Raw genomic sequence first — 115,343 nt, forward strand, 5'->3', positions numbered from 1 at the left:
AGGTGGTCACCGTTGCCGATGCCGACGTAGATGCGCTTGCCGTCGGTGGCCGAGCCCCACTGGATGCCGCCCAGCGCGCCGCCCGGACCGACCTGGGTCTGCCACACGACCTTGCCGGTGGCCGGTTCGAGTGTGTAGTAGACGCCACTCTTCTGGCCTATGCCGAGCAGTTCCTTCGGCTTGCCGTCGATCTCGGTGGTGTAGAGGTTCGGGGCGGAGCCGAAGTCGAAGTCGGGCGCCTGGTTCTGCTGGTACATCATCCAGGTGTCGGCGGTCAGCGTGTGGTGCGACCACCTGATCCGGCCGGTCTTCAGGTCCAGCGCGAGCACGCTGTCGAAGTGGTCGTCCTCGGCGGGCGGGGTGCAGTCGGTCTGCTTCGGGTTGAGGCAGACTCCGGGCGGCGAGGTGTAGTTGTTGCCCGTACCGACGAACACCAGGCCGGTCTTGTGGTCGACCACGGGCTGGCTGCCCCACACCGAGGCGCCGGTGTAGCCCTCGGGGATGGTGTAGGTCTTCCACAGGATTTTGCCGGTGTGCGCGTCGAGCGCCATCACCGAGCCACGGAATCCCGGCGCGTCGTGGAGGGTCGACGCCTTGGAGGACACGCCCACGTAGACGACCCCGTCGTCCACCGTGGGGGAGGAGGTGACGACGGCCGTCGGATCGTCGTCGACCTTGGTCATCCACTGCTTGGCGCCGGTCCTGGCGTCGACGGAGATGATGTACGCGCTTTTCAGCGCGGTCGTCGTCAGCGTGCCGGTGCCGAGGTACAGGCTGCCCTGCCAGTACGCCGGGCTGGTCCGGGACATGTGTCCCTCGACGCCGTCGTACTCGGCGATGCTGTGCGACCAGACCGCCTTGCCGCTGTCGGCGTCGACCGCCCACAGCTTGCCGCCCCAGTCGGGCACGTACACGGTGCCGTGCACGACGGTGGGGGTGGCGGAGATGTCGCCGTCGGCGGTGAAGACCCACTTCGGCGCCAGCGTGCCGACGTTCCGCGGGCCGATGGTGTGCTCGGTGGCGGCGTTGCGGGTGTTGTGGTTGTTCTGCCCCGCGCTGGCCCACTCGGGCTGCACGGGCACGCGCCGGGCCGCGGCGGGCCCGGCGCCGGTGGCGGGGGCGCCGGTGGCGGCGGGCGTGACCGTGGCCAGCAGGAGGGCGGCGCAGCCGGCCGCCGCGGCGGCCAGCCGCCGCCACGGCCTCGGCCGCGGTGCGGACCGTGGACTGGTCCTGGTGCTCATGGGGTGATTCCTCGTTCCCTCGGTAGGGGGCGGGCGGCACGGGACGGGGCCGGGAGCCGTCTCGGGGCTCCCGGACCTCGGCCCGCGGCGCGGTGCGCCCCGGAGTGGCCGGCCGGCCGGATCGCCGGCCGCGTGTGATGGGGCGCGCGGGGAGCGCGCTCAGGGTGTGGCCGTCACGGGTGCGTCGCGCCAGTCGGCGACCCGCACCTCGACGACGCCGCAGGCGTCCTCGGCGCCGATGGCGCTGCCGGAGATCTGCTGGAGGAACCGGCGCGCGGGTGCGTTGCGCCGGGTGGGCCGGTAGGGGAGCCGCATGGTGCGGCAGCCGGCCGCGCGGGCCTTCTCGCCCAGCATCCGCAGCATGCGTGTCTCCACCTGGCGGTTGAGGACGCGGCAGCTGAGCAGGAAGACGGGCACGTCGAGCACGCCGCCGTCGGCCCGTGCCAGGACGAGCCCGACGGTGCCGTAGTCGCCGAAGACGTCGCTGACCCGCACCGTCCAGCCCTGTCCGCCCTCGTCGAGCAGCCGCCGCAGCTCGGGCACCGTGAAGGCGGTGCCCGCGAGGGTGAACTGCGTGGTGCGGGAGGTCAGTTGGGCGGCCCGGTCCAGCGCGGCGTCGGTCAGCCGGGTCATCGTGACCTCGATGGCGCAGCGGGCCAGGAACTCCTCGTAGTCCGCGACCGACCGCTCCAGCTCCCGGCGCTGCGGCTCGGCTCCGTACCAGTCGGCCCGCAGCCGGTCCTCGTCGGTCACCGTGAGCTGGTCGAAGGCCGTCTCACGGGCCAGTTGGCGCGCCGCCGCGTCGTCGTCGCGGGTCAGCTCCACCACGGCGACCTCGGGCAGCTGCGCGCGCACCGAGGCGCATTCGACGGCGTCGTCGTCCACGAAGACGAACGAGTTCAGCGCGAGTCCCAGCTCGGCGGAGAGCTCGGCCAGGTACTGGGCCTTGGGCTGCCAGCCGATCCGGTGGGCGGTGACGTCCTCCATGGCCAGGGCCATGCCGGGGTTGCCGGCGAACACGGCCCGCACGTCCGCCTCCTCGTTGCGGCTGCACAGGCACAGCAGCTTTCCGCGGGCGCGCTGGTCCAGCATGAACTCCTGCACCTTGCGCCGCCCCGGACCGATCTCCACCCCGAGCGGTCCGTCCTCACCGCACACCCCGGTCCACAGGGTGTTGTCGCAGTCGAGCACCACGACCTTGCGGGGCCGGTGCCACGTGGTGGCGGCCAGCCGCACCAGCCAGTCGGCCAGCGCCTCGAAGTACGCGTCGGTGTAGGGGAGATGGGCGATGCGGTCGGCGTACTCGTCGTGCGTCTCCGGTACCTCGTAGCGCTCCGCGAGGTCGTCGAGCGGGACGAGATGCACACCGGGCAGCGGCTCGACGGCCCCGGCGATCCGCCGGGCGGCGGTCTCGATCCACCGGGCGGCGGCCGGGTCGGCGAGGGCGCCCGGCGACGGCGGGGTCAGCGCCACCAGCCAGGTGGCCGCGCTGCGGGTGGGGGCGGCGGACAGCACCGAGAGCAGCTCGTCCAGCAGCCGGTCGCCGGCCGAGGGGTGCGCGGCGCCCCGGTACAGGTCCTCGGCCCGCACCAGCAGCAGGTTCACCCCGGCGTGGGTCAGCAGCACGCTGTCCGGGTCCAGCATCGGCTCCACCAGCTGGCCGTACGGCGCCGCCTGGATCTCGCGCCCGCTCTCCCGCAGCCGCCGGGCCAGGGCGTCCCTGAGCCCGTCCGAGGTGAAGGTCGCGGCGAGGGCGACGCCCGCGCTCCTCGCCTCGCTCATGCGGCCTGGCCGTTCAGGCGGGCGTGGACGGCCGTGGCGAGTTCGGCGGCGGTGGTGTCGTTGCCGAGCGCGTGCACGGGCAGTTCCACGCCCAGTTCGCGCCACAGCCGCGACAGCACGCGCACGGCGCGCATCGAGTCGCCGCCCAGCGCGGCGAAGGGGACGTCCGGGGCGACCGTGTCCAGGCCCAGGACACCACACCAGGCTTCCAGCACCGTGCCTTCCACAGCCTTCAGTTCGTTCGCTTCCATCTCGAGAGCACCCTCGTTCCGGCCGTGACCGGCCAACGCATACGGCGGAAAATGTGAAGCAGGCAGACGGCCGAAACCCGATGGCCGGATACAGGCCTGGAGGCCGCTCGTCTCACGCGGCGCGATGGAATCGGGATCGTACCTGTTCGAGTTCTTCGGTGTAGCGTGCACGATGGCGGTCGCGGTCGGTCAAGTACGTTCGCTGGAGCGCCGGTTGATCGGGCGCCGGCGGCGCAATCCGTCAACCCCGCGCGATTCCAGGTGCGTTAGGATGCCCGCCCGCGGTCGTTTACCCCCCACCGGTCTGCCAGGAGTCGAGAAAGCAATCATGCGTAAAAACGGGTTGGCCAGTCTCATCCCCCTTTACTTCATCATCCTGATCGACAACCTGAGTGTCAGCCTCATCATTCCGGTGCTGATTCCCATCTCCTACGACGCCCATATCGGCATCATGCGGAGCGCTGAAACCAGTACGCGCGACCTGTTTTACGGGCTCGCCATCGGAAGCTATTCGCTGGCGATGTTCCTCGGTGCCCCGCTGCTGGGCTCGCTGTCGGACCACTTCCGCCGCAAGAAGACGCTGACGCTGTGTCTGCTGGGGCTGGCCCTGGGCTACGCGCTGACGATCACCGCGCTGGTGCGCCGGGACGTCACCCTGTTCGTCGTCGGCCGGGTGGTCGGCGGCCTGTTCTCCGGCAGCCTGCCGGTCGCCCAGGCGGCCATCCTGGACGTGACGCCGAAGGAACGCCGGGTGAACGTCATCGGCCTGATCATGTTCTGCGTCTCCACCGGGTACGTGGTGGGCCCGCTCATCGGCGGATACCTCAGCGACTCCAGCCTGGTCTCCTGGTTCAGCCTCCGGACGCCGTTCGTCTTCGTCGCCGGTGTCACCGTGCTCAACCTGCTGATCCTGCTGCTGACCTACCGCGAGGAGCCGGCCCCCCGGCCCGCCGGGCGCATGGCCTTCCCGAACCCGGTCAAACACCTGATGGAGTCCTTCGCCTTCCCCGGCGTCCGGGTGCTCTGCGGCGCCCTGCTCCTGATGTCCCTGGGCTGGACGGCCTTCTTCCAGTTCATCGGCCTGTACCTGACGGCGAACCAGGGCTTCGACCAGCGCGCGGTCACCAACCTCATCTCGGTGGTCGGCGTGGGCCTCGCGGCGGCCTTCCTGTCGCTCGTGCCGCTGTCGATGAAGTACCTCAAGCCGCGCATCGCGGTGGCCGGAGCGCTGGCGGTGATGACCGTCTGCATCGCCGGCACCGCGCTGACCGGCTCGAAGGCCGTGCTCTACGTGCTGTGCCTGGTCGGCGCGGCCACCTACGGCATCTCCTACAGCGGTCTGGTGGGCATGATGTCGGGCGCCGTCGACGACAGCCACCAGGGCTCCGTCATGGGCACGGCCGGTGCCATCGCGGCCATCTCCGCGGGCGCGTCCGGCGTCGTCTTCGGCGCCGTCAGCGGCTCCAGCTCGGTGCCCGTCTTCTCCGCCGCGGCCTTCGCCTTCCTCGCCTTCGTGCTGTCCGCCGTGGCGGGCCGGAGCGCCGGCGGTTCCGCCAAGGAGGCGCAGGAGGAGAACGCGGACGACCCGGACCGGACCTCCGCACTCTGACGTCCCCCGCCGGCCGCCGGCGCCACGAGGCCCGGTGCCGCTTGCGGCACCGGGCCTCGTGGCGCCGCCTTACGGAACACCCGGCCCCGCTGCGACGGGCTCGGCGGGCAGGGCGATCAGTTCGGGGACCGGGGAGGCCGGCGGCGGGTCCAGCAGGCGGCGCACCAGCCGCGCCGCCACCGGTTCCACCGGACCGGCCGTCTCCCGCGCGCTGGGCGAGTTCGTCTGCTCGGTCCACAGCATCCCCGGCCGCGCGAGGAGGAACCCCACGCCGGGATGGTGCCGGGCCGCCCAGTGGACCAGGCCCTCGACGGCGGACTTGGCCGCGACGTAGTGCGGCCAGTCGCGGGGCGGCTCGTGCAGGGCGGCCGAGGAGACCACCAGGCAACTGCTCCGCTCCGGCCGCAGGAGCGGGAGCAGCCCCGCCAGGGGCGCGCTGACCAGCCGCAGCGAACCGGTCAGGAACGCGTCCATGCGGTCCAGGTCGGTGGCGGCCAGGCCGAGGGTGCGCAGCGGCGGCGCCGCGCTGCACACCAGGAAGTCGAGCCCGCCGCGCTCCTGTTCGACGCGGGCGCGCAGTCCGTCGCTCCAGCGCGGGTCCGCGGCGTCGCCGGGCGCGGAGCGCAGCAGCCCCGGCAGCCGGCCGGCGTCGTCCAGCAGGCTCTGCGGCAGCGTGCCCCGGTGCCCGACGAAGACCTCGCATCCCTGCGACACCAGGGCCAGGGAGAGCGCCGCGCCGAGTCCGCGGCTGCCCCCGACGACGACGGCCGAGGTACCCCGCAGCCGGGTGGACGGGCTCAGATGCGCGCCCAGCGCGGCCGAGGTGGCCAGCGGAGCGGGCTCGCGGACCATCGCCTCGATCTCGGCCACGGCCACGACCACGCCGTTTGCCGAGACCTCCCCGGCGATCGTCAGCAGCCCGAAGCGGGGGTCGGCATGGACCACACGGGCGGTGTACGACAGGCGCGCGGGGCCGCTGACGGCCACCGGCCGGAAGTCCAGCGCCACCCGGCCGAGCAGGCAGTTCTCACCCGGCAGACGCATCCCGGCGAGGTGGCTCGACCACAGCAGACAGGCCAGGGGCAGCCGCCCGAGCAGCCTGGAGGCGACCGGGAACCGGTCGCACAGCGCGTCCAGCCCGTCCGGGCCGTACGTGCCGGACACCGTGGTGCCCGGCGGCAGTTCCCCGATGGTGTGCCGGGGTGCCGTGCGCACCGGCGGCGCGGGCAGCGGCTCCACGTCCGGCGGGGTGCCGGGGCGCACGCGTACCGTCAGGCAGGCGCGGTCCCCGTCGAGCAGCCGGCGGCCCGCGCCGGCCCGGACGCCGCCGAGCGCCTCGGAGCGGTAACGCACGCCGGGGAAGACGGGGTTGCCGAAGTCGACCTCGATCCCGCCCGCGCCCGCGCCCTCGGGCGCCTGTTCCTCCAGCGTCCCCAGGGCGGCGAGGACGCCGTGGGCGACCGTCCGGCCGAAGGGCGTGCCGCGGGCGTAATCGGGCCGGCAGTGCAGCGCGTTGTGATCGCCGCTCACCCGCGCGAACAGCGCCACGTCGTCTTCCGAGAGCAGCACGTGGATACCTCCGATGGGATGTCCGCAAGACCGGACGCTTGAGTACCGCTGCATTCGCGGGTGTTCAATCGAGGAACGGCCGCAGTTGAACACCGCACGGCGCGAGGGCTCCCGTGCATGCTGGTGACGGCGGATTCCCGCACGGCATTATGGGCGCGGTGGGGCGCCCGCCCGCAAGATCTACCGGGATTCGAGTGCAGATGCACCGGAGCGGTGTACCAATTATTCGGTGGCCTCGGCGGTTGAAAGGTCTGTGTCTGCATGACGGAGCGTCAGGCAAGCGCCTACGAGCGCTTTCAATGGTATCGGTACCAGCGGAATCCCGATGATCCGGGACTCACCGTCGGCTATGTGTACGCGCTGACCGGAGAAGTCGACACCGACCGGCTCGAAGACGTACTTCGGGAAGTGGTTTCCACGGCTTTCCCGCGCCTTCTCGACTATTTCACCGAAGTCGGCGGGGAACTGATCGCGAAGAGTCGTCCGCTGCCCCGGCGGATATTGCGGCGGTGCGAGCGGCAGGACGTGCTCCTCGACTCCGGTGGCATCGACCCCACCGGACAGGAGCTGTTCCGCTTCCGGTACTGCCGGGTGTCCCCGCAGAAGCTGCTGCTCCGCCTGGACTTCAGCCACGTGGTGTTCGACGGCGGCTGCTACGCGCCGTTCTGCGCCGCGCTCAGCGCCTGCTGGGAGGGCGAAACCCCGGTGCTCGAAAGGCAGTTCGGCGCGGTGCCGCGCTCCGGCGACGGCGCGGACGCCGCCTACTGGCGTTCGATGCTGGCCGGCCGCCCCCTGCACCAGCCGCTGCCCTTCTCCGCCGCGGAGCCCCGGCGCGACGGCCGGCGCATCTCGGTCAAGGAGACGATCACCGGCGACCAGGCCGAGGACATCCACCGGTTCCTGCGCCGGCACGAGCTGAGCCTGCTGCAGTTCGTGGTGGGCGTCACCGGCGCGCTCGTGCACGCCTACGGCGACGACGACGAGCGCGGCGTCGTCGTCGCGCACACCGTGGACACCCGGCCGTACGGAGCCCCGTACGGCTGCCACACCAATCTGCTGCCGCTGTGGCTGGACGTCCGGGCGGAGCGGGACGCGCTGTCGCTGCTGGAGCAGGTGCGCGCCCAGCGCGAGAACCTCCGGGACCACCAGGGCTTCCCGGTGTCCGATCTGCTCGCCCTGGCCGCGGGCGAGCACGGCCGCACGGTGGACCAGGGCGGCAGCGCGCTCAACCTCGTGGTGAACGCGTCCTCGGCGATGCTGCCGACCGCGGTTCCGCGGCTGAGCGGGCTGGACGTCTCCTGGGTCCGCAAGCCCGACACCGGCAGCTCCAGCGACCTGAGCGTCAACTTCAGCTCCGACGAGCAGGGCATCCACCTCTCCTTCGACTCCGCCACGCACGTGCTCTCGCCCGAGGCCCTGTCCGCGCTGGCGGCCAACTTCCTGCGCATGGCCCGGTTCGTGGCCGCCGACCCGCACCGCCCCACGGCACAGTGCGACCTGTCGCGCCCCCTGGAGCCGGTGGCCGAGGGGGCGGTCCCGGCCGCCGGGACCGGCGAGGGCCTGGGCGCGGCGCTGGTCCGGACCGCCCGGCAGAACCCGGACCGGGTGGCCGTCGTGGACGACCACCGCTCGCTCACCTACGGCGAACTGCTCGACGCCGCACACCGGCTCGGCCAGGACCTCTTCGGCGACGCCACCCCGGCCCGGCCCGGCACGGCGCCCGTCGGCGTGTTCCTGGAGCGCTCGGCGGCGATCCCCGTCGCCTATCTGACCGCGCTGGCGCTGCGGCGGACGTTCGTACCGATGGACCCCCGGCTGCCGGACGCCCGACTGGCGTACATGGCCGCGGCCGCGGAACCGGGCGTCATCCTGGTGGACGCGGCGACCCGTGACCGGGCGGCGCGGCTGTTCCCCGGCATACCCAGGCGGGAGGTGGACGGCGCACCCGCCCCGTCCGCCGGCCCGCACCGTGCCGACATCCGGCCCTCCACCCCGGCCGACGGCGACCGCACCGCCTACGTGATGTTCACCTCGGGCTCGACCGGGAACCCCAAGGGCGTGGCGGTGAGCGAGGGCAACCTCGCCAACTTCCTGCACTCCGTGCGCCAGGACCCCTCGATGGGCCCGGACGACCGCATCGTGGCCCTGACCCCGATCGGCTTCGACATCTCCCTGCTGGAGATCCTGCTGCCGCTGCTGTGCGGCGCGCGCCTGCGGATGCTCTCCGACGAGACCAGGAGCAGCGGGGCCCTGCTGGCCGAGCACATCGACGCCGCCGGCGCCACCGTCGTCCAGGCCACCCCCTCCACCTGGCGCATCCTGAAGGCGGCCGGCTGGCGGGCCCGGCGGCCCATGACCCTGCTGTGCGGCGGGGAGGCGCTGGACCGCGACCTCGCGGAGTACCTGCTGAGCCAGAGCGCGGCCGTCTACAACATGTACGGCCCGACCGAGGCGACCATCTGGGCGAGCTGGCAGCGCGTGACCGACGCCGGCCACATCCACCTGGGGGAGCCCGCGCTGGGCACCCGGTTCTACGTCGTGGACGCCGACGGCCGCTCCGTGGCACCCGGCATGGCGGGCGAGCTGATGATCGCCGGCGACTGTGTGGCCCAGGGGTACCTCAACGCCCCGGCGACGGCCTTCGGCAGCCTGCCCGACGGAACGCCGTCCTACCGGACCGGCGACCTGGTCCGCTACGAGGGCCCCGCGCGTGTCACCTACGTCTCGCGCAAGGACGGCCAGCGCAAGGTCAACGGCCACCGGATCGAACTGGACGAGGTGGCCGCCGCGGTGACGGCACGGGTGCCGTCCGCGACCGTCGTCGCCGTCGTACGACCCGAACCCGAGCCGCACCTGCGCTGCTTCGTGTGGCTGCCGGCCGGCGAGAGCTTCGACGCCGCCGCCGTCCGGGAACGCCTGCGGGACACCCTGCCGTACTACATGGTGCCGCAGGCCGTGCACCGGCTGACCCGGATCCCGCTGACGGCCAACGGCAAGACCGACGTCAGAAAGCTGAGCGAGGCCCCCCTGTCCGCGCTGGACCTGTACCCGCAGGACGAGGCGTCCGAGCGGCCGGCCGACGCGGCGCGCGCCGCGGCGGACACCGGCGCGGCGGACGGCCCGGACACGGGTGCGGCGGACGGCCCGGACCTCCTCGGCGAGCTGCGCCGGCTCGTCGCCGCCGAACTGGGCCTGCCGGAGCCGGACGCCGACCGGCCCCTGGGCTACCAGGGCGTCACCTCGCTCGGCTACAACATCCTCGCCGCGCGGATCGGCGAGCGGTACGGGATCACCGTCCACGCGCACGACTTCTACCGGATGAACACCCTGCGCAACGTCGCCGAGACCGTCGCACGGCTGTCCGAGGGGCGGACCGGGGAACGGCCGGAGGCCCGGCCGGCCGCCGCGCCGCGACCGGAACCGGCCGACGGCCGTCCCGGCGCCGACGGCCGGCTGGCCATCGTCGGCCTCTCGGCGGTCCTGCCCGGCGGCCCGGACCCCGACGCGTTCTGGCAGACCCTGCTCGACGGCAGGGACTGCGTCACACCCGCACCGGCCGGGCGCGGCCTGCCCGGCGAGTTCGCCGGATTCCTCCCCGGCGTCAGGGGATTCGACGCCAGGTTCTTCTCCATCTCGCCACGCGAGGCGAGCTGGATGGACCCCCGCCAGCGGCTGCTGCTCCAGTCCGCCTGGCACACCCTGGAGGACGCCGGGTACGCACCCTCCGACCTGAGCGGCTCGCGCACCGGGTGCTACATCGCGGCCACCGGCAACGACTACGCGCTGCTCCAGGCCCGCGCGGACGCCCGGCAGATCCCGTACTCGCTGGTGGGGCACTCGCTGAGCCTCATCGCCAACCGCGTCTCCTCCTGGTTCGACTGGCACGGCCCCTCCGCGGTCCTCGACACCGCCTGCTCCGGTTCCCTGGTGGCGCTGGTCCGGGCCTGCCGCGACCTGTGCGCCGGGGTGTGCGACGCGGCCCTGGTCGGCGGCGTGAACCTCATCCTCGACTCCCAGATCAACGAGGGACTGCACGCCGCGCGGTTCCTCTCCCCGGAGCACCGCTGCGCCACCTTCGACGCCGCCGCCGACGGCTATGTGCGCGGCGAGGGCTACGGCACCTTCCTGGTCAAGCGGCTGGCGGACGCGCTCGCCGACGGCGACGACATCCGGGCGGTCGTCGAGAGCGTGGCGGAGAACCACGGCGGTCGCGCCAACTCGCTCACCGCGCCCAACCCCAACGCCCAGTACCGCCTGCTCCTGGACGCCTACACGCCCGAACTCGCCGCCCGCACCGGGTACATCGAGACCCACGGCACCGGAACGGCACTGGGCGACGCGATCGAGATCGACGCGCTGAAGCGGGCCTGGCGGCACCTGGTGCCGCGGTCCGCGGGCGGCCGGGTCCGGCTCGGCGCGGTCAAGTCCCACATCGGGCACCTGGAGCCCGCCGCGGGCGTCGCCTCCCTGACCAAGGTGGTCAAGGCGTTCGAGCACCGGACGCTGCCGGCCAACCTGCACTTCCAGGACCCCAACCCCGGCATCGCCCTGGAGGAGGGGCCCTTCGAGGCGGTTCGCAAGACGGTCCCCTGGGGCGAGGACGGCGGCGAACTCGTCGCGGGCATCAGCTCCTTCGGCTTCGGCGGGTCCAACGCGCACGTCGTCCTGTCCGCGCCGCCGGGCCGCGCCGCCCGGCGCCCGGTCTCCCCGCGCCCCCGGCTGGTCCCGCTGTCGGCGCGCACCCCGCAGGCGCTGCGCCGTCTGACGGCCGCGCTGCTCGACCGTGTCGAGCGGTCCGGTCCGCTCTCGGACCACGACCTGCTCGACCTCTCGTACACCCTGTGCCGCCGGGAGCACCTGCCGTGCCGTCTGGCGTGGTGCCCGTCCTCCGGCGAGGAACTCCTGCGCGCACTGCGCACGGCCGGCGAACCGCGCCACGCGCCGCGCACGGAGCGGGAAGGCGGCGTGTGGCAGGCGACCCCCGAGTCGGCCCGCGACCGGTTCCTGGCCGGCGGCCCGGTCGACACGCAGGCCCTGTTCGCCGCCGACGCCCCCCGCCGGCTGCGGCTGCCCGGCTACCCGTTCGAGGAGACGGACCTGTGGTTCACGGACGAGGAGCGGACGGCATGACGACCCGAGCCGACCAGACCGCCGGCCCGGCGGCGGTGGAGCCACCGCGGCTGCTCGACACCGGCGAACCGGACACCTTCCGGGTGCCGATCGAGACCGGCCACCCCTACCTCGCTGAACACCTGGTGCAGGGCCGGCGCGTGCTGCCCGGCGTCGCCTGCCTGGAGATGGCACTGCGCGGGGCCGCCCGGGTCCGACCCGGCGCGCGGCCGTTCGCCGTCCGCGACGCCGCCTGGCTGCGTCCCATCGTCGGCGACGAGCCGCTGGACGAGCTGTCCGTCGCCTTCCGCACCGCACCCGGCGCTCGGGAGACGGACTACACCGTCACCAACCGCGGCGCGCTCTGCGCCATGGGCACCCTCCTTTTCGAACCGCAGGACCGCGCGGTCGCGGTGGGACTGGAGGTACGCGACGAGATCTGCGCGCACACCCGGTCCCATCTCACCCGAGCGGAAATCTACGAAGAATTCTCGAACATGGGCATCGACTACGGCCCGTATTTCCGCCGCAACAGCTATGTGCAGCGGCACGGACAGCGGTCGCTCGCCTGGCTCTCGCACAACGACGGCACCCGGATCGGGCTGGTCAACCTTCTCGACTGCGCCTTCCAGTCGGGCATGGCGATCTCCATCGGAGAGCACCGTGACAGCTTGATGCCCTTCTCCATGGGCCATATGGTCTTTCACGCGCCGCCGCGCTTTCCGCTCGGTTCCGCTTTCGTCCTGACGGAAAAACTCTCCCCCTTCAGGACCAACTTCACTTTGTTCGACGAGGATTACGAACCGCTTCTGTCGGTATTCGACCTCGGTGTGAAACCCGCTCTTTGAATCCGGCGTCCTAGGCATAGGGGATTTTGTTGAGTCGCAACGAATGGCGAAGCGGAGATTCCGCGTCCGGTACAGCGCGCCCCGATGTCCCGCTGGTTCGCCGTGCCGCCGTGGACTCGATGGTGTTCGCCCCGCAGTGGACGCACGGCCGGCTGGAGCGGCCGCGCACCGGCGAGGACGGACCGCGCACCTTCCTGGTGCCGCCCGGACAGCACCGGCTGCACCAGGAGCTGACGGAGCAGTGCCCGGACAGCAGGGTGCTGCTGCTCGACGACGCGGCGATCGCCTCGCTCGCCGCCGCTCCGGCCGCCGACGAGCACCTGGTGTTCGTCAGCCGCACCTCCTGGGCCGACGGCATCCGGGACGCCGATCTCACGGCGTTCCTCGGCCTCGTGCACGCCCTCGACCGCTGGCCGCGGGTCCGCCTCGACGTCTTCACCGACAAGGCGGTGCCCAGCCCGCTGTTCACCGCCGCCACGCATCCGGTGGACGGCGTGTACGTCGGCCTGGCACAGGCCCTCGCCAAGGAGCGGCCCGACTGGTCGGTGCGCTGCTTCTGCCTCGCGGACCTCACCGCGGCCGCGCTGTCCGAGGCCCTGGAGCGGCCCCTGCCGACCGTGCCGGACAAGCCCGTGTGCGTCCGCGGCGACGAGTACGCCGTCGCGTCCATGGAACCGGCGTCCCTCCCGGCCTGGCCCGCCCGCTCGGCGTTCCGCACCGGGGGCACGTACGTCATCGTGGGCGGCACCGGCGGACTGGGCGGGCTGCTCGCCGAGTACCTGGCCGCCGTCCACCGGGCCGAGGTGGTCGTCATCGGGCGCCGCCCGGCCGAGGACTTCGCCCCGGCCGCGCAGGCCCTGCGCGAGGCGGGTGCCCGCGCGGTCCACTACCACCAGGCCGACCTGGCCGACGGCCCGGCACTCAAGCGCGCGCTCGACGCCCACGAGGTCGTCCACGGCGTGGTGCACTCCGCGCTGGTGCTGGAGGACTCCGCCCTCGCCACCATGAGCGAGCGGGTGCTGCACGACGTACTGCGCCCGAAGCTGCACGGCACCCGCCATCTGATCGAGGCGCTGCGCGGCCGGGACCTCGACTTCTGCCTCTTCTTCTCCTCCGTGCAGGCCTACATCGCCAGCGCCGGGCAGGGCAACTACGCCGCCGCGTGCGTGGCCAAGGACGCCTGCGCGGACCTGCTCGACCACGCCCTGCTGATCGACGCCAAGGTCGTCAACTGGGGCTACTGGGGCGGGATAGGCGTCGTCGCGAAACCGGAGTACCGCGCGCGCATGGAAGGGCTGGGGATCGGCTCGATCGAGCCTGCCGAGGGGCTGGCCGTCATCGAGCGGTTCCTCGCGTCCGAGCACCGACGGATCACCTGTGTGAAAGGAACGGAAGAGGCGTTGGAGCGCATGGGAATCACGCCGCACAAGCCCGCCGCCACGGTGTCGTCCGCCGATTCCGCGACCGTCCTCGACGACGTGGTGCCGGCCTTCAGGGACGAAGACACGGACGTCGCGCACAACCGGGACCTCGCCGAGCGGCTGGAGGCGTACACCCGGTGGCGGCTGGCGCAGGTGCCGCTGCCGGCGACGGCGATCGCCAAATACGCCAAGCTGCGGGACGCCATCGCGGCCATGCCGCCGGCGCACTCCCTGCCGCTGGACGAACTCCTGCGCCGGTACCCGGAGCTGGAGGGCCACTGCAAGCTGCTCGACCGGTGCCTGAAGCACCTGCCGGACGTGCTGAGCGGCGCCACCGACGCGGTGGAGGTGCTCTTTCCCGACGGGTCCTTCGAACTGGTCGCGCCCGTCTACCAGAGCAACCCCATCGCCGACTACTTCAACCGGATCTGCGCCCGCGTGGTCGCCGCCTACCAGCGCCGCTCGGCGGGGCGCCCGCTGCGCGTCCTGGAGATCGGCGCCGGCACCGGCAGCACCACCGGGTTCGTGCTGCCGGAGCTGGACCCGCACGGCGTCGACTACCACTTCACCGACCTGTCCTACGCGTTCCTGCACAAGGCGCGGGACGCCTTCGGCGCCGACTACCCGTTCCTCACCTACGAGATCTGCGACATCGAGAACCCGCCCGAGGACTACACCGGCCGCTTCGACGTCGTCGTCGCCACCAACGTCCTGCACGCGACGTCGAACGTCCCCGGCACGCTGCGCAACGTGCGCAAGGCGCTGCGCGAGGGCGGGATCCTGGTCCTCAACGAGATCACGGCACGGCAGGACTACGCCACGCTCACCTTCGGCCTCACCGACGGCTGGTGGCTCAGCAACGACCCGTACCGCATCGAGCACAGCCCCCTGCTCTCCAGCGACCAGTGGCGTTCGCTCATGCACGAGGCCGGCTTCGGCGCGGTGCGGCCCCACGGCGGCGACGGCCAGCAGGTCCTGGTCGCGCTGGCCGGCCCGGCGGACGAGCCGCCCGCCGCCGTCCCGGCTCCCGAGGCGGCGGGGGCCGTCGATGTGCGGGGTGCGGTGGAGGGGTTCGTGCGTGAGGTGATCGCGGGGACGATGCGGCTGGATGTGTCGGAGGTGGAGTGCGACCGGCCGTTCCGTGACATGGGGATCGATTCGCTGATCTCGATGGAGTTGCTGAAGCCGTTGCGTGAGCGGGTGGGGTATGTGCCCGCGACGGTGTGGTTCGAGTATCCGACGGTGGATCGGCTGGTGGAGTTCCTGGTCACCGAGTACGCCGACGCGGTGGCCGAGTCCTTCGGCGCCGCCACCGCCACCGCCACCGCCGCCGTCCCGGCTCCCGAGGCGGTGGGGGCCGTCGATGTGCGGGGTGCGGTGGAGGGGTTCGTGCGTGAGGTGATCGCGGGGACGATGCGGCTGGATGTGTCGGAGGTGGAGTGCGACCGGCCGTTCCGTGACATGGGGATCGATTCGCTGATCTCGATGGAGTTGCTGAAGCCGTTGCGTGAGCGGGTGGGGTATGTGCCCGCGACGGTGTGGTTCGAGTATCCGACGGTGGATCGGCTGGTGGAGTTCCTGGTCACCGAGTACGCCGACACGGTGGCCGAGTCCTTCGGCGCCGCCACCGCCGCCCCCGCCACTGCCGAGGAGCCGGTACGGCCGGAGCAGACCGAGGCCACCGCGCCGGCCGGGCGGACCGCCCCGCAGCAGGGCGAGTTCGCGCCGCGTCCCGGCGACATCGCCGTCGTCGGCATCGCCGCGCGGCTGCCGCAGGCGTCGGACGTCCGGCAGTTCTGGGACAACCTGCTCGACGGCCTGGACTGCACCTCCACCGTGCCCCCGGAGCGCTTCGGCACCCGCCTGACGGACGGCGCCGCACCCCTGTCGTACACCGACCGCGGTGCCTTCGTCGACGACATCGACGCCTTCGACCACACCTTCTTCGGCCTCACCCCGCACGACGCGGCCCGCATGGACCCCCAGGAACGCCTCGTCCTGGAGCAGACCTACCTGGCGATGCTGGACGCCGGCTACAGCCGGGCCAGGCTCGCCGGCAGCGACACGGGAGTGTTCGTCGGCGTCATGAACGGCGGATACGCCTGGCACACGACCACCGAGCCCGGTGCGCAGCCACCCACCTCGGCGTTCTGGTCGATGGCCAACCGCGCCTCGTACCACTTCGACTGGCACGGGCCCAGCATGGCCGTCGACACCGCGTGCTCGGCGTCCCTGACCGCGCTGCACCTCGCCTGCCAGTCGCTGCGCACCGGCGAGTGCGACCGCGCCGTCGTCAGCGGCGTCAACCTCATCACGCACCCCCGCCAGTACCAGCTCCTGTGCGGGCTGGAGATGCTCTCGCGCGCCGGGGAGTGCCGTCCCTTCGGCTCCGGAGCCGACGGCTTCGTGGACGGCGAGGGCGTCATCAGCCTGATGCTCAGGCCCGCCGAGGACGCCCTGCGCGACGGCGACCGGGTCTACGCGGTCATCAGCGGTTCGGCGGTCAACGCGGGCGGCCGGGCGAACGGCTACACCGCGCCCAATCCCGAGGCCCAGTCCGCGCTCGTCGCCAAGGCCCTCGCCGCGGCCCGGACCTCCCCCGAGGAAGTGGGGTACGTCGAGGCCCACGGCACCGGCACCGCGCTGGGCGACCCCATCGAGCTGCGGTCCCTGGCCAAGGCCTACGCGGCGGCCGGCACCGGCCGCATCCGGCTGGGCTCGGTGAAGTCCAACATCGGCCACCTGGAGTCGGCGGCCGGCCTGAGCGGGGTGCTCAAGGCGGTGCTCCAGATGCGCCACGGCTCCCTGGTGCCCTCGCTGCACGCGGAGCCCCCCAACCCGCACCTGGACTTCGACGCCACCCCGTTCACGCTCGCCGCACGGACCGAGCGCTGGCCCGCGGACCTCCCCCTGGTGTCCGCCGTCAGCTCCTACGGCGCGGGCGGGGCCAACGCCCACGTCGTCCTGCGCGGAGTGCCCGAGCCCCCCGCGCCCGCGGCGAACGCCACCCCGCGGCGGGACCGCTACGTCATCCCGCTCTCCCACCACACCGCCGCGGGGCTCCAGTTGGCCATGGACGGGCTGCGGGAGTGGCTGAGCGGGCGGCGCGTGGACATGGACGCCCTGGCCTACACGCTCGCGTGCTGCCGCGACAGCTTCGCGCACCGCGTCGCGATCGTCTGCCGCGACCAGGACGAGCTGGTCCGCGCCCTGGAGCGGGACCTGCCGCGCCGGCCCCGGCGCGGGACCGCGCCGGCCCCGGCGGCGGCGGAACTGACCGCCCGCACGGCCGAGGACATCGCGGCCCTGTACGAGTCCGGCGGCACCCCGGACTGGGACCGCTACTACCCGAGGACCACCCCCGTCGAACTGCCCGCCTACCCGTTCCTGCGCCACCGCCACTGGGTCGACTCCGCGGAGTCCGGCTTCCGTTCCCTCGCCACGCTGGTGTCCGCCCACCGGATCGACGGCGTGGCCATGGCGCCGGCGGCCTGGACGCTCGCCGTCCTCGCCGACCGGGCGGAGGGCCGGGCGCTGGGCAACGTGCTGTGGCAGAAGCCGATCACCGACCCCGGTGCCCTCGAAGTCCGCGAGCGCGGCGGCGAGATGTCGCTCGTCGACCGCGTCACCGGCGACGTGTACTGCACCGCCGAGGCAGGGGCGCCCGCACCGGTCGGGAGCCCGCCCGACCTGCCCGCCGCCACGCGCAGGCAGTCCAGGACGGAGATCTACGACGCCTTCCGGCGGCTCGGCTACGACTACGGCGAACCGCTGCGCGGTGTGCGCTGGGCCGAGGTCGGACCGGACACGGTACGGGCCTTCCTCCACGTGGACCACGACTGGGGGTACGGCCTGTCGCCCGCGCTGCTGGACTGCGGAATGCAGCTGTCCATCCTGCTCGCGGCCGAACGGACGCCCGACGCCCCGGTGTTCGTCCCCTGCCACCTGGGCCGGCTGACCGTGGTGCGGGCCCCGCGCACCGAGGCGGTGTACTGCCACTGCGTGACCCGGCCGGGCGGCTCCTCCCCGAGGACCCGCACCTACGACTTCTTCTTCACCGACGAGAACGGCGACGTCCTCGTGGCCCTGGAGGAAGCGGTGTCCGTGGCGATCGACGGCAGCGCCCCGGCGGCGACCCGGCACGGCGCCCCGGCGCCCGCGCCGGCCGCCGCGCCGTTCACCGTCCTCGAACTGAACTGAGGGGGGGCGGCGATGGCCGGCGATGTCGTGATGTTCCCCGGACAGGGCTCGCAGCGCATCGGCATGGGCAAGGAGGTGTTCGACGCCTACCCGCAGCTGTGCGACAGGGCCGACGAGATCGTCGGCCACTCGCTGCGCGAGCTGTGCCTGAAGGACCCGGACGGACGGCTCAACGAGACCTCCCGCACCCAGGAGGCGGTCTATTTCGTCAGCTGCCTGATGTACCTGGCGTACGCCGAGGAGCACGGCGCGGAGCAGGTGCGCTGCCTGACGGGCCACAGCCTCGGGCTGTACCCGGCTCTGTTCGCGGCCGGCGTCTTCGACCTCTTCGAGGGACTGGAGATCGTCTCCCGGCGCGGCGCCCTGATGCAGGAGGCGCGGGACGGGGCGATGGTGGCGGTCCTCGGACCGCGGGCGAGCGAGATCGACGACCACCTCGCCCGGCTGGAGTTCTTCGACGTGGACGTGGCCAACTACAACAGCCCGGAGCAGGTCGTGCTCAGCGCCCTGAAGCCGCGCCTGGAGGAGCTGGTGCCGCGGCTGGAGGAGACCGGCCACCGCTGTGTGTGGCTGCCGGTCAGCGGGGCCTTCCACTCCCGCCACATGGAGCCGGCCCGGCTCCGGTTCGCGCAGTTCCTGCGGGACCGCACGTTCACGCCGCCCACCAAGCCCGTCGTCTCCACGACGAGCGGCCGGACGCTGGGAGCCCGTCACCTGCTGGAGGAGATGGTCTTCCAGCTCGTCAAACCGGTGCGGTGGTGGCAGACCGTGACCCATCTGTCCCGTACCGGACACAAGACCTTCGACGAGGTCGGTCCCGGCCGGGTGCTGACCAAATTGAGCGCAGAGATCCTCGGCGACGAACCCTCGCCGCAGGCCGAGCCCAGGAAGTGATGACCGTGGTAGAAGCAAAAAGCAGGATCGCCGTTGTCGGCGGCGGCGGCTCCGGGTCCGTCGCGGCCTGGCTGCTGGCCCGCAGGCACGACGTCACCCTCTTCGAGGCGGACGAGTACCTGGGCGGCCACGCCTACAGCCACCCGGTCGAGACGGACCAGGGCACCCTCCACGTCGACATGGGCGTGGAGCACTTCAACGAGAAGCTCTCGCCCAACCTGTTCCGGCTGCTGACCGACTTCGGCATCGGCACCTATGTCGCCCCGTCCTCGGTGCACGTGGACTTCCCCGGCGAGCAGCAGTCGTGGAACAACCTCGACTTCCTCGGCGAGCTGCGCGAGGAACTGCACGAGGAGTTCGACCGGTTCCACCAGGAGATGAACCAGCTGCCCACCTCGGGCGACGACTCGTACAAGCAGATGAGCATCGGCGAGTACCTGGACAAGCACGGGTACTCCAAGAGCTTCAAGTACAAGGCGATGAACCCCATCCTGAGCATCTACTCGGGCTGCCACGCGCCGTCGCTCGACTACAACCTCATGTACGTCGCGCTGTCGTTCAGCATGAACCTGCTCTCCTTCTTCTCCGCCGGGTACTGGCGCAAGGCGCAGGGCGGCATCCACTCCTACCTGGCCAGGATCGAGAGCGACCTGGGCGAGCGGGTCCGCCTGAACACGCCCGTCGAGGCCGTCGTACCGACGCAGTCCGGGGTGACCGTGCTGGCCGGCGGGCAGGAGCACCACTTCGACCAGGTCGTGTTCGCCACGCACGCGGACGTGACGCTGCGGCTGCTGCGCACCTCCGACCAGCAGTACCGGGACCTGCTCGGGGACTTCGCCTACGTGCCGGTCGAGAGCGTGCTGCACCAGGACGAGAGCTGGCTGAGCCCGGCCGGCGGCGGCGCCTACTGCCAGTTCCGGATGCCGGAGGGCTTCGAACTCGACCGCGCCGAGGAGCAGATGGGCAGCCTGACCCGCAACTGCAACGTGCTCCACCCCTACCGGAAGGTCTCCTCGCCCATCCTGATCACCTTCGACCCGCAGGAGGACGTCGACCCCGAGCGGGTCATCGTCCGCCGCGAGTGGAAGCTCCCCCAGCTCCGGCCGGTGGACGTGCGCCGCAAGAAGCGGCTGCACGAGATCCAGGGTCTGAACGGCCTCTGGTTCTGCGGCACCGACACCAGCGTCACCGGCCACGAGGGAGCGATCGTCTCCGGCATGGTGATCGCGGACCGGCTGGGTGTCCCGCACCCCTTCCCGGACGACGCCCCCGCCGCCGCGCAGTTCCGCGGCATCAAGGAATTCATGGGCGTGTGAGCCAGCACCCGCCCGCCTGTCGCAGCCTCACTTTCTCTCACGGGGATGACCCATGGAATCGCTAGCACCTCGATACACCGACCTCGCCGCCTCGGACCTGCCCGGCGCGCAGGCCGGAGCCACGGTGGTGATCACCGACCGGCAGGACATCGCGTCGGCGGCCCGCTCCATCGGCGCCGAGTGCTGGCACTGCGACCCCGCCACCGAGAGCGACGAACGGATCGGGCGGGAACTGGGCCGGTACGCCGCCCGGTGCACCACCCTGGTGGTGGCATGGGGCGACGGGCACGCGGACGGCACACCCGAGTACGACGCGGCGCTCCGGTTCGCCCGCGCCGGTCTGGCCCTGCTCCAGGCCGTGCGCGGGTCGGGGCGCCCGGTCCGTCTCGTCACGCTGTCCCGCACCGGGGACACACTGCCCGCGCTGCTCGACGGCATGGCCAGGACGGCGGCGCTGGAGTGCCCGCTCGTGCACACGGCGGTCGAGTGGAGCGGCACCGTCACCCCGCGGCGGCTGCGCGCGTGGATCGATGCCGGTGCCGGCCGGCCGGGCGCGGTGCTGCGGGCCGAGGACGACCGGATCGGGCTCCTGGAGCACACGCCCCGCCCGCTGGAGGGCACCGGGGCGCGCGAGGTGTTCGGCGACGGCGACTCCGTCGTGGTCATCGGCGGGGCCGGGGGCATCGGACGGCAGCTGTGCCGGTATCTGAGCCGGCACTGCGGCGTCCGGGTGTTCGTCCTCGGCCGCGGCACGCCGGGTCCGCGGGTGCGGGAGGCGCTGAAGGAAGCGGGCGTGCACAGCCATCTCGGTGCCCCCGCCGACGACCCCGAGGCGCTCGACGGCGCCCTGCGCTACCTCCACGACCGGTTCGGGCCCGTCAAGGCGGTGTTCAACCTCGCCGGAGTGCTCGACGACTGCCTGCTGTACCACCTCACCCCCGACCGCCTGGAGCACGTCCTGCGGCCGAAGGTGGCCACCGGCCTCAACCTGGCGGCCCTCACCGGGCCGCACCGGCCCGGCATGGTGGTGCACTTCAGCTCGCTGACGAGCGTCACGGGCAATGTGGGCCAGGCGGCCTACGCGGCGGCCAACGCCTTCCTCGACCGGCTGAGCGCGCACCGGCCCGACTGGTACAGCATCAACTGGGGCCTGTGGGACACCGACGGCATGCGGATGCCGGACGACGACGGCTCCGGGCTGCGGGCGATGCCGCCCGAGCAGGCCTGCGACACGCTGCTGCGGGCCCTCGCCACGGGGACGCGCCAGTTGGTCGTCTACGACGGACAGCCGGGCCTCCTCGCCACCGGGACCGGGGCCCCCGACCCCTCCGCACCGCCCCGCGCCGCCGCGGACGCGCCCGCGGCGGGCTCCCGCGACGGCGGGCCGTCCGCCGACGGCCTCCTGGCCGGCACGACCCGGTGGCTGCGGGAGCTGATCGTCCGCCACAGCGGGCTGCGGGGGCTGCGCGACGACGAGAACCTGCTGGAGCAGGGGCTGGACAGCGTCGGCAGCATCCGCGTCAGCAGGGACATCGAGAGCTGCCTGGGCATCGCCGGCTCGTCCCGGCTGAGCCGCGCGGTCCTCTTCGAGTACCCGACGGTCGCCGCGCTCGGCGCCCACCTGGCCGAGACCTTCGCCCCGGAGCTGGAGACCTTCCTCACCCGCGAGGACTCGCCCTCCCCGCAGCCCACCGCGCCCCCGGAGCCCGCCGCCTCCCCGGAGCCCGTGCCGGCACCGGCGGTCCGCGCGGCCGGGACACCGCCCCGGTCCGCCGGTCGGCAGCGGGCGTCCGCTCCCGTGGCGGCCCGGTCCGAGGACGCTCCCGCGGCGGACGCCTACCGCCCCGACGACATCGCCGTCATCGGGATGGCCGGGGAGTTCCCCGGCGGCGCCGACACCGAGGCGTTCTGGCAGGCGCTGCTGCGGGGCGACGACGCGGTACGGGTGATCCCCGGCGACCGCTGGGACTGGCGCGAGAACCACTCCTTCGCCCCCGACGAGCCGGGCACCGCCTACGGCCGCCACGGCGGATTCCTCGACCACGCCCTGGACTTCGACCCCGTCTTCTTCAACATCGCGCCCCTGGAAGCCCGGTTCATGGACCCGCAGGAGCGCCGCTTCCTGCAATCCGTCTACCACGCCCTGGAGGACGCCGGGTACTTCGCCCGGCCGACCGGCGACATGGGCGTCTTCGTGGCCGCCATGTTCGGCCACTACCAGGACCTCACCGCCGCCGACCGGGTGGTCGGCAGCTCGTTCGCCGCCATCGCCAACCGGGTCTCGTACGCCTTCGACCTGCACGGCCCCAGCATCGCCCTGGACACCATGTGCTCCGGCGGCCTCACCGCCCTGCACCTGGCCGTGCGCAGCATCCGCGCCGGGGACTGCGCGCTGGCCGTGGCCGGCGGGGTGAACCTGATGACGCACCCCGGCAAGTACCGCCTGCTGTCCGAGGGCAGGTTCCTCAGCCCCACCGGCCACTGCCAGGCCTTCGGCGTGGAGGCGGACGGCTACGTCCCCGGCGAGGGAACCGCCGCCGTGGTCCTCAAGCCGCTGTCCGACGCGCTGCGGGACGGCGACCGGGTGCACGCCGTCATCCGGGCGACGGCGGTGAACTCCGGCGGCCGCACGGCCGGTTTCACCGTGCCCTCGGAACGGGCCCAGCACCGGGTGATCGCCGCGGCCCTGGCCGAGGCGGAGATCGAACCGGGCGCGGTGACCTACGTCGAGGCCCACGGCACGGGCACCCGGCTCGGCGACCCGATCGAGGTGCGCGCCCTGGGCCGGGCCTACGGCGGACCCGAACAGGGCCGCGCCTACCTGGGCTCGGTGAAAAGCAACATCGGCCACCTGGAGTCGGCCGCGGCGATGGCCGGACTGGTCAAGGTCGTCAAGCAGCTCGCCCACCGGACCCTGGCGCCCACCCTCCACTGCGCGCTGGAGAATCCCGACCTGCACCTGGCGGACTCGCGTTTCGCCCTGGTCAAGGAGACCCTGCCCTGGCCCAAGGGCAGCGGTCCCACGCGGTTCGCCGGACTCAGCTCGTTCGGCGCGGGCGGCGCCAACGGGCACGCGATCGTCCAGGAGTTCGTGGCACCCCCCGACACCGCCCCCGTCCCCGCGTTCCCGTGCTACTTCATCCCGCTCTCCGGGCGCGACGAGGCCGCCGTGCAGCGGCGCGCGGACCAACTGCTCGCCGCCCTGCGCGACGCCCCCGACACGGCGTCGTACCTGTACGGGCTGAGCTACACCCTGTGCTGCGCCCGCCAGCACTTCCGGGTCCGGCGCGGCTACTGGGCGACCAGCGTGGCGCAGCTGGCCGAGCGGCTGGAGCACGCGGCCGGCGCCGCCCCGGCCGCACCGCCGGCCGACGACGCCTGGGCCGAAGCGGCAGCCGCCTACCTGGCCGGCGAGCGGGCCGACTTCGCGGCGCTGTTCCCGCGGCCCATGCTGGTGGACGCCCCGCTCTACCCCTTCGCCCGCGAGCGGTACGTGGCCGAGACGCTCGACCACGCCAACCGCCCGCCCGCCCGCACGGCCCCGGCCGCACCGCAGGCCGCCCCGGCGGGGGACGACACCCTGCTGCTCACCCCGGTGTGGCGGCCGCACCCGGCCGAGGAGCCGGCCGGTGCCCCGCCGCCCTGCGTCCTCGTGCTCACCGACCGCGGCCCGCGGCCCCCGCTGCCCGAACCGCCCGCCGGACTCCGGCTGATCCGGGTCACCCCCGGTGACACGCTGGTGATCGAGGCGGACCGGATCGAACTGCCCGAGGGCGACGACACCGCCGCCCGGCGGGCCCTGGACCACCTCACCGGCGATCTGGGCCTGGACCACCTGTACTGGCTCGACCTGCGGCGCGAGGTGACGGCGGCGGCCCAGCTGTCCTTCGCCAAGGCCGTGCAGGGCTGCCGTACCCCGTCCACCGTCCTCGGCGTGACCCGCGAGAGCGAGGCGGCCGAGGCGCGCGCCTGGGCCGGATTCCTGCACGGACTGGCGGAGGAGAACCCGCATGTCCGCACGGTCCAGGCGCGCCGCGCCGGCGACGGTCCGGCGCTCGCCGACGGCTGGGGGCCGCTGCTGGACGAGCTGCGCGCCGCCCGCCGGCCGCTCACCGAGGTCCGGTGGGCCGACGGCACCCGGTACACGCGCGAGCTGACCGAACTCCGCCTCGTGGACGGGCAGCGCGCCGGCGTCCGGCTGCGCACCGGGGGGACCTATCTCGTCACCGGCGGCCTGGGCAAGGTCGGCCGGGCCATCACCGAACTCCTCGCCGAGCGGTACCGCGCCACGGTGATCGCCGTGGGCCGCTCCGCGCCGGACGCCGCGCAGCGGCAGTGGATCGCCGGCACACCGGGGCTGCACTACGAGCAGGCGGACATCACCTCCGCGGCCCGGACCCGCGAACTGGTCGACACCGTCCGCGCGCGCTTCGGCGGCATCGACGGCGTCGTCCACTGCGCCGGTGTCGTGCGCGACGCCCTGGTGCAGAACAAGTCGGCCGGGGACGCCGAGGCGGTGCTCGCGCCCAAGCTGCGCGGCACGCTGAACCTGGACCGGTGCACCGCCGACCTGCCGCTGGACTTCTTCTGCGTCTTCTCCTCCATCTCCAGCGTCATGGGCAACACCGGGCAGAGCGACTACATCGCCGCCAACCGGTTCCTGGACGAGTTCGCCGCCGAGCGCGCCCGGCGCGTGGCGGCGGGCGAGCGCGGCGGCCTCAGCCTGTCGGTCAACTGGCCGCTGTGGCTGGACGCCGAAGACGAACGGCGCGAGCAGTACCAGGCGCTCGCCGCCTTCCTGCGCGGCCAGTTCGGGATGGAGCCGCTCTCCGCGCGCCGCGGCGCGCAGCTGTTCCTCGACCTGGTCGACGGCCTGCCGGCGACATGCCATCAGGTCGTCCCCTGCGTCGGCGACCTCGCGCGGATGCGGCAGCGGCTGCTGCCCGGCGCCGCCCCGGCCGCCGCGCGACCGGCCCCCCGCCCCGGCGCGACGCAGGAGGAGCTCGGCGCACGGCTCCTGGAACTGGTGCGCGCTCAGACCGGCCTGAGCGCCGAGGACATCGCCTTCGACAGCAGGTGGGGCGACCTCGGCTACGACTCGGTCATGCTCCAGCACCTGGCCCGGCGGCTCGGCCCCGAGTTCGGCGTGGAGACCCCGCCCAACGCCCTGTTCAAGTACAGCAGTATCGCCTCGCTGAGCGCCTATCTGCGGGACCAGGGCGCGGCCGGCGCACCGGACACGCCGGGCGAGGACGCGGCGGGCGCACCGCAGGGACCGGACCGGGACGCACCGGACACACCGGCTGCCCCGGACCAGGGCCGGGCGCTGGCCGTGCCGCGGCCCGCGCCCTCCGGCACGGCGGAGCGGAGCACCGGACGCGGCCGGTACGCCGTGGTCGGCATGAGCGGCATCATGCCCGCGGGCGAGAACCTTGCGGACTTCTGGCGGCTGCTCGTCGAGAACGGCAGCGCCATCCGTCCCGTGGAACGCTGGAAGAACCGCGACCGGCAGTACTTCGCGGGCACCATCGACGACCACGACGCCTTCGACCACTCCTTCTTCGGACTCTCCGCCCGCGAAGCGATGCTGATGGACCCGCAGCACCGACTCTTCCTCCAGAGCGCCTACAACGCCCTGCTGGACGCCGGCTACGCGCCGGGATCGCTGCGGGAGGTGGGCGTCTTCGCCGGAGTGCAGTTCAGCGAGTACCAGACGGCCCTCCAGCACAGCGAGGACCGCGCCCACCCGTACACCGTCACCGGCAACGCGCACGCCATGCTCGCCAACCGCGTGTCCCACCTGCTCGACTTCACCGGACCGAGCCAGACGGTCGACACGGCCTGCTCCAGCGGCCTGGTCGCGCTGAACCGGGGTGTGCTCTCGCTGGCGGCCGGGGAGTGCGACGTCGCTCTCGTGGGCGCCGTCAGCGTGCTCGTCGACCCGGCCGCCACCGACGCGGCGAGCGAACTGGGCGTGCTCTCCCCCGACTTCCGCTGCGCCACCTTCGACAAGGACGCCAACGGCTACGTGCGCGCGGAGGGCGTGGGGTGCGTGGTCGTCAAACGGCTCGACGACGCCCGGCGCGACGGCGACGCCGTGCTCGCGGTGATCGAGGCGGTGGCCGAGAACCACGACGGCCGCTCGAACTCGCTCACCGCACCCAACCCCGACGCGCAGGTCGCCCTGCTGAACCGGGTCTACACCCCGGAGCTGGCCGAGCGGGTCTCCCACATCGAGGCGCACGGCACCGGCACCAACCTGGGCGACCCCATCGAGATCGGCGCGCTGCGCACCGCGTTCGGCCGGCTGGCCCCGCACCGCGAGCCGGGCAGCATCACCCTGGGCGCGGTGAAGACCAACGTGGGCCACCTGGAGCCGGCCGCCGGCATGGCGGGGCTGCTGAAGCTGCTGCTGTGCCTGCGCCACCGCCGCCTGCCGGCCAACATCAACTTCAAGGAGCTCAACCCGCTGGTGGAGCTGGCCGGTTCGCCCTTCCGGCTGCTGCTGGAGAACGAGCCGTGGGAGCGGGGCACCCCCCTGGTGGCCGGTGTCAGCTCCTTCGGGTTCGGCGGGTCCAACGCGCACGCGGTCCTCTCCGAGGCACCCGCCCCGGCGTCCGGGCCGGCGGCGTCGCGGCCGTACTGGCTCATCACCCTCAGCGCCCGCTCCCGTGCCTCGCTCACCGCGATGCGCGACGGCCTGCTGGAGTGGCTGGACGGCCCGGAGGCCCAGCACGCGGAGCTCGGGGACATCGCCCACACCCTGGCGGTCGGCCGCGACCATTTCGAGTACCGCCTGGCCTGGGTCGTCTCCGACACCGCGGAGCTGCGCCGGCGGCTGGCGCAGGCCCGGCCCGAGGAGGCGGCCAAGTGCCGGTCCCGGCGGCTGACCACACACCCGGTGCGGCTGCCGGCCCCGACGGACCCCGGCCACCGCGCGGCGCTGGACGAGGTACGGGCCCGCTACGCCGAGGGCGAGGAGTTCGCATGGGAATCGATGTTCGAAGGCGAGCGGTTCGCCCGGCTCCATCTGCCGGGCTACGCCTTCGAGAAGAACCGGTTCTGGTTCGAGTGACCGGCACCGGCAAGGCAACGGCGCGCCGGCGAACCGGCCAGGGAATCGAGAGTGGGAATGGACGAGCTGCTTGAGGACGACACCCCGGTCGTGGTCGGCATGGCCTGCCGGTTCGCCGGCAGCGACGGCCTGGGGGAGTACTGGGAGCGCCTGCGGCTCGGCCGCAGCGCCCTGGGCACCACCGGCCGCTGGACGGAAGAGGAGGACGCCGGGTCCTTCACCGGCGGCTTCCTGGACGGACACCAGGAGTTCGACGCGCGGTTCTTCCGCATCTCGCCGAACGAGGCGCAGTGCATGGACCCGCAGCAGCGCATCCTGCTGCAAACGGTGCAGCACGCCGTCGACGACGGCTATCTGACGGCCGCCGACCTGCGCGACCTGGACTGCGGGGTGTTCGCCGCCGGGCTGCCCGGCGACTACCGCACCCTGGTGGCGCGGCGCGCCGACCTGGTCTACGGCACCCACAGCTTCCTGGGCAACGCGCCCTCGACGCTGTCGGGCCGCATCTCCTACTTCTACGACGTCAACGGCCCGTCCCTGACGCTGGACAGCGCCTGCTCCTCGTCGCTGGCGGCGCTGCACGAGGCGGCGCTCAACATCCGGGCCGGACAGTGCCGTGCCGCGATCGTCGGCGCCGTGTCGGTGTTCAGCACCCCGGAGGTGCTGCGCTTCGCCCAGCGTTCCAGGATGAGTTCCCCCGAGGGCGCCTCGCTGCCCTTCACCGACGCGGCCGACGGCTTCGTACCGGCCGAGGGCGCCGCCGCGCTCGTCGTCATGCGCCACGACGAGGCACGGGCCCGCGGACTGCGCGTCTACGGAGCGGTCCAGGCGACCGGCACCAACCACAACGGCACCACCAACGGCCTGATGGCGCCGAGTTCCAAGGCCCAGTCCCGGCTGATCGCCGAGCTGTACGACCGCGAGAAGATCGACGCCTCGCAGATCGCCTACCTGGAGACGCACGGCACCGGGACCCCGCTCGGCGACCCCATCGAGCTGGAGGGCCTGCGCTCCGCCTTCCGCCGGGCCGGCGCCGACGGCTGCCACCTCGGCGCCGTGAAGCCGCTCATCGGGCACACCCTCGTGGCCTCGGGCCTGGCGAGCGTCGTCAAGGCGCTGCTCGCCTTCCACCACGCGACGATCCCGCCGGTGGCCGCCGCCGGCGAGGCGGTCTCCTACCTCGACGTCGCGCCGTTCAAGGTCAACCGGGAACCGCTGCCGTGGCCCGAGGACAAGCCGCTGTGCGCGATCAGCGCCTTCGGGTTCACCGGCTCCAACGGGCACGTGGTGCTGCGCCGGCTGCCGGACGCGCCGCCGGCCGCCGACGCGGTGGACCGCCGGCCGGGGCGGGCGCTGCCCTTCTGCCTGTCGGCCGAGTCACCGGACAGCCTCGCGGCGCTCGCCGACCGCTGCCGGACGCTGGTCGCCGAGCTGCCCGGAGACCGGCTCTGGGACCTCTCCCAGCTGCTGCTGCGCCGCCCGAGGCTCACCCACGAGACGGTGGTCGTGGCCCGTACCCGCGACGAACTGGGCACCGCCCTCGAGGCGTTGGCCCACGGCGGGTCCGAGGGCCCGGCACCCCGGAGCGCGGACACCGCCCGTCTCGACGACGACCTGCGCGAGCTGGTCACCCGCTGGCGGGCACAGGACATGCCCGCCGTGCAGCGGCGGCTCGACGCACCGGCCGACCTGGCCCGGATCACGCTGCCCGCCTACCCCTTCGACGGCCGGCGGCACTGGCTGACCGGCGAAGCCCCGGCACCGGCCGCGCCGCCGGTCCCGGACGCCCCGGAAGCGGCGACCGACGCCCTCGCCCGCGAACTGTGCGCCCGGCTGTCCGCCCTGCTGGGCTATGACGAGGACAGCGACCAGGTCGTACCCGGCACCAGGATCGCCTCGCTCGGCCTGGACTCGCTCTCCGCCGTCCAGCTGCTCAGCCCCTACCAGAAGGCCGGAAGCGCCATCAAGGCGCACGACCTGTTCCGCCACGAGACGGTGGCCCATCTCGCCGCGGCCATCGGCGGCCGGCCGCTCGCCCCGCCGCCGACGCCCCCGGCCCGCGAGCCCGGCACGACCCGCAGGGGAGGCGCCGGGCCGGACCACGCGCCGCTGATCCGGTGGTCGGCGTACGGCGACGGGGGGCGGCCCACCCTGCTGCTGCCCCCGCTCAACTGCGACGAGCGGGCCTGGGCCCAGCAGATCCCGGCCCTGCTCCGGGCGGGACGCACGGTCTACGTCCCGGAGTATCCGGGGCACAACGACACCCCCTTCGACGAGGAGCGCTTCTCCTTCGAGGCGCTCGCGGACGAGGTGGCCGGCTTCCTGCGGGACACCGCCGACGGCCCGGCCGACCTGGTCGGCTGGTCCCTGGGCGGCTGCGTGTCGACCCTGACCGCCCTGCGGCACCCGGAGCGCGTCGCCTCGCTGGCCCTCGTCAGCTGCGCACCCAGCTACGGCGAGGACGCCTTCGAGCGCACCCTCGACCTGCGCGAGGAGCTGCGGCTGCACGGGGGGCTGCTGGAAGCGGTGTTCGGCGAGGGCGGCAACCTGGCCGAGAAGTTCGGCGGGAACGCCTCCATGGACGTGCTGCGCTGCTACTACACGGACCTGACCGCCTTCGACGTCGTCGACCGGCTCCCGGACATCACGGCGGACTGCCTGGTGCTGCGCGGCGTCGGCGACTGCGTCCTCGACGCCGAAGCGGTCGAGCTGTACTCCAGGATCCCCGGAGTGCGGGTGCGCGAGTTCGAGGACCACGGGCACTATGTGCCCCTCACCGCGGCGCGCGCCGTCAACAGGACGCTGGCCGCGTTCTGGGCCGGGCGGGGCTGACCCCGCGAACGCCGTACGACATCCGGGAACACACCTACTCACGGGATTGGATCGGTCGCGGAACATGCTGGTACGCGCGGACAAGACGGCGGTCGTCCTCTTCGACATGCAGCTGGAGCTCATTCCGCTGCTGCTGGAGGGCACGCAACTGCTGCACAACACCTGCTGGGTCGCGGAGGTGGCGCGGGAGTTCGACGTCCCGCTGCTGCTGACCGAGCACAAGAAGCTGGGCGGACTCTCCCTGTCGCTGCACGAGGCGGCCGAGGACGCGCCCCGGCTGCCCAAGGAGCACTTCGACTTCCTGCGCGAGGAGCCCATCGCGCGGCATGTGGCCGACACCGGCCGGGAGCAGTATGTGCTGGCCGGAGCGGAGACCCATGTGGTCGTCCTCCAGTCCGCGCTGAGCCTGCTGGAGCAGGGCAAGACGGTCTTCGTGCTGGCCGACACCGTCTCCGCCCGCAACCAGGCGGACCACGAGCTGGGACTGGCCCGGCTGCGGCAGCTCGGGGTGCACCTGATCACGCGGGAGATGTTCTTCTTCGAACTGATCCGCAACTCCGAGGACGGCCGCTACCTCGAACTGGCCAAGAAGTACCTGGACGGCCGGTACATCCGCTGACCGGGCGGGTCCGGGGCGCCCGCCCCGGACCCCCCGCCCGCGGGCGGCCCGGCCCTCACCCGGAGGGCACCAGCCGCCCGCCGGCCAGCTCCAGGAGCCGGTCGCGGTGGCGCTCGCGCAGCGCCCGGTCGTGGGTGACCATCACGACCGGACCCGTGAAACGCTCGACCGCCGCCAGCAGTTGCTCCACCAGCACCAGGCTGAGGTGGTTGGTGGGTTCGTCGAGCAGCAGCAGATGCGGGCGCCGGGCGAAAAGCAGCGCGAGGTCCAGGCGCCGCCACTGGCCCACCGACAGCCGGTTCGCCGGGGTGGCGAAGTCCCGCGGAGCGAACAGCCCGAACCGGGTCAACTCGGCCGCTGCGTCGTCGAGATGGGTCTCGCGACGCGCGGCGAAGGCCTCCAGCAGCCCGCGCCGCTCCGCACCGAAGTCGCTGTCCTGCGGCAGGTATCCGATGCGCAGCCCCGGCGCCCGCTCCACCACCCCGGCGTCCGGCTCCCGCTCACCCGCGAGCACCGACAGCAAGGTCGACTTGCCCGCGCCGTTCGGCCCGCTGATCACATAGCGGCTGCCGGCGGCCAGCGTCAGCTCCGCCCCCCGCAGCACCTCCCCGGCCAGCAGACCGGTGGCCCGCAGCAGCACACCGCCGGCCGGCTCCGCGACGCCGTCGGTCTCCTGGTCGGGCGCCGGGGGAGCGAAGTCCAGGGGCTCCGGCGGACGCGGCACCGCCTCGCCCAGCAGCTCCCGAAGGTGCTGCTGGGCGGCACGGGTCCGGCGCGCGACGGCCGCCTCGGCCGCGCTGCCCATGGCGTTGTACGACAGCTTGTCGTTGTCGGCGCGGCCCGCGAACACCCGGCCGCCCGCGTGCGCCCGCTCCAGCCGCCGCCGGGCCTCGGCCACCTCCCGGCTCCACTCGCGGTACCGCTGCCACCAGCGCTCCCGGGCCGCCGCCCGCTCGGCCAGGTAGTCCCGGTAGCCGCCGCCGTAGCGCACGGTGGCACCGCTGGGGCCGTCCAGGTCGACGATGGCGGTGACGGCCGTGTCGAGCAGCGCCCGGTCGTGGGAGGCGATCAGACACGGTCCCTGGTAGGCCGCGAGCCACCGCACGAGCCAGTCCACCGCCCGGTCGTCCAGGTGGTTGGTGGGCTCGTCGAGCAGCAGCCCGGCCGGTTCGTCCAGGACCAGGCAGGCCAGCGCCAGCCGGGCCCGCTCGCCTCCCGACAGGGTCCCGATGCGGCGGTCCCGGTCCAGCCCGGCCAGCCCGAAGACGTCCAGCACCTCACCGACGCGGGCACTCAGCTCCCAGCCGCCGCGCCGGGTGAACTCCTCCTGGAGACGGCCGTATTCCTCCATTACGGCATCGAGATCGCCCGACTCGGACGACATCCGCTCCTCCGCGGCGTGCATGCGCGCGGACAGCTCCCGGAACTCCGCCGTCGCCTGTGCGAGCACGTCCTCGATGGTGGAGCCCGGCGGGAAGTCCGGCTGCTGCGCCAGGAAGCCGACCCGGCCCGTCACCGCGCGCACCACCCGGCCGCGCTGCGGGGCCAGCTCGCCGGCGAGGGCGCGCAGCAGGGTGGACTTGCCCCGGCCGTTCTCGCCGATCAGACCCACCCGCTCGCCGCGGGAGACCGAGAGCGACACGTCGTGCAGCACCACCCGGTCCCCCAGCACGCAGCGCAGGTCCTCGGCGAGCAGGTGCGCCGAGCGGTGGTCGGCGGACAGGACGTCCTGCCCGTGGTCGGGCGGTGCGGGGGCGTCACTCATCGGCGGGCCCCCCGGTCTCCAGCAGCCGGCCGTCCGCCAGCCGCAGCCAGCGGTCCACCCCGATCTCCTTGACGAACCGCTCGTCGTGGCTGACCACGATGAACGCGCCCTCGTAGGAGTTCAGGGCTCCCTCCAGCTGCTCGACGCTGTCCAGGTCGAGGTTGTTGGTGGGCTCGTCGAGCAGCAGCAGCTGCGGCGCCGGCTCGGCACCCAGGACACAGGCCAGGGTCGCGCGCAGGCGCTCGCCCCCCGACAGGGCGCCGACCGGAAGGTGCGCCGCGGCCCCGCGGAAGAGGAAGCGGGCGAGCAGGTTCATCCGCTCCGCCTCCGGCTTGAGCGGCGCGTAGTCGGCCAGGCACTGCGCGACGGTACGGTCGAGCGGCAGGGTGTCCAGGCGCTGCGAGAGGTAGGCGATGCGGCCGTCGGCCCGCTTGAACTCGCCGCGGTCCGCCTCGAGTTCACCGCTGATCACGCGCAGCAGGGTGGACTTGCCGACGCCGTTGCTGCCGGTCAGCGCGATCCGCTCCGGCCCCCGGATGGTGAGGCTGACCCCGTCGCCGGCGAAGATCTCCCGCCCGCCGTAGCGCACGTTGATCCCCTCGCCGAGGAAGACGGTGCGGCCGGCCGGCACATTGGTGTCGGGCAGCTCCAGCGCGATCCTGCGGTCGTCCCGCAGCATCCGGCTCGCGTCGTCCAGCCGTGCCTTGGCGTCGGCGAGGCGCTGGCCGTGCGTGTCGTTCGACTTGCCCGCCGATTCCTGGGCGCGCCGTTTGAGCGTGCCCGCCGCCATCTTGGACATGCTGCCCTTGCGGTACGCCCTGGCCCCGATGCCGGCCCGGCGCACCGCCCGCTCCCGCGCCTGCTGCATCTCCCGCTTCTCCCGCTTGACCTGCTGCTCGGCGGTGCGGATGTTCTTCTCGGCGGTCTCCTGCTCGGCGCGTACGGCCTCTTCGTAGTCGGTGTAGTTGCCGCCGTACAGCCGCATCTCACCCGATTCGAGTTCGGCGATGGTGTCCATCAGGTCGAGCAGCGCCCGGTCGTGGCTGACCACCAGCAGGCAGCCGCCGAAGCTCTCCAGCACTTGGTAGAGCCGGCGGCGGGCGTCCAGGTCGAGGTTGTTGGTCGGTTCGTCCAGCAGCAGTACGTCGGGCCGCTTGAGCAGCTGGGTCGCCAGGCCCAGCGAGACGACCTGGCCGCCGCTGAGGTCGTGCAGCCGCCGGGTCAGCGCGATGTCGCCGAGCCCCAGGCGGTCGAGCTGGGCCCGGCTGCGTTCCTCGATGTCCCAGTCGTCGCCGATGGTGGCGAAGTGCTCCTCGCTCACGTCCCCGGACGCGATCGCGTCCAGCGCCTCGATGACCGGGGCGATGCCCAGCACCTCGGCCACGGTGAGGTCGCCGGTCAGCGGGAGGGTCTGGGGCAGGTAGCCGACCAGGCCCTGCACGGTCACCGAGCCGCGGTTCGGGCGCAGCGCGCCCGTGATCAGCTTGAGCAGGGTGGACTTGCCCGCGCCGTTCGGCGCGACCAGACCGGTGTGGCCTTCGCCGACGGACCAGGACAGGTCGTGGAACACCGGGGTGCCGTCGGGCCAGGAGAAGGAGAGATTCGAGCAGACGATGCTGGCGTCGGTCATGTACGCAGGCCTCGCAAGAAGATGCGGGCGCGCAGCGGCGCGCCCAAAGGATGGGAAGGTCAGAGCGCGTGGGGGTACGGCCACGGCACCGCGCACGCACGGTGCGCAGCGGTGGCAGTCGACATCCGGGGATCACCCGGTGATGTCGTCGTCACCCGCGATAACCACGGCTCCCTCTCCTTCGTCTACACCATCCGTGCTTCACGGTACCAGAAAAGATCCCTCCCCACAGGCGCTGTTCGGCCACGGACGCGGCAGGACCGGTGCCTCAACGGGCCCGAGTCGTGAACCGCTTGAGGAAAACCGGAGAGACATTGTGTGCTTTTCCCCGGCGTCGTTACCGTCCCCTCGCTCAGTGTGAAATCCGTTCTGTGAAAAGGAGCACCGGCATGCGGACCTCCGGCAAGGAACTGCCCGCCAAGAAGGCATGGCACCGTCCCGATTTCGTCACCATCGACACCGGCATGGAAGTCACCGCCTACTTCAGCCGCTGACCCGCCGCTGAGGAAAGGACGCAGGCATGTCGATGTCCGTGACGCGCGAGGTGGCCGCCCCCTGGAGCGAGGCCGAATTCCGGCAGCGCCTCCACGCACTGGAGTCGTCCTACTGGGACCGGCACCCGTTTCACCGGCGGATGCACGAAGGACTCCTGGACGAGGGGGAGTTGCGGCTGTGGGCGGCCAACCGCTGGTACTACCAGCGCTGTCTGCCGCAGAAGGACGCGGCGATCGTGGCCAACTGCCCGCTGCCCGAGGTGCGGCGGCAGTGGCTGTCCAGGATCGTCTACCACGACGGGGCGGACGCCTGCGCGGGCGGTGCGGAGAAATGGCTGCGTCTGGCCGAGGCGGTCGGGCTGCGCAGGGACGAGGTGCTCGACGAGCGCCTCGTCCTCGCGGGCACCCGCTTCGCCGTGGACGCCTACGTGGACTTCGCCCGCCGCCGCCCCTGGCTGGAGGCGGCCGCCTCCGGACTGACCGAGCTGTTCTCGCCGGGCCTGCTCGCCCACCGGCTGGGCCGCCTCAGGGAGCACTACCCGTGGATCGCGGAGGAGGGCTTCGAGTACTTCACCGCGCGCATCGAGGTGGTGGGCCCCGAAGGCCGTTCCCTGCTCGATCTGGTCGCCCGGCACGCCGTCAGCCGGGAACAGCAGGAAGCCTGTGTCCGCGCCCTCGCGTTCAAGTGCCGCGTGCTGAACGCGGTCCTGGACTCGCTCGACTACCACACCGGAAACGGAGCCACGCGGTCATGACCGGCCTGCCCGAACCCACCGTGCCCCGGCTGCGGCCCGGAGTCCGGCTGACCCGCGACCCGGCACGCGGCGAACTGGCCCTGCTGCCCGAGCGCGTCGTCGTTCTCAACGACACCGCCGCGGCGGTGCTCGCCCACTGCGACGGCACCACCAGCCTCGCCGGCATCGTCGAGCGCCTCGCCGAGGAGTACGAGGGCGTCAGCGCCGAGGACGTCCATGAACTGCTCCTGCGCCTGGCGCAGCGCCGGGTGGTGGACCTGCATGGCTGACCCCGCCGTCGGCGCCCCCGCGGGGATGCTGATCGAACTGACCCACCGCTGCCCGCTGCACTGCCCCTACTGCTCCAACCCCCTCGAACTCGTGCGCCGCGAGGCGGAACTGACCTGCGAGCAGTGGACGGACATCCTCACCCAGGCCCGCGAACTCGGCGTCGTACAGATGCATTTCTCCGGCGGCGAGCCGCTGGCCCGCCCGGATCTGCCCGACCTCGTCGGCCACGCCCGGCGGCTCGGCGCCTACGTCAACCTGGTCACCAGCGGCGTCGGCCTGACCGCCGAACGCGCACACGACCTGGCGCGGCGCGGCGTTGACCACGTCCAGCTCTCGCTCCAGGACGCCGACCCGGCCGCCGGCCAGGCCATCGCCGGCGCCCGCGTGCACACCGCCAAACTGGAGGCGGCGCGGGCGGTCACCGCCGCCGGGCTCCCGCTCACCGTCAACATCGTCCTGCACCGCGGCAACATCGACCGCACCGCGCGAATGGTCGACCTCGCCGTCGACCTGGGCGCCGACCGGATCGAGCTGGCCAACACCCAGTACTACGGCTGGGGGCTGCGCAACCGCGCCGCGCTGATGCCCACCGCCGCCCAGCTCGCCGCCGCCCGCGAGGCCGTGCGGCACGCCCGCACGCGGTACGCGGGCGGCCCCGAACTGGTCTACGTGGCGGCCGACTACTACGACGACCGGCCCAAACCCTGCATGGACGGCTGGGGCAGCACCCAGCTGACCGTCACCCCCGCAGGTGACGTACTGCCGTGCCCCGCCGCGTACGCCATCACCACCCTCCCGGTGGAGAACGCGCTGCGCCGCCCCCTGTCGGAGATCTGGTACGCCTCGCGATCCTTCAACGCCTACCGCGGCACCGGCTGGATGCGCGAACCGTGCCGTACCTGCCCGGAGCGCCACGCCGACCATGGCGGCTGCCGCTGCCAGGCGTTCCAGCTGACCGGCGACGCCGCCGCCACCGACCCGGCCTGCGGCCTGTCCCCGCACCGGTCGCTGGTGGACGCGGCACTGGCGGAGGTCACCGACGGCCCGGCACCGGCGTTCGTCCCTCGGGGTCCGGTGCCGGCGTGAAAGTGATCCTGCTCGGCACCGCCGCGGGCGGCGGCTTCCCCCAGTGGAACTGCGCCTGTGCCCTGTGCGCCCGCGGCCGATGCGGCGAACTGCCCGCGCGGTCCCAGGAATGCGTCGCCGTCAGCGGCGACGGACGCGACTGGTGGCTGCTCAACGCCTCCCCCGACATCCGCACCCAACTCCTCGCCGCGCCCGCCCTGACGCCCGGCCCCGGCCCGCGCGACACCCCCGTACGCGGCGTGCTGCTCACCGACGCCGAGGTCGACCACGCGCTGGGGCTGGCCGTCCTGCGCGGCGCCACCGGTCTGACCGCGTACGCCGCGCCCCCGGTGCGCGGCGCGCTCAGTGCCGAGCTGCCCGTGCGCGGCCTGCTGGACCGCTACGCCCCCTGGGACTGGCGGGACGCCACCGCGCCCGGCGGCTTCGCGGTGGCCGGCGGGCTCACCGTCACCGCGCACCCGGTCGGTACCAAGGCCCCCAAGTACGCGCACGCCCCGGACCCGGACGCCCCCTGGGTGTGCGCCTACCGCATCGAGGACCCGGCGACCGGCGGCGCCCTGGTCTACGCGCCCTGCCTGGCCACCTGGCCGGACGGCTTCGACGACCTGCTGGCCTCGGCGACCTGCGCCCTGCTGGACGGGACCTTCTTCAGCGCCGGCGAACTGGGCACGGCGACCTCCTCCGCGGGCGCCGGGCAGTCCCTGATGGGCCATCTGCCGGTGGCCGGACCCGGCGGCAGCCTCGCCGCCCTCGCCCGCCACCGGGGACTGCGCCGGATCTACACCCACCTCAACAACACCAACCCCCTCCTCGACCCCTCCTCCGCCGCCCACGCGGCGGTGCGCGAGGCCGGCGTGGAAGTGCTGCCGGACGGCAGCGAACTCGTCCTGTGAACGCCGGTATTCCTCAAGCGTGGCTCAAGCGTTTCTCAAGCGTCGCTCCAGCATTATCCGACCCGTTCCGGTTTCCGGCTCGACCCGATCCGACACCCGCGAGGGCCGAATCCGGGTACGGTGCGGGAGCCAGACACATGGCGCGGCCGGCCCGGCGCCCGCCCCGATTCCGCGGTGCGTCAAGAAGGTGAGATCCGGGGGAGATGAGTCAGTGACATGGCCGATTCCAGTGCGTTCGACATCGACGTGACGCGAGGGAATTCCGACGCGCCCCTCATGACGGCGGCATTGGCGGGAAACCTCGACCAGGAAACCCGATCCATACCGATCTCGTCGCTCGTCCCCGGATATTCCCCCCGGCTGTGCGGAGAAGACGCCGAGCACGTCGCCCGCCTGGCGGATACCGACGAGGCGCTTCCGCCGATCCTCGTCGAGCGGTCCACCCTGCGCGTCATCGACGGCATGCACCGCGTCCTGGCCGCCAAGGCGAAGGGCCACACCACGATCGAGGTGCGCCTGTTCGACGGCGCGGCCGAGGAAGCGTTCCTTCTCGCGGTCCGCTCCAACATGACGCACGGCCTCCCCCTGTCCCGGCAGGACCGGCGGGCCGCGGCGCAGCGCATCCTCGCCCAGTGGCCGCACCTGTCGGACCGGGCCGTGGCCGGCATCGCGGGCATCGGCGCCAAGACCGTGGCGGCGCTGCGGCCCCTCGCGGCCGGTCCCACGCCGAACCCGCAGGCCCGCAGGGGCAGGGACGGCAGGATCCGGCCGCTGGACGGCACCACGGGCCGCCGCAAGGCCGCCGAACTGCTGGCGCAGCGCCCCCAGGCCTCGGTGCGCGAGGTGGCCCGGCACGCCGGTATCTCCCCGGCGACGGCCAGCGACGTCCGCAGACGACTCGCCTCCGGCCGGCCCCCGGTACCGGAACGGAACACGCCGGGGGCACGGCCGGCCGGCACCGGGAGCCGTGCGACGCCGGGGGGCGGCGCGGCCCCGGAGCCCGTGAGCGTGGTCCGCCCGATCCGCCCGCCCGAGGACTCGCCGCTCGTCAGGCTGCTGCGCGACCCGTCGCTGCGGCACAAGGAGAGCGGCCGCCGGCTGCTGCGCCTGCTCCAGTGCGGGGCCGTGGAGCGGACGGCGCTGCTCGCGATGGCCCAGACGGTGCCCCCGCACTGCACGGACCTGGTGGCCGAGCTGGCCAGGGAGTACGCGGACCTGTGGGCCGAGTTCGCGCGCGAGGTCGCGCGGACCGACGGCTGACCCGCCGTCGCACCGCCGCCGGTCTCCTCCCACCCAACCCCTTCACGAAAGGCACGATCCGCCATGCGCAGAAAACCTCGCGCGCTGCTGGGCATTCCCCTCGCGCTCCTCGTCGCCGTCCTCGCTCCGGCGCCCGCCGCGCACGCCTCGGCGGACACCTACGTCGGCACCTGGGCGGCCCCGCCCACCGCCGCACCGGCCGCCGACTCCACGGTGTACGAGGACCAGACGCTGCGTCAGACGGTGCACCTGTCGGTCGCCGGGGACAGTCTGCGCGTGCGGTTCACCAACGAGTTCGGCACGTCGCCGCTGACGATCGGCGAGGTGCACGCCGCCCGCCCGGCGGCGCAGGGTCCCGCGACGGCCATCGACCCCGGCACCGACCGGGTGGTGCGCTTCGACGGCAGGCCGTCGGCGACGCTCGCGCCGGGCACCCAGCGCTGGAGCGACCCGGTCGCGCTGCCCACGACCGCGGGCGGCGACCTCGTCATCAGCATGTACCTGCCGCAGCGCACCCCCGGCAGCACCGTGCACTCGGCGGCCTACCAGCACAACTTCGTGGCCGCCGGCGATGTCACGGGCGCTCCCGACCTCACCCCGGTCTCCACCGCCACCTCGTGGCACTTCCTGTCGGGCGTGTCCGTCGACCGCCGTGCCGGTACGGCGGATTCGGCGGTGGTGACCCTCGGCGACTCCATCACCGACGGCGAACACACCACGCTCGACGCCGACCGGCGCTGGCCCGACCTGCTCGCCGAACGGCTGCGCCGGGACGGGGGACTGGCGGGCACGGGCGTCGTGAACGCCGGTATCGGCGGCAACCGCCTGCTGCGCGACCCGGACCCGGAGCCGGGCTCGGCCGCCGAGTCCTTCGCCGCTTACTTCGGCGAGAGCGCCCTGAAGAGGTTCGACCGCGACGTGCTGGGCCAGCCCGGCGCCCGTGCCGTCACCGTGCTCCTCGGCGTCAACGACCTGGGCCAGCCGGGCATCGCCGCCCCCGCTTCCGACGAGGTCACGGCGGAGGAACTCATAGCCGGTTACCGGCAGTTGATCGAGCGCGCCCATGAACACGGCCTGAAGATCTACGGCGCGACGATCACGCCCTTCGCGGGTGACACCATCGGCTACTTCACCCCGCGGCGTGAGGCGGTGCGGCAGCAGGTCAACGACTGGATCCGCACGAGCGGCGCGTTCGACACGGTCCTGGACTTCGACGCCGTGCTCCGCGACCCCGCCCGGCCCGACCACCTCCTGCCCGCGTACGACGGCGGAGACGGCCTGCACCCGAACGACGCCGGCATGGCCGCGATGGCGCGGGCCTTCCCGCTGGATTCCCTGCGCTGAACGGAGCACGCGGGGCCGGCGCCGGGCGGTGAGCCCACGCGGCCGCACGGGGGCCGGCCGACGCTTCCCGCGCCGTGAGCCGGGAAACCGGCGCCGAGATCAGGGTGCGCGCATGGAGATCGAAAGCGAAGACATCGCGGACGGCGTGATACTCCGGCTCGCCGGACCGGCGGACGCCCCCGCGCTGTGCGCCGCGTACACCGAGAACCGGACGCACCTCGAACCCTGGGAACCGCGCCGCCCGGAATCCTTCTTCACCGTGGCCGGTCAGCAGCGGCGCCTGGCGGAACAGCAACGGCAGTACGCGGACGGCCGGATGGTGCCGTGGCTGCTCGAACGCGACGGCCGGATCGTGGGCGCCATCACGCTGTCCGGCATCGCCCTGGGCGTCTTCTGCAGTTCCTATCTCGGCTACTGGGTCGCCGCGGACCAGCAGGGCCGGGGGCTCGCGACCGGCGCCGTCCAGCGGGTCTGCCGGATCGCGCGGGACACGATCGGGCTGCACCGGATCGAGGCGACCATCCTCCCGGAGAACACCGGCTCCGCACGCGTGCTGGGCAAGTGCGGGTTCGAGGCGATCGGCCTGGCCCCGCGCTATCTGCACATCAACGGACGGTGGCGGGACCACCGGATCTTCCAGCGGGTGCTGCACGACGAACCCCCGGTCGTGTGATCCGGCGTCCCGTGTCCGTGTCACCGGACTGTCGGCGCTGACGGCGGCCTGTCGGTGACGTGTCGGCGGACTGTCGGCGGCCGCCCGGACAGTGGAGCCCACCGGTCGCCGGCCCTCGCCGGGCCCGGCCACCAGAGCAGCCCACCACCGGAAGGCCCCTCATGAACACCGACGTCACGATCATCGGTGCCGGACTCGGCGGCCTCGTCCTCGCCCGCGTCCTGCACCTGCACGGCATAGCGGCCACGGTCTGCGAGGCGGAGCCCTCACCGGCCGCGCGCTCGCAGGGCGGACTGCTCGACATCCACGACTACAACGGCCAACTCGCCTTGAAGGCAGCCGACTTGATGGAGGAGTTCCATGCCATCGTGCTGGACGGCCGGCAGGCGACGCGCATCCTCGACCCGGACGGGACCGTCCTGTTCGACCAGGCCGACGGCGGCACCGGCACCCGCCCCGAGGTGCAGCGCGGCGAACTGCGGCAGCTCCTGCTCGACTCGCTCCCGCCCGGCACGGTCCGCTGGGGCCGCAAGGCCGTCCGCGTCCGCACCCTGGGCGAGGGCCGCCACGAGGTGACCTTCGCCGACGGCACCAGCCTGGTCACGGGCCTGCTGGTGGGCGCGGACGGCGCCTGGTCACGCGTCCGCCCCCTGCTGACCGCGGCCACCCCCGCATACACCGGCAGGTCGGTCGTGGAGACGTACCTCTACGACGCCGCCACCCGGCACCCCGCCGCCGCGAAGACGGTCGGCGGCGGTTCGCTGATCGCACCCGCACCGGGCAGGCAGATCTTCGCCCACCGGGAGCGGAACGACACCCTGCACGTCTACGTCGGCCTGGCCAGGCCGGAGGACTGGTTCGACGCCGTCGATCCCGACGACCCCGCCGCGGTCGTCGCCCGGATCGCGGCCGAGTTCGAGGGCTGGGCGCCGGAACTCACCGCGCTGATCACCGCCGGCGACACCGCGCCGGTCGTACGCCCCCTGTACGCCCTGCCGGCCGGCACCCGGTGGGACCGGGCCCCCGGAGTGACCCTCCTCGGCGACGCCGCCCACCTCGCCGCTCCCAACGGCGAGGGCGCCAACCTGGCCATGCTCGACGGCGCCGAACTCGGCCGGACGCTCGCCGCCCACCCCGGCGACACGGAGGCCGCGCTCACCGCGTACGAGCAGGCCATGTTCGCACGCGCCCTGGAGTCCGCCGAGCCCGACGGGATCGACATCGGCGCCATGACGGCCCCCGCCCTGGCGGCCGTGTTCGCCGGCCATGAACAGCCCTGACCAGACGGTCTCCGCCCGGAGGTGCTCACCACCGCGGCGGCAGTCGACCGACGCCTAAGCGGTCGTGGCGATACCGCCGTCGACGGGGATCACGGCGCCTGTCAGGTAGGCGCCGGCCCGGCTTGCGAGGAACACGGCGACACCCGCCATGTCGTCGTCGCGGCCGATCCGGCGCAGCGGGGCCGACGCCGCGATCGCCTCGCCGAGCTCGTCGAGGGTCGCGGCCATCATCGCCGACGGGAACGGTCCCGGCGCCACGGCGTTCACGGTGACGTGCTGCGGTCCCAGTTCCCTGGCGAGCACTCTGGTGAGTTGATGCAGTGCGGCCTTGCTGCTGGAGTACGAGTAGTTGGGCCGCTGGGGGATGTGGATGGCGGCGATGCTGCCGATGTTGATGATCCGCGCGGGATCGTCGGCGGTGCCGGCCGTGCGAAGCGCGGGCAGCAGCGCCTGGACCAGCCAGAACGGCGACTTCAGGTTGAGATCGACGACCGTGTCCCAGGCCGCGTCCGGGAACGTCGCCAGCGGCTCGTCCCACATGGCGCCCGCGTTGTTGACGAGGATGTCGAGGCGCTCCGCGTCGGCGGTGACGAGGTCGGACAGGCGCCGGCACTCGTCGTGGCGGGACAGGTCGGCGGGGATGGCCCGCACCTCACCGAATGCGGAGAGGTGTTCCTGTGCCCGAGCGCACGCTTCCGCGTTGCGCGAGCTGATCACCACGCGGGCGCCCGCCTGGAGAAGGCCACGCGCGATCATCATCCCGATGCCTCGGGTGCCACCGGTGACGAGCGCGCGCTTTCCACGCAGATCGAAAAGTGCGGTATGCGTTGAGAATTGGTTGTCCACCACTTGCCGTCTTTCCGGTTGGTCGTGCGCCAGGATGCGCCGACACGTTGGGTGTTCGGTCCGGCTCGTCGCAACGCTATGGCGCTGGAGCGCACTCCAAGCAAGCGGATCCCGGACCCTCGGCAAGCGGCTGTGACCGGCCCTAGGGGAGGATCGAGTCGACGTAGCCGCCGTCGACGCGCAGGGCGCCGCCGGTGGTGGCGGAGGCGAGGGGAGAGGCGAGGTAGACGACCATGTTGGCGATCTCCTCGGGCTCGATGAGGCGCTGGATCAGGGACTGGGGACGGTACTTGACCATGAACGCGCGCTGCGCCTCGTCCCAGGGCAGCTTGTCGCCCACGAGTTCGCGGACGAACTCCTCGACCCCGCCGGTGTGCGTGGGCCCGGCGATGACGGAGTTGACGGTGACCCCGGTACCGGCGGCGTCCTTGGCGAACCCGCGGCCGATGGCGAGCAGCGAGGTCTTCGTCATGCCGTAGTGGATCATCTCGGCGGGGATGACCACGGCGGAGTCGCTGGCGAGGTTCAGGACCCGCCCCCAGCCGCGTTCCTTCATGCCGGGCAGGTAGGCGCGGATGAGCCGGACGGCGGAGAGGACGTTGACCTCGAAGTAGCGGCGCCATTCGGCGTCGTCGATCTCCAGCGGCGCCGCGCTGCCGAAGATGCCGAGGTTGTTGACGAGGATGTCGACCGCGGGCACGGCCTTCAGGACGCCGGCGGTGCCCTGCTCGGTCGCGAGGTCGCCCGCGGCGCCGGTGACGTCCTCGCTGCCGGAGTCGGCGCGCACGGTGCCGACGGCCTCCGCGACGCGCTCCTCGCCGCGGCCGTTGACGACGACGCGGGCTCCCGCGCGGGCGAGCGAGGTGGCGATGGCGAGGCCGATGCCCTGGGTGGAGCCGGTGACCAGGGCGGTGCGGCCGGAGAGATCGATCTTCATGATGGGTGTCTTCCCGTCGAGGCGGTGGCGATGCACCGGTGCCGCTCCTGCTGTGCCCGTGGGGCGGTGGCGGACTCGGAAATCCCGATGGTCGGCCCGCGGGCGCGGACACGGCACGACCGGCCGCGGGGGTTACGCCATACGCCCCAGCGTTTTCCCACGATCGCCCCGCCGGAGGGCGGCGTCCCCCACGGAGACACCGTGCTCACGGGCCGGGCGGTCATGGCCGTCCGCCCGTGGCCGCCGCGCTTCCCCGGCCGGTTACGCTGGCGGCGGCCCGCGGGGAGCCGAGGGGGGAGACAGACCGATGACGACGATTCAACTGCCGCTCGCCACCAAGCGACTGGTTCTGCGCCCGTTCACACCGGACGACCTCGACGCGCTGTACGCCTACCAGCGTCTGCCCGAAGTCGCCCGCTACCTCTACCGGCCGCCGCTCACCCGCGAGCAGTGCGCGCGGAGCCTGGCCCGCTGGGCGGCCGGCACGGCGTGGGCCGAGGACGGCGACGACCTCGTGGCCGCGGTCTGCCGGGCCGAGGACGGTGTCCTGGTCGGCGAGGTCGTCCTGAAACTGGCGAGCGCACGGGCCCGCCAGGCCGAGATCGGCTGGGCCTTCCACCCGGCCCACGGCGGCCGGGGCTACGCCACCGAGGCGGCCCGCGCCTTCGCCGCGCTGGCCTTCGAGAAGCTGGCCGTGCACCGTCTGTTCGCCCGCCTGGACGTGCTCAACGCCGGCTCGGTGGGCGTCTGCGAGCGCCTGGGCATGCGACGCGAGGCCCACCTCGTCGACAACGACCTCGACGGCGAACGCTGGGGCAGCGAGTACGTCTACGCCATCCTCGCCCGCGAATGGCGATCAGCCCCGGACCGTGACTGACGTACCGTCAGCGTCCTGGGGTTCGCCTCAACTCATCGGCGGGGGCCGGAAACCGGGACCAGAGCCGCGCCGCCCGCCCGCGCCCCGCCGTCGCCGCCCGCGAGCCGCGACGCGAGGCCCCGCCTTCACACGGCGGCAGGCGCGTGCGCGCGGTCCCCGGTGAAGGCGCTGTGCCGGTGGAACGAGTACGCCTTGCCCACCGCCTGGACGAGATTGGCGAGAGCGAGGGCGGCCCACAGCGCGGCGAGCCCCCCGGCCGCGGCCACCGGAGCGGCGACGGCGGCCAGGACTCCGTAGGCGGCGAAGGTCGACACGAAGCTCGGCACGGCGCGCTTGAGCCCGATGAGCCCGAAACCGACGACCGCCTGCATCGCGTCGGTGACGGCCACGACCGCCACCAGCGGCAGGAGGCTCATGATCTGCGGCCGCACCTCCGCATCACGGGAGAACAGCGGAACGACCTGGGAACCGAAGACGAGCACCGCCGCCGCGATGGAGCCCACCACGACCAGCGCCAGCCACGTCCCCGCCCGCACGCTGCGCCGGATCCGCGAACTGTCGTACCTCGCCGCGTACCCGGCGACCAGCGGGACGGTGGCCTGGCCGATGGCCACCGCGGCCGTGAAGACGAGGTTGACCAGGGAGATGCCCACGCTGTGCACCGCGGCGCCGTCCGTGCCGATCCTGGCCGCCGCGAAGGTCAGGACGCCCAGCACCGCGAACTTGACGAGCACCGTGCCGGCCAGCGGAATCCCCACGGCCCCCACGTTCCAGACCTGCTTGACATCGGGCCGGCCCGGACGCAGAGAGCGGCCCTTGAGCACGGTGGAGCGGCGGATCGCCACCTGGCTGACAGCGGCGCTGATCACGCTGGAGGCGAGCATGGCGACGCCCGCCCCGGTCAGGCCGTACCCCGGCAGCGGGCCGGGGCCGCCCACGAGGAGGACGGACAGCGTGGTGGACGCGGCGGTGCCGAACAGCCCCGCCCGCATCACCGACGTGGAGTGGCCCAGCGCCACCAGGACGGACGCGGCCGACGAGCCGACCGCGATGGCGAGCACGCTGCCGGCCAGCAGGAGGGGAAAGACCCCCAGTTGGTCGAGCGTGCTGCGGGGGACCCCGGCCGCTCGACCGACCAGCGGAACGGCCGCGACCGCCGCCGCGGCGACGGTCCCGACCGCGACCGCCAGCCACGTCCCGCTGCGCACCACGGGCAGGAGGCGGTCCGGATCCCCTTTGCACGGCGCGACGAACGGCATCACCCCGCGCAACGCGCCCGCGACCGTGGCGGTCGCGGGACTGAACACCGCCATGGCCACGGCGAAGGCCGCGAGCGAGGCGGTGGCGTGGCGGCCGAGCAACGCGGTGTCGACCAGAGCACCGGCCGAGGCGGCCACCATCGTCAGATACAACGGAAGCGCCGCCGCCGCTATCCCCACCCACATACCGCGTTTCGCTGATCCAGTTCCCTCGCTGATCACACTGTCGATCATCACACTGCACCTTCCGCAAGCTCAGCGAAAGCGGCGAATGCGGGACCGTGCGCCCGAGGAAGACGGGCCATCAACCGTCACCCCGGCGGATCACCGCCCCGGCGTCCCCCGACGGCCCCCGACCGCCACCGCCCCGACGGTCACAACCCCGGCGGGCACATACGCCGGGCCTTGCCGCCCTTGACCGCCGCGTCGACGCACCCGCCGGGCAGGCCCCCGTACGTCGCGGTGGAGAAGTTGGCGGTCATGGTCAGTACGCCGTCGCCGAAGGTCGTCCGCTGCACCAGGCCGTCCGGTGTCACCCGGCTGAACCCGGTCATCGGCAGGGTGGCCGCGGCCTTGTGCAGTGGCTCGAAGTACCGCTGCAACGCGGCGATCTGCTTGCCGTGCGCGTCCAGTTCGGACTGGTCGAGCACCAGGTTGAGCGGCACGTTGTACAGCATCGCCAGCAGCGCGCGGGTGCGGCTCTGGTCCGGCAGCTTCGACCAGGACAGCTCCCAGCGCTCGGTGCTGATCACCGAGTCGTGCAGCACCGTCTGGTACAGCGGCACCCGGTACCTCGGGTCGTACATCGCCTTGGCGATGCCGTCCGGCAGGTGCACGGGCTTGAAGTAGATCGCGGGCGCGCCGGCCGGGGCGTAGCCGCCCCAGGTCGCCCGGTCCCGCTCCAGCGCCCACAGCCCGTCGGTGACGGGCGTGCCGGAACCGTGGCTGAAGGCCACCACCTTGTTCGCCCAGGAACCGGCGCTCTCCGACCCGAGAACCAGCTTCCGGTCGCCGGACAGCCAGGCCATGCGCTCCAGCCGGTTCCGGCGGTCCCGCGCCTGGGACATCGGGTGCGCCGGGGAGTGGTCGGTGAACAGCTCACCGGCCGCGTCGACGTCGAGGAAGTAGCTGTCGGCACCGCCTGCGGTCATCTCCCGTACCCGGTCGGCGAGATAGTGTTTCGACGGCTCGGCCCGCCTGAGCGCCTCGGAGCTGACGTAGCAGCCGCGCCCGCCGAAACCGGTGACCGGCTTGCCGTCCGCGCCCCGTACGCAGGCGTCCGGCCACACCGGGGACGGCCACTTCGACACCGAAGTGTCGGCCGACTCCGGGTCCTGGGCATTGGCCCAGGAGTCGTACGGTCCCACGAGGTACCCGGAGCGTTCGGCGAGCGCGACGGCCCCCGCGTCCATGGGGGAGCCGTCGGCGTCGTAGCCGAGCCACATCCGGTCGATGCCGAGCTCCCGCAGCCGCCGTACGCCCTCGGCGGTGCGGGCCTGCCCCCAGGTGTAGGCGTGGAAGGCGCCCACCAGCCTGCCCACCGCCGGGTTCGCGGCGATCTTCGCGCGCAGGGTGGTGATGCCGCCGTGGCCGAGCAGCCAGGCACGGTAGTCGCGGGCGGCGGCCACCGGGGAGCCGTCGGTGAGCGCGAAAGTGATCTTGTAGTTCCCGGTGCCCTCCCGCGCCGAGAACGCGTGCCGCGCCTCGGTGCGCAGACGGCCGCCGGTGGAGACGAACTCCAGCGTGCTGCCGATGTCGGACTCGGCGATATAGCTCGAACCGTGCCCGCCCGCGAGGCTGGTGCCCCAGAACGGCATGGTCAGGCCGTCGGAGACGCCCACCTCGCTGCCGGCCAGCCCGGCCTGTGGCGAGTTCCACCACCGGTCGGCGACCGGCACGGACAGGCCCTCGCCGCGTGGTAGCTGCATCTCCCGGACGGCCGCGTCGGCACCGGTCACCGGCCAGTTCAACGTGGTCTCCCGGTCGGAGCGCACCGACACCGCCAGGCGTCCGCCGCGGGCGGCCGCCGTCACGGTGAAGCCCGTCGACGGATAGCGCCAGATGGCCTCGCCGCCGCGCACCGACACCTTCCCGGCGGGGCCCAAACCGCCCGCGGCGGGCGCCGAGAGCTGCCAGCCGCGGCCGTCGTCGGCCTGTGCGCGCACGGCCAGCGACGCCGTGTCCACCACCGCGTGTCCGCCCGCGACGGGCACGGTCACCCGGCCCCCGTGCACCTCGACGCGCTGCCGGTCACCGCCGCCGTCACCGAACGCGGTGGCCGTGCCGACCACACCGAGCACCGCGAGGGCGCCGCTCAGCGCGACGACCTTCTTCCTGGTCTTCCTGATCTTCCTCGCCTTCATGGCCCGTCACTGTGGTGCTCCGGGATAAGAGACTTGTGAGAGGCCGCTGGACGCGGCGAAGTCCGGCATCCGCAGCCGGAACAACGCGCCTCCGCCGGGCGCGTTCCCCGCGGTGAGGTCGGCGTGGTGCGCGCGGGCGATCTGGCGCGCCATGGCCAGACCCAGCCCGGAACCGGGCAGGGCGCGAGCCGTACGGGCCCGGTAGAAGCGGTCGAAGACGTACGGCAGGTCCTCGGTGGCGATGCCCGGCCCGTGATCGCGGATCTCCAGGACCGCGCCCCGCTCCGCACGGGCCAGGGTGACCTCGACGGGGCGGCCGGGCGGACTGAACTTGGCCGCGTTGTCGAGCAGGCTGGACAGCAACCGGGACAGCCGCGCCGGTACGCCCGCCACCGTGCCGCTCTCCGCGTCCTGCGCGATCCGCAGCCGGAAGGGCACGTCCGGCCAGTGGTCGCGGGCCGCGTCGACCGCGTGGGCGACGACCGACGCCAGCCGGACGTCCTCCACCAGCGGGTCCGGCTCCTCCTCGCGGGCCAGTTCGATCAGGTCGTTGACGAGGACGGTGACCTCGCGCAGCTGACGGCCGACCGCGCCGGCCGCCCGCTCGCGCTGCGCCCCGGTCAGCCGGTCGGAGCGGACGAGCAGATCGGCGTTGGCGCGCAGCGCGGTGAGCGGGGTGCGCAGTTCGTGGGAGGCGTCGGCGACCAGCCTGCGCTGGGCGGTCACCGACTTCTCCAGCTCCCCGAGCATGGTGTTGAAGGCGGTGGCGAGCCGGGTGAGCTCGTCGCCGTCCGCCCGCTCCGGCGGCAGCTCGATGCGGTGGCGGGCGTCGCGGGTGGCGGCGATGCGTTCCGCGGTCGCGGTCAGCCGGGCGACGGGGGCGAGGCCCGTCCGGGAGACCCAGAAGCCGAGCCCCCCGGCCAGCACCACACCGGCCGCGCCGACGGCGCCGAGCAGCCCGGCGGCCTGCCGCACCCCCTGGTCGACGGTGTCGGCGCGCACCGCGACCTGGAGGGCGCGGCCCGCCCCCAGCGGTGTGGTCAGCATCCGGGCGCTGTGACCGGCGAGGCGGAGTTCGCTGTAGTAAGGGCCGCGCGTACCGGCCGCCACCTGGCGGGTGGCGCCGGTCACGGGCAGCAGGTAGGGCCCCGCCGGATCGTCCCCGGCACGGGCGGGCACCAGCTGGGTGCAGGCCGGGGCGGCGAGATACCGGCATTCCCCCTGGACGACGCCCGGCGGCTCGCGCCGGTACTGCTGGGCGGCCAGCCGCGCGGACTGGGTCAGATGCAGATCCAGCTGGTGCAGCAGCTGGTGCCGGATCACCAGGAACGCGGCGGCGCAGACCCCCACCACGACGAGCGCGACGGCGGCCGAGGCGGCGAGGGTCAGCCGCGTGCGCAGCCGGCGCCGCGGCCACCCGGCCGTCCCGCCATCCCGGCGCCACCGCGGGCCCCTCACGGCAGGTCCAGCCGGTAGCCGACGCCGTGCACCGTGTGCACCAGCCGCGGCTCGCCCCCGGCCTCCAGCTTGCGCCGCAGATAACCGACGTACACGGCCAGCGAGTTGGACTCCGGCCCGAAGTCGCGGCCCCACACGCGCTCCAGGATCACGCTCCTCGGCAGCACCTGTCCGGGATGGCGGAGCAGCAGCTCCAGCAACGAGAACTCGGTGCGGCTGAACTCGACGGTACGCGTGCCGCGCCGCCCGGAGCGGGTGACCGGATCGACGACGAGATCGGCGAAGGACAGCTCCGCCCCGGCCGCGGGCCCGGCGGCACCGGAGCGGCGCAGCAGCGCCCGCACGCGGGCCACCAGCTCGTCCAGGGCGAAGGGTTTCACCAGGTAGTCGTCGGCGCCCGCGTCGAGGCCGTCGACCCGCTCGCGCACCGAGCCGAGCGCGGTGAGGACCAGGACCGGAGTGCGGTCGCCCAGGTCCCGCAGCCGCCGGCAGACCGCGAGCCCGTCCAGGCCCGGCAGCATCACGTCGAGCACCACCGCGTCCGGGTCCCACTCGGCCACGGCGGCCAGCGCGCCGGGCCCGTCCTCCGCCCCGCGTACGGCGTAGCCCTCCACCGCGAGACCGTCCTCGACGGCGTACCGCACCTCGGGCTCGTCGTCGACGACCAGGACCTTCTCCGCACGCACCCGCTCACTGGCACTGTTCATCCGGCCAGCTTGCCAAACACACGCGCCCTGGCCACCAGGCACCCACGGCCGCCCACCCGGCCATCCGTCACGACGGCCGACGCCCCGTGCCCCCGCCGCGGCCGCGCGTCCCGCGCGGAGTGAGCCGGACGCCGACGGGTTGCCGGGTGGCCGCAGCTCCTGGGTGGGTGCAGCGCACCCACGCCCCGTGCCAGGGGGTGGGTCTAGCGTGGCCGGCATGGAAAGCGACAACGAGCTCGGCGAGTACCTGCGTGCTCGCCGTGCGATGGTCACACCGCGAGACGTCGGGCTGCTCGACGGCGGGGACCGACGGGTGGCGGGGCTGCGGCGGGAGGAGGTGGCGCTGCTGGCCGGGGTGAGCACGGACTACTACATCCGCCTGGAGCAGGGGCGTGAGCGCAACCCGTCCGAGCAGGTGCTGCGGACGATCGCCGCGGCACTGCGGCTGGACGGTGCCGCGGCGGGGCACCTGTTCCGGCTCGGCCTGCCCTTCTTCGCCACGGCGGCCGCGGCAACTGCCGTCGCCCCGGAACTGGTGCGGCTGATGGACGGCATGCGCGACGTGCCGGCCTTCGTGGTCGGCGCGGCGCAGGACGTACTGGCCGCCAATGCGATGGCGTCCGAGCTGTACCGCGGGTTCGCCCGGTACGACAACCTGCTGCGAATGATCTTCCTCGATCCGTTCGCGCGGGAGTTCTACGTCGACTGGGACAAGGCGGCGCGCACCGCTGTGGGCAACTTGCGGGCGTCCTGCGCGCAGTTCCCCGAGGACGAGCGCATCGAGCGGATCGTCGGCGAACTCAGCGTGCGCAGCCCGGCCTTCACCGAACTGTGGGCACGTTACGAGGTCCGTCCCCGCACGCAGGAGGACAAGCGCTTCCGGCACTCCCGCGTGGGTGAGGTGCGGCTGCACTTCGAGGCGCTGGCCGTCACCAGCGCGCCGGGTCAGCACCTGTCCGTCTACAGCGCGGAACCGGGCAGCGCCAGCGCCGATGCCCTGGTCCTGCTCCGCCGGCCGGCCGAGCAGGGCCCGGTTCCCACCGTTCACGACACCACCGCGGAAGAAGAAGACGTCCGAACATGACCGCCGCCCACGGTGTCCGGCCGCCCCAAGGGGCAGAGGCCTGGCCGCTCGTCGGCAACCGGCCGGCCCCACCCCTCCCACTCACCGAAGAAGGCACCCCAAGCCATGCTGCTCCCCTTCACCGAGGCAGGCCAGGGACGGCCCGTCGTCCTGCTGCACGCCCGGCCCACCGACCGCACCATGTGGGACGCCCACCTTCCGATGCTCGCCGAGGCAGGCGTGCGGGCCATCGCCCTGGACCTGCCCGGCCACGGCGACGCGATCGTGCCCGACCGCCGCGAGGTCGCCCCCTGGTCGGACGTGCTCGACACGCTCGACCGCCTCGGGGCCGACCGCTTCGTGCTCGCCGGGAACTCGCTGGGCGCCCTGGTGGCACTCCAGACCGCCGTCACGGCACCGGAGCGGGTGGAGGGGCTGGTACTGGTCGGCTACCGGCCCCACGACCAGCCCGCCTCCTCACGTCTGGACGCCGCCTGGGAGGCCGAACGGACGGCGCTGGCCGTCGGCGATCTGGCCGCCGCGGTGGAAGCCGGCGTCGAGGCGTGGACCTCGGCCGGGGCCACCGAGGAGGTGCGCACGCACGCCGCCCGCATGCTCCGCCGTCGGCTGACCGGACAACTCACCTACGGCGAGCCGCCGCAGGCGGCGGATCCCCTCGGCACGGGCCCGGCAGCACTGCGCACGCTCAGGGGCATACCCGCTCTGGTCGGCGTCGGCGAGCACGACATGCCCGACTTCCACGAGGGCGCCGAGGGGCTGGCCGGCGACCTCGACGCGGGTCGCACCGCGGTCATCCCCGACGCCGGACATCTGGCGCCGCTGGAACAGCCCGAAGCGTTCTGCGCCCTGCTGCTGGACTTCGTCCGCCGCCTCCCGCAGCGGTCGTCGCCCGCGCACGGGTAGGACCCGGCGCCCGCTGCTTCACATCACCGCGTCGGTGCGCAGGGGACCGGCGGTGATGTGGAGGCTGCGGATCCGGCCGCGGTCGTCGAGCCGGTACAGGTGCATGAACGGAGCCCGTACGACCGTGTCCGGGTCGGTCTTCTTCGCCATGACGGCCTCGCCGCGCAGGAACAGCACCCCATCCGGGGCCTGCCAGCACTCCAGCACGGTGTGACTGATGTGCAGCGGCTCGTCGATCTTGACGAAGAACGCCTTGGCGGCCTCCGCGCCGACCAGGTGGGCGGTGCCGAAGAACACCTCGGTGTCGTCGGTCATCAGGGCGAACCCCGCGCCGAAGTCGAGGGTGTCGATCTCGCGCATGAGCTGTCCCACCCACCCCGGCACCGGGGCGGGGGCGGCGTTCCAGGTCATGGTTCCTCCACGCTGCGGGTGATCCTCCGACATGGCATCCCGTCGCCTCGCGCTCAGGCGGCGACGGGACGGGTGGCGAGGAAGGCGTCGATCTCCGCGTTGACCTCGCGGGGGTTTTCGCGGGCGGCCAGGTGGCCGGTGCGCGGCAGGACGCGGAAGGTGCTGCCCTCGATCGCGTCGGCCATCCTCCGCACCACGTGCACGGGGAACTGGCTGTCCTCCTCGCCGGCGATGACCAGGACGGGGATGTCGCTCGCAATGGTCGCGAGCAGCCGGTGCTCGTCCCTTCGCCCGATCAGGATGCTGCGCAACGCCCACGCCACCGACTTGGGGTCGTTGCGCAGCACGACGTCGATGTAGCGCAGGAACTCGGGATTCCCGGCCTCGGCGGTCGGGCCGGCGAACGCCGAGCGCGCCACCTTCGCGGCCAGGCGCGGCATCCGCGCGTGCACCGAGAGGTAGGCGGCCAGCGCGGTCGCCCAGACGCTCTCGAACGTCGTGGGCAACGAGGCGGTGCAGTTGATGCCCACGGCGGCGGCTGTGCGTTCGGGGTGGTACGCCGGGAACACCCCGGCCAGCATGCCGCCCCAGCTGTTGCCCACCAGCACGCACCTGTCGATGCCGAGCGCGTCCAGGATCTCGACCAGCGCGTCGGCGCACTCCTTGAGGTCGATGATGCGCCGCAGCGCGTCGGACCTGCCGTGTCCGGGGCTGTCGACGAGCACCACGCGGTGGGTGGGAGCGAAGTGCTCGTACTGGAAGCGCCACATCGCGCCGTCCATCATCAGGCTCGGCCAGAACACCATGGCCGGGCCGGTATCCCGGCCGCCCACCCGCACGTTCATCAGGCCGAGCGACGTCGGTATCAGTTTGTCGGTGGCGCCGTCGAGCCGGTCCGTCCGTGACATGGTCACTCCTCACACCAGGCACCGAGTGGATTCCTACTAGTAGCGTACGCCTACTAGTAGCAAATCCAAACTACTTTTCCTCGGGCTGCCGGTGATCCTCTCCTCCGTCCTCCTCCGCTCCGCCCTTCTCCGCTCGCGCCCGGAGCGGTCGCAGGTCGGCCGCCCCGATGGGCTGGTGGCAGTGGCTGCACGCGAGATAGGGCTCCGTCTCGTGTCCGCAGGACGCGTGCAGCAGCGGCCGCGCGGCCACCGTCTCTCCGTCGGTGTGGACCTCCGCCCAGCGGGTGACCGCCACGATGGCCGGCACCACCAGTTCCCGTGCGCCGTCGGTGAGCCGGTATTCGTACCAGGGCTTGTCCTCCCGGTACGCGTGCTTCTCCAGCAGGCCGAGTCCGACGAGGTCGTTCAGGCGTGCCGTGAGCATGGTGGCCGAGATGCCCAGCCCGCGCTTGAGTTCGCCGAACCGGTGGACGCCGAAGAAGACCTCGCGCAGGATCTGGTAGTTCCAGCGCTCCGAGATCGCCGCCAGGAACGCTTGCCCATGCTGGAAGACCACCGGTCTGTTCGGTTGGGCCACAGCTCCTCCTCGCGGTCGGGAAACAACACCAGTAGCAAAACGATACCGGTTCGTCCTGCGGCGTTCCGGGGCGCGTGACCCGTCGCCCCGAGAGGATTCCTGGCCGCCGGTGGTGCCACCGGGCCCGAGAGGCGCCGTCGGAGACGCTGATGAGAGGGCTGACCGCCGCCCGGCCGAGCAGGGGCACCCGCCACAGGCCGGCGGTCGCCATGACGACGGACCGGGCGCCCGGGCGGTGCAGTGCGGCCAGGACGACCGCGGGGTCCGCGAATGAGGTGTGGTCGGCCGCGATTCAACCGCGGCTGCCGGCCGCCTCGCGTCCCGGTTCCCGCATGCCCGCGCTTACGCCCGCACGCGGGCCCTTAAGGCGGAGAGGGCAGGATTCGAACCTGCGTGGGCCCCGAAGGGCCCGACCACGAGACGGACTCGGCGGTCCCCGATCAACCACTCCGGGCACCTCTCCCTGCTCCCGGCCCCGGTGGTTCCCGGTGCCGTTCACAGGAAGAAGACTGGCAGGAACCGCTGACGCGCCGCTGACACGGACGCGCCGCCCCTGCCCCCCGTTATGCCGCGCGCAGGTCGATGACCGTGCGCAGCTTCCCGCTGGTCGCGGTGCGCTCGAACGCCTCCCTCGGCACCGTCTCCACGGTGAGGGCCAGCAGGCCCTCCGTCTCGGCGGAGGCCAGCTCCGGCACCTCCGCCGCCAGAGCGCGGTGCGCGGCCCGCGGGTCGTCGGCGTACTGCTCGTCCAGGCGGATCGTCAGCTCCTCCCGGTCGGCGCCGGAGCGGACCACGAGCTGCACCTCGCCGTGGTAGGCGAGCCGCTCCTGCGCCGCGGCGACGACGCGCCGGTAGTTGAGGAAGTACGTGCCGACGCGCACGACGTCGCCGTAGCGGCCGAGCAGTTCCAGCCGGGGTACATGGCTGCCGCAGGCGCACGGGCCCTCGACGGCGCGCCCCAGGTCGCCGATCTCGTAGCGTTCCAGCCGCTGGCCCGCGCGTGCCCGGCTCGTGAACACCAGCCGTCCGGGCTCGCCGGGTACCACCGGCCGGTCGGCCTCCGGGTCGAGGATCTCAAGGGTGTGCAGGTCGGTCAGCACGTGGTGGACCGAGCCGTCGGAGGAGGCGCACTGGTAGCCCAGCGGCCCGAGGTCGGTGCTGCCGTACGCGGCGGACCGGATCACCTCGACGCCGAACTCCTCCATGAGGACGCGGCGTTGCTCACCGGTGAAGTGCTCACCGCCGTAGAACACCGTGCGGATGCCGCCGTACGCGCGCAGCCGGTCGGCCTCGGCGTGGAACAGCTGCCACAGGTAGGACGGCATGCCGAACACGGTGTCCGCCCGGTGGGCGACCAGCGCCTCGGCGACCGTGGCGTGGTCGGGTCCGGCGGCCATCGGCAGCTGGGTTGCGTTCAGCCGCTCCAGGATGGAGAAGAAGCTGATGAAACTCCCGTACATCCCGCCGCAGTAGAACAGGTTGGCCGCGCGGTCCCGCGCCGGGTCGAAGCCGGCGGCGAGCAGCCCGTCGGCCGCGGCCCGCATCTGGTTGTCGTAGTCGTCGACGGTGAACACCGACAGCGCGGGCGCGCCCGTGGAACCGCCACTGCGGAAGTACAGGTGGGCGTGGCGCGCGTCCAGTTCGGCCAGCGCGCGCTGCACGCCCTCCTTGCCGAGCAGCGGCGCGTCCGGGACCGGGGGCAGGACCGGGGCGGACACCAGGTCGTCCAGGCACGCCACCGGCCCGAACTCCGCGTCCGCCGCCCGCACGCTCACCCGGCGGCTGTAGCGCTGGAGCGCGTACACGCCGTCGTGCGGCTCGCCCTCGTAACCCTCGAGCATGGAACCGACCGGAGTGATCCGGGTGACGCCGGCGGCGAACAGGGCGCGCGACAGCGCGGCCACGTCCGCCCGGCCGCCGCCGACCGCCGCGGTCTGCAGGTAGCGGCGCATGGGCCGCAGCGTCCCGGTGATCCGGTGCCGGGGCAGCGGCTTGACCCAGACGCTGCGGTGCAGCGGAGAGGCCGCGAGCGCGGAGCGGGTGTCCGCCAGCACCCGCCAGGAGCCGTCCTCACCGGTGAACACGCGGGTGAGCCCCAAGTGCGCTTCGAGCCGGGCGAGTTGCTGCACGGTGGTGATCTCCGCCAGTTCGGCCGGTCCCGGCCGGGGCGCGGGCCGGGCGCCGGAGACCTTCGCGAGCCGCTCGGCGAACCGGCCGGCGAACGCGAAGACCTCCTCGGTGTCGTCGGTGTCGAGATAGACCACCTGCGGGCTGGAGCAGGCCTGCTGCTCGACGCGGCAGACGTCCTCGGCCAGCGCGTCCAGCAGGCCGTCCTCGGCCGCCGCCGTCCGGGTCAGGTAGGCGAAGGAGATCCGGTGCCCCCAGGCGACGACGCGGCAGCCGGGCGGCGCCAGTTCACGCACCGCGCCCTCCGCCTCCTCACCGCCCCAGACCGCGATGGCGTCGGCCTGCCCGCACAGGGTCTCCAGCCAGTCGCGGCGCGAGGAGGGGAAGCGCAGGGCGATCACCCGCTCGGCGATCAGTCCGCTCGGGTCGGCCGCCGCGAGCGCGGCGAGCAGGTCGAGGGCGAGAGCCGTGTCCGAGCCGCTCGTCTTCAGGACGTTGACGTTCCCGGCGAGCAGGCCCTCCACGACGCTCAGCGGGGCGACCGCGGCCGCGTTGCCGGGTGCGATGTGCACCAGGAGCCCCACCGGCGCCCAGGCCTCGAACACCGTTTCGCGGCCGTCCGGCCGGGTCATCCGTTCCGGACGCAGGCCACCCAGTTCCCGGCGCAGCTTGCGTTCCAGTGCCTGCCGGGTGAGCGCGTCCGCCAGTTCGGCCAGGGTGGATCCGGCTTCCGCGGCGGGCAGGTGGGCCGCCAGCCGGGTGTGGAGGGCGGAGCGGGGGTCGGCCAGGTCCGCGCCGACCGCCGCGCAGGCGCCGAGCACGACGTCGGTGGGCAGCGGGCGCTCCAGGACGCGGGCGGCCGTCTCCGGCAGACCGGCCATCCGCCGTCCTGCCTCGGCGTCGTCGACGAACTCGCCCTGCCAGAGGTGGAGTACGGGTGCGGAAGCGGTCACGACATTCCCTTCATCATTTCGGCGGCGGCGACCGCGCAACTGCGGTTGCGGCTCACCCCGGCGCGGCCGAGCACGGTGAACCAGTCGGTGGACAGCGGGCAGGGGCACTCCTCGCCCGGATGCAGCGAGGCGAGGTCGCCCATGACGACGCTCTGCGCCGGTACGGAGGTGATGTACGGGCTGACCAGGTGCAGGAAGCCGGGTTCGCCGTACGGCAGCGGGCGCAGCGTCCCCGGGTCGCGGACCGCGGCGCGCGACCACACGGGAACATGCAGCCGGTGGTGCGCGCACTCGACGTACGGTACGCAGTGCTCGACGGAGCCGAAGGTGTCGCGGACGGACTCGGCCGGGATGCCGAGGCGTTCGGTGACCGCGGCGCGGAACTCGTCCTTGCCGATCTGCCGGTCGGTGTGGCCCTTCCAGCCGCCGCCGAGCACCACCAGCGATCCTTCGGGCAGCCGCAGCGGGGCCATGCCCATGGCTTTCATCCGCTCCAGGGTGAAGTACAGGAAAGCCGGGAAGCCGAGGATGCGGACCGGCGCGTCCTCGTCGGCGTAGCGCTGAAGCGCGGCGATACAGCCGTGCACGTCGAACTCGTGGCCGGAGCCGGTGTGCCGCAGCGCGTGTGTGGTGTGCCGGGCCGGGGCGAAGTCGCACAGGTAGTTGTCGGTGAACGACGTGCCCAGTTTCAGCGACGGCGCGGGCTCGTAGCTGTAGAGCAGGTAGTTGACCGGCCGGTCGGGGGTGATCCAGCCGTAGTGGTCGAAGATCCGGGCCACCATGCGCTGGGCCGAGCGGATCGTCCACCGGTCGAAGAACATCTGGGACTTCTGTCCGGTGGTGCCCGAGGAGGTCAGGTGCAGGAACACCTCGTCGCGGGGGACGGAGAGCACCTCGTGGCGCTTGAAGAACGCGGCCGGCACCAACGGGGTGCGCACTCCGTCGCCGACGGTCGGCGCCGAGATCTCGGGCTGCTCCTGGAGCAGGGCGGCGAAGAACGGGGACCGCGCGGCGTGCCAGGCGTTGGTCTCGGCCATGGCGGCGGCGAACAGCCCGTCGGCCTCGGCGCCGGTCCCGTACGGGTCCGCCAGGTCGCACAGGCGCTGCACCTGGCCGAGCGCCGCCGGGTCGGGGACCTCGACGGGAGCGAGATGGGGGTTCATCGGGACACCTCGTGAAGGGGCAGATAGGTGGAGGCCCAGGCGCTCAGATAGGCGCCGAGGTAGGGCTGGAGCAGCGGGCTGACGGCCGTCGTACGGAAGTCGATCTGCCGGCTGGTGCGGGAGAGCACCACGTAGTCGTGCAGCCGGTCGCCGACGCGCCGCATCGCCGGGTAGACCGCGCTCGGCACGAACCCGGAGGCCAGGAAGATCTCCAGGGCCTCGGTGTCGGCCAGCGGCAGCAGGGTCTCGGCGTAGTCGGCACCGGCTCGGGTGACCGTGGTCATCAGCGCCTCCAGGGCGCCGGTCAGCGCCGCGGGGCGCGGGTGGACCGCCACGAGCGCGCAGCTGCCCGCCACCGGATCGAGGTCGGCGTACGCCTCGAAGCCGCCGTCGGCCGCGACCAGCAGCGCGTTGGGGGTGTGCAGGGGGAAGAAGCGGTCGGCGGCGCGGGGGAACCGTTCGAGGAAGCGGCGGCGGACGAAGGCCGGTGCGGAGATCAGCTCGATCGGCTCGGCCCCGCAGGCCCGGCGGGGCACGCTTTCGAGGGCGACGGGCCGTGCCGTGCCGGCGCAGTCGATGCCGATGCCCGCAGACGCGGCGGCCAGCAGTCCCGTGAGGCGCTCGGGCACGCGGTCCACGGGGGCCCGCCGTTCCAGCACGCCGTCGGCGTAGCGGGCGAAGAGCGCGAGGCTCTCGCAGCCGTCGACCTCGACGGCGTTGGGCAGCAGGCCGAGGGGCCGGAAGCCGTTGCGTACGACGACGTGCTGCGGGCCCTCGGTGACGACGCGGACGGTGGCGTAGAGCGAGTCGGGCACACCGGTGGCCAGGGCGGCCTCGCACACCGCGCCGGTCAGCCGGGAGGCCAGTCCGCCGCCGCGGTGTCCGGGGTGCACGGCGAGCCCGAGGAGCTTGCCGACGCGGCTGCCCGCGTCCGTCTGCACGACGGCGGAGCCGACGAGGTCCCCGCGGGGCGTACGGGCGGTGAGCCAGTGGGCGGAGCCGTCGGTGATCGTCCGGCGCATCACGGCCGGGTCGCTGCCGAGCGGCACCGGGTAGCCGTGCCCGTACACGTCGAAGTACAACTGCCGCAGTTCGGCGATGTCCTGGACCGCCGCCGGGGCGAGGAGGACGGTCATGACGTCTCCCTCGCCGGGACGAGGGGCGCGGCCGTCGCCGCGACGCCGGCGGAGGTGCGCGGCGCGCCGGGCCGCGCGCGTCCGCCGAGCCACCACAGCGCGAGCGCGACCGGGACCAGTCCGGCGCCCTGGATCAGGCAGAGCGCTCGCGCGCCCAGGTGGTCGCCGAGCGCGCCGAAGACGAGGGAGGACAGCGGGAAGGTGGCTCCGAGGAGGGCCTGCATGACCGCGAAGAAGCCGGGTTTGTCGGCCGCGGGCACCAAGCGCTGGAACAGGGCCACGAAGCGGACGCCGATCACGCCGACGCACCACCCGGCGACGGCCAGCGCGCCGATCGCCGTCGCGTGCCCGGCCCACAGGCCCGGCAGCCCGAGCGCCACGGCCATCACGGCCAGGCAGGCGCTGCCGACGGCGACCGGGCGGCCGGGTACGCGCGCCCCGGTGAAGGAACCGACGAGGGTGCCCGCGCCGAGCGCGGCCTCCAGGGTGGCGACGGTCGACCCGGTGGAGTGCAGCACGCTCCGGGTGTACAGCGGCATGACGACGTAGACGGCGGTGGTGAACAGGTTCGCGGCGGCGAAGCAGAGCAGCACACGGCGGATGAACGGGAGCCCGGCCAGGATCTGGCGCAGCGTCCGGCGTGCGGGTGGCGTGCCGTGTTCTCCGTCTCCGGTTATGGAGCCGTCCGGGGCGTCCTGTTGGTCCGGTGGATCCTGCGGCGCGTCGGGCGTGCCGGTCGCGTGGCGGAAACGGGCCGAGGCGACCAGCGGGGCGGCGAGCAGATAGGCGGTGCCGCAGACGGCCACGACCGCCGGGAGGCCGCCCGCGTCGACCAGGAGCGGCCCGAGCAGTCCGCCACCGAGTCCGGCCAGCGACTGGGTGGACAGTTCGAAGCCGGTGGCGGCCTCGATGTCGGTGTCCTCGACCAGTTCGGGCACCGATGTCGTCAGGCACGGGTCGAACACCGCCTGGCAGGCGGCCAGGGCCAGGCCCACCGCGTACACCGCGGCCATGGGCAGCTCACCGGCGTACGCCCAGAGTGCCACCGGTACGGCGACGGAGCCCGCCACGGCCGCGGCGACGGCCAGCACCGTGCGGTGCGCGTGGCGCGCCACGACACGGGCGACCACGGGGGCGAGCGCGACCGCGGGGAGGGTGCTCACCATCAGGAAGAGGCCCGACTCCAGACCGCGCCGCTCGCCCCCGGCGAAGCCGACGAGCCACCAGACCGCGCCCACCTGGAACATCCGGCCCGCGGCCTGGGTGAGGAGCTGAGCGGTCCACACCCGGCCGAAGGAGGGGTTGCGCAGCACCAGCGGCAGGCGCCGGCCGCGCGGGGCGGCCGCGCTCATGAGTGCGGCCGTTCGTCGACGACCCGTACCAGTTTCCCGGAACGGGAGTTGACGGCGAGATCCTGGTGCCGTGCCCACTCGACGGTGAGCGGGTTCACGTGTCCGGCGTCCGCCGCACCGGTGTAGGCCGGCCGCTGGGCGAGGACGGCCGCGGCCACGGCGGCGCCCAACGCGCCGTGCCGGTCGGTGGGTTCGCCGGTGGCGAGGCGCAGGACGAGGCCGTCGCGGCCGTCCTGGCGGCGTATCACGAGCTGGAGCCCGGTGATCTCGCCCGCCGTGTCGGCGCCGCGCACGACGTCGTGCACGTCCTCGGTGTAGAGGGAGACGGGGCCGACCCGTACGCCCTCCTCGGCGCGGCCGAGAATGCGGAAGACGCCCGCGTCCCGGTCCACCCACTCCGCGCGGTCGCCCGCCGGATAGCGCAGTACCGGCATCAGCCGGCGGCGCAGATCCGTGACGACCAGGCGTCCCGCGACGCCGGTGTCCTCGACGGGCACGTCCTCGTCGTCGAGGATCTCCACGGCCGTGTGCGGGACGAACGCGCGGTGCACCCGCGGGTCGCCGCCGGGTACTGCCTCGCCGAGGAGGCCCGCGTCGACGCTCGCATAGCCCAGTGAGCGGGCCTCGGCGTTCGGGAACGCCTTGCCGAGCAGCGGGAGTTGGTCGCCGAAGAGGCACTCCCCGCCGAAGAAGAGGAGCTCGACGTCGGGCAGGGTGCGGCCGGCCGCGGTGAGGCGTTCGGCGAGCGCGCAGAGGGTGGTCGGGGTGCCGGCGACGACCTCGACGCGGAACTCCTCCAAGGTGGCCGCGGTGGATTCCCAGGGTGTCGCGCCGCCCAGCGGAAGCCGTACGTTGGCCACCGGGGAACGGTGCAGTGAATCCAGGATGAAGGTGAAACTCGCGTACAAGTCTCCGGCGTAGAACAGATCGGCCACTCGATGGCCCGGCCGCAGACCGGCGTTGACAAGTCCGGCGCCAAAAGCGGAGGTGAATTCCCGCCATTCCGTGCGTGTGTAGCAGGAGAACTTCGGGGATCCCGTGGTGCCGCCGCTGCGAAAGACGACCGCTTCCTGCAGCGGGGCTGTCAGCAGTGTGTTCCCGCGGGGTGAGTTGGCCCGCCAGAATTCCGCCTGGGGCACGACCGGCAGGTCCGTGAGCTGGGTGACCTGATCGGGAAGGTGCGAGTAAAGCTGTTGGTAGAACGGTGAGTTGAGGCGCGCGAAGCGTACCAGCTCCGCCAATGATTGAACGGGCATCAATTCCTGCTCGAAGAGGAGTACCCGTCGGCGACCCAGGGGCACGACGGGGGTACGGAGGATTCGGTCCACCCCGGAGGTCGGGCCGGAGGACCGTTTCATCAACCGCTGCCACTCAGCGTATCTCACCATTCGGAACGGGCTTGCATCAACGAGCCTTTCAGGCAATGGGCTTGGCCCGGAGGCGACGAATTCACGCCTCCTCCGGTTCCCGGCGGAGCGGAGACGGTGGTCACATGCCGCCCCGATTCCATAAGGAATGGTTGGCCGTACCAAAAGGACCCTTTGCATGCGGGCCGGAGATCGGCGGGCGGCACGGGGAGAGGGCGCAGGGACGCCGGGTGACGGACCGGAGTACGGCATGTGCCCTTTGTGAATATTTCTGCGCGAGGCCGGGGGCGCCCGCGGAAGCGGGACGGTCGACCTGCCCGAACTGCTCACGGTGGTCGACAGGCTGCCCGTGATGGCGGCGGAGGTCACCGCCACGGCGAACACGGCTGTGCGGCAGGTTCGCCGCCTGAGCGGAGCGACGGATTCGGGGCCCCGAACGGCACCATCCGCCTCACCGGCACCCACGTCCTCGTACCGCTGCGCCGGGGCGAGGACACTCGGATCGAACTCGCCGAAACAGCCGGCCGGTTCGCACGCGCGGGCGCTCGCCTTCCGCTGCGACGTACGCGAGTGGTCCACGGACGTGGCCGCGTGGACCACGGACAAGGAATCGGTCACCGCCCCGCCGCGCCTGAGCGGAAGACGGCGGCTGCCGCCGTACGGCGCAGCTCCTCCACCGCGTCAAGCCGGTCGCGCAGCTGTGCCCCGTCCGGATCGGTCCGTTGCGGGTTTCAGCGAGGCCCCCCGCACAGTCGGGTGCGGCCCGCCACCGTCGGGTGGCGGGCCGCACGCGGTCGGTCTTCGCTTGTGGTGTCGGTCAGGCGCCGGGCTGCACGGGGCCGATCCGGGTGCCGAAGTCGACGGACAGCTTGCCGTCGGCCTCCTGGTCGCCGGGGATGACTCCGCCGCCGGGGGTCCTGAGGGTGAAGACGGTCCGGTTGGCCGGCGCGCCCTTGGAGGCGTTGGGCACCTGGATGTCGAAGTGGACCGGGTGGCCGGGGCCGAAGGTCACCTTGGTGTTCTGCGCGCCGTACGGCTTCGCGGTGATGCCCTTGAGGGAGCCGTTGTCGTAGAACTTCACGTCGCGGGGGGAGCCGGCCAGCTGGCAGGCGCTGGTCTTGGGGGCCGCGGTCAGCGTGACGCGGTAGTGGCGGTGCCCGGAGCTGGCGGTGTCCGGCGTGATCTTCGTCTTGAGGTTGGCGGGGCGGCACGAGGACGGCGCACCGGAGCCGGCCGGGTGCGCGGTGGCGGATGCCTGCGCGACACCCGTACCGGCGATTCCCGCCAGTGCAACGCCGGCGACTGCCATCACGAACTTGGTGGACTTACCCATGGTCGACTCTCCGTGTCTCGCTGTCGTACGTGGGGCCGCCGGCCCCGGACTCCTGACACCACGAAGCCTGCCGATTCCCTTCGTTATGGGTGTCACGGCGATGTAACGCCTTCGCCACAGCGAACGGAGTGCCGGTCAGACGCGGAGCAGGTCGGCCGAGACGGTCCACAGGCGCTGGGCAGTGGCGGGGTCGAGCGCCCATTCCTTGACGCCGTGCGGGTGCTGCGCGAGGTCGGCGTCGTTCGGCACGGTGTAGGCCTCCTGCGCATCGTCGAGATAGTGGCCTCCCGAGTGGGCGAACTCGGGGGCGACGGCCGCGACGATGCTGGTGGCGGCCCCCTGCTCGACCGTTTTGTACGTGAAGACTCCGGCAGCCTCGGCCGCGTCGAGCGATGCCCTTTGTTCCGGTGTGAAGTTCCGCTGCAGTCCCGTCGCGACACCGCCGGGGTTCACCGCATTGGCGACGATGCCGTCGGCGGCCCACCGGCGGGTCGCCTCGACGGCGAAGAGAGAGTTCGCCGTCTTCGACTGGGCGTAGGCGATCTGCGGGTCGTAGCCCCGGCGCTCGAAGTGCAGGTCGTCGAAGCCGACGCCGGACCGCATGTGCGCCGTCGAACTGACCGAGACGATCCGGGCCCCGTCGCGGTCGGACGCCCCGAGGGCCAGGGCGTGGTGAAGGCCGGTGGCCAGAGCGAAGTGGCCGAGATGGTTCGTCGCGAACTGCAACTCCCAGCCCTCCCGCGTTCGTTCGAGGCCTCCGGTGACCACGCCCGCGTTGTTGACCAACAGGTGAAGCGGACCGCTCCACGCATCGGCGAACCCTGTGACGGCGGCCCTGTCGGTGAGGTCCAGCCGGACGACTCGGGGCCGGATCCCCCCGGTCGACCTGCCGATCGTCTCGGCGACGGCGTCACCCGCAGTCGCATTCCGCACGGCGAGCGTCACTTCCGCCCCGGCAGCGGTCAGCGCACGAGCCGTCTCGATCCCGATCCCGGAGGAGGCTCCCGTCACGATGGCGCGGACACCGGTGAGGTCGATGTCCCGCAGCACCTCGTCCGCGGTGCTGGAGGCGGTGAAGGGCGTGCGGATGAGTGTGCGCGTGTCCATGACGGTCGACTATACGTACTTGACAATATTTGTATAGTGCGAATCCCGCTCGTATGCTCGCGTCATGAGCAGTCCCGACACCGACCACCTGCCGTCGACCGCCGCTGATACCGGCCGCAGAACGATGGTTCTGGAGTCCGCCATGGCCACGTTCGCGCGATTCGGCTACCGGAAGACCTCGATGGAGGAGGTGGCGCGGGCGGCGCAGATCTCCCGGCCCGGCCTCTACTTCCTCTTCTCCTCGAAGGAGGCTCTGTTCCGTGCCGCGGTCACCCAGGCCCTGGAGCGCGACATCGCCGTGGTCGAACAGGTCCTGGCCGACCACAGCCGCCCCCTTGCGGAGCGCCTCGCCGAAGCGTTCGACCAGTGGGCGGCCCGCTACATCGGCCCGCCGGCGCGCGATATCGCGACGGTCATCGAGGAGAACCCCGACCTGCTCGGAGAGACGGTCGAGACCGCACCGCGACGCTTCGAGGAACTGATCACGGACGCGATCGCCGCCGAGTCGGGACGAGAGGCGGCTCTCCCCGTCGCGCAGACGATGATCAGCACATCGATCGGCCTCAAGCATCAGGCCCCGTCCCGTGAGTTCTACCGCGAACGACTGGCGGTCGCCATCGGTCTCCTGGTGCGCTGAGGAGCGGTACGACGGCGTCGACGGCGTCACCCATGTCGGGTCCGCAGCCGGACGGGAGTGCTCTGGGCAGACGCGGGCCGGAGGTGATCGGGGCGGCCGTGGGCTCAGCCTCCTTCCGGCGGGGTACGGTCGCCGTCGGTGCGGGTCGGCCCGTCGTCAGCTGCCGGAGCGGGGTCGGATGCCGTGCCGGGGGCCGCGACGGCGGTCGGTCCGGAGACAGGGCCCGGCCTCCGCGCGCGTTCGGCGGCGCGGACGATGTTGCGGGCCATGCCGCCGAACACGGCAGCGTGGAAGGGCGACACGCTCCACCAGTACAGGTGGCCGAGCAGTCCGTGCGGGTGGAACAGGGCCCGCTGCCGGTAGCGGGCGCCACCGGCCCGGTCCTTGTCGACGTACATCTCCAGCCAGGCCAGCCCCGGCAGCCGCATCTCGGCGCGCAGCCGCAGCAGCCGTCCCCGCTCGATCTCCTCCACCCGCCAGAAGTCCAGCGAGTCGCCGACGCGAAGCCGCCGGGCGTCACGGCGCCCCCGGCGCAGGCCCACCCCGCCGACGAGGCGGTCGAGCCAGCCGCGCACCGCCCAGGCCAGGGGCAGGGAGTACCAGCCGTTCTCACCGCCGATGCCCTCGACGACGTCCCACAGCGCGTCGGGCGTCGCATCGGCGTGGCGTTCGCGCACGTCGGTGTAGAGGCTGCCACCCGCCCAGTCGGGGTCGGTGGGCAGCGGGTCGCTGGGCGCGCCGGGCAGGGACGCCGACGACCAGCGGGTGGCGACCTGGGCGTCCCGCACGCGTTGCAGGGCCAGCGCGACGGCTCGGTCGAAACCGATCGGGTGGCCGGGCGGGCTGGGCACGTACCGTTCGATGTCCCGCTCCCGGCAGACCACCTCGTGGCGCAGCGACTCCGTCAGCGGGCGGGCGATGGAGGCCGGTACCGGGGTCACCAGGCCGACCCAGTGGCTGGACAGGCCGGGGGTGAGCACCGGCACGGGGAGGATGAGCCGCCGGGGCAGCCCGGCGACGGCGGTGTACCGCTGCATCATCTCCAGGTAGGTGAGCACCTCGGGGCCACCGATGTCGAAGGCGCGGTTGACGTCGGCCGGCAGACCGGCGCAGCCCACCAGGACGCGGAGCACGTCCCGCACGGCGATCGGCTGGATGCGGGTGCGCACCCAGCGCGGCGTGACCATCACCGGCAGCCGCTCGGTGAGGTAGCGCAGCATCTCGAAGCTCGCGGACCCCGAGCCGATGATGACGGCGGCCCGCAGCACGGCCGTCGGCACGCCCGAGCCGAGGAGGATGGACCCCACCTCGGCGCGGGAGCGCAGGTGCGGCGACAGCTCCCGCTCGGGCGCACCGGCCGGGGTCAGCCCGCCCAGGTAGATCAGGCGGCCGACGCCGGCCCTGCGGGCCTGTTCGCCGAACACGCGGGCGGCCTGCCGGTCAGTGCGCTCGAAGTCGCGGCCGGTGCCGAGCGCGTGCACCAGGTAGTAGGCGACGTCGACGCCCTCCATCGCCGCCGCCACCGAGCCCGCGTCGGTGACATCGCCGCGTACGATCTCCACCCTCGCGGCCCACGGCTGGTCGCGCAGCTTCCGGGGCGTGCGTACCAGGCAGCGCACCCGGTATCCGGCGTCCAGCAGCTCCGGCACCAGCCGTCCGCCGATGTAGCCGCCGGCGCCCGTCACCAGACAGGTTGCCGGAACCGTGCCCGCCGCTCCGCTGGGGCTCGACGCCCCCGCCGTCTCGTTCGCCACGCAAACCGCCTCAGCCTCGTCAGTGCGCCACCGGGCGCCTCCCGGCACCTCTACGGTGCCGACCGTCCGTCCGGATGCGCCGGGTGCACGCGGCAAACGAGTGAGGCCGTGGTCTGGTGCCGACTGGCAGCTCACGGGTCGGCAAGGCAGGTTGCCGGACAGGCAGGTCCTGGCAGTCGCCTACGTTTCCCTCGTCCTCTCCCTCGTCCTCACGGCTGCCTTTGAGGGCGAAGGCCGTCCACGAGGATGTCCAGGAGCCGGTCGGCTGTGACCGTGTCGCCGAGCTGATGCGCGATGGTGAAGATTCCGATCAGGCCGGCTGCGACTTCCTCGGCGGTGACGTCGGACCGGAGGTCTCCGGCTGTGCGGCCCGCGTCGAGAATCGCCGATATCGCGTCCAGGAGCGCGTCCCTGGTCTGTGCGTGGCCGACCGCGCCCGACTCGATCAGCGCCGGCAGGGTGTCGAGCATGCCGTTCTTCGTCGCGACCCAGTGTCCGAAGAGGTCCATCCAGCGTCGCATCGCAACGGCCGGGGCTTCGTCGGCGAGCAAGTCGTGGGCGCCGTTCGTGAGGCGGACGACCTGGTCGCGGTAGACGGCCTCCACCAGGGACTCGCGCGTCGGGAAGTGGCGGTAGAGCGTCCCGATGCCCACACCGGCCTCGCGAGCGATGGCGCGCAGGGACGTCTCCGCGTCGGGCGAGGCGAACACACGTGTCGCGACCTCGAGCAGCTGATCGCGGTTGCGGGCGGCGTCGGCTCGCGTTGCCCGCGGCTTCGAACTCGTCAAACGGATCACGCTCCGGTTATGCTGGGCTTCATAAGCGGAGCATAGTCCGTTTCTGGTGGCTCCACGAATACGAGGAAGCGAGCAGGACATGCAGCGACACGGCCACACCCTCCAAGGCGGCGCGAGCAGGGCCGTTCTGCTCGACTCGTTCGGCGGCCCGGAGGTCTTGGCGCTCAGGGACGTGCCTGAGCCGCAGGCGGGCGACGGGCAGATCCGCGTCCGCGTGTCGGCGGCCGGACTGAACCCCATGGACTGGTTCATGACCTCCGACGCCGAGACCGCGGCACGGTTCGGTCTGAGCCTGCCCTGCGGCTTCGGGACCGATTACGCCGGAGTCGTGGACCAGGTCGGTGCCGGCGCGAGCGGCTACGCGGTCGGTGACCGCGTGTTCGGGACGGCCCTGTCTCGGGCGGTCGCCGACCACGTCGTCCTCGACGCGGACGGCGACATCACCGGCGGCATAGCCCACCACACCCCGGCCGGCGTCGACGACCGCACCGCCGCCACGCTCGCGATCGCGGGCAGCACCGCTTCCGCCGCTCTCGACGTGCTCGGCCTCGGTTCCCACGACACGGTGCTGATCGGCGGCGCCGGCGGCGGAGTCGGGGTGTTCGCCGTCCAGCTGGCACGGATCGCGGGCGCGCGCGTCATCGGGACCGGCTCGCCGTCGTCAGCGGAGTACTTGCGCAGCCTCGGCGCCGAGTCGGTCGCGTACGGCGCGGGCCTGGCCGACCGGGTCCGCGCCCTCGGCGCGGGTGCCGTCACCGCGGCCCTGGACCTGTACGGAACGGAAACGGTGCACGCCGCGCGCGAGCTGGGAGTCCCGGACGGCCGCATCTGCACCATCGCGGGCCAGGTCGACGGCGTTCCCGCCGCCACCGGCGCCAACGCCGCGCCCGACGCCCTGGAGGACATCGCGCGCCTTGTCGCGGCAGACCGCCTGCGGGTACCCATCGCGGCGACCTACCCCGTCGAGGACATCCGCGCGGCCGTCGAACTCCAGGCGGCCCGACACGTCCGCGGCAAGGCCGTCATCGACCTCTGATCCCGAATCCTGACAGCGCGGTCCGCAGTCGGGAGCGCCCGACGCGGCACGCAGACACCGCCGGCCCTTGCAGCCGGGCCGGACAACTCGCCGACGGCCCCGATCCCGTCCTCCCGCCGACGCGGGGTCTTCCGGGTGCCGCCGACTGACCGGCCGCCGGTGTACACGCGGCTCGTGTCACAGCAGGTGCGGCACCGGTCGCACCCGCGGCCCCGTCTTTGCCTGGCGAACCGGAAGGACCGAGCGGCCGGCGGGCCCGGAAGGACCGGCCGGTCCTTCCGGACCGGGAGGCCCGCCGGGGCCCACGATGCTCCTGCCGGGCTCGCCCCGGCTGCCCGGCGCCACGGCGACCGGCGACGCACCCAGACGCTCCACCTGCGCGGCCAGCGCATCCCTGGCGCGGTTTGCGGCGGGGCCTTCCCGTCGGCCTGGAAGTAGTTGGTGTCGTTGCTGGAAGGAGTCGGTGTTGCTGAACGGAGCGGACGTCGACTGGTACGAGTGCTGGCGCGCGGTCGCCCGGTTCGGATCGCCCGGTCTCCCGCACCCTGCCACCACCCATCACCCGCCCCGCTCGCTACTCCCCGCGTGCCCTCCGCCGGAACGCCGTCGGTGTGGCGCCGGTGCGCTGTCGGAAGAACTTGGTGAAGTCGCCGGTCCCCGCGAAACCGAGTCGTTCGGCCACCGCGCTCACGGCCAGGTCGCCGTGGGCCAGCTCCCGCTTGGCCTCCAGAACCACCCGTTCATCGACATAGCGCTTCGCCGGCATCCCGACGGCCGCCTCCGTGGCCCGTGTGAGGGTGCGCCGACTGTAGCCGAGGGCGGCAGCGTAGTCCTCCACCCGCCGGGTGACGGCGAAATCGCGCTCGACGGCTCGGTGGAAGCGACGGAACGTCTCGCTCGGCACCGCCCTGCCCGGCTCGGACCCGTAGGCCGCCGTCAGCCGTTCCACCAGCACCGCCAGCAGGCGCCGCAACACTCTGAGGTGGGCCTCCAGCGGCAGCTCCGCCGAGCTGTCGTACTCGTAGCGCAGGTGGTCCAGGGCCCTGCGCAACCCCTCGGCCGCCGGTCCCGCCGGGCTGAGCGGTCCCCGTGCGAAGGTCGGGTCGGCGACGGCGGCGGCTGTGGTCGCCGAGTCCGGGAATCCCGGCGGGAAGGCGACCACCACACCGTCCGCCTCCGTCAGACCCGGCTCCCAGCGCTGCACCTGCCCCGGCCGGATCCACAGCCAGTCACCCGCGCCCGGCTCGTACGCCGTGAAGTCCACCCGCACGCCGATCCGGCCGGAGCGCACCGCGACGATCTGGTGGAAGGCCGGCCGCAGGGGAGCGTAGGGATCGTTGCCGTGCCGCAGTGCGCGTTCGGCCAGCGCCGCCAGGTCCACCAGCTCCAGACCGGGCGGCGACCCCGCCGTGTGCCGGAACACCAGCTTCCGGATCACCGGCCCCGAAGACTGTCCGTTTTTGCCCATCGTGAGTCCCGAGCTTACCGCCGCCCGCCGTGCCCGCGCTCCTAGGCTGTTTACGTCGGCGCAGGTCAGCGCCGCATGGGCGAGAGGTGACCGCCGTATGAGACTGATCGTGGGAATGACGGGAGCCACGGGCGCCGTCCTCGGTGTCCGTTTCCTTCAGACCCTGGCCGAGCTGCCCGAGGTGGAGACACACCTGGTCCTCAGCCGGTGGGCGCGCACCACGATCGAGCTGGAGACCGGTCTGTCCGCGGACGCGGTCGGAGAACTGGCCGATGTCGTGCACCGCCCCGAGGACCAGGGAGCCGTCATCTCCTCCGGCTCCTTCCGCACCGACGGCATGGTGATCGTGCCGTGCTCGATGAAGACCCTCGCCGGCATCCGCGCCGGTTACGCCGACGGTCTGGTCGGCCGGGCCGCGGACGTCGTCCTCAAGGAACGCCGCCCGCTCGTGCTGGTGCCCAGGGAGACACCGCTGAGCGAGATCCACCTGGAGAACATGCTCACGCTGTCGCGGATGGGCGTCCGGATGGTGCCGCCCATGCCCGCCTTCTACAACCATCCGCAGACCGTGGACGACATCGTCGACCACATCGTCACGCGTCTCCTCGACCAGCTCGACCTGCCCGCTCCGGCGGCCAAGCGGTGGGAGGGGATGCGCGCCGCCCGATCCCTGCGGCCGGCCTCCTGACGACGTACCGGCCGGTCTCTCCCGCGACGTACCGGCCGCCCCCCGCCCCCGCTTCCGCAGCGACACCCCACGGAGTACCCATGCCCTACGACGATCTGCGCTCCTTCCTCGACACCCTCGACGAGGAGGGGCAACTACTGCGGGTCAGCGAGGAAGTCCTCCCCGAACCGGATCTGGCCGCCGCCGCCAACGCCACCGGCCGGATCGGAGAGGGCGCCCCCGCCCTCTGGTTCGACAACGTCAAGGGCTTCACCGACGCCCGTATCGCCCTCAACGTGCACGGCTCCTGGGCCAACCACGCGCTCGCCCTCGGCCTGCCCAAGCACACCCCGGTCAAGAAACAGGTGGCCGAGTTCGCCCGGCGCTGGGACGCGTTCCCCGTCCCGCCCGAACGCCGCGAGGACGCGCCGTGGCGCGCCAACACCCAGGAGGGCGAGGACGTCGACCTCTTCTCCGTGCTGCCGCTGTTCCGGCTCAACGACGGCGACGGCGGCTTCTACCTCGACAAGGCCGCCGTGGTCTCGCGCGACCCCGAGGATCCCGGCAACTTCGGCAAGCAGAACGTCGGCACGTACCGACTGGAGGTCGTCGGCCGTGACCGGCTGGCCATCCAGCCCGTCCCCGTCCACGACATCGCCCTGCATCTGCGCAAGGCCGAGGAGCGGGGCGAGGACCTGCCGATCGCCATCACCCTCGGCAACGACCCGGTCATGGCCATCGTGGCCGGCATGCCGATGCGCTACGACCAGAGCGAGTACGAGATGGCGGGCGCCCTGCGCGGTGCGCCCGCGCCGATCGCCACCGCCCCGCTCACCGGCTTCGACGTGCCCTGGGGCTCGGAGGTCGTGATCGAGGGTGTCGTGGAGGGCCGCAAGCGCCAGATCGAGGGACCCTTCGGCGAGTTCACCGGGCACTACTCCGGCGGCCGCCGGATGCCCGTGATCCGCGTCGACCGGATCTCGTACCGCACCCGCCCGGTCTTCGAGTCGCTCTACCTGGGCATGCCGTGGACCGAGTGCGACTACCTGGTCGGCCCCAACACCTGCGTCCCGCTGCTGAAGCAACTGCGCGCCGAGTTCCCCGAGGTCCAGGCCGTCAACGCCATGTACACGCACGGCCTGCTGGCCATCATCTCCACTGAAAAGCGCTACGGCGGCTTCGCCAAGGCGGTCGCGATGCGCGCCATGACCACCCCGCACGGCCTGGGGTACATCACGACGGTCATCGTGGTCGACGAGGACGTGGACCCGTTCGACCTTCCGCAGGTCATGTGGGCGGTGTCCGCGAAGGTCAATCCGTCCGGCGACGTACTGATCATGCCCAACCTGCCGGTCGTCGAACTGGCGCCGGCCGCGCAGCCCGCGGGCATCACCAGCAAGATGATCATCGACGCCACCACGCCGGTCGCCCCCGACGTCCGCGGCAACTTCTCGACCCCGGCGAAGGACCTGCCCGAGACGCGCCAGTGGGTGACCAGGATCCAGAACCTCATGGCCGCGCGCGGCTGAGCCGCCCGGCATCCGCCGCCCGGCATCCGCTGCCGAGAACCCCGGCCCCCGCCTCCGAGAGGGAGAGACCCCATGCCCGTGTGCCCCCGCTGTGCCTTCGGGACCGTCGAGACACTGCACTCCTCACCCGTCCCCGGCGTCTGGGACGTCCTGCAGTGCCGACGCTGTCTGTACACCTGGCGCACCACCGAACCGGCCCGCCGCACCCAGCGCGACGCCTACCCCGAGCAGTTCCGGCTGACCGCCGACGCCATCGAGGCCGCCCCCGAGGTCCCGGCGGTGCCGCCGCTGCGCACTCCTGCCTGAGCGGCATACGGCGTCTGCCCGTCCCGCCCGGACAAGCGGGCGCACAAGGCCGCTCGCCACCCTGGGGAGTACGACTTCGAACCCGAGGGCGACGGCACCCGGCGCCCCGGCCCCGACCGACGACTGGAGCCGATAGCCGCCCGCCGTACCTCCCCCGTGGCGGGCGTCCCCTGACCGGCGTGCAGAGATCAAGGCCGACTGCGGCAACGTCCGCGGATTCCCGAACGCTCTCTGCCCGCCGACTCCCCAGGGGAACCGATCGGGGAACGAACGGCAACGGAACCGGAACCTCCGGCTGCGAGGATGCGACGGCTCGAACGGCCGACCGCACGGCGGTGAATCGAGCGCTGACAGATGGCCAAACGTCTCACGGATCCGTCCATGCCAGGCGTGCGCGCAATCGGAGGTTCATCACGTGTCCCATGCCGAACCACTCCAGCGGCAGCGGGACTCCGCGGCCGCTCTGCCGCGCCTCCACGACAGCGCTGCCGCTCCCACGAGACCCTGACGACCCCTCGGCCGACCCGCCGACCGGCAACCTGACACCACCTCGCGGCCACCGGCGGATCGTCAGCTCGGCCATCGCCGACGGCAGTACCTCGGCATCGCGCCCCACGCCGAAACCGAGCGACCTGGCGGCGCAGCCGTACCGGGGGCCGGAACAGGGGGGGGCGCGGTCGTCGCACACCGGCAGCCGTGGTCGCGGCGATCGAGAGTACGCCGTCGCCCACCCCGGCTTCCGCATCCAGGCGTGTCACATGCCGCCGAGGCGGATCCGGCCACTCATCACATCGGGCCGACAACCGATCAGGGAGATCTGCGATGCCTCGTCCTGTCGTCCACGACAGCGTTGACTCATTCGGTCCGCAACGTTGGCAGCGCTTCGGCGGCGGGGACTTCTACCTGTCACCGGAATGGCTGCGCACGGTGCAGGACGACTACCCGTCGGCGTTCGTCCGCCTCGACGACGACTCCGCCGCCGCCGCCGTCTTCCGCATCCCCCCGGACGCGCTGACCCACCACAATCCGCTGCGCATCCTGCTGGACCCCGAGGTCTGGCAGGAACTCTCACCGTGGCTCGACGAGGATCAACTCGCCTCGGCAGAACATCTGCGCGAGCGCATCGGCGAACTGATACCCCCCGACCGGGCGACCGCGGCCTGTGTCGTCCCGTTCGCGTTCACCTCGGCCCTGTGCGCACCGGCCGGATCTCCGGACACCATCGACGCACTCGTGGCCGGCCTGCGCGAGGTCGCGGCCTCCTGGAACGCCGCGGCCACCGCCGTGCTCTACGCGCCCGCCTCCCAGGCCGACGCGCTGCGCGGACACGGCTTCGTCGCCTCCCGGCTGATGCCCTCCTGCGAACTGCCCGTCGACTGGCCGGACTTCGACGGCTATCTCGCCGGACTGAGCGGCAAACGGCGCAAACACGTGCGCAAGGAACTGGAGGGTCTTGCCTCAGCCGGTGCGACGACCGAGTTCCTGCACGGCAGGCAGGTACCCCAGCACGTCGTGGCACGGATGGGCGAGCTGTCCGCGCAGTTGATGCGGCGCTACGGCTACCAGAGCGAGGCCGCCGACGAAACCGCCGTGATCGGCCGGTTGATGGACCGACTGGGCGACCACATCAGAATCACGCTGGTCACGACGGACGACGGCATCGTCGCGTTCGGGCTGTTCTACGAGTGGGGCGACCAGCTCTACGCGAGCATGTCCGGCCAGGACTACTCGGTGCCCGGCGCGCACCTTGCCGCGGCGTTCTACGAACCCATCCGGCTCGCCCCCCTGCGTGGAATCGCGGCAATCCACTACGGCCCCTCCGGCTACGAGACCAAGGTGGGCAGAGGCTGCCGGCTGCGCCACTCGTGGGGCTGTTTCGACTACGGCCCCGACTGCGCGCCCGCGTTGCGCGAGCTTGCCCGGCTGCACGAGGCCGGGCGCGCACGGCAGGCCGAATCCTACGAGGCCCTAAGGCGGGTGGCGCCATGACCGGCAAGCGCGTCCCGGGACCACGGGCACGCCGGGTGCTCCTGGCGTCGGGCCTGTCCCAGCTCGGCAGCGGACTCACCCACCCCTTTCTGGTGATCTACCTCAACCACGTGGTGGGCGTGCCGATCAGTACGACCGGGATCGTCCTGGCCGTCGCCGGCGTCGGCGGTCTGGTCGGCAGCGGCATGGCCGGTGTGCTCGTCGACCGGATCGGCGCCGGCCGTGCCGTGCTGGTGATGCTGGCCATCAGCGCGTGCGGCACGGGCGGTTTCACGCTCGTGCACGACACCTCCGGCGCGGTGATCGCCGCCTCCGCCTACGGCGCGGGCCTGGCCGGTATCTGGACCGCCTTCACCCCGCTGCTCGCGGACACGGTGCCCGCCGACCAGCAGAGCCGGTTGCTCGGCACCAACTACTGGGTGGCGAGCGTCGGTTTCGGGATCGGATCGCTGTTCGGCGCGCTCCTCCTGGGCGACCAGTCGGCAGCGATGTACCGAAGGGTGTTCGTGGTCGACGCGCTCTCCTTCCTGGTGTTCGCGGGCATTCTGCTGCTGGCCGGGGAGACACGGGGCGTGGCCGCCACCCCCGTGCAGCAGGTGGAGCAGCCCGCGGCACGCGACACGCGCCAGTCCCGGCGAACCCTGATCATGGTCACGTCGGTGCATGCGGTGCTGGTCGTCGCGGCGCTCAGCCAGCTCAACGCCGCCTTCCCGGCCTTCGCCATCGGCCCGGCCGGCGCGTCGACGAGCGTGGTCGGCGCGGCCATCACGGTGAACTCCATCACGGTGGTCGTCGCCGGACTGCTGCTCAACCGGCGCTTGGACCGGTATTCCCGGACCACGCTGGCCGCGGCGGCGTGCGGGCTGTTCGCGCTCGCCTGGCTGGTGGTACTGCTGGCGAGTGCGTACCCCGGCGGCGGTGTGGCGACGGCCTGTCTGGTCGGGGCACTCGCGATCTACGCGATCGGCGAGGTACTGCTCGCACCCAGCTTCTCCGCGCTGGTGAACTCCCTTCCACCGCACGGGCTGCGCGGCCGGTACAACGCGGTCTTCAACCTGTCCTGGCAGTTCGGCTCGGTCGCCGGGCCGGCGCTGTCCATCGCGTTCATCGGGCGGGGCCTGGGCATCCCGGTCGTGCTCGGACTCGCCGCCGGCTGCCTGGCCTGCGCGATCGGCACGACCGCCATCGGCCGACGCGTGCCCCGGCACGTCAACAACACCGAACCGCAACCGGCGCTGGGATAGGAGCACCCATGAGACTCGGCAGGACGCCGCTGTATGACACGAACGTGCTCGTCGAGACCGACGAGCTCGGCCGAACGAACCACCCGGCCGGTGCGGCACCCCGACGGGTTCTGCCGCGCGAGGAGGGACACCGCTGAGATGAACGTCGAACTCGACGAGATGGCCGGCCTGGTCCGGAGCGTCCACGACCAGCTGTCCGAGATCGGCCTGCGCGCCGACCGGGACGGCACTGATCCCGGAGAAGGACTCGAACTCCTGGCCACGATCGGCGTCAACCGGCTGCACGTGCCCGTCGCCCACGGAGGACTCGAGGAACCCGCCGGTTTCGGCGCCTGGCCGACCGTGATCGAGACGATCGCGGAAATAGCCGCCGCCGACGGCCCCATCGGCCAGAACTGGCTGACCACCTGGCTGGTCGCCAGAATGATCTTTACTTCCGGCCTCCCGCAGGACACCTTGGCGAAAGTCGCGCACGAGTTGCTGCACAACGGCCTTCGCCTGGTGAGTTCCGCCGCCGAGACCGGCGTCGCCGACGGCCCGGTCACGGCCCGAGACGTCGACGGCGGCGTCATCGTCAGCGGCACCAAGAGCTTCAACAGCAACAGCGGCGATCCCCTGCGGACGATCGCGCACGTCCACTGCACGCGCGACGGCGTGCCGGGCGACTGCTCCGCACTCGTTCCGCTGTCCGGCCCCGGCGTCCTGCTGCACGACGACTGGGATGTGATGGGCCAGCGCGGCACGCGCAGCCAGACCATCACCTACCAGGACGTCTTCGTGCCGGACGGCTGGCACTACCGTCCGAGCAAGCTGAACCCCCTGTTCCTGGCCTGCGCGACCCAACTGCATGCCGCACTCATGCACGGCATCGCCGACGGCGCGCTGCGCACGGCACTCGCGTACGCCTCGCGCCCCCGGCACCGTTCCGTGCTGCCCCGCTACCCCGACGCCGGCCACGATCCGCTGGTGCAGCGGGACGTCGGCGAGTTGGCCACCACGTTGGCCGCCTCGCGAGCGCTGCTGCTCGACGCGGCCGACCAGGTCGGCAGGGCGGGAGCGGAGCCGGATCGCATCCGCCTGCTGAGCTTTCAGACGAAGGTGTTCGCGGTGCGTACGGCACTGGAGGTCACCGGGCGCATGCACGACCTCACCGGCGCCCGCTCGACGGCCAACGCCGTGCGCTTCGACCGCTACTGGCGCAACGCCCGCACCTTCGCCTGCCACGATCCGTCGGACGCCAAGCTCGCGTTCATCGGCGCGGCACTGCTCACCGGAACGCCCCCGGACCTCGCCGAGTTCCAACGCGCCTGACCACCCACAGAACAACCGGCCGCCCGGCCTCCTCGCCTGCCCGACCACGGGCGAGGCCGGCTCCCCTGACCGGCATCTCATTACTGAACCGTAACCTTCTGCGTGCTACCGCCGGTAACAGACCGCCGGGTAACTTCTCGTCAGCTCACTCCCCGGTGAGGCGAGGGGGCCGGTGGGACGACCGTGCCGCCTTGTATCGACATGTCCTCGTCCAGGGTGTCCGGCCGTCGGCCGCCGTCCGGGACGAGGCCGCCTCTCCTGCTCGGCCGCATCCCAGGAGGTTCCCCATGCCCCCACGCAGACACCTGATCGCCGCCGCGGTGATGGCCGCGGCCTCGTGCCTCGGCGTCCAGGCGGTGCCGGCCGCAGCGGCGGACTCCGCCCCGGTCGTCTCCCGCGGCGTCACGATCCCCGCGTTCTACACCCCGCCCGCCGAACTGCCCGCCGCCGACGGCGCCCTGATCCGCAGCGAGCCGCTCCCGCTCGCCCTCAGCCTGACCGGCCTCGACGGCCCGCTGCCCGGCCGGGCCACCCGGCTGATGTACAAGTCGACCGACGCGAACGGCCTGCCCATGGCCGTCACCGGCGCCTACATCGAACCGTCCGCACGCTGGAAGGGCGACGGCCCCCGCCCGCTGGTCGTCGTCGCGCCGGGCACCATGGGCCAGGGCGACCAGTGCGCGGCCTCGCTGGGCCTGGAGCACCCGATCACGCTCAACGGGCAGACGATGTCGGTCGGTTACGAGGACCTGTCGGTCTACCGGCTGCTCGCCGCGGGCGCCGCGGTCGTGGTCACCGACTACGCGGGCCTGGGCACCACGGACCGGCTGCACACCTACGTCAACCGGATCGACGAGGCGCACGCCGTCCTGGACGCGGCCCGCGCCGCCCGCTCCGTCGAGGGCGCCTCGATCACCGCCGCCTCCCGCGTCGGCCTGTACGGCTACAGCCAGGGCGGCGGGGCCACCGCTGCCGCCGCCGAACTCCAGCCGGCGTACGCCCCCGACGTCGCCCTCGCCGGCACCTACGCCGGCGCGCCGCCCGCGAACCTGACCGAGGTCACCGAGGGCATCGACGGCACCGAGCTGACCGGCGCGCTGGGCTGGTCGCTCAACGGGTTCCTGCAGACCGACCCGGAGCTGCGGCCGATCGCCGAGGCGCACCTCAACGCGGCCGGAAAGACAGCGCTCGCCGATCTGTCCACCATGTGCGTGGGCGACGCGCTCCTCCACTACGGCTACGCGCGCAGCAACGAGTGGACCACCGACGGCAAGTCGCTCAGCGACATCATCGCCGGGACCCCCGCCCTCCAGAACTTCCTGGACACCCAGCGCATCGGCCGGCTCAAGCCCACCGGGCCGGTGCGGGTGGCCACCGGCACCAGCGACAACCTCGTGCCGCACGGCCAGGCCCGCCAGCTCGCCGTGGACTGGTGCCGCAAGGGCGCCGACGTCACGTACAAGCCGGTGGTCCTGCCGAACGTCGTCAGCCCGCTGCTCAACCACTTCGGGCCGCTGCTCGCCGACCAGGGCGCGGCCGTGTCCTGGCTGACCGACCGGCTGGCCGGCAAGCCCGCCGAGTCGAACTGCGCGACGCTGCCGCTCCAGCCCTGAACCGCCACCCCGCGGTACGCACCGGCGCCGAGGGCGGCCGGCACCGGACCGTCGCCGTTCGGCAGCACCTGGCGGTCGCTGGGGTGCCGGGGGCGATCGTTGATACGAACCCTCTGGCGGGTCAACGCGATCAGTTCAGGTGGGCAGCGGAGCCGTGAGCGCCGTCGCGGGCCGTGCGCTGCACCTCGCGCGGCTCACTGGTCCCGTCGTCGGGGGCGGGGGTGCGCGAGTCGTGTTCGCCCGCGCTGCCGAACGGCCTGGCGGTCATGGAGGTGACCGCTTCGGCGGCGGTGGCATGGACCGGCAGGACGGCGTCGACACCGGTGAGGACGAGCATCCGCATCAGGCGGTCGGGGACGCTGACGAGCGCGAGTGCGCCGCCCACCGCCTCGGCCGCGTGCCAGACGCCGATGAGGGCGCTCAGACCGGCGGAGTCGCAGAAGCCGACCCGTGACAGGTCCAGGATCAGGTGCGGACACCCTTGCCGGACGATCTCCGAGGCTTCGCGGCGCAGGGTGTCCGCGGTGCACGTGTCCACCTCCCCGGCGACCGCGGCGATCGCGAGGCCGGGACGGGGATGCTGGACGGTCAGCTGCAGCGTGTCGGTCACGTCGGTCATCCCTCCTGGCCGAAGTGGTCGGGCGCGGCGGCGGTGTGCGCGGTGGCGGAGACACTGCCGTCGGGTGTGGTGTGAGGATGGGGGACGGACAGGGCCAGCAGCGCCACGTCGTCGCCGGCTCCGTCGGGCAACGAGGCCAGCAGGGTGATGCTGTCCTCGATCAGGGAGGTGGCGGTGACGGCTCCGGTGCGCTGGTGGAGGAAGCCGATGAGGCCGTCCTCGCCGAGCATGGCGCCCTTGTTGGTACGGGCTTCGGTCAGCCCGTCGGTGTAGAGGAACAGGCTCTCCCCGGCCGTCAGGGAGAACGTGGTCTGGGCGAAGGGTGCCTGCGGGAAGGCGCCGACGAGCATTCCGCCCTGGGGGCGTACGGCACGCACCCAGACGGCGCCGCCGTCGTCAGGGCGCACGTGGTAGGCCGGCGGGTGGCCGCCGCCGGCGACGGTGACGGTGAAGCCGCCGGTCTCGCGGGGCTGAAGGAGGCCGAAGAGGACGGTGCAGAAGCGGCGGCCGGCGGTGACGTCGGTCAGCAGCACGGTGTTGAGCGCGCTCAGTACCGTGACGGGATCGGCGTCGATCTGGGCCGCGGCGCGCAGGGTGTGACGGGCCAGGGCGGTGACGGTCGCCGCCTCGGGCCCCTTGCCGCACACGTCACCGAGGAAGAACGCCCACCGGCCGCCGTCGAGCGGGAAGACGTCGTAGAAGTCGCCGCCCACGTCGTGGGCGGAGGCGGTGCGGTAATGGCAGGCCAGCTCCAGCCCCGGCACCACGGGAAGGGCCGGGGGCAACAGGGTGCGCTGCAAGGTGGAGGCGAACGCGGCGATGGCGGCCCTATCCTGCTCCGCCTTCTCCCGCGCCGCACGCTCCGCCTCGGCCCGCGCCCGTTCCGCCTCGGCGTGCCGCGTCTCCGCCTCCCGGCGGGCCTGCTCGTCGCGCAGGGCGCGCAGTGCCGACAGCCGCAGCTCCATCTCGTCCAGCACGATCGCGGCGAGATCGGCGAGGGTGGCGGTGTCCTCCTCGGTGATCGAGCGCGGCCGGGTGTCGAGGACGTTGACCGTGCCCAGCCGGTGCCCGTCCGGGGTGGTGATCGGTGCGGCGGCGTAGAAGCGCACCCCCATCTCCCCGGCGACCAGCGGATTGTCCACCGCGACAGGGTCCTGGAGAGTGTCGGGGATGACCATGGTGTCATCGCGCAGGATCGCCGAGCCGCACAGGCCCGGATCGCGACCGATCTCCGCGACACCCTCCAGGCCGTGGGCTGCCTTGAACCAGATGCGGTCGGTGTCCACGATGGTGACGGTTGCCACCGGCACATCGAAGAACCGGGCGGCCATCGCCGCCACCCGGTCGAACGCACCGTCGGGCGGAGTGTCGAGGATGTCGTAGCGGCGCACCGCTGCGATACGGGCCGCCTCCACATCCGGGTCGGGGACCAGCTCGGGGCGGCGCCCGGAAGCGGGGTCGGTGGCCGAGGCTTGCTGCACGAGCGGCTTCCCTCCGTCGATGGGTTGCCGCCGTGAACGGCACGAACCGATGCAGCCTAAGTCGCCCACACGCCCGAACGCCAATGCCACCGGGGCCGGGCACCCGGCCGCGGCCCTGCTGCGCGGAAAGTCTCAAGAAGGCTTCAAGTCTTCAGGAGGCTTCAGAAACCCGGACGGCTCGCGATCGTCCCGTGACAGGTCCCGCCGCGACTCATCCCGAGCAACGCGGCCACGGGTCGCCTCGTCGACGCGCTGGCGATCGCGTCGCCGATGCGGGGCGAGAGCGCCCCTCCGAGCAGACGCCGAGCAGGCCGAGGACCGCGCGGGGCGGCCCGTCCAGAACGACGTCCGGCTCGGTGGCCCGGCCGAGCCGCGTGTGGACCCGGCCGTCCCGCAGCTCGATGACGGCCGTCTCGCCGGCCGCGGCGAACCACTCCGGCCCGTAGACCGGCCACCGCGCGGGCGGTGGCGCATCCCGCCGCAGTACGGACCGCGAGCGGGAACCCGGCGCACCCGGTCATCGTCACATCATGTACAGATCACCTGATGGGAAGTCAGGCGCTTCCAGGCCGCGCAACGGCCCTGGAACGCCGTCATGGTGGCCCTCCGGGGTCCGGATTCGACGCAGGAAAGACAGGTAACTCACCCGTGCATGAACGCAAGCCGCGCCGGCGGCTGTCATTGATCCTCGCGGCAGGTGTGCTGGCCGCCGCAGGAGTCGCGACCACCTCTCCGGCCGCCCAGGCGGCGGGACATCGGACGGCGGCCGACAGCCGTCAGCACGCCTTTGAGCAGGCCGCGGCGGAGTACGACGTTCCGCTTCCCGTCCTGCTCGCCGTGGCGTATCACGAGTCCGCCTGGGATGCCCACGCGGGTGAACGCAGCACCGGCGGGGGCTACGGGCCCATGCACCTGACCGAGGTGACGACCGGGATGCTGGCCGCGGGCGACGCGGGTGCGGTCGGCCGTGCCGACCTCGGCGAACTGGCCTCCGCTCCCTCCCTGCACACCCTCCGGACCGCCGCCAGGCTGACGGGGCTGCCCGAGAAGCGGCTGCGCGGGGACGACGCCGCCAACATCCGTGGGGGCGCCGCCCTCCTCGCCTCCTACGCGAGAAGCACGGTCGGCGGTACGCCGAAGGACCCGGCCAAGTGGTATGCCGCCGTGGCCCGTTACAGCGGTTCCTCCGGGCAGCGGGCGGCAGGAGCCTTCGCCGACCGGGTGTTCGCCACCATCGAGAGCGGCGCGAGGGAAACCACGCGGGACGGGCAGCACATCGAACTGCCCGCCTCCCCGAGCGTGCGGCCGGACACCGGGCAACTGTCCGCGCTGCACCTGAAGGCGACGGCCACGACGGGCGACACCGAGTGCCCCGCCACCATCGACTGCGCCTTCCTGCCCGCCGCGACGGCCAACGGCCAGGTGTCCGACCGGCCCGCCAACGGGATCAGGATCGACACGATCGTCCTCCATGACACCGAGTCGTCCTACGACGCCGCCCTGAACACCTTCCAGAAACCGGGCGGCGGGTCGGCGCACTACGTCATACGCTCCTCCGACGGCGCCGTGACCCAGATGGTGCCCACCAAGGACATCTCCTTCCAGGCGGGCAACTACTCGACCAACCTGCACTCCATAGGCATCGAGCACGAGGGATACGCCGCCGCGGGCGGCACCTGGTACACACAGACCGAGTACGAGACCAGCGCGGAACTCGTCCGGTACCTGGCCGGGCGCTTCGGCATACCGCTGGACCGGCAGCACATCATCGGGCACGACAACGTGCCCGGCCCCAGCTCGGCCCTCGTCTCCGGCATGCACTGGGATCCGGGCCCGTCCTGGGACTGGGAGCGCTTCATGCGGCTGCTGCACGCCCCGGTGGCCGGCCGGCACGGTGTGGGCGGCGCAGGCTCCGCGGTCACCATCACCCCCGGATACGCCCGCAACCAGCAGACCGTGCAGGTCTGCCCGTCCGACGACCCCACCGGCGCCACACCCGAGTGCACCGAGCGGACCGGACCCTCCGATTTCGTCTACCTGCGCACCGCGCCCAGCGCCACCGCGCCGATCTTCGGCGACCAGGCCGTCCATCCGGACGGCGTCGGCACCGACCGCGTCAGCGACTGGGGCGGCACCGCGGCGGCCGGGCAGCAGTTCGTCGTCGCCGGCCGTGAGGGCGACTGGACGGCCATCTGGTACAGCGGCACGAAGGTCTGGTTCCTCAACCCGCACGGGTGCAACACCACCCCCGCCCCTGATGTGACGGTGGTCGGCGCGGCCGGCGCCTCACCGGTGGCGGTGTACGGATCGAGCTACCCGGACGCGAACGAATACCCGGCCGGGCTTTCCCCCTCCACCCAGGCGCCGCTGAGCTTCTACAGCATCCCCGCCGGCCAGGCCTACGTCACCACCGCCGCACCCGCTCCCACCGACGACTACTTCCCCTCCACCGGCCGGGTCGTCACCGGAGGGAAAAGCATGTACACCATCCAGTACAACCACCGCACCGCTCTGGTCTACGCCTCCGACGTCACCGCACGGTAGGCACCGGGAGCTCCCCGCACAGGACGCGCCCTCAGGGGGCCGAACCTCCTGGTGTACCGCTACGGCGGCGCCGGGCGTCGCGGTGCGTCCCCTGCCGCTTCCTCCAGGAACCGAGGCCCCGGTCAGGCCGTGGGGACGGGCAGCAGCCGGTAGGCGTCCCCGTGGACGACGACCCGGCCTGCGGTGGGCGGGGCGAAGTGGGTTCCGAGCAGGAGGGTGTCGGTGCCGGCGAGGGAGGCGAGCAGCGTGCGGCGGGTGGCCTCGGCTTGCCGGGGGGCGATGTCGACGCAGGCGCCGATGGCGGGGTGGGCGAGCTGGACCGGGTGGTGGACGCAGTCACCGGTGATCAGGGCCGTCTCACCCCGGCTGGTCAGTTCGACGGCGACATGGCCGGGGGTGTGGCCGGGAGTCGGGAGCAGGCGCAGGCTCGGCGTGATCTGCACGCCGTCGGCCCGGACGTCGACCAGGTCGAGCAGGCCGGCCCGCTCGATGGGGATCACCGAGTCGCGGAACATCTGGCGGCGCGCCTCGTCCATGGCGTAGCCGGCCCAGAACTCCCGTTCGGCGCGGGCGGTGAGGTAGCGGGCGGCGGGGAAGGTCGGGACCCACGCGCCGTCCACCTGCCGGGTGTTCCAGCCGACGTGGTCGGCGTGCAGATGGGTGAGGATCACCAGGTCGACGGCCTCCGGCGGGAATCCGGCCGCGGCGAGGCGCTCCGGGTAGTCGGTGCGCAGGTCGTGCCAGGCCGGGTTGGTCCGCTGCTTCCCGTTGCCGATGCCGGTGTCGACGAGCACGCGCAGCCCGTCCACGACGAGGGCGAAGCTGTGGCTGTCGAGGTGGAGGACGCCGTCGGCACCGGCGAAGTGGGGATGCAGCCAGTCCTGGCCGGCCACCACCTCGGGAGTGGCGTCGGGCAGCAGCCACGGTCCGGTCGCGGGCGGCAGCGTGATCTCGTCGATGCGGTGGACGGTCGCCGCGCCCACGGTCCAGGTGGGCACGGTGGCGGCGGAGGAGAGGTCGGACTGCATGGTCTGTTGTTTCCTTTGCCGAGGAGGGTGGAGCCAGGAACACCGGTGGCCATGGGAGGCGGCGCCATCCGCTGCAGCGGAACGGCCAAAAGCAATGGATTTGCTTTAGTGCGACGGTAGAGCCTACCGTCGCACTAAAGCAAATCATTAGCTTTTGCGGGGTGCTTCGCGCCCCGGTCCCGACCAGATGAGGGTTCCGTGTCTGCCGCCGAACTCACGCCGCCCGAGGCCGCCCGTTGGGCCGCCCGAGCCGGACTTCCCCTGCCCGACGACCGCCACGCCGCTGTGGCGGCCACCGCCAACCACATCCACTCCGTCGTCGCGGTCCTGCGCGAGCTGGACTTCGGGGACGCCCCGGCTGCCGCCGCCTACCGGGCGGGGGAGGAGAAGCGCCGATGAAGCCGCACGAGCTGACCCTCGCCGCCGCCGCGACCGAGATCCGGGAACGGCGGCTGTCCGCCGTCGAGCTCGTCGACTCCGTCCTGGACCGCATCGGCCGGGTGGATTCCCGGATCGGCGCCTACGTCACGGTCGCGGCAGAGCAGGCCCGCGGCGCGGCGCGCAAGGCCGAGCGGGAAGCGGTCCGGGGTGTGTTCCGCGGGCCGCTGCACGGTGTCCCGGCCGGCCTCAAGGACCTGATCGACGTCGCCGACATGCCCACCACCGCCAGCTCCCGCGTCCGCGCCGGCCACCGCGCGACCGCCGACAGCACGGTCGCCGCCCGGCTGCGGGCGGCCGGCGCGGTCCTGGTCGGCAAGACGCACACCCACGAGTTCGCCTACGGTCTGACCACCCCGCAGACCGGCAACGCCTGGGACCGCGGCCGGGTCGCCGGAGGCTCCAGCGGCGGGTCCGCCGTCGCGGTGGCCGCCGGGGCGGCGACCTTCGCCCTCGGCACCGACACCGGCGGGTCGATCCGGGTCCCCGCCGCACTGAACGGCGTGGTCGGCCTCAAGCCCACCTACGGGCTGGTGCCCCGCCACGGCGTCACCTCGCTGTCCTGGTCGCTCGACCACGTCGGGCCGCTCACCCGCACCGTCGAGGACGCGGCCCTGGTCCTGGCATCCCTCGCCGGGCACGACCCGCGCGACCCCGCCTCGCTGGACACCCCCGCCACCGACCACCGGCCGGAACGGGAGCCGGACCTGACGGGCGTGCGCGTCGGCGTGCCGGGCAACTACTACTTCGACCACGTCGACCCAGAGGTGGCGGCAGCCGTCCACCGAGCCGTAGCACAGCTGGAGGCGCTGGGCGCCCGGCTGATCGAGGTCGACATCCCGATGACCCGCTACATCCAGGCCACCCAGTGGGGCCTGATGGTGCCGGAGGCCACCGCCTACCACGAGCGAACCCTGCGCACCGTCCCCGAGCTCTACCAGGCAGACGTGCGCATCCTCCTGGAGGCCGGCGAACTGATGGGCGCGGGCGACTACCTGCGCGCCCAGCGCGCCCGGACGCTGATGCGCGACGCGTGGGCCCGCCTCCTGGAGGAGGTCGACGTGATCGGCGCCCCGACCGTCCCGATGACCGCGGTCCCGGCCGGCCAGGAGACCGTCACCTGGCCCGACGGCACGGTCGAGAGCGTCTCCGACGCCTACGTCCGCCTCTCCGCCCCGGCCAACATCACCGGCCTGCCCGCCCTGTCCGTCCCCGTCGGCCACGACCCGGCGGGCATGCCCATCGGCATGCAGCTGATCGGCCGGCCGCTCGGCGAACGGACACTGCTGCGGGTCGGCCACGCCTACGAGCGGACCCAGCCCGCCCGTGCGCTCGCGCCGGTCGGGTGAGGGCGGCGGGGTGGCGTGAGGGCGACGAGTGGCACCCCTAAACGCAAATCCTGCGCTTTAGACTGGTGCCATGAGTCGCAAGCAGATGACGCGCCCGGGCGGGCGCAGCGCCCGCGTCCAGGCTGCGGTGCACTCCGCCGTACGCGAACTCCTGGCGGAGGTGGGACGCGACGCACTGACCGTCCCGCTGGTCGCCCAGCGCGCCGACGTCACCCCGTCGACGATCTACCGCCGCTGGGGGGACCTGGGCGAGCTGTTGTCCGACGTCGCGGTGGAGCGCCTGCGCCCCGACGGCGAGCCGGAAGACCGCGGCGACCTGCGGTCCGACCTCACGGCCTGGGCCGAACAGTTCCTCGACGAGATGGCATCCGGCTCGGGCCGCGCCTACACCCGAGACGCCCTGCTCGGCGACCCGGACGGCAGCAACGCGGGCCAGTGCTCGGCCTACGCCGCCGAGCAGATCAACACCATCCTCGCCCGTGCGGTCCGCCGCGAGGAGAACACTCCCGCCGTCGAAACAGTCATCGACCGCGTCGTCGCCCCCATGATGTACCGCATCCTCTTCCGCCCCGCCGGCCTCGACGCCGCATACGCCCGCCGACTCGTCACCGACCTCCTCGACGCCTGCGCAGCGGGCACCCGGCAGTGATCCTTCACCTTCCTTTGTCAGAACTGTGTAACAACCATCTATGACCTCTGAGCAAGCGGGTTCCAGCGTGATGAACTGCGGATGCCCGGGGAACTCCCCTGGCGCACAAGTGGTTTGTGCGGTCGCAGAGGTGTGGCCGCGCCGGGTGTGAGGCCCGGGCGCCGCCATGTTTCGCAGGGGCTCGACCACCGCGGCCCGAAGTGCGGGCGATCGGTGGCAGCCCACGCCTGCCCGCACCCAGCGGTCAGGCGCCTGCGGCGCGTGTGCCCACAGACAGAAATGGAGCGAAGAATGCGCAACACCCTCAAGAAGGCGATAGTCGTCGGTGCCAGCGTCGTGACGTTCTCCGGCATCGCTGCCGGCGCGGCTCAGGCGGCGGTGTGGCAGGGCGCGGACATCCCGGGCAAGGGCCCCCTCCAGGAGTGCACCAACTGGGGCAACGCCCTCCAGGCCAACGGGACGATCGTGGGTTTCGCCTGCATGGAGGATGAAGGCGGCAACTCGTGGGAGCTGACCCCCTACTACGCCAACTGACCCCTGGCGCACCAGCTGTGACCGATACGGTCGCACTCGGCGAGGGCCCAGCGACGTCGGCAGGGGGAACGCCGACGGACGCACCGAAGGCGGCGCGCCTTCTGCGCTCGGCGGGCCGATTTCGGACATCGGGTCGACCCCGATCGTCTGCCCGGCCCCGGTCCTCAGGCCGGCCCCGGCCTTCGGGCAGGACCTCCACATCCTGCCGGGCCAAGCCCGTCGTGCCGGTGCCGTGCCCGCCCAGCGCCCCATCGGCCGGAGCCGCATGGTCGACCGGCGGGTGATGACGGCCGCCCCGATCCGTCGGTGACGGATCGGGGCGGTCACCCTGCTGGACGGCGCTGACGCGCCGGCGCGGTGCGCACGAGCCGGCGGCGGCCTCTCTCGGGCGGCATGGCGTGGGTGTGCGACACCGTCCCGCCCGCCGGGCGGCGGGCGGGACGGCGGTCCGACGTGCCGGGAGCGGTCGTCAGTAGTCGATCAGGCCCGACGCGCGGGCGGTCCCGCTGAACTGCAGGAAGAACTTGGTGCCGTCCAGCACGTCCTTGGCCGCCAGGCCCCAGCTGCCGGAGCTCAGCGTCCGCCAGCCGTTGCACGTCCAGCTGGACCCCGACTTGAAGCACGCACGCACCGAGCGCGTCGTGTCCAGCTTCAGGTTGATGTCGGCGCATCGGCTGGTGGTCGTGGCGTAGGTGCCGCGGGCGGGCCAGTAGGCGGGGTCGTTGGACCCGGTACCCGCGTAGCTGGTGAAACGCGGTGCGTCGACTGTGCAGGCCCGCGCGGAGGTGCTGCCGGATTCCGGGGCCGGTCCCGCTGCCGCGGCGGTCCCGTGTGGTCCGGCAGCCGAGGTGACGGCCTCGGCGGTGCCGGCGGCCGAGGCCATGGCGAGCAGGGCGGCCGCCACGAGGGCGGCGCGACGGATCTGGTGGCGGCTCGTCGTGAGCCTGGCTGCGTGCCTCATCGCTCTCTCTGCCTCTCAGAGGTTCTCCGGTGCGCTTCTGACGTGGCACCGACCCGGTCCAGTCTGGGAACGGACGCCGTACTTCGCGTCAGCGCGAGGCGCCAGACTGTTGGCACGGAGCGCCAGGGTGCGGGGAAATATCCTCAGCCGGCTGGAGCCCCGTGGGAGTCATTCGTTCCAAGTCACCCTGGTACCTGGGCGAGAGAGGGTTTCGCGCCGATAGGCGGCGGGTGCGGCACCGTAGGCGGTACGGAAGGCACGGGTGAAGTCGGCCGGGCGGGGATACCCCCAGCGAGCGGCGATGGCCCTGATGGGGACGTGCTGTTGCGCCGGATCGACGAGATCGCGACGGCAGCGTTCCAGGCGCTGCTCGCGTATCGAAGCGCGGACACTCACGCCGTGGGCCTGGAAGAGTCGGTGCAGTGAGCGGGCGGAGATGTGGTGGGCCGCCGCGATCTGATCGACGGTGAGTGTGGGGTCGCCCAGGTGCTTCTCGATGAACGACGTGACACGGGCATACAGCACGCGTTGTCGGCTGTCGGCCGGGATCTCGTTCTCACGCTCCAGATGATGGGCGAGAACGGCGGCCGCGAGGTCGAGGCCGATCGTTCCGAGCCGGAGCATGTCCGCGGGTGCGTAGCACGTGTGATCGGCCGTCACGCGGGCCAAGTAGTCGGCCAGTAATCGGCCGATCCCTTTGCCGCCGACCAAACGGCAGGCGACCAGTCGGTCGATATGACGAGCGCCCGCCGGCAACAGGGCGATCGGGAACTGCATGAGCGTCGCTTCGCCTATGGCATAAGACTTAAATGGCCGGGAACTGCTCAACAGCACCATTTCCCCGGGTTCGACGAGAGTGCTGCGTCCGTTCTGCTCGATGAAGTGCGGGCCGCGGCGAGGCATGACGATCTGCAGGCTTTCGGGGTCGGACACACGGATCGACCTGGGTGTCCGGGACGTGGTGATCAAGGAGTAGGCCACCGAGGAAACCTGCACCGAACCCAGGGCCATCTCGTCGAACCAACCGCGGAACACGTCACCCTCAACAGCACGGAAGGTCTTCGGCATGATGTCCCTGTGCGCCATTTCCGTCCAGGCGTCCAGAGCCTCTTGTGCGGGAAAGTCCTCGCTGTCGAAAACCCGTTCCATAATCCTCCCTCCGAGTTCTCCGGACAACACTCACACATCGCTGCCTCTGACGGGCAGGACGAAATCAGCACAACCTGGAGCCATTGTCCATTGCTGCGGATCACCGCGGAAGTCTTAAATGACCCGCAGCCATTGATCGAGCACTGCGAAGTTTTCGTCGGCGAGGCAGCGGGCCGGGGTCCCGCGGCCTCGGGGGAGAGGACCATCACCAGGTGCCGGCCGGTCTGCAAGGCGTCGGCCATGCGCTGGAGTTCGGGCACCTCCTTGATCGCTGGAGTCGCCGACGGGAGTCAGCCGACGGTGATCATCCGTCGCTGAGCCAGGCCGGGGGGAGGCGCTCGGTGCGTCTCCCCCCGGCCGTACGGCTACACGGGCACCATGCCAGCGAACTCCTCCACCTCCATCACGGAGGCGCTCCGGTGCTTCATCTCGGCTGCGCCGCGTCGTCGACGACCTCGCCGCCCGCCGCTCGCCGGCTGATGGCGCCCGGCGGCCCGCCGCGGTCGCCATGTGCCTGAATCGGCCGCTCCCCAGGGGCGGCGCGGTAGCCACTCACCGACTCCGCGCGGTACGGCACCCGCCGCCACCGCAGGGACGGCCGGGAACGAGTGAAGTCAACTGCCACTGGGCGCAGCACAATTGGACTGTTGGGACCTCATGGTGAGTGTGGGGTCGGTCATTGCAGGGGGATGGATGAGCGACGGACAGGCCGGGAACACCGGGAATCAGGTGAGCGGGGGGCGGCAGGGAGCCGTCGTGCAAGCAGGGACGATCAGTGGCGGGGTCCACCTGCACCTGCCGGGTGACGGCCTCGCGGACAGCGAGAGCCCGCTCATCGTTACGGTGGACCACTTGGGCAAGCATGGTCGCAACGAGCCGCAGACGGTCCTGCTGGATTCGGACCCGCCGGAGGTGATGGTCCGTGAGGGTTCCTTCCGGGTCACCGTGGAGAGCAGTGTGACCGGGCGGGCGGTGATCTTGCGAGGGATGCGCCCGGTAGTCCTGTCCCGTCGTCCCGCCCGCCGGGCATGTCATGGCCTCATTGAGCCCCCTCCCGTCGGCCGCAGGGTGACGCCGCGGCATTTCAGCACCGACCTCGACGAAGGCGCGCCCCGGTTGCGCGCCGAGGACGCCGATTTCCCCTTCTCGGTGAGCGCCACCGATGTGGAGGAGTTCATCCTCACGCCCGCTGCCGACGGTGACGAGATCTTGTGGCACCTTGAGATCGACTGGCTGTGCGCCGGACGCCATGGCACCGCGATCATCGACGACCACGGGCAGCCATTCGCTCTCTACCCGCGCTCCGGCCCGCGCCTCGGCTGCACTTACGACCACGTTCCCGGCTGCCCGGCCCCGCGGCTCGCCCTGGAGTCCACTCGGGGCACCGTGGTCGACGACTGTTTCAAGGGGGCGTCGGAGGGGCGGATCAAGCCCGACAACGGCGGCGTGCTCCTGTACTTCACTCCGCGCAGGGGGGAGGTGTATCGCCGGGGCCAGGCCGTCAACTACACGGTGACGTTGACCCACGGTGACTCTCGGAATCCTCGGAAGGAGTACCTGATGGTCACCAACGTCCAACATGCCTCTGAAGCCTGAAAGTTGCTCTGAGAACGCCTACCCGGCATCGCCACCCGCTACGTGGAGATCGTCACCTTGTGAAACGCAAGTCGCGGGCCCGCGCACCGTTCCCGGAGCGCGGGCCCGCGGCCTGTCTGTCCGCTGGTTCAGCAGGCGGGCAGGCCGGGCACGGTGTGGAACAGCCCAGCGCCGTCCACGTAAGGCGCGAAGGTCCAGGAAGCGCCCACGTAGACCGGCCGGGGCTCCCCATCGTCTATATACGTGGTGCGGTACCAGACGTCTCCGGCGTTGCCGACGTTTCCGCCGGCCACCCAGCAGTCCACGTAGACCGAGTTGCCCGGTGAGAGGGTGATGTTCAAGTACTTGCTGGATCCCGCGTCAGGGGCGATGTAGACGCCCACGTGAGCGGGGCCGCGCAGCTGGACCCACTGCGGGGCCAAGCCGTGGTTGTTCGGGTTCGGGTCGGCGGACGCCTGCGAGGTCCCGCAGAGGATGGATGCCCCAGCCAGGACGAGCGCGGCGAGAGCCTTGACAGCACGGGTCATAGCGCATTTCCCCCGGTTCCTCCGGTCCCTGTGGGGCCGGTCGGTGTACGAGCAAATCGCACCCGCGCCATGCGGTCCAGCCCACGATTGGCCAGGATTGCCCCCGTTGCACGGCATCGGTCGGCACGCCGGGTTCTACGACCAGGCGTCTTCGGGGGCCACCTTGCCCGGCCGACGCTCAAGTCGCCAGCTGAAGCACTCAGTCACATCCGGACCGATGCGGTCCGGCGCCCGCTCACGTACGGGCATATCGGCTCAGCGCAGCCGTCGCGCACGCAGCACCAGATCGTCGGCATGGTGCGCGCCGGCGCCGCCGTCGGGTGCCACGCGTGGTCGCTGCTCGTTCACCTCCACTTTCCAGTCGTCGGTGAGCAGGGCGGCGACCGTCGAGGGCCAGACGTAGGCAGCCGGATCGAAGCCGCTTTCGTGCGCATGCTCGGTGTCCACCCCCGCATGGTGTACGAGCAGCAGCACGCCACCGGGCGCGACGGCCGCGAGTAGCGCTCGCTCGGCTGCGGCGTCGGCGGTGCGCAGCAGGGCTGGATACTGCGCGGAGACCAGGTCGAAGGAAGCCGACGGGAGCGCCGCTTCCGTCAGCGCGGCGTGTACCCAGCGAACGGCGACGCCCGCGTCCCGCGCATGCCCGGCCGCCCGCTCCAGTGCCACGCCCGAGACCTCCAGCGCGGTCACGTCCCAGCCGCCGCGCGCGAGCCAGACGGCGTCCGCGCCCTCGCCGCAGCCGACATCGAGCGCCCGCCCGGGCGTGAGCCCGGCGACCTCGGCCACGAGCGCACCGTTGGGCTGGCCGCTCCACAGCTGTTGCCGGCCGGCGTATCGGTTGTCCCACTCCGCCCGCACTGCGGGATCTCCGACGTATCCGTCGCCAGGCAAGGGAGCGTCCGACGTGGGCGTCCCCGCTGTGATGTCTTCGGTCATGGGCCCAACGTCACCCATCGTGGCCCGGTCACGCCACTCTTGTTGCCGCTCCGGCAAAACGGCGCGGGCACCCGTACTGGCGGGGCGTCTCGCCGTTTCACGCTGTCGTCTTCGGTGGCATGGCCCGCAACACCGTCCGGGCCGCCGCCCGGACCGGGTAAGCGGCTGTCCCTGCCCCGGCCGGCGCGTCCGGGGCAGGGCTACGGGCACCAGGCGGAGCTGTCAGTACCGGCAGCACCGACCACTCCGCCGCGGCGGGTCGGTGGTACGGCCCGGCTGCGCTGTCAGTCCAGCCGTCGAAGGACGGCTCGAGCCGCCTGCCTGCCGGTGGCGACGGTGGGCGCGGTGATCTGCACGAACCGGTCGGCCTTGATGATGTCGAGCAGGGCGGGCTCACGACCCGACTCGCGGAAGCTGTAAGCGGCATCGCCGAGTCCGGGTTCGCGCACGGCAGTCCGTTTCCCCTTGGTGCCGTCGACCACGGCCTTGAAGGACTTTCCGGTGTACGGCGCGTGTAACAGGGCGATGTACAGACCCCCCGCCTTGTACGCGCACTCACTCACGTCACCATTCACGATCTCCAACTGGGGCCCCGGTGAGCGCCGTAGTACGGCTTTGCTCTCCGCGGCGGGGAGGAGCCTGCACGGATGCTTCAGAGGATCGGCGGTGGAGTCCTTGTTGTTGCTGCACCCGCTCAGAAGGGCACTTGCGACGGTCAAGACCGCCAGCGTGGTCCAAACGGGCGGACGGCCGGGGGAGTTCCGCATCTCTGCCTCCGGGGCGGGCTGTGGGGACAGGGCTCAACACAGCCGCGATCCGCCGACATTGACATGGCCAAACGATCGCGCCAACCGTTTGGACACGTCAATACCGCGTGCACCGACCGGTGTTGGAGGCCGGACAGGAAGCAGACGGCGGCCTCATCCGGCAGACGGTCCGGCCCCCCGGCGCCGGGGAGGGGGCCGGGTCGTGGCGTTCGCCGGACCGTACAAGGGCGGTGTCGTCCTGCTGCCGCAATTCGCCGAGGCCCTTTGGGGGTCGGCCCCAGCCGCTCGGCCGTGGCCGGGGCGGACGTGAGCGGGCAGCACCCGCGGTGCCTCGCCCGGTACCGAGTCTGGGGCTCAGGTGCCGGGGTCGGCCAGGCGGCTGAGCAGGGTCACGGCGTCGTCGTGTGCCACCTGCCCGAAGAAGCGCGCATCGACGTTCTCCACGGCGGTGATCGCGCGCGGGGCCAGTTCGGCGCCGGCGTCGGTGACATGCAGGCGTTTGGCGCGGGTGTCGGTGGGGTCGACCTCGCGTTTGATCAGCCCCTTGCCCTCCAGGGCGCGCAGGACCTGCGAGGTCATCTTGACGTCGGTGCCGGCTTGGCGGGCCAGGACTTGCTGGTTGGGGTGCTGCCCGTGGGTGTTCAGCCACCAGGTGCAGGCCAGGAGGACGAACTGGACGTGGGTGAGGTCCAGGGGGCCGAGCGCCGCGGCGATGTCGCGCTGCCAGCGCAGCGTGGCGTGCCAGAGCAGGAAGCCAGGGCTGTCACCGGGGTTGCGGGCCATCAGCCCTGCGCCAGTTTGACCAGGGCCGCCATGGTCTGCGGCCAGTCCGCGGTGACGGCCGCACCGATCCGCGGACCGAGCTCGTCGGCGCCGGGCCCGGTGATCTCCATCCGGTACGTCACCCGAGTGCGCAGGCTCCCGCCCCGGCCGAGCTGGTGGACGGTGCGCAGGAGCAGCCCGTCGAACCGGGCCTCGTCCACGAACCGTTCGCCGAGGACGGCCTCGGCGACGATCAGGTGCACCGGATCGCCATCGGCCGGGGTCATCACGATCTCGGCGCCCGCCTCGAAGGGGCCGCTGATCCGGATGCTCGCGATGTCGGCGTTCCACGCTCCCCAGTTCTCCACATCGGCCCACAGCCTCCAGACCGCCTCCGGCGCGGCGTCGGTCTCGATGGCGTGCTCATACGTCCACATGTCCATGGCCTCCCTGACCGGTAAATCATCTGCGCAAAGATTATCTACGCGAAGACTATCTGTCCACGGTACTTCGACGGGCGCATGGAGGGACATCGGCCGGGGGAGGGGGAGCCCGCCCCGGAACGCGTGGGCGACAGCGCCGACGAAGGCCACTGCCCCGCGGTGTGCGCGGAGGGTGGACGACGAGGATGCGGGCCTTCTTCGATCACCTCGTGAGGGATCCGCCCCTGGGGTAGGTGCGGACGGGCACTCGTCTGCTTGCACACGCCGCTGGAGACCAGTCGCACCAAGGTGAGAGCCGCCAGACCCGCCACCGCTGGCTTGCGGCCGCTCCATCCGCTGGCCCAGACCGTCAATACGGCGGCGTTGCCCACAGCTTGGTGTCTTCCGCGGCTGACTCCACCGCCGCCGGGCCAACTGGGCCGGCCCGGCGGTCACCGCCGTGATGCCCGCGGTGCTGACCGGCAGCACCGGGCATAGGAGGGCACGTCGTAGCCGGAGACTCCACATCGTCCGGAACGCCCGAGCCGCCCACCGACCACTCGCTCCCGCGCCCGTCCCGGACGCACCCCCGGCCGATCCTGGCGAGCCGGCTGCGCACCGGCCCCCTGGTCCGGGGCACGGGGGAGCGGGAGATCCCCCGCATTCCCGCTCCAGTACGAACGGGCCGTCCTCGCCGGCCCCGCGGTCCGCGAGCCTTCGACAGCGGCTGCGTGACGTCGACCGGATCCAAAAGCAACTCATGGGGCGAGCCGCCGAGGCAAGGCCGTTAGCGCCGGGGCCCGATGGCTCCCCGTCCTGCCCGCTGCCTCCCCCGCCCAGGCCCCGTCGCCCCTGCCCGCGCCCCCGGTCACCTGGGCCTGCACGGCACCCTGGTTGCCGGCCGAGGACAGAGCCCGGCCGGGCCGTCCGCCTCCGTGCGGTCACGGTGTCAGCGGCCCGAGCGTGCGTACCACCGGCCGTCGTGGCGGGCCACATGCACGGGACGTCCGAAGCAGCGCGTCATGTTCTCCGGGGTGAGCACGCCGTCGACGGGACCGGATGCCAGCTCGCGCCCCTCCTTGAGCAGGAAGGCATGGGTGGTGCTGGGCGGGAGCTCCTCCAGATGATGGGTGACCGTGACGGTGGCGAGACCGGCACGGTCGGCCGCGAGCCGTTGCAGCGCGTCCACGAGGTCCTCGCGGGAGGGCAGGTCGAGGGCGTTGAAGGGCTCGTCGAGCAGGAGCAGCGACGGATCCGCCATCAGCGCACGGCAGATGAGGATCCGGGCCCGCTGGCCGCCCGAGCAGTCGCTGAAACGGCGGTCGGCGAACTCCTTGCACCCCAGCTCACCGAGCAGGACGTGGGCGCGCTCGCGGACCGCGGTGCCGTACTCCCGCCACAGCGGCTGCACGGTGCCGGTCGCCCCCGTAAGGACGACGGTGTGGGCGGTGGCGTCCAGCGGTACCTTCTGGGCGGCGGACACCAGGCCGACGCGGGCCCGCAGTTCGCGCATGTCGACGCGGCCGAGCAGGTCACCGAGGACCTCGACGGTGCCGGCGGTGGGATACATGGCCGCTCCGACGAGCCGCAGCAGGGTGGTCTTGCCGGCCCCGTTGGCGCCCAGCAGCGCCCAGTGCTCGCCAGGCCGGACGGTCCAGGTGATCCCGTCGAGGACGATCTCCTGCCCGGTGGTACGGCGGTGGACGGCGACATCGGTCAGCGCGACGACGGCGCGGGGTTCCTCGGTTGTGGTCACGTCGGCAGAGTAGTGCCGCCACGCGCGAGCGCACCTGGTGTCTTCGGATGCGGACAGCCCGGTCAACGTGGCTGGTCACGGCACTGGTTCTCGGCGCCCGCCGGAGCTCGCGCCCGTCGCCCTCGAGGGCCTCGGACGGCCCGGAGACTCGGGCCTGCGCATCGCCGACGTCACCACCACCGGCTCCAAGCCATTTCCGACGGGCTGGAGCACGAGGCTGCCGAAACCCGGTGGGCGTCTCGCCTGAACCCGAAGTGAGACACCCAAGTCGGCGCCCCGTGGCCAACTCGAGCGGATGGTGGAGCCGGTAGGGGCCGGGCCGCTCGACGGCGTCGGTGGGAAGCGGCCCGTAGCCTCCGGGCAGCGCGCTGAGGGGGATGCTCGGCCAGGCCGCGGCGCTGTGCGGCCGGGGGCAGTCAACAGGCCGCGCAGGCCCCGCGTCCGCGTCCACGGCGGCGTACCGCTCGCGCGGCCGGCCACGGCGACTTCTCTCCGGAACAGCCGTCCCCACAGCTCTCCTGGCCACGCGTCGACGTCCTGGCCCCGGCGAGTCGGAGCGAGGCCCCTCTGTGTTTGCGAATAGTCAAGCTCCGCTCAATACCCCGCTTTGCTCATGGCATGTACACGACCTTGGCTGCCATCATCGCCCTACCCCGCACGAGCACCAACTGACAAACCCGAGGGCCAACTTGTTTCCAAGGCGGCCCAACCCCCCACAAGGAGCCCTGTGTCTCCCCTCCACATGCGTCACAAGCGCATCACTCTGGCCGTCGCCACCGCTGTGGCCGCAGGCACCCTGCTGTCCACAGGCCTGACGGGCAGCGCATCTGCCGCGGGCAAGGCGAACAACGGCATCGCCGGTGCCCCGGCCGCGCTGTCCACCGCCGCCCACACCTCCCTGATACAGCAGGCGCAGGCCGGTGCGGCCCGGACCGCCGAGAAGATAGGCCTCGGCGCCAAGGAGAAACTGATCGTCAAGGATGTCGTCAAGGACGTCGACGGCACGATTCACACCCGCTACGAGCGCACCTACGCGGGCCTGCCGGTCCTGGGCGGCGACCTCGTCGTCCACGTCACCAAGTCCGGCAAGACCGAAGGCGTCACCAGAGCGACCAAGGCTGCCATCAGGGTGGCCTCGCTCAAGCCGCAAGTCTCACCCGCCCGAGCACAGAAGCTGGCGATGGCCGCTGCCCGGTCCCTCGGTTCGGCCAAGTCCAGCGCGGACGGCTCGCGCAAGGTGATCTGGGCCGGCTCGGGCAAACCGGTCCTCGCCTACGAGACGATCGTCGGCGGCTTCCAGGACGACGGCACCCCGAACCAGTTGCACGTCATCACCGACGCGGCGACGGGCAAGAAGCTGTTCGAGTACCAGGGCATCGAGAACGCGACCGGCACCGGCAAGACCCTGTACTCCGGCACGGTCAGCCTGAACAGCACGCAGTCGGGCTCGACGTACCAGCTCACCGACTCCACCCGTGGCGGCCACAAGACCTACAACCTGGCCCGCAAGACGTCCGGCACGGGCACCCTGGTGGCCAGTTCGAGCAACGTCTTCGGAACCGGTACCGCTTCCAGTTCCTCCTCCGACCAGACCGCTGCCGCGGATGCCGCCTACGGTGCTCAGGAGACCTGGGACTTCTACAAGAACACCTTCGGCCGCAACGGCATCAAGAACGACGGCGTCGGCGCCTACTCGCGCGTCCACTACGGCAGCTCGTACGTGAACGCGTTCTGGGACGACAGCTGCTTCTGCATGACGTACGGCGACGGATCCGGCAACGTCGACCCCCTGACGTCGTTGGACGTGGCCGGCCACGAGATGAGCCACGGCGTCACCTCCAACACCGCCGGCCTCGACTACTCGGGTGAGTCCGGCGGGCTGAACGAGGCGACCAGCGACATCATGGGCACCGGCGTGGAGTTCTACGCGAACAACGCGTCCGACAAGGGCGACTACCTCATCGGCGAGAAGATCAACATCAACGGTGACGGCACCCCGCTGCGCTACATGGACCAGCCCAGCAAGGACGGCGGATCGGCGGACTACTGGTCCTCGGACGTCGGTAATCTGGACGTCCACTACTCGTCCGGCGTCGCGAACCACTTCTTCTACCTCCTCGCGGAGGGCAGCGGCGCCAAGACCATCAACGGCGTCTCCTACGACTCGCCGACCTACGACGGCTCCACGGTCACCGGCATCAGCCGGGCCAAGGCGCTGCAGATCTGGTACAAGGCGCTCACCGAGTACTTCACCTCCACGACCGACTACTCGGACGCCCGCCAAGGCACTCTGCAGGCGGCAGCGGACCTCTACGGCTCTGGCAGCGACGAATACAACGCTGTGGCAGCCGCCTGGTCCGCCGTCAACGTGAACTGAGGCATCCGGGCGTCAGGGCGGCAGCCTCACAACCGGGCCGCCGCCCTGACGCTGCTCGCCACCGGTGCCCGGCCGGCGCAGCACGGCTGGTGGGACAGTGAGGCGGTCGCGCGGGACGAAGTCCGGTGCTGGACCGGCGAGTACGGCGGCATGCCCGGCGCCCGTCTCGCCCTCACCGACGAGGAGGCCGGTGAGATGGCCGGCTGCCTGGCCCTACCGCGGCTAGGCAGGGGGAAGGAGGCCTGGCGCGCAGGCTCGCGCATATGCCCCGGACCGCGCGGAAATAACTCCCGTTTTGCTGGCTTGTCGGCTTGAGGTAAGGGCATCCGGTGGCCAGGAGGTTGATAACAATGGTTCCCCTGCTTCTGGTTCTTCTGCTGGCTCTGATCCTCTTCGGTGCGGGTTTCGCGCTGAAGGCGCTGTGGTGGATCGCGGTGATCGTGCTCGTCGTGTGGCTGCTGGGCTTCGTCGTCCGCACCGCGGACAGTGGCGGCCGCAAGGGCCGCTGGTACCGCTGGTAGCCGATAGACACCAGGCACGTTGAACGCGCCAAGCGAGAGTGAGTGGGGCCCGGCCGGATACGGCCGGGCCCCACTCGCGTAAACGGCCTTCCCCTACGGGAGGTGGGGAGGGATCGGGCGTATCGGACGCGCCGCAGGGTATGTGAGTGATACATCGGCCCCGCAGGCCCAGCAGTGGAACCCTGCTCCTCCTGCCTGCGGGGCCGGTCAGGAACCGCGACCAACGGCGGGCCAGTCAGGCGGCGCACACCCGGCGACGTCGGCCAGAGCCCGAGCCGCGGCAGTATCGCTGCCGTGCGACACGTCAGAATGGAACGGCCAGTCCGGCGTCGCGCAATCCGAGCAGTGCCCTGCCCATGCACTCGGCGACCGAAGCCCCGTCGGCCCGCAACCCACTGTCCAGCGGCCCACCAGAAGCGGCGAATGTCCACGCCGGCTGACCATCGCGCATGCGCTCCGCATCGACCCGGATCATGGCACCGACTCCCTGCTCGCCAAGCCACTCCAGGATGGACAGCGTCACGTCCTCGACGCCGCTGACCAGGTCCACCTTGGGCCGTCGCCCCATCCCCTTGGCCATGGCCACAACCCTACCCAGCAGCCGATCGGGTCCTGTCACGCGCCCTTGTGAGTGGGCACGTCGGTGGCATGGGGTGGGTGTCAGCAGGGCGGGGTGCTCCCGCGCGGCGATGCTGTTCCAGCTCACCGCCCAGGCGCCATGAGGCCGGTGGCCACCGTACGGGCCGAGCAGGTCGGACGGTCTGGTCCGGCATGGACAACCTGCGGCCGCCCTGCTTTCCTGCACAGGCACCCCGGCTCTACCCGCACCCATGCGCCGCGCGCTCCCGCCCGGGAGCGCCCAGCGCCCCGGAAGGGCCGAACCACTCGAGTCGCCTGGAGACGGCGCCGTGACGGTGGGCGGCGGCGGCCTCCAACGGTGACGATGGCCTCCGCCCTGGTCGGTGCGCGCCACTGAGGATCTTCGCCCGGCCGCGAAGAAAGCCGACGCCGCTTTGCGGATCTCGTTCGCACGCCGAAGCTCGGCGTTCTCGGCCCGCAGCCGTTTGATCTCCGCGGCCTCCTCGGACATCGTGCCGGGCCGCTGGCCGGCGTCCGCCTCGGCTTTGCGGGCCCAGATCCGCACCGCCTCTGCCGCACCGATGCCCAGCTTCGCCGCACCGACCGCACACCCCCGAAGCCACCCAGGAGGGGGAGGGTGCCGGAGACCGAGGGGTCACGGCACAGGCGGGTGGTGTGGACACGGCTGCTGCGTCCCATGCCTGGGGGATGGTTCCGATCTGGCCGTCGAGCCGGCGGGCACCTGCGCCTGACGCTCGACCACGGCCTCAGCCTCGATGAACTCGTCCAGGTGCCAGCCGGGAGCAGGCACGGGCAGAGCGCGCTACGGGCCGTGCGGGCCTCTTGCGTGGCAGGAGTCCCCAGGAGGGCCCGGTTCACAGGTCATTCACTCGTTCAAGTGAATAGGTAGAACGTATGACCGTGGGGCCTTCTTTGCTGGGTAACGTGCGTGCCCGACCGGCCCGGCAGGGCCGGTTCGGAGCGCGAAGCAGAAGGGTGCGGGGATGACGGACGGTCCTTCGAACCAGGGCGGTGGGCTGTCGCGGCGCAGGCTGCTCGCGTCGTCGGCCGCCGCGGGCGGCGCGGTCTGGTTGCTGCGGGGGCTGGTCCGGCCGGGCAGCGCCTACGCGGCCTCGGGACCGCCGCCGGGCTTCCCGGCCGGGATCGACGTCTATCAGCGCGCCTACGAGAACTGGGCCGGTGAGATTCGTACCGACCAGCTGTGGACGTGCGCGCCACGCAGTCCTCAGGAGGTGCTCGACATCGTCAACTGGGCCTACGGTTCCGGCTGGACCGTACGCGCGCAAGGGCACCGGCATGGCTGGGCCCCCCTCACGGTGGCCGACGGCACACCCGCCGCGGCCCGGGTCGTCCTGCTGGACACCACCACACACCTCACCGCGATGTCGCTGGAGCAGCAGGCCGCCGACGGGTCGGCCCGGGTCCGGGCCCAGGCCGGCGCCTCTCTGGAGACCCTGCTCGCGTTCGCCGGCGAGGGCGGATACGGGGTCGCCTCCGCGCCGGCACCCGGCGATCTGTCGGTCGGTGGCGCGCTCGCCATCGGCGCGCATGGCACGGCTGTCCCCGCCGTCGGCGAGAGCCCGTCGTCCGGCCACGGCTACGGCTCGCTGAGCAACCTGGTCACCGAGCTGACCGCGGTCGTCTGGGACGACGCCGCCGGCCGCTACGTCCTGCGGACCGTCGGCCGAGCCGAGCCCGACTGCGACGCGCTCCTCGCTCACCTCGGCCGCTCGCTCGTCACTGAGGCGGTCGTGCGGGTGGGCACCGACCACCAGCTGCGCTGCCAGTCCATTCTGGACATCCCCGCCACCGAGCTGTTCGCCGCCCCCGGTGCTCCGGCCGGCACACGCACCCTGGCCGGCTTCGTGGACCGCACCGGCCGGGTCGAGGCGATCTGGTTCGCCTTCACCGACTGCCCCTGGCTGAAGGTCTGGAGTGTCGCCCCGAAGCGGCCGCTCACCGCACGAGCGGTCGATGAACCGTACAACTACCCGTTCTCCGACTCCCTCCCCGAGCCGGTGGCCCGGCTGGCCGGTGACCTTGTCTCCGGGGCGTGGGCGAGTGCGCCGATCTTCGGGCAGGTCCAGTACCTGCTGGCCAAGGTCGCGTTGACCGGCGACATCACCGACGTCCTGCTCTCGGGGACCCTCGTACGGGACGTGCTGACCGGCGACGTGCTCACCCATCTGCTGGCAGGCGGTCTGCGCTCTGATCTGTGGGGGGCCTCCCGCAACCTGCTGCAGTACGTGCGGCCCACCACGCTGCGCGAGACCGCCAACGGCTACGCCGTACTCACCCGCCGCGCCGATCTGCAGTGGGTGGTCAGCCAGTTCACGGACTTCTACCGCACGCTGCTCACCCAGTACGCGGCGCGCGGCGAGTACCCGGTCAACGGCCAGGTGGAGATCCGGGTGACCGGTCTGGAGGACCCGGCCGCGTGCGGCGTCCCCGGCGCGCGGCCCCCGCTGCTGTCCGCCCTGCGGCCGCGACCCGACCGGCCGGATGTCGACACCGCCGTGTGGATCGACGTCCTCTCCCTGCCGACGACACCCGCCCTGCACCGCTTCTACCGCGACATCGAGCAGTTCCTCCTGGCCCTGGACGGGGACCGGGCGACGGTTCGCGTGGAGTGGTCCAAGGGCTGGGCCTACACCGACACCGCCGCGTGGTCCGACCCGGACGTCCTCACCCGGGCCATCCCCGCCAGCCAGCGTGCCGGGGGCGGCTCGGGCTGGGACCAGGCGGTCGCGATTCTCGATCGGCTCGACCCCCACTGCGTGTTGTCCAGCCCGTTCCTCGACGCGCTGCTGCGCTGAACGGGCGGGCAGAGCCGGACTTCAGGCGCACCCCCGGAGCGAGGACGCAGGGGTGATCGAATCGGCTCTGGCCCGTGCCCGATCGAGTGACGGGGAAGCGTTCCCCCGGCGCCCGCGGGCGGTCCGGCAAGCGGTACGCGCCGGGGGAGATCTCCTCACGCTGCCCGCGCCCGCGGGGACGGTCCCTCCGCCAAGGCGGCGCGGGCATTGGACTCGCTCTGCGGCCAACTCGACATCCCCGCCGACCATGTGGACCCCACCGGCTACCAGCTCGGCACCTTCACCACCAATGCGGGAGGCCGCGAAAGTCGGCCCGCCCGAGCCCGACCGATCACGGGGCGTCCGGCCGGTCACAGGTCAAGCGCCTGGACCGTCCGGCCGGGTTGCGGGCTCAGGAGGGAGGCCAGGCGCGGGCTGAGGTCACGGCAGGCGCCGAGCAGCGGGGCCAGTACGGGGGAAGTCTGCTTCGGCCAGCCGGGTCGACGGCCCGGCCACCGTGATCGGTCAGCGGTCTGCAGCATCTTGACCTCGCGACTTGAGGCGCCGTGCAACAGCGCGGGCATGCCCAGCAGGGCCTCGTGCGGGTGGACGGCCGGATCGGCGGTCCAGCGGCGGAACAACACGCGTGCACACCCTTGGTTCGCCGAAGCTGCTGAGAATGCACGCGGGTGCCGGTCGCATGCCAGCCCTTTCAGTGGGGGGTTCGAGGGATCGCGCAGGCCGCTGTGCCGGCAGGCATCCGGTGCCGATTCCTTGCCACCCCCCCCCGGTAGACCGTATGAGCGGCCAGGCTCAGGGGAGGCAGACGCAGGAGCCGTGCGGCTGCTCGACAGCGGCGGGCCGACGAGGAGCCGAGGAAATATGCGAGGGCAGCAGCACCGCCGTACTGAACCCGGCTTCCGTCGAGGAGGAGGACCTCACGGCCCAGCCGCCGCAGGTGAGGTGGGCGGCGATTGAGCCGCCCGGCGACCGTCACCACCTCGTCGCCGTCCTCGACCTCCGCCAGGGTCGACGGCTGGACCCGCTCCAGCAGCATCGCGAACCGCGCGTCGTCGCGCTCGTGCAACAGGACGGCGCCGCACCCGCCCCACGCAACGAACGCATCTGGCGCATGAACGTTGCCGGGATGTGAAAACGACACCTTCAGCACGGCGCTCTCCTCAGCCCGCCGTACGGGAACGATGACGCCGACGCCGCCGTGCATGACGGTCACCGTCAAGTACACGGTCCGACTTCCCCAAAGCAGCCCGGCGTTCTCGCCGGAGCGGGCGCGCTCATGGGAGTGGCCTTGTTCCTCAGCGCCAACCTTGCGGGCACGGCGCAACGGATCGCCATCGCGTCCGCCGGGCACGCCGGAAAAGGCGTGCCGTACCGGAACGTCATGAGTTGACACCTGCGACCCCCGTCGGCTGGTGGCCCGGAAAAAAGCGGCCGCGTGGTCACGGGCGAGTAGGCGGGCGGCCGTTCTCCTCGGTATTGCCGCCCGGCCGCCGAGGCTGTGCGCCTGGGGCCGAGCGGGACAGTAGTTGACCCCCGAGCAGCCCGTCAAGGTTGCTCGACCGCGGGAAACCGGGGCTGGGCGCGGGTGCCCGCGGTCCGTTCCGGCAACGGTCGGCGGGTCGCCGGAAGCGGTCGCGGGCGGGCGCGGTGACGCCTCGCCGGGCTCAGCCCCGTTCGCCCCCGTCCCGCAACGCGACGCCCTCACGCGCCGCCGCTTGCGCGAGCAGGGCTGCCCGCGGATGGGCGCCGTGCGAGGGATACGCGAGGTGGGTGCTGACCGCCGGGCCGTCGGACAACGGCACGAAGCGCACCTCGGGATGGCTGTAGCGGCGCGCGGTCGCCGCCGGCGCGGTTCCCACGCCGAGCCCGAGCGCCACCTTCTCCAGCCACTCGTCGTAGTTGCCGCACTCGGCTCCGACGACCGGCCGCTTCCCCGGTGGCCACATGTCCGGCGTGGTCACCCCGCTCATGGTGTTCACCACCAGTGGCCAGCGGGCGAGTTCGGCCCAGCTCAGTTCACGGCTGGCGGCCAGCGACCAGAAGGCCGGCACCGCCGCCACCCGGCCGTCCTCGTAGAGGAACGCGCTGCGCACGCCGCGGGGCAGCCGGGGCCCGCGCAGCAGCGCCAGGTCGATGTCGCCGGTCTCCAGCCGGGTCGCCGGGCTGTCGCACCGGACGAACTCCACACTCACACCGGTCTCGTCGTCGAAGCGCGCGGCCAGCCGTGCCAGTCCGTCCGGCAGACCCCAGCTGAACCCCAGCCGCAACCGCTCACCCTCGCGCATCCCGTCCAGCACGGCGTCCAGCTGGCGCAGCAGTGGGACGAGGGCGCCGTGCAACTCGGCTCCCTTGGCGGTCAGTTCCGTCCTTCGGGTCGTACGGTCGAACAACCGCACCCCCAGCGTCTCTTCCAGCGCGCGGATGTTGCGGGTCAGCGTCGGCTGAGCCACGTGCAACCGCCGGCCGGCGGCGGTGAAACCGCCTTCCTCGGCCACGGCGAGGAATCCGCGTAAATGACGTAGGTCCACATCCATGCGTCCAGAGCATAGGTGATGCGCCATCGCTATTTCCCTATCCGGTCCCGGCCCGCTTAGTGTGTTCAGCGCTGCCGGACGAGCCGGTCCGCCAAGAGGTGACGCATTCGGCGATTGCCCAGAGACCGGGCCACGGCAGACCAGGATCACAACGGGGGTTAGTGATGACGTTTTCCTCACACCGGGATTCCGGCCGCAGGCGGCCGGCACCAGATACGATCACGCGGGTGAAGCGCGGCTCGCGGTCGACGGCCGGGGCCCGCGACCGGGCCCACTGAAGTCCCTTCACCAGTCCCGCGAAGCGCCTGGTCAAAGGCACCGCGCCGGTACCGGACGGCACTTCGCCGCGCCCATCGACGATTCCCTGCAGCAGCCCAGCCCGACGCCGTTCGCCGTGACCGGCGGCGCCCGCGGGGCGGGCCGGGCCGCCCTGGCGTCCCGTGGTCCGGCTGACGGCCGTCCGATGTCCCCTGCCCACCCTGAGCGTCTCGCCGGCGCCGCCGCGTGATTTTCCGTGCGCGCACATATCCACGTCGTACCCGGAGACTCACGCACGCCTGATTTCCCCGCCGTTACTTCCCGCACAAGAGGCAGGACATCCGGTCGGGTAACGCGTGATGCCGTCGACCGTGCGCTCGCGCGCGTTTTCCGAATCCATACCCAATTACCACCTAAGGAATTGATGTGCCGGTAGTCGAGACCCGACATGGCCCCGTGGAACACGTCCTGATCGACGGCGACCCGGACCGCGCACCGCTGGTCTTCCTGCACGGCGGACTGGGCTGTGTCGCCGCCTGGGGCCGCTTCCCCGCCGCGCTGGCCGCCGCCACCGGGCGACGCGCACTGGTCTACTCCCGTCTGGGAAACGGCGGTTCCGGACGGTTGCCGTCGCCCCGCACCGCCCGTTACGTCCACGAACACGGCTGGAGCGAGCTGCCGGAGCTGCTGGATCTGCTGGACATCCGTGAACCCGTGCTCGTCGGGCACAGCGACGGTGGCTCCGCCGCGCTGCTGTACGCCTCCGTGCGCCCGGTCGAGGCGGTCGTGGTGATGGGACCGCATCTGTACTTCGAGGAGGAGAACAGGATCGGCATCGAGGCCGCCAAGGCGTCGTACGCGGCAGGCCCGCTCGCCCGCAGGCTCGCGCTGGTCCACGACGACCCGGCGTCGGTCTTCGAAGGCTGGAGCGCGGTGTGGCTCTCCGAGGAGTTCCGCGGCTGGTCCATCGAGCAAGACCTCGCGGTGAGCGCGCCGGTGCTGATGATCCAGGGCGACCGCGACGAGTACGGGTCGCTGGCCCAACTGGACGCCCTCGAGCGTGCGGTGGACGGCCCGGTGCGCCGCCTGGTGCCCGAAGGCTGCGACCACTACCCGTACCTGGTCTGTCCCGACCTGGTCATCGACACCGTCACGGACTTCCTCGCCACGGGTGGTGCGCTGTGACGATCCTCGACGACGCCCGCGACGTCCGGCTCGACGGTCTGCTGGCCGCCGCGGCCGTCCGCCACGCCGACCAGCCCGCGCTGGAGGGCGAAGGGCGGACCTGGACCTGGTCGGCGCTGGAGGCCGAGGTCCGCGCACTGGCCGCCGAACTGACCGCCGTCGGCGTGGGGCCGGGCGTACGCGTCGGGGTGTACGCCCCGAAGGCACCGGCCACCGTCATCGCGCTGTACGCCGCCCTGCGCGCCGGAGCCGTGGTGGCACCGATGGACGTCGCCGACCCGGCGGCTCGCACGGCTCGCATGATCCAGAACGCCGGGATCTGCCTGCTGCTCACCACGGATCGTGCCGGCGCCGCCTGCCGGGCCGCGGCCGACGCCGCGCGCGAGGGGCGGAGCCCGCAGGCGCCCCGAGAGGGCGAGCTCCCGCACGGGCTGCGCTGGATCGAGGTGGTTGCGCACGCCGACCGTCCGGCACCGCTGCCCGCCCCGGCCGACACCGGCGGCTACGTGCTGTTCACCTCCGGCAGCACAGGCTGGCCCAAGGGCGTGCTGCTCTCCCATGCCAACGTGGCGCACTACGCGCTGTGGGCGGCAGGGGAGTTCGCGCTCACCCCGGACGACCGGATCGGCTCGCAGGCCGCCCTGACCTTCGATCTGACCACGTTCGACCTGTTCAGCGCCGCGGCGGCGGGAGCGTGCACGGTTCTCCTGCCGGACGTGTTGCGGTCGTTTCCGCGGGACGTGGTGACCTGGCTCGGAGAGCGGCGGATCACCGCCTTCATGGCGGTCCCCTCGCTATACCACAACATGCTGCGGCAGGGCGGTTTCGCCGACGCGGTGCCGGCCTCCCTGCGCGTCGCCGCGTTCGGCGGCGAGCCCTTCGTCCCCGACCTGCTCCAGGAGTACCTGAGGCTGCTGGGCGACCGGCCGTTCTACAACCTCTACGGCCCGACCGAGACCAACGCCTGCACCTACCACCGTGTACCTGCCGACTGGAGTGCCGACCAGGAGATGACCATCGGCCGGGGCATCGGCGGCGTGCACATCGAGGTGCTGGACGAGCAAGGCCGCCCGACCGACGGGGACGGCGAGATCCACGTCGCCGGCCCCACCGTCTTCCAGGGCTACCTGCGCGACGGCGGGCTGAGCGACCCGACGGTGACCGTGACGTTCCGCGACGGCGTGACCCGGCGGGCCTACGCCACCGGGGACATCGGAAGGATCACCGCCGACGGCCGGGTCTTCCTGCGCGGTCGACGCGACTCCCAGGTCAAGCGGCGCGGCCACCGCATCGACCTGCTCGACGTGGAGAACGCCGCGCTGGAACTGCCCCAGGTCGTCACCGCGGCGGCCGTCGCCAAGGAAGGCGAACACTCCGGCGAGATCTGGGTCTACGCCCAGACCACCGCCGGGGAGCGGGAACTGCTGGCCGCGCTGCGCGGCGCGCTGCCCAAGCGGATGCTGCCGGACCGCGTCGTCCCACTGGCCGCCCTGCCCACCACCGTCAGCGGGAAGGTCGACCGCCGCGCACTGGGCGCGGCCGACTTCCCCGCCGACTCCTCCACCGTGTCCCGAACCCTCATCACCCAGGAGACATCCGCGTGAACACCGTCGAAGACCTCTGCGCCCTCATCGCCGCCCACATCACCTGGGGCCGGGGCGAGGACCCGCAGAGCCTGGTCCCGGACAGCCCGCTGCTGGAGATGGGGCTGCTGGACTCCCTGGCGATCATGGAGATCGTCGCCGCACTCGGTGCGGAGCACGGTATCGCGCTGCCCGAGACCGAGATCGTCGCGGCCAACTTCCGTACCCCCCAGGCGCTGTGGGCCGTGGTGCAGACCGCACCGCGGGGGGCCGCGGCATGAGCGCGGCCGTCGAACGACTGCTGCGCGGCGGGCCGGCTGCCGTCGAGCGTCTCGTCGACGAGCAGCGCGAGCGCGCCCTCCCGCTGGTCTCCAAGACGGGCGGGGACGACTTCCGTGCGGCATGGCGGGCGTTCGCCGACCTGGGCGTGCTCCGGTTGCCGCCCGAAGAAGCCCGCGACGACGCGCACCCCGGCTCCGACGGCGGCACCGTCGGACCCGTCACCCGTTCGCTCGCCGCGATCGAGGGCATCGGCCTGGCCGGCGCCGACCCCGGTCTGTGCTACGCGCTCACCTCCCAACTCGTCGGCATGCAGTACCCGTTGCGCGCCATGTTGTCCGGCCTGCCGGCGCGGACAACGGCAGGCATCGCCGACGGAACGGTGCTGCTGTGCCACGCCCTCACCGAACGCGGCGGCGGCAGCGACCCGTTCTCGATGCGCACCACCGCCGGACGAGACGGCGACGGGTACGTGCTCGACGGCGCCAAGACCTTCGTCACCGCCGCGCCCGTGGCCGACCTCGCCGTCGTCTTCGCCCGCACCGGGGCGGGACGTTCGCCCTTCGCGCTCTCCGCGTTCCTGGTGCCGGTGCCGTCGCCCGGCGTGACGCGCGGCGAGACGTTCGACAAGTCGGCGCTGCCCACCGTTCCGATGGGTGAACTCCTCTTCGACCAGGCCCGGTTGCCCGCCTCCGCCCTCATCGGCGAGGAGGGTTCGGGGCTGGCGGTGATGGCCTCGACCACCGCGTGGGAACGCGCCCTGATCATGGGATACGCGCTGGGGCCGATGCGCCTGCTGCTGCGCCGCACCGTGGAGTGGGCGAACGAGCGGGAGCACTTCGAACGGCGGATGGGCGCGAGCCACCAAGTGGCGGCCCGCGTCAGCGACATGGCGCTGGCCCTGCACCGCTCCCGCACACAGCTGTACGCGATGGCGGCGGCGCTGGACGCCGGAACCCCGGCCCGCCAGCTCGCGGCCGAGGCGTCGCTCACCAAGATCTCCGTCTCCGAGGACTACGTGCGGATGACCGAGCACGCCACCGCCCTGTCGGGGGTGCGCGCCTTCCTGCCCGACTCCCCGCTCCCCGCCGACCTGCACAGCCCGATGGCGGCCCTCACCTACGCCGGTCCCAACGACCTGCTGCGGGTGGGCGTCGCGCGCCAATTCGGCCTGCCGGTCGAGAACTGACCCCGAGGACACCTGTGAACCCAACAGACCTGGACGACACGCTCAAACTGGCGGCAGAGGCAGGAGAGGCCCTCGCCCCGCTGGCGGCCGACGTCGACGCCGGCCGGGCGGACAGCCGGCGCACCTACGAGATCCTGCGCGAGAGCGGACTGCTCGGCATGCTCGCCCCGGCCGAGGCCGGGGGCCTCGGGCTGGGCTTCGGCTCCTACTGGCGCGTGCTGGCAGCCCTCGGCGCGTACAACGGCGCCGCCGCGCTGGGCTTCAACATGCACCACGTCGTGATCGGCGCCCTCGCCGACTCCTACGGCACTCCTCTGCCACCGGCGGCGGACCGCTTCCGCGCCTGGATGCTCGGCGAGGTGGTCCAGGGGCGCAAGCTGTTCGCCTCGGCCACCTCCGAGGCGGGCCGAGGCGCCAAGCTCCGCGGCATGCGCACCCGCTACCGGCTCGACGACGGCGGCGACACCTACGTCCTCAACGGGGAGAAGTCGTTCGTCTCGCTCGCCGGGGTGGCCGACTACTACGTGGTGGCCGCCGCGGCCGAGGGCCCCGAGGACACCGCCGACGTCTCCCACTTCGTGGTCGCCGCCGACGACCCCGGTGTCTCCTTCGGCGCCGTGCACACGCTGTCCGCGATGTACGGCACGAGCACCGCGCCGATGACCCTGACCGACGTGCGCGTTCCGCGCTCCCGCCTCTACCTGGGCGTCGAGGGGATGTCGCTGTTCAAGGTGGTGCGCGAACCGCACTGGATGATCGCCGGGTACACCGGCGCGTACCTGGGCATCGCCGAGGCCCTGTTCGGCGAGACCGCCCGCTACGTCGGCGGCTCACCCGGACGCGCCGCCTCCCCGGTGCTCCAGCAGGAGCTGGGCAGGATGTCGGCACGGCTGATGGCGGCCCGCGCGCTGGTGCACGAGGCCGGTGAGCAGGTGGAGCGCGAGCGCGGCAGCATCCAGGCGAACGCGATGGTGCACGCGGCGAAGTACGTCGTCGGCGAGACCGGTCCCGCCCTCGCCCAGGACGCGCTGAGGGTGTGCGGATCGGCCGCGGTCAGTCGCAGCCATCCGCTGGAACGCCTCGTGAGGGAGGCGTCGTTCGCCAACGTGATGCCCGCCAAGCCGCTGGAGTGCCTGGAGTACCTGGGCAAGGCGGCCGCCGGCGTCAACCTCTTCGACGCCCGGGCGTTCGCGTGGTGAGCCCGGTCGACCAGACCACGGCACGGGCGCAGGAGGCGTTCCGCGCGCTCATGGGCGCGCACCCGGCGGGAGTGGCGGTGATCACCACCGCCGACGCGGGGGAGCGGCCGTACGGATTCACCTGCACGGCGTTGTGCTCGCTGTCGCTCGACCCGCCACGCCTGCTGGTCTGCGCCGCTCACACGGGCAACACCCTGCCGGTGATCGCCGAGCGTGGCACGTTCGTGGTCAATCTGCTGCACACCGCCGGGCAGCGGGCCGCCCAGACGTTCACCCGCCGCGACGTCGACCGCTTCGCTCAGGTGCCCTGGGAGCGTTCCGGCGTCACCGGGCTGCCGGTGCTGCACGAGGACGCGCACGCGATCGCCGAGTGCGAGGTGGCGGACCTGTTGCCCTCCGGCGATCACACCATCGTCGTCGGCGACGTACTGGACGCCCGGATGATCGCCTCCGACCGCGCGCCGCTGCTCTACGGGCGCCGCCGATACGCCGCCTGGCCGATGTGACCCGCATCCCCGACCCATCCCAGTCGCCGCGCGCACCGCGGCGCATCCGACGAAGGACATCCGCGATGAACCGCACCATGATGAAGTCGAAGATCCACCGCGCCACCGTCACCCAGGCCGACCTGCACTACGTCGGCTCCCTCACCATCGACTCCGACCTGATGGCGGCTGCCGACCTGCTGCCGGGCGAGAAGGTCGACGTGGTCGACATCGAGAACGGCAACCGGCTCTCGACCTACGTGATCGAGGGGCCCGCCGGCTCCGGTGTCATCGGCATCAACGGCGCCGCCGCCCGCCTGATCAGCCCCGGTGACCGCGTCATCATCATCGCCTACGCCGACATGCCGGACGCGCAGGCCCGCTCCTTCGTTCCCAGCGTGGTGTTCGTGGACGCCGACAACGCGGTGCTCCAGCGAGGCGGCGACCCGGCGGACGTACCGGAGGGCTCCGGCCTCAAGCGCGGCGACCTGGTCGCCGGATGACCACCGCCACGGCCCCGGCCGCCGTGGTCAGTGGCGGCACCCGTGGCATCGGACTGGAGTTGAGCCTGCGACTCGCCAGGCTCGGGCACCGGGTGGTCGCGCTCTACCGGGGTGACGAGGCCGCCGCACGGCAGGCCGAACGAACGGGCGACGGCGCGATCAAGGCGCTGCGCGTGGACGTGGCCGTGCCCGCGCAGGTACGTGCGGTCTGCGCCCACGTCCTCGACCGGTACGGCGCTCCGGCCGTGCTGGTCAACAACGCGGGCGTCAACCGCGACGGGCCGTTCCTCACCATGGGCGACGACCAGTGGCGGGAGGTGCTCGACACGAACCTGTCCGGACCGTTCCACCTCAGCCGCGCCCTGGCCCCGGCGATGGTGGAGGCCGGGCGCGGCAGCATCGTCAACATCGGCGCGACCACGGCGATCCGGCCGCGCGCCGACGGGGCCAACTACTGCTCCGCCAAGGCGGGCCTGCTCCAGCTGACCCGGTGCATGGCGCTGGAACTGGCGCCGCACGTACGGGTCAACGCCCTGCTGCCGGGGTTCACCGAGACACCGGAGGTCGTCGAGCGCTATCGGCTCGACGACCCGCGACGACGGGCGGCGGTGCTGGCGACCGTGCCGCAGCGCCGCACCGGATCACCGCGCGAGATAGCCGACGCCCTGGAGTTCCTCGTCGGCGAGGCCAGCGCCTACGTCACCGGCCAGCAGCTGGTGGTCGACGGAGGACATTTCATGGGGTGAACCCCCTGCCCAGGGGACGCCCCGCCACTACGGAGGACCGCACCACATGTCTTTGACCCAGCTGACACAGCGACAGATCGACGAGTACCACGAGAACGGCTTCCTGATGCTGGACTCGCTGCTCGACACCACGGAGGTGGAACTGCTGCGCGACGCCTTCCGGCGTGACTGCGAGGTACCGGGACCGCACCTGGTGGCCGAGGAGGACGGCTCACGGGTGCGCGCCGTCTACGCGTCCCATCACCGCCAGCCGGAGTTCGCCGCGCTGATCCGGGATGCACGGGTGCTGACACCAGTGCGGCAGTTGCTCACGGACGACGTGTACGTCTACCAGTTCAAGATCAATGCCAAGCCGGCCTTCGGCGGCGAGAAATGGGCGTGGCACCAGGACTTCCTGGCCTGGCGTATCGCCGACGGGCTGCCCGCTCCCCGCCAGGTCAACATCGGCGTCTACCTCGACGCCGTCACCGAGTTCAACGGCCCGGTCATCTTCCTGCCCGGCTCGCACCGCGACGGGCTGGTACGCCAGGACCGCTCCGCCGACGCCCGCTCCGAACAGCACCTCGACCCCGACGACATCTCGCTGACGGCCGGCCAACTGGCCTCGCACGCGGACCGTTGCGGCATGGTCAGCCCCAAGGGGCCTGCCGGATCCGTGGTGTTGTTCTCTCCCGAGATCGTGCACGGCTCCGCGCCCAACATGTCGCCGTTCCCGCGCCGGCTGCTGATCGCCACCTACAACGACTGCGCCAACCTGCCGCAGGGGCCCGGCGAGCCGCGGCCGGAGTACGTGGTCTGCCGGGACAGCGAGCCGCTGGTGCCGGTGGAGGGCGCACTGTCCGGCGTCCTCGCGGGGGTGTCCTCATGACCGGGCGCGCCGTGGTGCTGGAGGAGTTCGGCGCACCGCTCGCGCTGCGCACGTTCGCGGTGCCGCCGGCTCCCGCGGGCGGGATGGTCGTCGGCGACTGCTACGGCGGGGTGTGCGGCACCGACCTGCACCTGCAGCAGGGCCACCTGCCGATCCCGCTGCCCCTGGTGCTCGGTCACGAGGGCTACGGGACGGTGCGGGAGCTGGGGCCGGGCACCGCGCGTGACGCGCTCGGCGCCGAACTGGCTCCCGGAGACCCCGTGATGTGGGCCTCCTCCATCGCCTGCGGAACCTGCTCGCCGTGCCGCCAGCACCGCGAACCCACACTGTGCGAAAACCGCCGTACGTACGGTGTGAACCGCGCGGTCGGTGACGGGGAGGCGCTCTCCGGCTCCTGGGCGGACACCATCGTGCTCCAGCCCGGAACCACCGTGGTGAAGTCGGCGCCGGGCGTCGAGCCGCTGGCGGCCATGGCCCTGGCCTGCGCGGGTCCGACCGTGGTGCACGCGCTGTACGAACGGCGTCCGGTACGGGTGGGCGAGACGGTCGTGGTGCAGGGCAGTGGTCCGGTCGGGCTGGCCGCCGCGGCGTTCGCCCAACTCGCCGGCGCCGCACGCGTCGTCGTGGTGGGCGGACCCGCCGAGCGGTTGGAGCTGGCCGCCGCCGCGGGGATCGGCGACATCCACCTGGACATCGCGGGTGCCGACGATCCGGACGCGGTACTGGAACAGGTGCGCTCGCTGACCGGCGGCGGCGCGGACCTGGTGATCGAGTGCGCCGGGGTCCCCGCCGCGGTGGCGCAGGGCCTCACCCTGGCCCGACGCGGTGGTTCGTACCTGGTCATCGGCCAGTACACGGACGCCGGGGACACCTTGGTCAACCCCCATCAGATCGTGTACCGGCAGCTCGACGTCATCGGCTCGTGGGCGTTCACCGGGGCCCACCTGGTCGAGTACGTCCGGATGCTGCCCACCCTCGCCGCCCGCTTCGACCTGGCCCGGCTCGTGACCGCGTTCCCGCTGGAGCGTCACGCCGAGGCGCTGGACGCGGTCCGCTCCGGCGGGGTCATGAAGGCGGTGTTCACCGGCTGACCCCCCGGCCGGCAGGAGCACTCCGGGACGGGTGCTCCGCGGGAACACCGAAGGCCGGCGCGGCCCTCACCCCGCGCCGGTCTTCGGCGTGCCCGCGTTCCCCGCGTCCCGCCCGGTCGCGGTCAGGTCACGCAGCGCGCGCTCGGACGAGTGATC

The 115,343-nt window shown here is 72.4% G+C and carries 89 protein-coding genes and 4 pseudogenes (2 of these 93 cut by a window edge); 49 read left to right on the plus strand and 44 right to left on the minus strand.

The genetic code is table 11. The annotated features are described in order from the left end of the window. The 3 genes from ACZ7EC_RS27395 to ACZ7EC_RS27405 all read right to left on the minus strand — a co-directional run. Positions 1-1,241: the 5' portion of an outer membrane protein assembly factor BamB family protein gene (locus tag ACZ7EC_RS27395; RefSeq protein WP_471066659.1), read on the minus strand. It extends 391 nt beyond the left edge of the window; 1,241 of the gene's 1,632 nt are visible here — the first part of the coding sequence; the start codon lies at positions 1,239-1,241; its stop codon lies beyond the left edge, outside the window. Positions 1,242-1,400: 159 nt separating this feature from the next. Continuing rightward, positions 1,401-3,023 carry an HAD-IIIC family phosphatase gene (locus tag ACZ7EC_RS27400; protein WP_471066661.1) on the minus strand — a complete coding sequence of 541 codons (1,623 nt, stop codon included), beginning with the start codon at positions 3,021-3,023 and terminating at the stop codon, positions 1,401-1,403. Then, on the minus strand, positions 3,020-3,274 hold the full coding sequence (locus ACZ7EC_RS27405) for an acyl carrier protein (RefSeq protein ID WP_471066663.1): 255 nt from the start codon (positions 3,272-3,274) through the stop codon (positions 3,020-3,022). Before ACZ7EC_RS27405 ends, ACZ7EC_RS27400 begins: the two co-directional genes overlap by 4 nt. 328 nt (positions 3,275-3,602) lie before the next feature. Between ACZ7EC_RS27405 and ACZ7EC_RS27410 the strand changes: the two genes are divergently transcribed. Then, positions 3,603-4,883: an MFS transporter gene (locus ACZ7EC_RS27410; protein WP_471066665.1), complete on the plus strand. Its 1,281-nt coding sequence runs from the start codon at positions 3,603-3,605 to the stop codon at positions 4,881-4,883. Positions 4,884-4,952: 69 nt separating this feature from the next. On the opposite strand, the gene ACZ7EC_RS27415 is transcribed toward ACZ7EC_RS27410, so the two are convergent. Beyond that, a complete protein-coding gene (locus ACZ7EC_RS27415) occupies positions 4,953-6,452 on the minus strand; it encodes an SDR family NAD(P)-dependent oxidoreductase (protein WP_471066667.1) in 1,500 nt (499 codons plus the stop codon). A gap of 261 nt (positions 6,453-6,713) precedes the next feature. Here ACZ7EC_RS27415 and ACZ7EC_RS27420 point away from each other — a divergent pair, with 261 nt between their 5' ends. The 8 genes from ACZ7EC_RS27420 (at position 6,714) to ACZ7EC_RS27455 (ending at position 30,766) form a co-directional block, all read left to right on the plus strand. After that, positions 6,714-11,582: a beta-ketoacyl synthase N-terminal-like domain-containing protein gene (locus ACZ7EC_RS27420; protein WP_471066669.1), complete on the plus strand. Its 4,869-nt coding sequence runs from the start codon at positions 6,714-6,716 to the stop codon at positions 11,580-11,582. Then, on the plus strand, positions 11,579-12,409 hold the full coding sequence (locus tag ACZ7EC_RS27425; protein ID WP_471066671.1) for a polyketide synthase dehydratase domain-containing protein: 831 nt from the start codon (positions 11,579-11,581) through the stop codon (positions 12,407-12,409). The genes ACZ7EC_RS27420 and ACZ7EC_RS27425 overlap by 4 nt, the downstream gene beginning before the upstream one ends. 119 nt (positions 12,410-12,528) lie before the next feature. Next, positions 12,529-18,030: a beta-ketoacyl synthase N-terminal-like domain-containing protein gene (locus ACZ7EC_RS27430; protein ID WP_471066948.1), complete on the plus strand. Its 5,502-nt coding sequence runs from the start codon at positions 12,529-12,531 to the stop codon at positions 18,028-18,030. A 12-nt stretch (positions 18,031-18,042) separates the two neighbouring features. Next, positions 18,043-18,924, plus strand: a complete 882-nt coding sequence (locus ACZ7EC_RS27435; protein ID WP_011113096.1) for an ACP S-malonyltransferase — start codon at positions 18,043-18,045, stop codon at positions 18,922-18,924. Beyond that, the gene (locus ACZ7EC_RS27440; RefSeq protein ID WP_471066673.1) at positions 18,924-20,240 is read left to right on the plus strand and encodes an FAD-dependent oxidoreductase; all 1,317 of its coding nucleotides are present in this window, start codon (positions 18,924-18,926) and stop codon (positions 20,238-20,240) included. Before ACZ7EC_RS27435 ends, ACZ7EC_RS27440 begins: the two co-directional genes overlap by 1 nt. Before the next feature lie 52 nt (positions 20,241-20,292). After that, positions 20,293-27,315 (plus strand): SDR family NAD(P)-dependent oxidoreductase, encoded by a 7,023-nt coding sequence (locus ACZ7EC_RS27445; RefSeq protein ID WP_471066675.1) that lies wholly within the window; start codon positions 20,293-20,295, stop codon positions 27,313-27,315. Positions 27,316-27,372: 57 nt separating this feature from the next. Further along, positions 27,373-30,147 (plus strand): alpha/beta fold hydrolase, encoded by a 2,775-nt coding sequence (locus tag ACZ7EC_RS27450; RefSeq protein WP_471066677.1) that lies wholly within the window; start codon positions 27,373-27,375, stop codon positions 30,145-30,147. Between the two features lie 64 nt (positions 30,148-30,211). Continuing rightward, positions 30,212-30,766: a hydrolase gene (locus ACZ7EC_RS27455; RefSeq protein WP_471066679.1), complete on the plus strand. Its 555-nt coding sequence runs from the start codon at positions 30,212-30,214 to the stop codon at positions 30,764-30,766. Positions 30,767-30,821: 55 nt separating this feature from the next. Here ACZ7EC_RS27455 and ACZ7EC_RS27460 read toward each other — a convergent pair whose 3' ends face one another. Both ACZ7EC_RS27460 and ACZ7EC_RS27465 read right to left on the minus strand, forming a co-directional pair. Next, complete coding sequence (locus ACZ7EC_RS27460) at positions 30,822-32,531, minus strand: ABC-F family ATP-binding cassette domain-containing protein (protein ID WP_471066681.1); 1,710 nt, start codon at positions 32,529-32,531, stop codon at positions 30,822-30,824. Continuing rightward, positions 32,524-34,161, minus strand: coding sequence for an ABC-F family ATP-binding cassette domain-containing protein (locus ACZ7EC_RS27465; RefSeq protein WP_011113090.1), 1,638 nt, complete (start codon positions 34,159-34,161; stop codon positions 32,524-32,526). The genes ACZ7EC_RS27460 and ACZ7EC_RS27465 overlap by 8 nt, the downstream gene beginning before the upstream one ends. Positions 34,162-34,550: 389 nt before the next feature. Here ACZ7EC_RS27465 and pqqA point away from each other — a divergent pair, with 389 nt between their 5' ends. From pqqA to ACZ7EC_RS27510, 9 genes are all read left to right on the plus strand, one after another. Then, positions 34,551-34,655, plus strand: coding sequence for a pyrroloquinoline quinone precursor peptide PqqA (pqqA, locus tag ACZ7EC_RS27470; RefSeq protein ID WP_011113089.1), 105 nt, complete (start codon positions 34,551-34,553; stop codon positions 34,653-34,655). Between the two features lie 26 nt (positions 34,656-34,681). Further along, positions 34,682-35,410 carry a pyrroloquinoline-quinone synthase PqqC gene (pqqC, locus tag ACZ7EC_RS27475; RefSeq protein ID WP_359382753.1) on the plus strand — a complete coding sequence of 243 codons (729 nt, stop codon included), beginning with the start codon at positions 34,682-34,684 and terminating at the stop codon, positions 35,408-35,410. After that, positions 35,407-35,679: a pyrroloquinoline quinone biosynthesis peptide chaperone PqqD gene (pqqD, locus tag ACZ7EC_RS27480; protein ID WP_471066683.1), complete on the plus strand. Its 273-nt coding sequence runs from the start codon at positions 35,407-35,409 to the stop codon at positions 35,677-35,679. Before pqqC ends, pqqD begins: the two co-directional genes overlap by 4 nt. Beyond that, positions 35,672-36,766, plus strand: a complete 1,095-nt coding sequence (gene pqqE, locus ACZ7EC_RS27485) for a pyrroloquinoline quinone biosynthesis protein PqqE (RefSeq protein WP_471066684.1) — start codon at positions 35,672-35,674, stop codon at positions 36,764-36,766. Before pqqD ends, pqqE begins: the two co-directional genes overlap by 8 nt. Further along, positions 36,763-37,659, plus strand: coding sequence for a pyrroloquinoline quinone biosynthesis protein PqqB (pqqB, locus tag ACZ7EC_RS27490; RefSeq protein WP_471066686.1), 897 nt, complete (start codon positions 36,763-36,765; stop codon positions 37,657-37,659). Before pqqE ends, pqqB begins: the two co-directional genes overlap by 4 nt. A gap of 216 nt (positions 37,660-37,875) precedes the next feature. Then, a complete protein-coding gene (locus tag ACZ7EC_RS27495) occupies positions 37,876-38,919 on the plus strand; it encodes a transcriptional regulator (RefSeq protein ID WP_471066688.1) in 1,044 nt (347 codons plus the stop codon). 63 nt (positions 38,920-38,982) lie between these two features. Beyond that, a complete protein-coding gene (locus ACZ7EC_RS27500; protein WP_471066690.1) occupies positions 38,983-40,263 on the plus strand; it encodes an SGNH/GDSL hydrolase family protein in 1,281 nt (426 codons plus the stop codon). A 112-nt stretch (positions 40,264-40,375) separates the two neighbouring features. Further along, positions 40,376-40,936, plus strand: coding sequence for a GNAT family N-acetyltransferase (locus ACZ7EC_RS27505; RefSeq protein WP_471066692.1), 561 nt, complete (start codon positions 40,376-40,378; stop codon positions 40,934-40,936). 161 nt (positions 40,937-41,097) lie between these two features. Beyond that, on the plus strand, positions 41,098-42,216 hold the full coding sequence (locus ACZ7EC_RS27510) for an FAD-dependent oxidoreductase (RefSeq protein WP_471066694.1): 1,119 nt from the start codon (positions 41,098-41,100) through the stop codon (positions 42,214-42,216). Between the two features lie 54 nt (positions 42,217-42,270). Here ACZ7EC_RS27510 and ACZ7EC_RS27515 read toward each other — a convergent pair whose 3' ends face one another. Both ACZ7EC_RS27515 and ACZ7EC_RS27520 read right to left on the minus strand, forming a co-directional pair. Continuing rightward, entirely contained in the window at positions 42,271-43,065 is a 795-nt protein-coding gene (locus ACZ7EC_RS27515) for an SDR family oxidoreductase (RefSeq protein ID WP_466410450.1), read from the minus strand. A gap of 139 nt (positions 43,066-43,204) precedes the next feature. Next, positions 43,205-43,999 carry an SDR family NAD(P)-dependent oxidoreductase gene (locus tag ACZ7EC_RS27520; protein WP_471066697.1) on the minus strand — a complete coding sequence of 265 codons (795 nt, stop codon included), beginning with the start codon at positions 43,997-43,999 and terminating at the stop codon, positions 43,205-43,207. A gap of 307 nt (positions 44,000-44,306) precedes the next feature. Between ACZ7EC_RS27520 and ACZ7EC_RS27525 the strand changes: the two genes are divergently transcribed. Beyond that, positions 44,307-44,876, plus strand: coding sequence for a GNAT family N-acetyltransferase (locus ACZ7EC_RS27525; protein WP_471066698.1), 570 nt, complete (start codon positions 44,307-44,309; stop codon positions 44,874-44,876). A 125-nt stretch (positions 44,877-45,001) separates the two neighbouring features. Here the strand turns inward: ACZ7EC_RS27525 and ACZ7EC_RS27530 are convergent, their stop codons facing one another. The 4 genes from ACZ7EC_RS27530 to ACZ7EC_RS27545 form a co-directional block, all read right to left on the minus strand. Then, entirely contained in the window at positions 45,002-46,369 is a 1,368-nt protein-coding gene (locus ACZ7EC_RS27530) for an MATE family efflux transporter (RefSeq protein ID WP_471066699.1), read from the minus strand. A gap of 140 nt (positions 46,370-46,509) precedes the next feature. After that, entirely contained in the window at positions 46,510-48,498 is a 1,989-nt protein-coding gene (locus tag ACZ7EC_RS27535; protein WP_471066701.1) for a glycoside hydrolase, read from the minus strand. 6 nt (positions 48,499-48,504) lie between these two features. Next, positions 48,505-49,956, minus strand: a complete 1,452-nt coding sequence (locus ACZ7EC_RS27540; RefSeq protein ID WP_471066703.1) for a HAMP domain-containing sensor histidine kinase — start codon at positions 49,954-49,956, stop codon at positions 48,505-48,507. Continuing rightward, on the minus strand, positions 49,953-50,663 hold the full coding sequence (locus ACZ7EC_RS27545) for a response regulator transcription factor (protein WP_471066704.1): 711 nt from the start codon (positions 50,661-50,663) through the stop codon (positions 49,953-49,955). Before ACZ7EC_RS27545 ends, ACZ7EC_RS27540 begins: the two co-directional genes overlap by 4 nt. Before the next feature lie 217 nt (positions 50,664-50,880). Between ACZ7EC_RS27545 and ACZ7EC_RS27550 the strand changes: the two genes are divergently transcribed. Both ACZ7EC_RS27550 and ACZ7EC_RS27555 read left to right on the plus strand, forming a co-directional pair. Next, positions 50,881-51,747, plus strand: a complete 867-nt coding sequence (locus tag ACZ7EC_RS27550; RefSeq protein WP_471066706.1) for a helix-turn-helix domain-containing protein — start codon at positions 50,881-50,883, stop codon at positions 51,745-51,747. 105 nt (positions 51,748-51,852) lie between these two features. Continuing rightward, on the plus strand, positions 51,853-52,650 hold the full coding sequence (locus tag ACZ7EC_RS27555; RefSeq protein ID WP_471066707.1) for an alpha/beta fold hydrolase: 798 nt from the start codon (positions 51,853-51,855) through the stop codon (positions 52,648-52,650). 18 nt (positions 52,651-52,668) lie between these two features. On the opposite strand, the gene ACZ7EC_RS27560 is transcribed toward ACZ7EC_RS27555, so the two are convergent. From ACZ7EC_RS27560 to ACZ7EC_RS27615, 12 genes and pseudogenes are all read right to left on the minus strand, one after another. Further along, positions 52,669-53,061 carry a nuclear transport factor 2 family protein gene (locus ACZ7EC_RS27560; protein ID WP_471066709.1) on the minus strand — a complete coding sequence of 131 codons (393 nt, stop codon included), beginning with the start codon at positions 53,059-53,061 and terminating at the stop codon, positions 52,669-52,671. Positions 53,062-53,114: 53 nt separating this feature from the next. Beyond that, positions 53,115-53,969 carry an alpha/beta fold hydrolase gene (locus ACZ7EC_RS27565; protein WP_471066711.1) on the minus strand — a complete coding sequence of 285 codons (855 nt, stop codon included), beginning with the start codon at positions 53,967-53,969 and terminating at the stop codon, positions 53,115-53,117. Positions 53,970-54,039: 70 nt separating this feature from the next. Continuing rightward, positions 54,040-54,546, minus strand: a complete 507-nt coding sequence (locus ACZ7EC_RS27570; protein ID WP_471066712.1) for a winged helix-turn-helix transcriptional regulator — start codon at positions 54,544-54,546, stop codon at positions 54,040-54,042. A 166-nt stretch (positions 54,547-54,712) separates the two neighbouring features. Continuing rightward, positions 54,713-54,838 (minus strand): annotated as a pseudogene (locus ACZ7EC_RS27575) (1-acyl-sn-glycerol-3-phosphate acyltransferase); the annotation flags it as partial. A gap of 76 nt (positions 54,839-54,914) precedes the next feature. Continuing rightward, positions 54,915-55,009 (minus strand): annotated as a pseudogene (locus ACZ7EC_RS27580). 100 nt (positions 55,010-55,109) lie between these two features. Continuing rightward, entirely contained in the window at positions 55,110-57,626 is a 2,517-nt protein-coding gene (locus ACZ7EC_RS27585) for an acyl-CoA reductase (RefSeq protein WP_471066714.1), read from the minus strand. Next, the gene (locus ACZ7EC_RS27590; RefSeq protein WP_471066716.1) at positions 57,623-58,789 is read right to left on the minus strand and encodes a LuxE/PaaK family acyltransferase; all 1,167 of its coding nucleotides are present in this window, start codon (positions 58,787-58,789) and stop codon (positions 57,623-57,625) included. The genes ACZ7EC_RS27585 and ACZ7EC_RS27590 overlap by 4 nt, the downstream gene beginning before the upstream one ends. Further along, positions 58,786-59,925 (minus strand): GNAT family N-acetyltransferase, encoded by a 1,140-nt coding sequence (locus ACZ7EC_RS27595; RefSeq protein WP_471066718.1) that lies wholly within the window; start codon positions 59,923-59,925, stop codon positions 58,786-58,788. The genes ACZ7EC_RS27590 and ACZ7EC_RS27595 overlap by 4 nt, the downstream gene beginning before the upstream one ends. Further along, positions 59,922-61,277 (minus strand): MFS transporter, encoded by a 1,356-nt coding sequence (locus ACZ7EC_RS27600; RefSeq protein WP_471066719.1) that lies wholly within the window; start codon positions 61,275-61,277, stop codon positions 59,922-59,924. Before ACZ7EC_RS27600 ends, ACZ7EC_RS27595 begins: the two co-directional genes overlap by 4 nt. Continuing rightward, positions 61,274-62,137, minus strand: coding sequence for a phenylacetate--CoA ligase family protein (locus ACZ7EC_RS27605; RefSeq protein ID WP_471066721.1), 864 nt, complete (start codon positions 62,135-62,137; stop codon positions 61,274-61,276). The genes ACZ7EC_RS27600 and ACZ7EC_RS27605 overlap by 4 nt, the downstream gene beginning before the upstream one ends. A 1,324-nt stretch (positions 62,138-63,461) precedes the next feature. Further along, on the minus strand, positions 63,462-63,977 hold the full coding sequence (locus ACZ7EC_RS27610) for a DUF4232 domain-containing protein (protein WP_471066723.1): 516 nt from the start codon (positions 63,975-63,977) through the stop codon (positions 63,462-63,464). Positions 63,978-64,112: 135 nt separating this feature from the next. Beyond that, the gene (locus tag ACZ7EC_RS27615; RefSeq protein ID WP_471066725.1) at positions 64,113-65,084 is read right to left on the minus strand and encodes an SDR family NAD(P)-dependent oxidoreductase; all 972 of its coding nucleotides are present in this window, start codon (positions 65,082-65,084) and stop codon (positions 64,113-64,115) included. A 142-nt stretch (positions 65,085-65,226) separates the two neighbouring features. Between ACZ7EC_RS27615 and ACZ7EC_RS27620 the strand changes: the two genes are divergently transcribed. Then, positions 65,227-65,721 carry a TetR/AcrR family transcriptional regulator gene (locus tag ACZ7EC_RS27620; RefSeq protein WP_471066950.1) on the plus strand — a complete coding sequence of 165 codons (495 nt, stop codon included), beginning with the start codon at positions 65,227-65,229 and terminating at the stop codon, positions 65,719-65,721. Between the two features lie 104 nt (positions 65,722-65,825). Here the strand turns inward: ACZ7EC_RS27620 and ACZ7EC_RS27625 are convergent, their stop codons facing one another. Together ACZ7EC_RS27625 and ACZ7EC_RS27630 are read right to left on the minus strand one after the other, a co-directional pair. Beyond that, positions 65,826-67,406 (minus strand): SDR family oxidoreductase, encoded by a 1,581-nt coding sequence (locus tag ACZ7EC_RS27625; protein WP_471066952.1) that lies wholly within the window; start codon positions 67,404-67,406, stop codon positions 65,826-65,828. Positions 67,407-67,684: 278 nt separating this feature from the next. Beyond that, positions 67,685-68,263: a TetR/AcrR family transcriptional regulator gene (locus ACZ7EC_RS27630; protein WP_471066727.1), complete on the minus strand. Its 579-nt coding sequence runs from the start codon at positions 68,261-68,263 to the stop codon at positions 67,685-67,687. Between the two features lie 88 nt (positions 68,264-68,351). On the opposite strand from ACZ7EC_RS27630, the gene ACZ7EC_RS27635 reads away from it, so the two are divergent. After that, complete coding sequence (locus ACZ7EC_RS27635) at positions 68,352-69,308, plus strand: NADP-dependent oxidoreductase (RefSeq protein ID WP_471066729.1); 957 nt, start codon at positions 68,352-68,354, stop codon at positions 69,306-69,308. A 574-nt stretch (positions 69,309-69,882) separates the two neighbouring features. On the opposite strand, the gene ACZ7EC_RS27640 is transcribed toward ACZ7EC_RS27635, so the two are convergent. Beyond that, the gene (locus ACZ7EC_RS27640) at positions 69,883-70,746 is read right to left on the minus strand and encodes a helix-turn-helix domain-containing protein (RefSeq protein ID WP_471066731.1); all 864 of its coding nucleotides are present in this window, start codon (positions 70,744-70,746) and stop codon (positions 69,883-69,885) included. A gap of 127 nt (positions 70,747-70,873) precedes the next feature. On the opposite strand from ACZ7EC_RS27640, the gene ACZ7EC_RS27645 reads away from it, so the two are divergent. The 7 genes from ACZ7EC_RS27645 (at position 70,874) to ACZ7EC_RS27675 (ending at position 79,435) form a co-directional block, all read left to right on the plus strand. Next, the gene (locus tag ACZ7EC_RS27645; protein ID WP_471066733.1) at positions 70,874-71,464 is read left to right on the plus strand and encodes a non-oxidative hydroxyarylic acid decarboxylases subunit B; all 591 of its coding nucleotides are present in this window, start codon (positions 70,874-70,876) and stop codon (positions 71,462-71,464) included. Positions 71,465-71,544: 80 nt separating this feature from the next. Further along, complete coding sequence (locus ACZ7EC_RS27650) at positions 71,545-72,972, plus strand: non-oxidative hydroxyarylic acid decarboxylases subunit C (protein WP_471066735.1); 1,428 nt, start codon at positions 71,545-71,547, stop codon at positions 72,970-72,972. 72 nt (positions 72,973-73,044) lie between these two features. Next, positions 73,045-73,278, plus strand: a complete 234-nt coding sequence (locus ACZ7EC_RS27655; RefSeq protein ID WP_471066737.1) for a non-oxidative hydroxyarylic acid decarboxylases subunit D — start codon at positions 73,045-73,047, stop codon at positions 73,276-73,278. Between the two features lie 822 nt (positions 73,279-74,100). Further along, the gene (locus tag ACZ7EC_RS27660; RefSeq protein WP_471066739.1) at positions 74,101-75,267 is read left to right on the plus strand and encodes a GNAT family N-acetyltransferase; all 1,167 of its coding nucleotides are present in this window, start codon (positions 74,101-74,103) and stop codon (positions 75,265-75,267) included. Next, positions 75,264-76,511: an MFS transporter gene (locus ACZ7EC_RS27665; protein WP_471066741.1), complete on the plus strand. Its 1,248-nt coding sequence runs from the start codon at positions 75,264-75,266 to the stop codon at positions 76,509-76,511. The genes ACZ7EC_RS27660 and ACZ7EC_RS27665 overlap by 4 nt, the downstream gene beginning before the upstream one ends. Before the next feature lie 138 nt (positions 76,512-76,649). Next, complete coding sequence (locus ACZ7EC_RS27670) at positions 76,650-77,822, plus strand: acyl-CoA dehydrogenase family protein (protein WP_471066743.1); 1,173 nt, start codon at positions 76,650-76,652, stop codon at positions 77,820-77,822. A gap of 287 nt (positions 77,823-78,109) precedes the next feature. Then, on the plus strand, positions 78,110-79,435 hold the full coding sequence (locus tag ACZ7EC_RS27675) for a lipase family protein (RefSeq protein ID WP_471066745.1): 1,326 nt from the start codon (positions 78,110-78,112) through the stop codon (positions 79,433-79,435). Between the two features lie 130 nt (positions 79,436-79,565). On the opposite strand, the gene ACZ7EC_RS27680 is transcribed toward ACZ7EC_RS27675, so the two are convergent. Both ACZ7EC_RS27680 and ACZ7EC_RS27685 read right to left on the minus strand, forming a co-directional pair. Then, complete coding sequence (locus tag ACZ7EC_RS27680) at positions 79,566-80,045, minus strand: STAS domain-containing protein (RefSeq protein ID WP_471066747.1); 480 nt, start codon at positions 80,043-80,045, stop codon at positions 79,566-79,568. A gap of 5 nt (positions 80,046-80,050) precedes the next feature. Beyond that, complete coding sequence (locus ACZ7EC_RS27685; protein ID WP_471066749.1) at positions 80,051-81,535, minus strand: PP2C family protein-serine/threonine phosphatase; 1,485 nt, start codon at positions 81,533-81,535, stop codon at positions 80,051-80,053. Positions 81,536-82,183: 648 nt separating this feature from the next. Between ACZ7EC_RS27685 and ACZ7EC_RS27690 the strand changes: the two genes are divergently transcribed. Further along, positions 82,184-84,079 (plus strand): N-acetylmuramoyl-L-alanine amidase, encoded by a 1,896-nt coding sequence (locus tag ACZ7EC_RS27690; RefSeq protein ID WP_471066751.1) that lies wholly within the window; start codon positions 82,184-82,186, stop codon positions 84,077-84,079. 122 nt (positions 84,080-84,201) lie between these two features. Here ACZ7EC_RS27690 and ACZ7EC_RS27695 read toward each other — a convergent pair whose 3' ends face one another. Then, positions 84,202-85,107, minus strand: coding sequence for an MBL fold metallo-hydrolase (locus ACZ7EC_RS27695; RefSeq protein WP_471066753.1), 906 nt, complete (start codon positions 85,105-85,107; stop codon positions 84,202-84,204). 198 nt (positions 85,108-85,305) lie between these two features. Between ACZ7EC_RS27695 and ACZ7EC_RS27700 the strand changes: the two genes are divergently transcribed. The 4 genes from ACZ7EC_RS27700 (at position 85,306) to ACZ7EC_RS27715 (ending at position 88,077) form a co-directional block, all read left to right on the plus strand. Then, complete coding sequence (locus ACZ7EC_RS27700; protein WP_471066754.1) at positions 85,306-85,506, plus strand: hypothetical protein; 201 nt, start codon at positions 85,306-85,308, stop codon at positions 85,504-85,506. Beyond that, positions 85,503-86,894, plus strand: a complete 1,392-nt coding sequence (locus tag ACZ7EC_RS27705; RefSeq protein ID WP_471066756.1) for an amidase — start codon at positions 85,503-85,505, stop codon at positions 86,892-86,894. The genes ACZ7EC_RS27700 and ACZ7EC_RS27705 overlap by 4 nt, the downstream gene beginning before the upstream one ends. Positions 86,895-86,964: 70 nt before the next feature. Then, entirely contained in the window at positions 86,965-87,543 is a 579-nt protein-coding gene (locus ACZ7EC_RS27710; protein WP_471066758.1) for a TetR/AcrR family transcriptional regulator, read from the plus strand. A 291-nt stretch (positions 87,544-87,834) separates the two neighbouring features. Further along, positions 87,835-88,077, plus strand: coding sequence for a hypothetical protein (locus ACZ7EC_RS27715; protein ID WP_471066760.1), 243 nt, complete (start codon positions 87,835-87,837; stop codon positions 88,075-88,077). Between the two features lie 469 nt (positions 88,078-88,546). On the opposite strand, the gene ACZ7EC_RS27720 is transcribed toward ACZ7EC_RS27715, so the two are convergent. Then, on the minus strand, positions 88,547-89,038 hold the full coding sequence (locus tag ACZ7EC_RS27720; protein WP_471066762.1) for a hypothetical protein: 492 nt from the start codon (positions 89,036-89,038) through the stop codon (positions 88,547-88,549). Positions 89,039-89,206: 168 nt separating this feature from the next. Next, positions 89,207-90,187, minus strand: a complete 981-nt coding sequence (locus ACZ7EC_RS27725) for a helix-turn-helix domain-containing protein (RefSeq protein WP_471066764.1) — start codon at positions 90,185-90,187, stop codon at positions 89,207-89,209. Positions 90,188-90,880: 693 nt separating this feature from the next. Here ACZ7EC_RS27725 and ACZ7EC_RS27730 point away from each other — a divergent pair. Then, the gene (locus ACZ7EC_RS27730; protein WP_471066765.1) at positions 90,881-91,783 is read left to right on the plus strand and encodes a hypothetical protein; all 903 of its coding nucleotides are present in this window, start codon (positions 90,881-90,883) and stop codon (positions 91,781-91,783) included. 128 nt (positions 91,784-91,911) lie between these two features. Here ACZ7EC_RS27730 and ACZ7EC_RS27735 read toward each other — a convergent pair whose 3' ends face one another. The 6 genes from ACZ7EC_RS27735 to ACZ7EC_RS27760 all read right to left on the minus strand — a co-directional run bounded on the left by ACZ7EC_RS27735 (position 91,912) and on the right by ACZ7EC_RS27760 (position 96,953). Next, a complete protein-coding gene (locus tag ACZ7EC_RS27735) occupies positions 91,912-92,310 on the minus strand; it encodes a hypothetical protein (protein ID WP_471066767.1) in 399 nt (132 codons plus the stop codon). Between the two features lie 255 nt (positions 92,311-92,565). Continuing rightward, positions 92,566-93,246 carry a class I SAM-dependent methyltransferase gene (locus tag ACZ7EC_RS27740; protein WP_471066769.1) on the minus strand — a complete coding sequence of 227 codons (681 nt, stop codon included), beginning with the start codon at positions 93,244-93,246 and terminating at the stop codon, positions 92,566-92,568. 284 nt (positions 93,247-93,530) lie between these two features. Continuing rightward, a complete protein-coding gene (locus ACZ7EC_RS27745) occupies positions 93,531-93,809 on the minus strand; it encodes a hypothetical protein (RefSeq protein WP_471066770.1) in 279 nt (92 codons plus the stop codon). Positions 93,810-94,367: 558 nt separating this feature from the next. Beyond that, positions 94,368-94,796, minus strand: a complete 429-nt coding sequence (locus ACZ7EC_RS27750; RefSeq protein WP_471066772.1) for a MarR family winged helix-turn-helix transcriptional regulator — start codon at positions 94,794-94,796, stop codon at positions 94,368-94,370. After that, positions 94,796-95,212: an SRPBCC family protein gene (locus tag ACZ7EC_RS27755; protein WP_471066774.1), complete on the minus strand. Its 417-nt coding sequence runs from the start codon at positions 95,210-95,212 to the stop codon at positions 94,796-94,798. The genes ACZ7EC_RS27750 and ACZ7EC_RS27755 overlap by 1 nt, the downstream gene beginning before the upstream one ends. A 934-nt stretch (positions 95,213-96,146) precedes the next feature. Continuing rightward, positions 96,147-96,953: an ABC transporter ATP-binding protein gene (locus ACZ7EC_RS27760; RefSeq protein WP_471066776.1), complete on the minus strand. Its 807-nt coding sequence runs from the start codon at positions 96,951-96,953 to the stop codon at positions 96,147-96,149. 727 nt (positions 96,954-97,680) lie between these two features. Between ACZ7EC_RS27760 and ACZ7EC_RS27765 the strand changes: the two genes are divergently transcribed. Next, positions 97,681-99,330, plus strand: coding sequence for a M4 family metallopeptidase (locus tag ACZ7EC_RS27765; protein WP_471066778.1), 1,650 nt, complete (start codon positions 97,681-97,683; stop codon positions 99,328-99,330). Positions 99,331-99,680: 350 nt separating this feature from the next. Then, complete coding sequence (locus ACZ7EC_RS27770; protein WP_011113206.1) at positions 99,681-99,851, plus strand: DUF5670 family protein; 171 nt, start codon at positions 99,681-99,683, stop codon at positions 99,849-99,851. Between the two features lie 304 nt (positions 99,852-100,155). On the opposite strand, the gene ACZ7EC_RS27775 is transcribed toward ACZ7EC_RS27770, so the two are convergent. Together ACZ7EC_RS27775 and ACZ7EC_RS27780 are read right to left on the minus strand one after the other, a co-directional pair. Then, positions 100,156-100,431, minus strand: coding sequence for a hypothetical protein (locus ACZ7EC_RS27775; RefSeq protein WP_471066780.1), 276 nt, complete (start codon positions 100,429-100,431; stop codon positions 100,156-100,158). Between the two features lie 400 nt (positions 100,432-100,831). Then, positions 100,832-101,052 (minus strand): annotated as a pseudogene (locus tag ACZ7EC_RS27780) (IS3-like element ISMyma3 family transposase); the annotation flags it as partial. 382 nt (positions 101,053-101,434) lie between these two features. On the opposite strand from ACZ7EC_RS27780, the gene ACZ7EC_RS27785 reads away from it, so the two are divergent. Next, complete coding sequence (locus ACZ7EC_RS27785; RefSeq protein WP_471066782.1) at positions 101,435-103,267, plus strand: cholesterol oxidase substrate-binding domain-containing protein; 1,833 nt, start codon at positions 101,435-101,437, stop codon at positions 103,265-103,267. Between the two features lie 350 nt (positions 103,268-103,617). On the opposite strand, the gene ACZ7EC_RS27790 is transcribed toward ACZ7EC_RS27785, so the two are convergent. From ACZ7EC_RS27790 to ACZ7EC_RS27800, 3 genes and pseudogenes are all read right to left on the minus strand, one after another. Beyond that, positions 103,618-103,890, minus strand: a complete 273-nt coding sequence (locus ACZ7EC_RS27790; protein WP_471066784.1) for a hypothetical protein — start codon at positions 103,888-103,890, stop codon at positions 103,618-103,620. A 323-nt stretch (positions 103,891-104,213) separates the two neighbouring features. Then, positions 104,214-104,474 (minus strand): annotated as a pseudogene (locus ACZ7EC_RS27795) (aminoglycoside phosphotransferase family protein); the annotation flags it as partial. A 457-nt stretch (positions 104,475-104,931) separates the two neighbouring features. Beyond that, entirely contained in the window at positions 104,932-105,801 is an 870-nt protein-coding gene (locus ACZ7EC_RS27800) for a LysR family transcriptional regulator (RefSeq protein WP_471066785.1), read from the minus strand. Between the two features lie 714 nt (positions 105,802-106,515). Between ACZ7EC_RS27800 and ACZ7EC_RS27805 the strand changes: the two genes are divergently transcribed. The 10 genes from ACZ7EC_RS27805 (at position 106,516) to ACZ7EC_RS27850 (ending at position 115,187) form a co-directional block, all read left to right on the plus strand. Continuing rightward, complete coding sequence (locus ACZ7EC_RS27805) at positions 106,516-107,244, plus strand: alpha/beta fold hydrolase (protein ID WP_471066787.1); 729 nt, start codon at positions 106,516-106,518, stop codon at positions 107,242-107,244. After that, a complete protein-coding gene (locus ACZ7EC_RS27810; protein ID WP_471066789.1) occupies positions 107,241-108,848 on the plus strand; it encodes an AMP-binding protein in 1,608 nt (535 codons plus the stop codon). The genes ACZ7EC_RS27805 and ACZ7EC_RS27810 overlap by 4 nt, the downstream gene beginning before the upstream one ends. Continuing rightward, positions 108,845-109,108 carry an acyl carrier protein gene (locus ACZ7EC_RS27815; protein ID WP_471066791.1) on the plus strand — a complete coding sequence of 88 codons (264 nt, stop codon included), beginning with the start codon at positions 108,845-108,847 and terminating at the stop codon, positions 109,106-109,108. The genes ACZ7EC_RS27810 and ACZ7EC_RS27815 overlap by 4 nt, the downstream gene beginning before the upstream one ends. Continuing rightward, entirely contained in the window at positions 109,105-110,295 is a 1,191-nt protein-coding gene (locus ACZ7EC_RS27820) for an acyl-CoA dehydrogenase family protein (protein WP_471066793.1), read from the plus strand. Before ACZ7EC_RS27815 ends, ACZ7EC_RS27820 begins: the two co-directional genes overlap by 4 nt. A 14-nt stretch (positions 110,296-110,309) precedes the next feature. Then, positions 110,310-111,494 (plus strand): acyl-CoA dehydrogenase family protein, encoded by a 1,185-nt coding sequence (locus ACZ7EC_RS27825; RefSeq protein ID WP_471066795.1) that lies wholly within the window; start codon positions 110,310-110,312, stop codon positions 111,492-111,494. After that, positions 111,491-112,000, plus strand: a complete 510-nt coding sequence (locus ACZ7EC_RS27830) for a flavin reductase family protein (RefSeq protein WP_471066797.1) — start codon at positions 111,491-111,493, stop codon at positions 111,998-112,000. The genes ACZ7EC_RS27825 and ACZ7EC_RS27830 overlap by 4 nt, the downstream gene beginning before the upstream one ends. A gap of 65 nt (positions 112,001-112,065) precedes the next feature. Next, entirely contained in the window at positions 112,066-112,482 is a 417-nt protein-coding gene (gene panD / locus ACZ7EC_RS27835; protein WP_471066799.1) for an aspartate 1-decarboxylase, read from the plus strand. Then, on the plus strand, positions 112,479-113,228 hold the full coding sequence (locus ACZ7EC_RS27840; RefSeq protein WP_471066801.1) for an SDR family NAD(P)-dependent oxidoreductase: 750 nt from the start codon (positions 112,479-112,481) through the stop codon (positions 113,226-113,228). The genes panD and ACZ7EC_RS27840 overlap by 4 nt, the downstream gene beginning before the upstream one ends. Positions 113,229-113,274: 46 nt before the next feature. Continuing rightward, entirely contained in the window at positions 113,275-114,096 is an 822-nt protein-coding gene (locus ACZ7EC_RS27845; protein WP_471066803.1) for a phytanoyl-CoA dioxygenase family protein, read from the plus strand. Next, positions 114,093-115,187, plus strand: coding sequence for a zinc-binding dehydrogenase (locus ACZ7EC_RS27850; RefSeq protein ID WP_471066805.1), 1,095 nt, complete (start codon positions 114,093-114,095; stop codon positions 115,185-115,187). Before ACZ7EC_RS27845 ends, ACZ7EC_RS27850 begins: the two co-directional genes overlap by 4 nt. Before the next feature lie 66 nt (positions 115,188-115,253). Here the strand turns inward: ACZ7EC_RS27850 and ACZ7EC_RS27855 are convergent, their stop codons facing one another. Further along, positions 115,254-115,343: the 3' end of a helix-turn-helix domain-containing protein gene (locus tag ACZ7EC_RS27855; RefSeq protein ID WP_471066807.1), read on the minus strand. It continues 807 nt past the right edge of the window; only the last 90 of its 897 coding nucleotides appear in the window; the start codon falls outside the window, past its right edge; it ends in the stop codon at positions 115,254-115,256.

This window comes from Streptomyces sp. NPDC037203, from assembly GCF_055605065.1.

Excerpts from the sequence above, each read along its gene's own strand:
- ACZ7EC_RS27655 (WP_471066737.1), top strand. The coding sequence starts at position 73,045 with ATGCCCGTGTGCCCCCGCTGTGCCTTCGGGACCGTCGAGACACTGCAC.
- ACZ7EC_RS27430 (WP_471066948.1), top strand. The coding sequence starts at position 12,529 with ATGGTGTTCGCCCCGCAGTGGACGCACGGCCGGCTGGAGCGGCCGCGC.
- ACZ7EC_RS27650 (WP_471066735.1), top strand. The coding sequence starts at position 71,545 with ATGCCCTACGACGATCTGCGCTCCTTCCTCGACACCCTCGACGAGGAG.
- ACZ7EC_RS27755 (WP_471066774.1), bottom strand. The coding sequence starts at position 95,212 with ATGTGGACGTATGAGCACGCCATCGAGACCGACGCCGCGCCGGAGGCG.
- ACZ7EC_RS27620 (WP_471066950.1), top strand. The coding sequence starts at position 65,227 with ATGGCCACGTTCGCGCGATTCGGCTACCGGAAGACCTCGATGGAGGAG.
- ACZ7EC_RS27520 (WP_471066697.1), bottom strand. The coding sequence starts at position 43,999 with ATGAAGATCGATCTCTCCGGCCGCACCGCCCTGGTCACCGGCTCCACC.
- ACZ7EC_RS27820 (WP_471066793.1), top strand. The coding sequence starts at position 109,105 with ATGAGCGCGGCCGTCGAACGACTGCTGCGCGGCGGGCCGGCTGCCGTC.
- ACZ7EC_RS27445 (WP_471066675.1), top strand. The coding sequence starts at position 20,293 with ATGGAATCGCTAGCACCTCGATACACCGACCTCGCCGCCTCGGACCTG.
- pqqA (WP_011113089.1), top strand. The coding sequence starts at position 34,551 with ATGCGGACCTCCGGCAAGGAACTGCCCGCCAAGAAGGCATGGCACCGT.
- panD (WP_471066799.1), top strand. The coding sequence starts at position 112,066 with ATGAACCGCACCATGATGAAGTCGAAGATCCACCGCGCCACCGTCACC.
- ACZ7EC_RS27450 (WP_471066677.1), top strand. The coding sequence starts at position 27,373 with ATGGACGAGCTGCTTGAGGACGACACCCCGGTCGTGGTCGGCATGGCC.
- ACZ7EC_RS27465 (WP_011113090.1), bottom strand. The coding sequence starts at position 34,161 with ATGACCGACGCCAGCATCGTCTGCTCGAATCTCTCCTTCTCCTGGCCC.
- ACZ7EC_RS27635 (WP_471066729.1), top strand. The coding sequence starts at position 68,352 with ATGCAGCGACACGGCCACACCCTCCAAGGCGGCGCGAGCAGGGCCGTT.
- ACZ7EC_RS27720 (WP_471066762.1), bottom strand. The coding sequence starts at position 89,038 with ATGAGGCACGCAGCCAGGCTCACGACGAGCCGCCACCAGATCCGTCGC.
- ACZ7EC_RS27510 (WP_471066694.1), top strand. The coding sequence starts at position 41,098 with ATGAACACCGACGTCACGATCATCGGTGCCGGACTCGGCGGCCTCGTC.
- ACZ7EC_RS27710 (WP_471066758.1), top strand. The coding sequence starts at position 86,965 with ATGAGTCGCAAGCAGATGACGCGCCCGGGCGGGCGCAGCGCCCGCGTC.
- ACZ7EC_RS27740 (WP_471066769.1), bottom strand. The coding sequence starts at position 93,246 with ATGACCGAAGACATCACAGCGGGGACGCCCACGTCGGACGCTCCCTTG.
- ACZ7EC_RS27675 (WP_471066745.1), top strand. The coding sequence starts at position 78,110 with ATGCCCCCACGCAGACACCTGATCGCCGCCGCGGTGATGGCCGCGGCC.
- ACZ7EC_RS27545 (WP_471066704.1), bottom strand. The coding sequence starts at position 50,663 with ATGAACAGTGCCAGTGAGCGGGTGCGTGCGGAGAAGGTCCTGGTCGTC.
- ACZ7EC_RS27660 (WP_471066739.1), top strand. The coding sequence starts at position 74,101 with ATGCCTCGTCCTGTCGTCCACGACAGCGTTGACTCATTCGGTCCGCAA.
- ACZ7EC_RS27705 (WP_471066756.1), top strand. The coding sequence starts at position 85,503 with ATGAAGCCGCACGAGCTGACCCTCGCCGCCGCCGCGACCGAGATCCGG.
- ACZ7EC_RS27600 (WP_471066719.1), bottom strand. The coding sequence starts at position 61,277 with ATGAGCGCGGCCGCCCCGCGCGGCCGGCGCCTGCCGCTGGTGCTGCGC.
- ACZ7EC_RS27725 (WP_471066764.1), bottom strand. The coding sequence starts at position 90,187 with ATGGAACGGGTTTTCGACAGCGAGGACTTTCCCGCACAAGAGGCTCTG.
- ACZ7EC_RS27665 (WP_471066741.1), top strand. The coding sequence starts at position 75,264 with ATGACCGGCAAGCGCGTCCCGGGACCACGGGCACGCCGGGTGCTCCTG.
- ACZ7EC_RS27440 (WP_471066673.1), top strand. The coding sequence starts at position 18,924 with ATGACCGTGGTAGAAGCAAAAAGCAGGATCGCCGTTGTCGGCGGCGGC.
- pqqC (WP_359382753.1), top strand. The coding sequence starts at position 34,682 with ATGTCGATGTCCGTGACGCGCGAGGTGGCCGCCCCCTGGAGCGAGGCC.
- ACZ7EC_RS27405 (WP_471066663.1), bottom strand. The coding sequence starts at position 3,274 with ATGGAAGCGAACGAACTGAAGGCTGTGGAAGGCACGGTGCTGGAAGCC.
- ACZ7EC_RS27535 (WP_471066701.1), bottom strand. The coding sequence starts at position 48,498 with ATGAAGGCGAGGAAGATCAGGAAGACCAGGAAGAAGGTCGTCGCGCTG.
- ACZ7EC_RS27615 (WP_471066725.1), bottom strand. The coding sequence starts at position 65,084 with ATGGACACGCGCACACTCATCCGCACGCCCTTCACCGCCTCCAGCACC.
- ACZ7EC_RS27525 (WP_471066698.1), top strand. The coding sequence starts at position 44,307 with ATGACGACGATTCAACTGCCGCTCGCCACCAAGCGACTGGTTCTGCGC.
- ACZ7EC_RS27845 (WP_471066803.1), top strand. The coding sequence starts at position 113,275 with ATGTCTTTGACCCAGCTGACACAGCGACAGATCGACGAGTACCACGAG.
- ACZ7EC_RS27800 (WP_471066785.1), bottom strand. The coding sequence starts at position 105,801 with ATGGATGTGGACCTACGTCATTTACGCGGATTCCTCGCCGTGGCCGAG.
- ACZ7EC_RS27590 (WP_471066716.1), bottom strand. The coding sequence starts at position 58,789 with ATGAACCCCCATCTCGCTCCCGTCGAGGTCCCCGACCCGGCGGCGCTC.
- ACZ7EC_RS27785 (WP_471066782.1), top strand. The coding sequence starts at position 101,435 with ATGACGGACGGTCCTTCGAACCAGGGCGGTGGGCTGTCGCGGCGCAGG.
- ACZ7EC_RS27410 (WP_471066665.1), top strand. The coding sequence starts at position 3,603 with ATGCGTAAAAACGGGTTGGCCAGTCTCATCCCCCTTTACTTCATCATC.
- ACZ7EC_RS27500 (WP_471066690.1), top strand. The coding sequence starts at position 38,983 with ATGCGCAGAAAACCTCGCGCGCTGCTGGGCATTCCCCTCGCGCTCCTC.
- ACZ7EC_RS27460 (WP_471066681.1), bottom strand. The coding sequence starts at position 32,531 with ATGAGTGACGCCCCCGCACCGCCCGACCACGGGCAGGACGTCCTGTCC.
- ACZ7EC_RS27595 (WP_471066718.1), bottom strand. The coding sequence starts at position 59,925 with ATGACCGTCCTCCTCGCCCCGGCGGCGGTCCAGGACATCGCCGAACTG.
- ACZ7EC_RS27550 (WP_471066706.1), top strand. The coding sequence starts at position 50,881 with ATGGAAAGCGACAACGAGCTCGGCGAGTACCTGCGTGCTCGCCGTGCG.
- ACZ7EC_RS27610 (WP_471066723.1), bottom strand. The coding sequence starts at position 63,977 with ATGGGTAAGTCCACCAAGTTCGTGATGGCAGTCGCCGGCGTTGCACTG.
- ACZ7EC_RS27505 (WP_471066692.1), top strand. The coding sequence starts at position 40,376 with ATGGAGATCGAAAGCGAAGACATCGCGGACGGCGTGATACTCCGGCTC.
- ACZ7EC_RS27695 (WP_471066753.1), bottom strand. The coding sequence starts at position 85,107 with ATGCAGTCCGACCTCTCCTCCGCCGCCACCGTGCCCACCTGGACCGTG.
- ACZ7EC_RS27400 (WP_471066661.1), bottom strand. The coding sequence starts at position 3,023 with ATGAGCGAGGCGAGGAGCGCGGGCGTCGCCCTCGCCGCGACCTTCACC.
- ACZ7EC_RS27735 (WP_471066767.1), bottom strand. The coding sequence starts at position 92,310 with ATGACCCGTGCTGTCAAGGCTCTCGCCGCGCTCGTCCTGGCTGGGGCA.
- ACZ7EC_RS27455 (WP_471066679.1), top strand. The coding sequence starts at position 30,212 with ATGCTGGTACGCGCGGACAAGACGGCGGTCGTCCTCTTCGACATGCAG.
- ACZ7EC_RS27435 (WP_011113096.1), top strand. The coding sequence starts at position 18,043 with ATGGCCGGCGATGTCGTGATGTTCCCCGGACAGGGCTCGCAGCGCATC.
- ACZ7EC_RS27495 (WP_471066688.1), top strand. The coding sequence starts at position 37,876 with ATGGCCGATTCCAGTGCGTTCGACATCGACGTGACGCGAGGGAATTCC.
- ACZ7EC_RS27670 (WP_471066743.1), top strand. The coding sequence starts at position 76,650 with ATGAACGTCGAACTCGACGAGATGGCCGGCCTGGTCCGGAGCGTCCAC.
- ACZ7EC_RS27645 (WP_471066733.1), top strand. The coding sequence starts at position 70,874 with ATGAGACTGATCGTGGGAATGACGGGAGCCACGGGCGCCGTCCTCGGT.
- pqqE (WP_471066684.1), top strand. The coding sequence starts at position 35,672 with ATGGCTGACCCCGCCGTCGGCGCCCCCGCGGGGATGCTGATCGAACTG.
- ACZ7EC_RS27850 (WP_471066805.1), top strand. The coding sequence starts at position 114,093 with ATGACCGGGCGCGCCGTGGTGCTGGAGGAGTTCGGCGCACCGCTCGCG.
- ACZ7EC_RS27565 (WP_471066711.1), bottom strand. The coding sequence starts at position 53,969 with ATGTCACGGACGGACCGGCTCGACGGCGCCACCGACAAACTGATACCG.
- ACZ7EC_RS27560 (WP_471066709.1), bottom strand. The coding sequence starts at position 53,061 with ATGACCTGGAACGCCGCCCCCGCCCCGGTGCCGGGGTGGGTGGGACAG.
- ACZ7EC_RS27750 (WP_471066772.1), bottom strand. The coding sequence starts at position 94,796 with ATGGCCCGCAACCCCGGTGACAGCCCTGGCTTCCTGCTCTGGCACGCC.
- ACZ7EC_RS27715 (WP_471066760.1), top strand. The coding sequence starts at position 87,835 with ATGCGCAACACCCTCAAGAAGGCGATAGTCGTCGGTGCCAGCGTCGTG.
- ACZ7EC_RS27555 (WP_471066707.1), top strand. The coding sequence starts at position 51,853 with ATGCTGCTCCCCTTCACCGAGGCAGGCCAGGGACGGCCCGTCGTCCTG.
- ACZ7EC_RS27775 (WP_471066780.1), bottom strand. The coding sequence starts at position 100,431 with ATGGCCAAGGGGATGGGGCGACGGCCCAAGGTGGACCTGGTCAGCGGC.
- ACZ7EC_RS27420 (WP_471066669.1), top strand. The coding sequence starts at position 6,714 with ATGACGGAGCGTCAGGCAAGCGCCTACGAGCGCTTTCAATGGTATCGG.
- ACZ7EC_RS27770 (WP_011113206.1), top strand. The coding sequence starts at position 99,681 with ATGGTTCCCCTGCTTCTGGTTCTTCTGCTGGCTCTGATCCTCTTCGGT.
- ACZ7EC_RS27425 (WP_471066671.1), top strand. The coding sequence starts at position 11,579 with ATGACGACCCGAGCCGACCAGACCGCCGGCCCGGCGGCGGTGGAGCCA.
- pqqD (WP_471066683.1), top strand. The coding sequence starts at position 35,407 with ATGACCGGCCTGCCCGAACCCACCGTGCCCCGGCTGCGGCCCGGAGTC.
- ACZ7EC_RS27530 (WP_471066699.1), bottom strand. The coding sequence starts at position 46,369 with ATGATCGACAGTGTGATCAGCGAGGGAACTGGATCAGCGAAACGCGGT.
- ACZ7EC_RS27730 (WP_471066765.1), top strand. The coding sequence starts at position 90,881 with ATGAGCGACGGACAGGCCGGGAACACCGGGAATCAGGTGAGCGGGGGG.
- ACZ7EC_RS27840 (WP_471066801.1), top strand. The coding sequence starts at position 112,479 with ATGACCACCGCCACGGCCCCGGCCGCCGTGGTCAGTGGCGGCACCCGT.